The 110,723-nt window shown below is 66.7% G+C and carries 108 protein-coding genes and 1 tRNA gene (2 of these 109 cut by a window edge); 64 read left to right on the top strand and 45 right to left on the bottom strand.

What is annotated here, in order from left to right; translation table 11 throughout:
- From uvrB to iscX, 13 genes are all read left to right on the top strand, one after another.
- A protein-coding gene (uvrB, locus tag AC1EJR_RS08700; protein ID WP_092292563.1) for an excinuclease ABC subunit UvrB crosses the window boundary here: on the top strand, positions 1-1,956 show its 3' portion. 120 nt of this gene lie to the left of the window's left edge; 1,956 of the gene's 2,076 nt are visible here — the last part of the coding sequence; its start codon lies off the left edge, out of view; its stop codon occupies positions 1,954-1,956.
- 61 nt (positions 1,957-2,017) lie between these two features.
- Positions 2,018-2,239 carry a hypothetical protein gene (locus tag AC1EJR_RS08695; RefSeq protein ID WP_092292565.1) on the top strand — a complete coding sequence of 74 codons (222 nt, stop codon included), beginning with the start codon at positions 2,018-2,020 and terminating at the stop codon, positions 2,237-2,239.
- A 38-nt stretch (positions 2,240-2,277) separates the two neighbouring features.
- Positions 2,278-2,520: a hypothetical protein gene (locus AC1EJR_RS08690; RefSeq protein ID WP_092292567.1), complete on the top strand. Its 243-nt coding sequence runs from the start codon at positions 2,278-2,280 to the stop codon at positions 2,518-2,520.
- Positions 2,521-2,553: 33 nt separating this feature from the next.
- Entirely contained in the window at positions 2,554-3,042 is a 489-nt protein-coding gene (locus AC1EJR_RS08685; RefSeq protein ID WP_092293287.1) for a low molecular weight protein-tyrosine-phosphatase, read from the top strand.
- A 59-nt stretch (positions 3,043-3,101) separates the two neighbouring features.
- Complete coding sequence (locus AC1EJR_RS08680) at positions 3,102-5,198, top strand: site-specific recombinase (protein ID WP_477112979.1); 2,097 nt, start codon at positions 3,102-3,104, stop codon at positions 5,196-5,198.
- Positions 5,199-5,307: 109 nt separating this feature from the next.
- Complete coding sequence (gene iscR / locus AC1EJR_RS08675) at positions 5,308-5,859, top strand: Fe-S cluster assembly transcriptional regulator IscR (protein WP_144196102.1); 552 nt, start codon at positions 5,308-5,310, stop codon at positions 5,857-5,859.
- Between the two features lie 69 nt (positions 5,860-5,928).
- Complete coding sequence (locus AC1EJR_RS08670; RefSeq protein ID WP_304441456.1) at positions 5,929-7,152, top strand: IscS subfamily cysteine desulfurase; 1,224 nt, start codon at positions 5,929-5,931, stop codon at positions 7,150-7,152.
- Positions 7,153-7,206: 54 nt separating this feature from the next.
- Positions 7,207-7,611, top strand: coding sequence for a Fe-S cluster assembly scaffold IscU (iscU, locus tag AC1EJR_RS08665; RefSeq protein WP_092292573.1), 405 nt, complete (start codon positions 7,207-7,209; stop codon positions 7,609-7,611).
- Positions 7,612-7,689: 78 nt separating this feature from the next.
- The gene (gene iscA / locus AC1EJR_RS08660; RefSeq protein ID WP_092292575.1) at positions 7,690-8,010 is read left to right on the top strand and encodes an iron-sulfur cluster assembly protein IscA; all 321 of its coding nucleotides are present in this window, start codon (positions 7,690-7,692) and stop codon (positions 8,008-8,010) included.
- Between the two features lie 86 nt (positions 8,011-8,096).
- On the top strand, positions 8,097-8,615 hold the full coding sequence (gene hscB / locus AC1EJR_RS08655; protein WP_092292577.1) for a Fe-S protein assembly co-chaperone HscB: 519 nt from the start codon (positions 8,097-8,099) through the stop codon (positions 8,613-8,615).
- 78 nt (positions 8,616-8,693) lie between these two features.
- A complete protein-coding gene (gene hscA / locus AC1EJR_RS08650) occupies positions 8,694-10,559 on the top strand; it encodes a Fe-S protein assembly chaperone HscA (protein WP_454756925.1) in 1,866 nt (621 codons plus the stop codon).
- A gap of 37 nt (positions 10,560-10,596) precedes the next feature.
- Positions 10,597-10,935, top strand: coding sequence for an ISC system 2Fe-2S type ferredoxin (fdx, locus tag AC1EJR_RS08645; RefSeq protein ID WP_092292581.1), 339 nt, complete (start codon positions 10,597-10,599; stop codon positions 10,933-10,935).
- 1 nt (position 10,936) lies between these two features.
- Positions 10,937-11,131 (top strand): Fe-S cluster assembly protein IscX, encoded by a 195-nt coding sequence (gene iscX / locus AC1EJR_RS08640; protein ID WP_092292583.1) that lies wholly within the window; start codon positions 10,937-10,939, stop codon positions 11,129-11,131.
- Between the two features lie 92 nt (positions 11,132-11,223).
- On the opposite strand, the gene AC1EJR_RS08635 is transcribed toward iscX, so the two are convergent.
- From AC1EJR_RS08635 to prfB, 5 genes are all read right to left on the bottom strand, one after another.
- Positions 11,224-11,919: a glycine zipper 2TM domain-containing protein gene (locus AC1EJR_RS08635; RefSeq protein WP_441592046.1), complete on the bottom strand. Its 696-nt coding sequence runs from the start codon at positions 11,917-11,919 to the stop codon at positions 11,224-11,226.
- Between the two features lie 626 nt (positions 11,920-12,545).
- A complete protein-coding gene (locus AC1EJR_RS08630) occupies positions 12,546-13,136 on the bottom strand; it encodes a peptidoglycan recognition protein family protein (protein WP_441592048.1) in 591 nt (196 codons plus the stop codon).
- A 221-nt stretch (positions 13,137-13,357) separates the two neighbouring features.
- Positions 13,358-14,890, bottom strand: coding sequence for a lysine--tRNA ligase (gene lysS, locus AC1EJR_RS08625; protein ID WP_092292589.1), 1,533 nt, complete (start codon positions 14,888-14,890; stop codon positions 13,358-13,360).
- Between the two features lie 55 nt (positions 14,891-14,945).
- Positions 14,946-15,704, bottom strand: coding sequence for an SDR family oxidoreductase (locus AC1EJR_RS08620; protein ID WP_477112978.1), 759 nt, complete (start codon positions 15,702-15,704; stop codon positions 14,946-14,948).
- Between the two features lie 109 nt (positions 15,705-15,813).
- A protein-coding gene (prfB, locus tag AC1EJR_RS08615; RefSeq protein ID WP_143093866.1) for a peptide chain release factor 2 occupies positions 15,814-16,918 on the bottom strand; the annotation gives its coding sequence in 2 pieces (ribosomal slippage) (positions 15,814-16,836 and positions 16,838-16,918; 1,104 coding nt in all).
- 176 nt (positions 16,919-17,094) lie between these two features.
- Between prfB and AC1EJR_RS08610 the strand changes: the two genes are divergently transcribed.
- Positions 17,095-17,841: a M23 family metallopeptidase gene (locus AC1EJR_RS08610; RefSeq protein ID WP_092292596.1), complete on the top strand. Its 747-nt coding sequence runs from the start codon at positions 17,095-17,097 to the stop codon at positions 17,839-17,841.
- Positions 17,842-17,860: 19 nt separating this feature from the next.
- Here the strand turns inward: AC1EJR_RS08610 and AC1EJR_RS08605 are convergent, their stop codons facing one another.
- From AC1EJR_RS08605 to AC1EJR_RS08590, 4 genes are all read right to left on the bottom strand, one after another.
- Positions 17,861-18,370 (bottom strand): hypothetical protein, encoded by a 510-nt coding sequence (locus AC1EJR_RS08605; RefSeq protein WP_255370742.1) that lies wholly within the window; start codon positions 18,368-18,370, stop codon positions 17,861-17,863.
- Positions 18,367-19,245, bottom strand: a complete 879-nt coding sequence (locus AC1EJR_RS08600; RefSeq protein ID WP_477112977.1) for a hypothetical protein — start codon at positions 19,243-19,245, stop codon at positions 18,367-18,369. The genes AC1EJR_RS08605 and AC1EJR_RS08600 overlap by 4 nt, the downstream gene beginning before the upstream one ends.
- A 116-nt stretch (positions 19,246-19,361) precedes the next feature.
- The gene (gene recJ, locus AC1EJR_RS08595) at positions 19,362-21,062 is read right to left on the bottom strand and encodes a single-stranded-DNA-specific exonuclease RecJ (protein ID WP_092292600.1); all 1,701 of its coding nucleotides are present in this window, start codon (positions 21,060-21,062) and stop codon (positions 19,362-19,364) included.
- Positions 21,063-21,108: 46 nt separating this feature from the next.
- Positions 21,109-22,269: a hypothetical protein gene (locus AC1EJR_RS08590; protein WP_092292602.1), complete on the bottom strand. Its 1,161-nt coding sequence runs from the start codon at positions 22,267-22,269 to the stop codon at positions 21,109-21,111.
- 102 nt (positions 22,270-22,371) lie between these two features.
- Here AC1EJR_RS08590 and AC1EJR_RS08585 point away from each other — a divergent pair, with 102 nt between their 5' ends.
- The 4 genes from AC1EJR_RS08585 (at position 22,372) to AC1EJR_RS08570 (ending at position 27,936) form a co-directional block, all read left to right on the top strand.
- On the top strand, positions 22,372-23,622 hold the full coding sequence (locus AC1EJR_RS08585) for a lipoprotein-releasing ABC transporter permease subunit (protein ID WP_092292604.1): 1,251 nt from the start codon (positions 22,372-22,374) through the stop codon (positions 23,620-23,622).
- Positions 23,615-24,364 carry a lipoprotein-releasing ABC transporter ATP-binding protein LolD gene (gene lolD / locus AC1EJR_RS08580; RefSeq protein WP_441592056.1) on the top strand — a complete coding sequence of 250 codons (750 nt, stop codon included), beginning with the start codon at positions 23,615-23,617 and terminating at the stop codon, positions 24,362-24,364. The genes AC1EJR_RS08585 and lolD overlap by 8 nt, the downstream gene beginning before the upstream one ends.
- Positions 24,365-24,413: 49 nt before the next feature.
- Positions 24,414-25,256 carry a TatD family hydrolase gene (locus tag AC1EJR_RS08575; RefSeq protein ID WP_477112976.1) on the top strand — a complete coding sequence of 281 codons (843 nt, stop codon included), beginning with the start codon at positions 24,414-24,416 and terminating at the stop codon, positions 25,254-25,256.
- A gap of 124 nt (positions 25,257-25,380) precedes the next feature.
- Positions 25,381-27,936: a DNA internalization-related competence protein ComEC/Rec2 gene (locus AC1EJR_RS08570; protein WP_477112975.1), complete on the top strand. Its 2,556-nt coding sequence runs from the start codon at positions 25,381-25,383 to the stop codon at positions 27,934-27,936.
- A 42-nt stretch (positions 27,937-27,978) separates the two neighbouring features.
- Here AC1EJR_RS08570 and AC1EJR_RS08565 read toward each other — a convergent pair whose 3' ends face one another.
- Positions 27,979-28,935 (bottom strand): MurR/RpiR family transcriptional regulator, encoded by a 957-nt coding sequence (locus tag AC1EJR_RS08565; RefSeq protein WP_441643826.1) that lies wholly within the window; start codon positions 28,933-28,935, stop codon positions 27,979-27,981.
- Positions 28,936-29,195: 260 nt separating this feature from the next.
- On the opposite strand from AC1EJR_RS08565, the gene edd reads away from it, so the two are divergent.
- The 12 genes from edd (at position 29,196) to ftsB (ending at position 42,395) form a co-directional block, all read left to right on the top strand.
- Positions 29,196-31,082, top strand: coding sequence for a phosphogluconate dehydratase (gene edd, locus AC1EJR_RS08560; RefSeq protein WP_092292612.1), 1,887 nt, complete (start codon positions 29,196-29,198; stop codon positions 31,080-31,082).
- 188 nt (positions 31,083-31,270) lie between these two features.
- Complete coding sequence (locus AC1EJR_RS08555) at positions 31,271-31,789, top strand: gluconokinase (RefSeq protein ID WP_092292614.1); 519 nt, start codon at positions 31,271-31,273, stop codon at positions 31,787-31,789.
- A 243-nt stretch (positions 31,790-32,032) separates the two neighbouring features.
- Entirely contained in the window at positions 32,033-33,508 is a 1,476-nt protein-coding gene (locus AC1EJR_RS08550; protein ID WP_441643825.1) for a circularly permuted type 2 ATP-grasp protein, read from the top strand.
- Positions 33,509-33,543: 35 nt separating this feature from the next.
- The gene (locus AC1EJR_RS08545; RefSeq protein WP_092292619.1) at positions 33,544-34,617 is read left to right on the top strand and encodes an alpha-E domain-containing protein; all 1,074 of its coding nucleotides are present in this window, start codon (positions 33,544-33,546) and stop codon (positions 34,615-34,617) included.
- Between the two features lie 81 nt (positions 34,618-34,698).
- Positions 34,699-35,565: a transglutaminase family protein gene (locus tag AC1EJR_RS08540; RefSeq protein ID WP_477105039.1), complete on the top strand. Its 867-nt coding sequence runs from the start codon at positions 34,699-34,701 to the stop codon at positions 35,563-35,565.
- A 152-nt stretch (positions 35,566-35,717) separates the two neighbouring features.
- Positions 35,718-36,521, top strand: a complete 804-nt coding sequence (locus tag AC1EJR_RS08535; RefSeq protein ID WP_177219875.1) for a proteasome-type protease — start codon at positions 35,718-35,720, stop codon at positions 36,519-36,521.
- A gap of 39 nt (positions 36,522-36,560) precedes the next feature.
- Positions 36,561-37,379, top strand: coding sequence for an alpha/beta fold hydrolase (locus AC1EJR_RS08530; protein ID WP_477112974.1), 819 nt, complete (start codon positions 36,561-36,563; stop codon positions 37,377-37,379).
- Between the two features lie 175 nt (positions 37,380-37,554).
- Positions 37,555-39,213: a CTP synthase gene (locus AC1EJR_RS08525; protein WP_092292627.1), complete on the top strand. Its 1,659-nt coding sequence runs from the start codon at positions 37,555-37,557 to the stop codon at positions 39,211-39,213.
- A gap of 23 nt (positions 39,214-39,236) precedes the next feature.
- The gene (gene kdsA, locus AC1EJR_RS08520) at positions 39,237-40,106 is read left to right on the top strand and encodes a 3-deoxy-8-phosphooctulonate synthase (RefSeq protein WP_092292629.1); all 870 of its coding nucleotides are present in this window, start codon (positions 39,237-39,239) and stop codon (positions 40,104-40,106) included.
- 125 nt (positions 40,107-40,231) lie between these two features.
- A complete protein-coding gene (locus AC1EJR_RS08515) occupies positions 40,232-40,522 on the top strand; it encodes a DUF1330 domain-containing protein (RefSeq protein ID WP_092292631.1) in 291 nt (96 codons plus the stop codon).
- A gap of 76 nt (positions 40,523-40,598) precedes the next feature.
- Positions 40,599-41,888 (top strand): phosphopyruvate hydratase, encoded by a 1,290-nt coding sequence (gene eno / locus AC1EJR_RS08510; RefSeq protein ID WP_092292633.1) that lies wholly within the window; start codon positions 40,599-40,601, stop codon positions 41,886-41,888.
- Between the two features lie 165 nt (positions 41,889-42,053).
- The gene (gene ftsB, locus AC1EJR_RS08505) at positions 42,054-42,395 is read left to right on the top strand and encodes a cell division protein FtsB (protein WP_092292635.1); all 342 of its coding nucleotides are present in this window, start codon (positions 42,054-42,056) and stop codon (positions 42,393-42,395) included.
- A gap of 24 nt (positions 42,396-42,419) precedes the next feature.
- On the opposite strand, the gene AC1EJR_RS08500 is transcribed toward ftsB, so the two are convergent.
- The 3 genes from AC1EJR_RS08500 to AC1EJR_RS08490 form a co-directional block, all read right to left on the bottom strand.
- On the bottom strand, positions 42,420-42,761 hold the full coding sequence (locus AC1EJR_RS08500) for a hypothetical protein (RefSeq protein WP_477113010.1): 342 nt from the start codon (positions 42,759-42,761) through the stop codon (positions 42,420-42,422).
- Positions 42,762-42,864: 103 nt separating this feature from the next.
- The gene (gene hslO, locus AC1EJR_RS08495; RefSeq protein WP_177219876.1) at positions 42,865-43,872 is read right to left on the bottom strand and encodes an Hsp33 family molecular chaperone HslO; all 1,008 of its coding nucleotides are present in this window, start codon (positions 43,870-43,872) and stop codon (positions 42,865-42,867) included.
- Positions 43,873-43,932: 60 nt separating this feature from the next.
- On the bottom strand, positions 43,933-44,457 hold the full coding sequence (locus AC1EJR_RS08490) for a gamma carbonic anhydrase family protein (RefSeq protein WP_477112972.1): 525 nt from the start codon (positions 44,455-44,457) through the stop codon (positions 43,933-43,935).
- Positions 44,458-44,626: 169 nt separating this feature from the next.
- Here AC1EJR_RS08490 and AC1EJR_RS08485 point away from each other — a divergent pair, with 169 nt between their 5' ends.
- Positions 44,627-45,493 carry a ferritin-like domain-containing protein gene (locus tag AC1EJR_RS08485; RefSeq protein WP_441643824.1) on the top strand — a complete coding sequence of 289 codons (867 nt, stop codon included), beginning with the start codon at positions 44,627-44,629 and terminating at the stop codon, positions 45,491-45,493.
- Here the strand turns inward: AC1EJR_RS08485 and AC1EJR_RS08480 are convergent.
- Entirely contained in the window at positions 45,482-47,233 is a 1,752-nt protein-coding gene (locus AC1EJR_RS08480) for an acetate--CoA ligase (protein WP_441592077.1), read from the bottom strand. The two genes, AC1EJR_RS08485 and AC1EJR_RS08480, sit on opposite strands and share 12 nt — an antisense overlap.
- A 159-nt stretch (positions 47,234-47,392) precedes the next feature.
- Here AC1EJR_RS08480 and AC1EJR_RS08475 point away from each other — a divergent pair, with 159 nt between their 5' ends.
- On the top strand, positions 47,393-48,286 hold the full coding sequence (locus AC1EJR_RS08475; protein ID WP_441592079.1) for an alpha/beta fold hydrolase: 894 nt from the start codon (positions 47,393-47,395) through the stop codon (positions 48,284-48,286).
- A gap of 20 nt (positions 48,287-48,306) precedes the next feature.
- Here the strand turns inward: AC1EJR_RS08475 and AC1EJR_RS08470 are convergent, their stop codons facing one another.
- Positions 48,307-49,374 carry an NAD(P)/FAD-dependent oxidoreductase gene (locus AC1EJR_RS08470; RefSeq protein WP_441643823.1) on the bottom strand — a complete coding sequence of 356 codons (1,068 nt, stop codon included), beginning with the start codon at positions 49,372-49,374 and terminating at the stop codon, positions 48,307-48,309.
- Positions 49,375-49,525: 151 nt separating this feature from the next.
- Between AC1EJR_RS08470 and AC1EJR_RS08465 the strand changes: the two genes are divergently transcribed.
- The 7 genes from AC1EJR_RS08465 to AC1EJR_RS08435 all read left to right on the top strand — a co-directional run bounded on the left by AC1EJR_RS08465 (position 49,526) and on the right by AC1EJR_RS08435 (position 55,619).
- Positions 49,526-50,371: a 3',5'-nucleoside bisphosphate phosphatase gene (locus tag AC1EJR_RS08465; protein WP_441592177.1), complete on the top strand. Its 846-nt coding sequence runs from the start codon at positions 49,526-49,528 to the stop codon at positions 50,369-50,371.
- Positions 50,372-50,411: 40 nt separating this feature from the next.
- Complete coding sequence (locus tag AC1EJR_RS08460) at positions 50,412-51,047, top strand: L-threonylcarbamoyladenylate synthase (RefSeq protein WP_441592081.1); 636 nt, start codon at positions 50,412-50,414, stop codon at positions 51,045-51,047.
- 67 nt (positions 51,048-51,114) lie between these two features.
- Positions 51,115-51,780 carry a site-2 protease family protein gene (locus tag AC1EJR_RS08455; protein WP_092292651.1) on the top strand — a complete coding sequence of 222 codons (666 nt, stop codon included), beginning with the start codon at positions 51,115-51,117 and terminating at the stop codon, positions 51,778-51,780.
- Between the two features lie 5 nt (positions 51,781-51,785).
- On the top strand, positions 51,786-52,385 hold the full coding sequence (locus tag AC1EJR_RS08450; protein ID WP_454756932.1) for a class I SAM-dependent methyltransferase: 600 nt from the start codon (positions 51,786-51,788) through the stop codon (positions 52,383-52,385).
- Positions 52,386-52,540: 155 nt separating this feature from the next.
- Complete coding sequence (gene dapA / locus AC1EJR_RS08445; RefSeq protein ID WP_092292655.1) at positions 52,541-53,425, top strand: 4-hydroxy-tetrahydrodipicolinate synthase; 885 nt, start codon at positions 52,541-52,543, stop codon at positions 53,423-53,425.
- Between the two features lie 63 nt (positions 53,426-53,488).
- Positions 53,489-54,757, top strand: coding sequence for an outer membrane protein assembly factor BamC (bamC, locus tag AC1EJR_RS08440; RefSeq protein WP_092292657.1), 1,269 nt, complete (start codon positions 53,489-53,491; stop codon positions 54,755-54,757).
- 70 nt (positions 54,758-54,827) lie between these two features.
- Positions 54,828-55,619 carry an MBL fold metallo-hydrolase gene (locus AC1EJR_RS08435; RefSeq protein ID WP_092292659.1) on the top strand — a complete coding sequence of 264 codons (792 nt, stop codon included), beginning with the start codon at positions 54,828-54,830 and terminating at the stop codon, positions 55,617-55,619.
- Between the two features lie 131 nt (positions 55,620-55,750).
- Here AC1EJR_RS08435 and AC1EJR_RS08430 read toward each other — a convergent pair whose 3' ends face one another.
- Complete coding sequence (locus AC1EJR_RS08430; RefSeq protein ID WP_092292661.1) at positions 55,751-55,993, bottom strand: hypothetical protein; 243 nt, start codon at positions 55,991-55,993, stop codon at positions 55,751-55,753.
- Between the two features lie 198 nt (positions 55,994-56,191).
- Positions 56,192-57,400 (bottom strand): ribosomal protein uL16 3-hydroxylase, encoded by a 1,209-nt coding sequence (locus tag AC1EJR_RS08425; protein ID WP_177219877.1) that lies wholly within the window; start codon positions 57,398-57,400, stop codon positions 56,192-56,194.
- Between the two features lie 11 nt (positions 57,401-57,411).
- Between AC1EJR_RS08425 and AC1EJR_RS08420 the strand changes: the two genes are divergently transcribed.
- The gene (locus AC1EJR_RS08420) at positions 57,412-57,942 is read left to right on the top strand and encodes an FKBP-type peptidyl-prolyl cis-trans isomerase (protein ID WP_092292663.1); all 531 of its coding nucleotides are present in this window, start codon (positions 57,412-57,414) and stop codon (positions 57,940-57,942) included.
- Between the two features lie 155 nt (positions 57,943-58,097).
- Here AC1EJR_RS08420 and AC1EJR_RS08415 read toward each other — a convergent pair whose 3' ends face one another.
- From AC1EJR_RS08415 to AC1EJR_RS08400, 4 genes are all read right to left on the bottom strand, one after another.
- Positions 58,098-59,144 (bottom strand): hypothetical protein, encoded by a 1,047-nt coding sequence (locus AC1EJR_RS08415; protein WP_369823388.1) that lies wholly within the window; start codon positions 59,142-59,144, stop codon positions 58,098-58,100.
- On the bottom strand, positions 59,141-61,756 hold the full coding sequence (mutS, locus tag AC1EJR_RS08410) for a DNA mismatch repair protein MutS (RefSeq protein ID WP_092293299.1): 2,616 nt from the start codon (positions 61,754-61,756) through the stop codon (positions 59,141-59,143). The genes AC1EJR_RS08415 and mutS overlap by 4 nt, the downstream gene beginning before the upstream one ends.
- 352 nt (positions 61,757-62,108) lie before the next feature.
- On the bottom strand, positions 62,109-62,405 hold the full coding sequence (locus AC1EJR_RS08405; protein ID WP_092292667.1) for a BrnA antitoxin family protein: 297 nt from the start codon (positions 62,403-62,405) through the stop codon (positions 62,109-62,111).
- A complete protein-coding gene (locus AC1EJR_RS08400; RefSeq protein WP_441643821.1) occupies positions 62,374-62,709 on the bottom strand; it encodes a BrnT family toxin in 336 nt (111 codons plus the stop codon). The genes AC1EJR_RS08405 and AC1EJR_RS08400 overlap by 32 nt, the downstream gene beginning before the upstream one ends.
- Before the next feature lie 247 nt (positions 62,710-62,956).
- Here AC1EJR_RS08400 and AC1EJR_RS08395 point away from each other — a divergent pair, with 247 nt between their 5' ends.
- A complete protein-coding gene (locus tag AC1EJR_RS08395) occupies positions 62,957-63,427 on the top strand; it encodes a pilin (RefSeq protein ID WP_441592092.1) in 471 nt (156 codons plus the stop codon).
- Positions 63,428-63,484: 57 nt separating this feature from the next.
- Here the strand turns inward: AC1EJR_RS08395 and AC1EJR_RS08390 are convergent, their stop codons facing one another.
- Positions 63,485-64,309 (bottom strand): inositol monophosphatase family protein, encoded by an 825-nt coding sequence (locus tag AC1EJR_RS08390; protein WP_441592093.1) that lies wholly within the window; start codon positions 64,307-64,309, stop codon positions 63,485-63,487.
- Between the two features lie 215 nt (positions 64,310-64,524).
- Between AC1EJR_RS08390 and AC1EJR_RS08385 the strand changes: the two genes are divergently transcribed.
- Positions 64,525-65,448, top strand: coding sequence for an RNA methyltransferase (locus AC1EJR_RS08385; protein ID WP_477112970.1), 924 nt, complete (start codon positions 64,525-64,527; stop codon positions 65,446-65,448).
- Between the two features lie 250 nt (positions 65,449-65,698).
- Positions 65,699-66,442, top strand: coding sequence for a serine O-acetyltransferase (gene cysE / locus AC1EJR_RS08380; RefSeq protein ID WP_092292677.1), 744 nt, complete (start codon positions 65,699-65,701; stop codon positions 66,440-66,442).
- Positions 66,443-66,476: 34 nt separating this feature from the next.
- On the opposite strand, the gene AC1EJR_RS08375 is transcribed toward cysE, so the two are convergent.
- The 4 genes from AC1EJR_RS08375 to AC1EJR_RS08360 all read right to left on the bottom strand — a co-directional run bounded on the left by AC1EJR_RS08375 (position 66,477) and on the right by AC1EJR_RS08360 (position 69,252).
- A complete protein-coding gene (locus AC1EJR_RS08375) occupies positions 66,477-67,280 on the bottom strand; it encodes a UDP-2,3-diacylglucosamine diphosphatase (RefSeq protein WP_092292679.1) in 804 nt (267 codons plus the stop codon).
- A gap of 70 nt (positions 67,281-67,350) precedes the next feature.
- Positions 67,351-67,851 (bottom strand): peptidylprolyl isomerase, encoded by a 501-nt coding sequence (locus AC1EJR_RS08370; protein ID WP_092292681.1) that lies wholly within the window; start codon positions 67,849-67,851, stop codon positions 67,351-67,353.
- 39 nt (positions 67,852-67,890) lie between these two features.
- Entirely contained in the window at positions 67,891-68,493 is a 603-nt protein-coding gene (locus tag AC1EJR_RS08365) for a peptidylprolyl isomerase (protein WP_477112969.1), read from the bottom strand.
- Positions 68,494-68,589: 96 nt separating this feature from the next.
- Positions 68,590-69,252, bottom strand: coding sequence for a tetratricopeptide repeat protein (locus tag AC1EJR_RS08360; protein ID WP_441592099.1), 663 nt, complete (start codon positions 69,250-69,252; stop codon positions 68,590-68,592).
- Positions 69,253-69,430: 178 nt separating this feature from the next.
- Between AC1EJR_RS08360 and cysS the strand changes: the two genes are divergently transcribed.
- The 7 genes from cysS to AC1EJR_RS08325 all read left to right on the top strand — a co-directional run bounded on the left by cysS (position 69,431) and on the right by AC1EJR_RS08325 (position 76,501).
- Positions 69,431-70,819, top strand: coding sequence for a cysteine--tRNA ligase (gene cysS / locus AC1EJR_RS08355; protein ID WP_092292686.1), 1,389 nt, complete (start codon positions 69,431-69,433; stop codon positions 70,817-70,819).
- Positions 70,816-71,595, top strand: a complete 780-nt coding sequence (locus AC1EJR_RS08350; RefSeq protein WP_092292688.1) for a DNA-3-methyladenine glycosylase family protein — start codon at positions 70,816-70,818, stop codon at positions 71,593-71,595. The genes cysS and AC1EJR_RS08350 overlap by 4 nt, the downstream gene beginning before the upstream one ends.
- A 135-nt stretch (positions 71,596-71,730) precedes the next feature.
- Complete coding sequence (locus AC1EJR_RS08345; RefSeq protein ID WP_441592101.1) at positions 71,731-72,702, top strand: acetyl-CoA carboxylase carboxyltransferase subunit alpha; 972 nt, start codon at positions 71,731-71,733, stop codon at positions 72,700-72,702.
- Positions 72,668-74,125, top strand: coding sequence for a tRNA lysidine(34) synthetase TilS (gene tilS / locus AC1EJR_RS08340; RefSeq protein WP_441592103.1), 1,458 nt, complete (start codon positions 72,668-72,670; stop codon positions 74,123-74,125). The genes AC1EJR_RS08345 and tilS overlap by 35 nt, the downstream gene beginning before the upstream one ends.
- A 104-nt stretch (positions 74,126-74,229) precedes the next feature.
- Positions 74,230-75,480, top strand: a complete 1,251-nt coding sequence (locus AC1EJR_RS08335) for an aspartate kinase (RefSeq protein WP_092292692.1) — start codon at positions 74,230-74,232, stop codon at positions 75,478-75,480.
- Between the two features lie 138 nt (positions 75,481-75,618).
- Positions 75,619-75,712: transfer RNA gene (locus AC1EJR_RS08330), tRNA-Ser, on the top strand.
- A 231-nt stretch (positions 75,713-75,943) separates the two neighbouring features.
- Entirely contained in the window at positions 75,944-76,501 is a 558-nt protein-coding gene (locus AC1EJR_RS08325) for a J domain-containing protein (RefSeq protein ID WP_477105002.1), read from the top strand.
- Between the two features lie 12 nt (positions 76,502-76,513).
- Here AC1EJR_RS08325 and AC1EJR_RS08320 read toward each other — a convergent pair whose 3' ends face one another.
- The 5 genes from AC1EJR_RS08320 to AC1EJR_RS08300 form a co-directional block, all read right to left on the bottom strand.
- A complete protein-coding gene (locus tag AC1EJR_RS08320) occupies positions 76,514-77,497 on the bottom strand; it encodes a Bug family tripartite tricarboxylate transporter substrate binding protein (RefSeq protein ID WP_092292696.1) in 984 nt (327 codons plus the stop codon).
- 93 nt (positions 77,498-77,590) lie between these two features.
- Positions 77,591-78,385, bottom strand: a complete 795-nt coding sequence (locus tag AC1EJR_RS08315) for an SDR family oxidoreductase (RefSeq protein ID WP_441592107.1) — start codon at positions 78,383-78,385, stop codon at positions 77,591-77,593.
- Between the two features lie 9 nt (positions 78,386-78,394).
- A complete protein-coding gene (locus AC1EJR_RS08310) occupies positions 78,395-79,360 on the bottom strand; it encodes a Bug family tripartite tricarboxylate transporter substrate binding protein (RefSeq protein ID WP_092292700.1) in 966 nt (321 codons plus the stop codon).
- 62 nt (positions 79,361-79,422) lie between these two features.
- Positions 79,423-80,367 carry a hydroxymethylglutaryl-CoA lyase gene (locus AC1EJR_RS08305; protein WP_092292702.1) on the bottom strand — a complete coding sequence of 315 codons (945 nt, stop codon included), beginning with the start codon at positions 80,365-80,367 and terminating at the stop codon, positions 79,423-79,425.
- A complete protein-coding gene (locus AC1EJR_RS08300) occupies positions 80,364-81,563 on the bottom strand; it encodes a CaiB/BaiF CoA transferase family protein (protein WP_441592110.1) in 1,200 nt (399 codons plus the stop codon). Before AC1EJR_RS08300 ends, AC1EJR_RS08305 begins: the two co-directional genes overlap by 4 nt.
- Before the next feature lie 219 nt (positions 81,564-81,782).
- On the opposite strand from AC1EJR_RS08300, the gene prpR reads away from it, so the two are divergent.
- Together prpR and AC1EJR_RS08290 are read left to right on the top strand one after the other, a co-directional pair.
- Positions 81,783-83,729 carry a propionate catabolism operon regulatory protein PrpR gene (gene prpR, locus AC1EJR_RS08295; protein ID WP_092292706.1) on the top strand — a complete coding sequence of 649 codons (1,947 nt, stop codon included), beginning with the start codon at positions 81,783-81,785 and terminating at the stop codon, positions 83,727-83,729.
- A 101-nt stretch (positions 83,730-83,830) separates the two neighbouring features.
- Positions 83,831-84,346, top strand: a complete 516-nt coding sequence (locus tag AC1EJR_RS08290) for a metal-dependent hydrolase (RefSeq protein WP_092292708.1) — start codon at positions 83,831-83,833, stop codon at positions 84,344-84,346.
- 54 nt (positions 84,347-84,400) lie between these two features.
- Here the strand turns inward: AC1EJR_RS08290 and tolA are convergent, their stop codons facing one another.
- Entirely contained in the window at positions 84,401-85,165 is a 765-nt protein-coding gene (gene tolA, locus AC1EJR_RS08285) for a cell envelope integrity protein TolA (protein ID WP_477112968.1), read from the bottom strand.
- A gap of 55 nt (positions 85,166-85,220) precedes the next feature.
- Positions 85,221-85,406 carry a hypothetical protein gene (locus tag AC1EJR_RS08280; protein ID WP_092292712.1) on the bottom strand — a complete coding sequence of 62 codons (186 nt, stop codon included), beginning with the start codon at positions 85,404-85,406 and terminating at the stop codon, positions 85,221-85,223.
- Positions 85,407-85,484: 78 nt separating this feature from the next.
- Between AC1EJR_RS08280 and AC1EJR_RS08275 the strand changes: the two genes are divergently transcribed.
- Complete coding sequence (locus tag AC1EJR_RS08275) at positions 85,485-86,084, top strand: helix-turn-helix transcriptional regulator (protein WP_092292714.1); 600 nt, start codon at positions 85,485-85,487, stop codon at positions 86,082-86,084.
- Between the two features lie 64 nt (positions 86,085-86,148).
- On the opposite strand, the gene AC1EJR_RS08270 is transcribed toward AC1EJR_RS08275, so the two are convergent.
- The 5 genes from AC1EJR_RS08270 to AC1EJR_RS08250 form a co-directional block, all read right to left on the bottom strand.
- The gene (locus AC1EJR_RS08270) at positions 86,149-87,363 is read right to left on the bottom strand and encodes a hypothetical protein (protein WP_441592116.1); all 1,215 of its coding nucleotides are present in this window, start codon (positions 87,361-87,363) and stop codon (positions 86,149-86,151) included.
- 144 nt (positions 87,364-87,507) lie between these two features.
- The gene (locus AC1EJR_RS08265) at positions 87,508-88,497 is read right to left on the bottom strand and encodes a Bug family tripartite tricarboxylate transporter substrate binding protein (RefSeq protein ID WP_092292718.1); all 990 of its coding nucleotides are present in this window, start codon (positions 88,495-88,497) and stop codon (positions 87,508-87,510) included.
- 47 nt (positions 88,498-88,544) lie between these two features.
- Positions 88,545-89,303, bottom strand: a complete 759-nt coding sequence (locus AC1EJR_RS08260) for an SDR family oxidoreductase (RefSeq protein WP_092292720.1) — start codon at positions 89,301-89,303, stop codon at positions 88,545-88,547.
- 36 nt (positions 89,304-89,339) lie between these two features.
- Entirely contained in the window at positions 89,340-90,023 is a 684-nt protein-coding gene (locus tag AC1EJR_RS08255) for a fumarylacetoacetate hydrolase family protein (RefSeq protein WP_441592119.1), read from the bottom strand.
- Between the two features lie 9 nt (positions 90,024-90,032).
- Positions 90,033-90,986, bottom strand: coding sequence for a 2-hydroxyacid dehydrogenase (locus tag AC1EJR_RS08250; protein ID WP_092292724.1), 954 nt, complete (start codon positions 90,984-90,986; stop codon positions 90,033-90,035).
- A gap of 108 nt (positions 90,987-91,094) precedes the next feature.
- Here AC1EJR_RS08250 and AC1EJR_RS08245 point away from each other — a divergent pair, with 108 nt between their 5' ends.
- Positions 91,095-92,228, top strand: a complete 1,134-nt coding sequence (locus tag AC1EJR_RS08245) for a citrate/2-methylcitrate synthase (protein WP_092292726.1) — start codon at positions 91,095-91,097, stop codon at positions 92,226-92,228.
- 12 nt (positions 92,229-92,240) lie between these two features.
- On the opposite strand, the gene AC1EJR_RS08240 is transcribed toward AC1EJR_RS08245, so the two are convergent.
- Positions 92,241-93,314, bottom strand: coding sequence for an HAD family hydrolase (locus tag AC1EJR_RS08240; RefSeq protein WP_369823385.1), 1,074 nt, complete (start codon positions 93,312-93,314; stop codon positions 92,241-92,243).
- A gap of 177 nt (positions 93,315-93,491) precedes the next feature.
- On the opposite strand from AC1EJR_RS08240, the gene AC1EJR_RS08235 reads away from it, so the two are divergent.
- The 9 genes from AC1EJR_RS08235 to AC1EJR_RS08195 all read left to right on the top strand — a co-directional run bounded on the left by AC1EJR_RS08235 (position 93,492) and on the right by AC1EJR_RS08195 (position 104,288).
- On the top strand, positions 93,492-93,755 hold the full coding sequence (locus AC1EJR_RS08235; RefSeq protein WP_092292728.1) for a hypothetical protein: 264 nt from the start codon (positions 93,492-93,494) through the stop codon (positions 93,753-93,755).
- Positions 93,756-93,776: 21 nt separating this feature from the next.
- Complete coding sequence (locus AC1EJR_RS08230; protein ID WP_441643812.1) at positions 93,777-94,691, top strand: YihY/virulence factor BrkB family protein; 915 nt, start codon at positions 93,777-93,779, stop codon at positions 94,689-94,691.
- Positions 94,692-94,811: 120 nt separating this feature from the next.
- Entirely contained in the window at positions 94,812-96,551 is a 1,740-nt protein-coding gene (locus tag AC1EJR_RS08225) for an AMP-binding protein (protein WP_477112967.1), read from the top strand.
- A gap of 128 nt (positions 96,552-96,679) precedes the next feature.
- Complete coding sequence (locus AC1EJR_RS08220) at positions 96,680-98,005, top strand: dicarboxylate/amino acid:cation symporter (protein WP_092292734.1); 1,326 nt, start codon at positions 96,680-96,682, stop codon at positions 98,003-98,005.
- Between the two features lie 4 nt (positions 98,006-98,009).
- Positions 98,010-98,948: an amino acid ABC transporter substrate-binding protein gene (locus AC1EJR_RS08215; RefSeq protein ID WP_477104998.1), complete on the top strand. Its 939-nt coding sequence runs from the start codon at positions 98,010-98,012 to the stop codon at positions 98,946-98,948.
- Between the two features lie 226 nt (positions 98,949-99,174).
- Positions 99,175-101,511, top strand: coding sequence for an FdhF/YdeP family oxidoreductase (locus AC1EJR_RS08210; protein WP_441592127.1), 2,337 nt, complete (start codon positions 99,175-99,177; stop codon positions 101,509-101,511).
- Complete coding sequence (fdhD, locus tag AC1EJR_RS08205) at positions 101,508-102,395, top strand: formate dehydrogenase accessory sulfurtransferase FdhD (RefSeq protein WP_092292740.1); 888 nt, start codon at positions 101,508-101,510, stop codon at positions 102,393-102,395. Before AC1EJR_RS08210 ends, fdhD begins: the two co-directional genes overlap by 4 nt.
- A gap of 58 nt (positions 102,396-102,453) precedes the next feature.
- Positions 102,454-103,896: an aminotransferase-like domain-containing protein gene (locus tag AC1EJR_RS08200; RefSeq protein ID WP_092292742.1), complete on the top strand. Its 1,443-nt coding sequence runs from the start codon at positions 102,454-102,456 to the stop codon at positions 103,894-103,896.
- Entirely contained in the window at positions 103,893-104,288 is a 396-nt protein-coding gene (locus tag AC1EJR_RS08195) for a helix-turn-helix domain-containing protein (protein WP_092292744.1), read from the top strand. The genes AC1EJR_RS08200 and AC1EJR_RS08195 overlap by 4 nt, the downstream gene beginning before the upstream one ends.
- Here the strand turns inward: AC1EJR_RS08195 and AC1EJR_RS08190 are convergent.
- Genes AC1EJR_RS08190 through wrbA form a run of 3 tightly spaced genes read right to left on the bottom strand, consistent with a single transcriptional unit; the run spans position 104,262 to position 106,734 of the window.
- The gene (locus AC1EJR_RS08190; RefSeq protein ID WP_477104997.1) at positions 104,262-105,695 is read right to left on the bottom strand and encodes an FAD-binding oxidoreductase; all 1,434 of its coding nucleotides are present in this window, start codon (positions 105,693-105,695) and stop codon (positions 104,262-104,264) included. The genes AC1EJR_RS08195 and AC1EJR_RS08190 overlap by 27 nt on opposite strands.
- Entirely contained in the window at positions 105,692-106,129 is a 438-nt protein-coding gene (locus AC1EJR_RS08185; protein ID WP_441592133.1) for a DUF2069 domain-containing protein, read from the bottom strand. Before AC1EJR_RS08185 ends, AC1EJR_RS08190 begins: the two co-directional genes overlap by 4 nt.
- On the bottom strand, positions 106,126-106,734 hold the full coding sequence (gene wrbA, locus AC1EJR_RS08180; RefSeq protein WP_255370744.1) for an NAD(P)H:quinone oxidoreductase: 609 nt from the start codon (positions 106,732-106,734) through the stop codon (positions 106,126-106,128). The genes AC1EJR_RS08185 and wrbA overlap by 4 nt, the downstream gene beginning before the upstream one ends.
- Positions 106,735-106,852: 118 nt before the next feature.
- Between wrbA and AC1EJR_RS08175 the strand changes: the two genes are divergently transcribed.
- Complete coding sequence (locus tag AC1EJR_RS08175) at positions 106,853-108,235, top strand: YihY family inner membrane protein (RefSeq protein WP_092292750.1); 1,383 nt, start codon at positions 106,853-106,855, stop codon at positions 108,233-108,235.
- A 24-nt stretch (positions 108,236-108,259) separates the two neighbouring features.
- Here the strand turns inward: AC1EJR_RS08175 and AC1EJR_RS08170 are convergent, their stop codons facing one another.
- The 3 genes in view from AC1EJR_RS08170 to AC1EJR_RS08160 are tightly spaced (at most 36 nt apart) and all read right to left on the bottom strand, a layout consistent with a single transcriptional unit that may run on beyond the window.
- Complete coding sequence (locus tag AC1EJR_RS08170; protein ID WP_092292752.1) at positions 108,260-108,577, bottom strand: Mpo1-like protein; 318 nt, start codon at positions 108,575-108,577, stop codon at positions 108,260-108,262.
- Between the two features lie 36 nt (positions 108,578-108,613).
- On the bottom strand, positions 108,614-109,438 hold the full coding sequence (locus tag AC1EJR_RS08165; protein ID WP_441592136.1) for an alpha/beta fold hydrolase: 825 nt from the start codon (positions 109,436-109,438) through the stop codon (positions 108,614-108,616).
- Positions 109,438-110,723: the 3' portion of an O-acetylhomoserine aminocarboxypropyltransferase gene (locus AC1EJR_RS08160; RefSeq protein WP_477112964.1), read on the bottom strand. Its footprint extends 16 nt past the window's final position; 1,286 of the gene's 1,302 nt are visible here — the last part of the coding sequence; its start codon lies beyond the right edge, outside the window — the gene reads right to left on this strand; it ends in the stop codon at positions 109,438-109,440. The genes AC1EJR_RS08165 and AC1EJR_RS08160 overlap by 1 nt, the downstream gene beginning before the upstream one ends.

Raw genomic sequence — 110,723 nt, 5'->3', positions numbered from 1 at the left:
CGCCAGCTTGTGGAGGGCGTCGAGGATGGCCTGTCGTTCCAGACGCTGCTGGGCGTGACCGGGTCCGGCAAGACCTTCACCATGGCCAACGTCATCGCGCGCATGGGGCGGCCGGCCATCGTCTTTGCGCCGAACAAGACACTTGCGGCCCAGTTGTACTCGGAATTCCGCGAGTTTTTCCCGCGCAACGCGGTCGAGTACTTCGTCAGCTACTACGACTACTACCAGCCTGAGGCCTATGTGCCGCAGCGCGACCTGTTCATCGAGAAGGACTCGTCGATCAACGAGCATATCGAGCAGATGCGGCTGTCGGCCACCAAGAGCCTGCTCGAGCGGCGCGACACGATTATCGTGGCGACCGTGTCCGCGATCTACGGGATCGGCAATCCGAGCGAATACCATAAGATGATTCTGACGTTGCGCACCGGCGACAAGCTGAGCCAGCGCGACATCATCGCGCGGCTGATCGCCATGCAGTACACGCGCAACGAGACCGATTTCCAGCGCGGCACGTTCCGCGTGCGCGGCGACACGCTCGACATCTTCCCGGCCGAGCACGCCGAGATGGCCGTGCGCGTGGAGCTGTTCGACGATGAGGTCGACTCGCTCCAGTACTTCGACCCCCTGACCGGGCGCGTGCGTCAGAAGATTCCGCGTTTCACGGTCTACCCGTCGAGCCACTACGTCACGCCGCGCGATACCGTGCTGCGGGCGATCGAGGACATCAAGGTGGAACTGCGCGAGCGGCTCGATTTCTTCTACAAGGAGAATCGTCTCGTGGAGGCGCAACGGCTGGAGCAGCGCACGCGCTTCGACCTGGAAATGCTCTCGGAACTGGGCTTCTGCAAGGGCATCGAGAACTATTCCCGGCACCTTTCCGGCGCCAAGCCGGGCGAGCCGCCGCCGACGCTGGTCGATTACCTGCCGCCGGACGCGCTGATGTTCCTCGACGAGTCTCACGTGCTGATCGGCCAGCTCAACGGCATGTACAACGGCGACCGCGCGCGCAAGACCACGCTGGTCGAGTACGGCTTCCGCATGCCGTCCGCGCTGGACAACCGGCCGCTGAAATTCGACGAATTCGAACGCAAGATGCGCCAGGTGATGTTCGTCTCGGCCACGCCGGCGCAGTTCGAGAAGGACCATGCGGGGCAGGTGGTGGAGCAGGTGGTGCGGCCGACCGGCCTGGTCGACCCGATCATCATGGTGCGCCCGGCCACGACCCAGGTGGACGACCTGCTATCCGAGATCAACATCCGCGTGCAGGCCGGCGATCGCGTGCTGGTGACCACGCTGACCAAGCGGATGGCCGAGCAGCTGACCGAATTCCTGTCCGAGAACGGCGTCAAGGTACGTTATCTGCACTCGGACATCGATACCGTGGAACGCGTGGAGATCATCCGCGACCTGCGTCTTGGCACGTTTGACGTGCTGGTGGGGATCAACCTGCTGCGCGAGGGCCTCGATATTCCCGAGGTGTCGCTGGTGGCCATCCTCGATGCGGACAAGGAGGGCTTCCTGCGCGCCGAGCGCTCGCTGATCCAGACCATCGGCCGCGCCGCCCGGAACGTCAACGGCACCGCCATCCTCTATGCCGACCGCATGACGGATTCGATGAAGCGGGCGATCGACGAGACCGAGCGGCGCCGCATCAAGCAGATCGCGCATAACGAGGCCCATGGCATCACGCCGCGCGGCGTGGTCAAGCGGATCAAGGACATTATCGACGGGGTCTATGACCCGAACGAGGTCCGGGCGGAACTGAGCGCAGCCGCCGAGCGCGCGAAATACGAGGACATGAGCGAGAAGCAGGTCGCGAAGGAGATCAAGCGGCTGGAGAAGCAGATGCTCGACCATGCCAAGAATCTCGAGTTCGAAAAGGCGGCCCAGGTTCGCGACCAACTGGCCAAGCTGCGCGCCCAGGTGTTCGGGGCGAGCGGCGATCACATCCTATAGTGTCTAGGGTGTCCGGGGGCATCCACGCCGGACGGAGCCGGTCAACAACGAGGAGCGCGCCATGGTGACACAGTTCGAATACGGTGGTTACGCGGTGGTGGCGCGGGCAATTCCGCATGCCGGAGGCGGGTTTTCGGGCGTTGTGACGATCGCCGACGCGTTCGGCGAGGTCAGCGGTCCGACATTCGAATCGGAGACCGGCGCGGCGGCCACCCCGGAGGCGGCCCTGGCATTGGCCGAAGCTGCCGCCATGCGCACAATCGATGCCGGCGAGGTGAACTGACCCGGGCCAAGGGTCGCCGGCAGCACAGGAGACAAGACATGGCCTATAGCAGTGAATGGAAAAAGAGGGTTTTCGAGACGCACGAGATCCAGGTGCAGGTGAAACCCCGTTCGTCGATCGAGTGGGAATACACGGTGCGCGTCTGCCGCCCCGGCACCAATATCCGCGCGGCCGGCACGCTGGTGGAAACCGCGCCACCGACGGACCACTTCAAGACACCGGAAGAGGCGGAAGCGGCCGGCTGGGAGAGAGGGCGGGAGCTGGCGGTGCAGTTGGCATAGTGCCGACATCATCGGCAAAGTAAAATCATGCCGATGAAAAAATTCGCCATCCTGATGTGCTGCATGGGCAATATCTGCCGTTCGCCGACGGCGGAAGGCGTGCTGCGCGCCAAGTTGATCGCCGCGGGTCTTGCGGAGCAGGTCGAACTGGATTCCGCCGGTACCCACGACTATCACCTCGGGCGCCCGCCCGATGCCCGCAGCCAGCGCTACGCGCTGCAGCGCGGGTATGACCTGTCCGCGCTGCGGGCGCGCAAGGTGGGGGTGGCGGACTTCCAGCGCTTTGACCTTGTGCTGGCGATGGACCACGCCAATATGTCCACGCTACGCACACTGCATCCCGAAGTCAGCCCGGACAAGCTCCGGCTGCTGATGAGCTTTGCCACCCGGCACCCTGCCGAGGAAGTGCCCGATCCCTATTACGGCGAGGGCGATGGCTTCGAAACCGTGCTCGACTACGTCGAAGACGCCTGCGACGGTGTGGTAGCCATGCTGCGCGAACGGTTGGCGCCCACCCGCTGAGGTCCCCGCCAAGCCCCGCAGCCCCAGGCCGGCACGTTGCCGGCCCTCCAGAGATATCCATGGTTTTTTCCCTGTTCCGCAAATGGCGCAAGTGGCGCGAGTCACGCAATGCGAGCTTGCAGCTCGACGCCATCCTGGCCTCGGCCAATCCCGACGCCTTGCTCGCGGACCGCAACGCCTGGCTCGTCGAGCTGGGCTACTGGCTCCGGCGCGACGGCAGCCTGGCCGTCGATCCCGATCCGGATACCCACCCCGATCAGGCCAACGCCCCGGCGCGCAGCTATCCCGCCCACGTGCGGCTGCGTTACCTGCTCCAGGTGCTGGCGCGGCACCCCGATTGGGCGGATCGCTTCGCGCGCACCATCCGCTCGATCGTCCGTGACAACGATCCCACCTCGCTGTTCTGCGATACCGGCGTGGCCTCCCACCCCGGTTTCTGGGGCGAGATGGTCGATCGGCTCCAGGCGCGCTTCCTGCCGCCGCCGCCCAACCGCAACGACATGGCCGGCCTGTTCGCGCTGGTCTTTGCCGATGAGGCTGATGCGGATTGGGTCGATGGACTCGATGCCGACCTGATCGAGCGCATCGCGTCAGCGCTGCAATCGGGCGCCGGGGGCGATCGCATCCAGCTCGAGGACACGCTGGCCGCAAGCATCCAGGTGCTCGCCAGTCAGGTGCGCGCCACCGGCCTGAGCCAGTCAATTCGTTCGCGTCTGCCCGGCCGCGTGCAGGACACGCCATTTTTCCGGCTCGACATGGCCATCGCGGCGTTGTGCGAAGAGGGGCTGGCCCATGACAACGAGGTCTTCGGCCATCGGCTCAACTATTTCCGCGCGCTGCTCGATGGCTGTCTGGCCGCCGCGCAGCATGTCTATGCCGATCTCGAGGAGAACGGCGTCTCCGTCGAGGTGGTGTTCCAGATCGAGCGCATGAAGGTCCGCCTGGCGCGGATCGACCTGCTGCTCAACGCCTGGGTGGACCCAGGCCGCCACAGCCGCCACGCGCACCTGATGGCCGAGCTGATCCGCTCCACGCAGGCCCGGCGCAGCATCGCGCATCTGGCCGGCTCATCGTTCGCGCAACTGGCGCGCAAGGTGGTGGAGCGGTCCGCCGAGACCGGCGAGCACTACATCACGCGGGACCGTAAGGAGTACGGCGAGCTGCTGCGCGCGGCGGCCGGCGGCGGGCTGGTCACGGTGGTCACGGTCTATCTGAAATTTCTGATCTACGGCCTGCATCTGGACAAGTTCCTGGAGGGCCTGCTGGCCTCGCTGAACTATGCCGGCAGCTTCCTGGCGATCCATTTCGCGCATTTCACGCTGGCCACCAAGCAGCCGGCGATGACCGGCCCGGCGCTGGCGCACCGGCTCGATGGCGTAGGGCGGCCAGAGGGGCGCGAGGCCTTCGTCGACGACACCATCGCGATGATCCGCTCGAACGCGGCGGCGATTTTCGGCAACCTGGCCGTGGTGTTCCCGGTGGCACTGCTGGTGCAGTGGCTGGCCGGAAGGCTGCTCGGCGCCAACCTGATCACGCCGGCCAAGGCCATTGCCACGATCGAATCGTTCTCGATTCTCGGCCCCACGCCGCTCTACGCCGCGTTCACCGGCGTGCTGCTGTGGCTGTCGAGCCTGATCGCCGGCTGGGCGGACAACTGGTTCGCGCTGCACCGCGTGCACGACGTGATGGCCTACCACCGCCGGCTGCGCTACGTGCTGGGGCAGGGCGGGGCGATGAAGCTGGCGGATTTCTGGAAGCGCAATCTGTCGGGCATCGCGGGCAATGTGTCGCTGGGCTTCCTGCTTGGGCTCGGGCCGGAGATCCTGAGCTTCTTTGGACCGCATATGGAAGTGCGCCATGTGACGCTTTCCACCGGTTCCGTGGGCACGGCCATCGGCGTGCTCGGCATGGATGCACTGCGCATGCCGTCGCTCTGGCTGGCCGTGGCCGGTATCGCGCTGATGGGGGTGTTGAACGTGGCAGTCAGCTTTGCGCTGGCATTCTATATGGCGATGCGGTCGCGCAACCTGCCTCGCGTGGATCGGCGCGAACTCAGTGCGGCGGTGCGCAGGCGCATTGTGCGGCACCCGATGTCGCTGCTGATTCCGCCGCGCGCGGTGCCCGTGGCGGCGCCTGCGCCGGGCGATGTGGCCTGAAAAGCGTCGTGCCGGATACCGTGCACTGCAGCAGGGGTACTTGACTGATTTGGTCGGATAAATTTATACTTGAGCGAAACGATCAAGTATTTCCTTCTCCCCGAGCATCATGAGACTGACCACCAAAGGCCGTTTTGCGGTAACCGCCATGATCGACTTGGCCATGCGCCAGGATCAGGGGCCCGTCACGCTCGCTGGCATCAGCCAGCGCCAGAAAATCTCTCTGTCCTACCTGGAGCAGCTGTTTGGCAAGCTGCGCCGGCACGAGATCGTGGAAAGCGTGCGCGGTCCGGGGGGTGGCTACAGCCTCGCCCGCAAGGCCGAGGACGTCACCGTGGCGGACATCATCATCGCCGTGGACGAGCCACTGGACGCCACGCAGTGCGGCGGGAAGGGCAATTGTAACGGAGATGACGGATCCGGGCGATGCATGACCCACGAGCTGTGGGCCACGCTGAACCAGAAGATGGTCGAGTACCTCGACTCCGTCTCCCTGAAGAACCTCGTTGACCAGCAGCGCGCCCGCCAGCCGGCGGTGCTGCACGACATGCGCGAAGACGCCGCGCAGCCCGTGCCGGTGACGCGCAGCAAGGCCGAGAAGCAGGAAAAGCCGGCGCGCCCCCGCGTGGTGAACTCGGTGTTCAGCCTCGCGCAGTCCTGAGCAGATTTCAGATAGTTGGTTTAAACTATCGGTAGACAGTAAGCGATTAGCGGTCCCTATAAGGCAGTCATAACGATGAGCACCCCACATTTCCCCATCTACATGGATTATTCGGCCACGACGCCGGTGGACCCGCGCGTAGCCGACAAGATGATTCCGTACCTGCGCGAGCAGTTCGGCAATCCGGCCTCGCGTAGCCACGCCTATGGCTGGGAAGCCGAGCGCGCGGTCGAAGAAGCGCGTGAGCAGGTGGCCGCGCTGGTGGGCGCCGATCCGCGCGAGATCGTGTGGACGTCGGGCGCAACCGAGTCGAACAACCTGGCCATCAAGGGTGCCGCGAACTTCTACTCGGGCAAGGGCAAGCATCTGATTACGGTGAAGACCGAGCACAAGGCGGTACTGGACACCACCCGCGAGCTCGAACGCCAGGGCTTCGAGGTGACCTACCTCGACGTCAAGGACGACGGCCTGATCGACATGGACGTGTTCCAGCAGGCGATTCGCCCGGATACGATCCTGGTGTCGGTGATGCTGGTGAACAACGAGATCGGCGTGATCCAGGACGTGGCGCAGATCGGCGAAATTTGCCGCGCCAAGGGCATCATCTTCCATTGCGATGCGGCCCAGGCCACCGGCAAGGTCACCATCGACCTGAACACGCTGAAGTGCGACCTGATGTCGTTCTCGGCCCACAAGACCTACGGCCCGAAGGGCGTGGGCGCGCTGTATGTACGTCGCAAGCCGCGTGTGCGGATTGAGGCGCAAATGCACGGCGGTGGTCACGAGCGCGGCATGCGTTCGGGCACGCTGGCCACGCACCAGATCGTCGGCATGGGCGAAGCGTTCCGCCTGGCCCGCGAGGAAATGGCCACCGAGAACGAACGGATCCGCATGCTGCGTGACCGCCTGTGGCGCGGCCTGTCGGGCATGGAAGAGGTGTACCTGAACGGCTCGCTGGAACACCGCGTGCCGCACAACCTGAACGTGAGCTTCAACTTCGTGGAAGGCGAGTCCCTGATCATGGCGATCAAGGACGTGGCCGTGTCGTCGGGCTCGGCCTGCACGTCGGCCTCGCTGGAGCCGTCGTACGTACTGCGCGCCCTGGGCCGCAACGACGAACTGGCGCACAGCTCCATCCGTTTCACGGTGGGCCGCTTCACCACCGAGCAGGAGATCGACTACACGATCGAACTGCTGAAGAACAAGATCGGCAAGCTGCGCGACCTGTCGCCGCTGTGGGAAATGTTCAAGGACGGTGTCGACCTGAACTCGATCCAGTGGGCCGCCCACTGAGCAGCGCCCAAAACAATAACGACCCCCATTCAAGATTCGTCAGAGGTAGCCAAAATGTCTTACAGCAACAAGGTTCTCGACCACTATGAAAATCCGCGCAACGTCGGTTCGTTCGACAAGAACGACGACGCGGTGGGCACCGGCATGGTCGGCGCTCCGGCCTGCGGCGACGTGATGAAGTTGCAGATCAAGGTGAATGAGGCGGGCGTGATCGAAGACGCCAAGTTCAAGACCTACGGTTGCGGCTCGGCCATCGCGTCGTCGTCGCTGGTGACCGAATGGGTCAAGGGCAAGACCGTCGACCAGGCCCTTGAGATCAAGAACACGCACATCGCCGAGGAACTGGCGCTGCCGCCGGTGAAGATCCACTGCTCGATCCTGGCCGAGGACGCCATCAAGGCGGCGGTCGACGACTACAAGAAGAAGCACGGCGTTCCCGCCGCGCAGCAGGCTGCCTGATCGGCGGACTGGCTTTTTCGTTGGAAACTGCCGCGCCCGGCGCATTGGCCGGACGCGGTGTCTGACAGCAAGGCAACGATGATCACAATGACCGAAAAGGCGGCGAAGCACGTCGCCCGCTACCTGGAACGCCGCGGCAAGGGCGTGGGCCTGCGCGTGGGTGTGAAGACCACCGGCTGCTCCGGCCTGGCTTACAAGCTTGAATACGTGGACGAAGTGCTACCCGAGGACCAGGTCTTCGAGACGCGGGGCCTCAAGGTGATCGTCGACCCGAAAAGTCTGCCGTACATCGACGGCACTGAACTGGACTTCGCACGCGAAGGGTTGAACGAGGGTTTCCGCTTCAACAACCCGAACGTCAAGGACGAGTGCGGCTGCGGCGAGTCGTTCCGGGTCTGATATCCGGCGACGTGCTGAAGTGCGCTGAAGTGCAATGAAGTGCGAAAGGGGGGCGGCGTGGCCGCTCCTTTTTGTTGGGGAAGGTTTTGAAAGACGATTTTTTCTCGCTGTTCGGCTTGCCGGTGCGCTTCGATGTGGATCAGGCATCACTCGATGAAGCCTACCGCACCGTGCAGTCTCAGGCCCATCCGGACCGCTTTGCCAACGCCGGCGACGCCGAGCGGCGCGTGGCGATGCAATGGGCCGCGCACGCCAACGAAGCCTATCGCACGCTGCGCCAGCCGCTGAAACGCGCCATCTACCTGCTCACGCTGCGCGGCGTGGACATCCAGGCGGAGAACAATACCGCCATGGCCCCGGCCTTCCTGATGCAGCAGATGGAATGGCGCGAGGCGCTGCAGGAAGCGGTGGAAGACCGCGCAACGGACCGGCTCGACGGCCTGCTGCGCGACCTGCGCCAGGAACGGCGCGAGCGCCTGGAGGCGCTCGGCGCGCTGCTCGATGCCGGGAGCAATGAGGCAGCCGGCGCTGCGGCGCGGCAATTGATGTTTATCGAGAAGATCGAACACGACGCCAGCGAGGCGATCGACCGGCTGGAAAACTAGGCGAATCGCCAGTCTCCCGGCACGGTCCTCCCCGGCGAAGTCCGGACATCGCCCCACAAGAACACGCGAAGAATCATCATGGCACTGCTCCAGATTTCCGAACCCGGCATGTCGCCGGCCCCCCACCAGCGGCGCCTGGCAGTCGGTATCGACCTTGGCACCACCAACTCGCTGGTGGCTGCTGTGCGCAACAGCATTCCCGAAGTGTTGTCCGACGAGCGCGGCCGTCCGCTGCTGCCCTCGGTCGTGCGCTACCTGCCGGACCGTACGGCCCACATCGGCTATCGCGCGCAGGACGAAGCCGTGCGCGACCCCAAGAACACCATCGTCTCCGTCAAGCGTTTCATGGGCCGTGGCCTGCGCGACGTGGCCAATATCGAGCACAGCCCGTACGACTTCGTCGATGCGCCGGGCATGGTGCAGATCAAGACTGCCGCCGGGGTGAAGAGCCCGGTGGAGGTGTCGGCCGAGATCCTGGCGACGCTGCGTCAGCGCGCCGAGGATTCGCTTGGCGACGATCTCGTCGGCGCCGTGATCACGGTGCCGGCCTATTTCGATGACGCCCAGCGCCAGGCCACCAAGGACGCGGCCCAACTGGCCGGCCTGGAGGTGCTGCGCCTGCTCAACGAGCCGACCGCGGCGGCCATTGCCTACGGCCTCGACAACGCGGCCGAAGGGATTTACGCGGTTTACGATCTCGGCGGCGGCACCTTCGACATCTCCGTGCTCAAGCTGACCAAGGGCGTGTTCGAAGTGATGTCCACCGGCGGTGACTCCGCGCTTGGTGGTGACGATTTCGATCAGCGCCTGCTGTGCTGGATCGTGGAACAGGCCGGCCTGCAGCCGCTGTCCGCCGAAGACACCCGGCTGCTGATGGTGCGCGCCCGTGCCGCCAAGGAAGCCTTGTCCGAGAGCGACAGCACGGTGATCGACGCGGTGCTGGCCAGTGGCGAGATCGTTCACCTGCCGCTGTCCGCCTCGGTTTTCAACGATATTACGAAGCATCTGGTGCAGAAAACGCTGGCGCCGGCGCGCAAGGCGCTGCGCGATGCCGGCGTCGAGACGCAGGACGTGAAGGGCGTCGTGCTGGTGGGCGGTGCCACGCGCATGCCGTCGATCCGCAAGGCTGTGGGCGACTACTTCGGCCAGACGCCGCTGACCAACCTCGATCCGGACAAGGTCGTGGCCCTCGGCGCCGCCATGCAGGCCAACCTGCTGGCCGGCAACCACGCGCCCGGCGAGGACTGGCTGCTGCTCGACGTGATTCCGCTCTCGCTGGGCGTGGAAACGATGGGCGGACTGGTCGAGAAGATCATCCCGCGCAACAGCACGATTCCCGTGGCACGCGCCCAGGAATTCACGACGTTCAAGGACGGCCAGACCGCGATCGCGATCCACGTGCTTCAGGGCGAGCGCGAATTGGCGAGCGATTGCCGCTCGCTGGCGCGCTTCGAGCTGCGCGGCATTCCGCCGATGGTGGCCGGTGCCGCGCGGATCCGCGTGACCTATCAGGTGGATGCCGACGGCCTGCTGTCGGTGGCCGCGCGCGAGATGCACTCGGGCGTGGAGGCGTCAGTCTCGGTCAAGCCGTCCTACGGCCTGGCTGACGACGACATCGCGCGCATGCTGCAGGACAGCTTCCGCGAGGCCGAGCACGACATGAAGACCCGCGCGCTGGCCGAGGAACGCGTGGAAGCCGAACGGCTGGTGGAAGCCACCACGCGCGCGCTCGAGGTGGACGGCGACCTGCTGACCGCCGAGGAGCGCGCGAGCGTGGAAGTGCTGATGGCCAATGTGCGACAGATTGCAACAGGCGACGACCACCACGCGATCAAGACCGCCGTGGAGCAGTTGTCGCATGGCACGGACGAATTTGCCGCACGCCGCATGGACCGCTCGATCAAAAGCGCGCTGGCGGGGCGCAAGGTGCAGGAGCTCGGCTGAGCCGCACCGAATTGAGAATAGTCATACCAGGACAGACATGGCACAAATCATCGTATTGCCTCACGTGGAACTGTGCCCCGAGGGGGCCGTGTTCGAGGCACCCCAGGGCACCAGCATTTGCGACGCGCTGCTGAGCCAGGGCATCAACATCGAGCACGCCTGCGAGAAGTCTTGCGCCTGCACCACGTGCCACGTGGTAGTGCGCGAAGGCTTCAATTCGCTGGAAGACGCCGAGGAAAAGGAAGAAGACCTGCTCGACAAGGCCTGGGGCCTGGAGCCGAACTCGCGCCTGTCTTGCCAGGCGCTGGTGGCGGACGCGGATCTGACCGTAGAAATTCCAAAATACACGATCAACCACGCCAAGGAAGGCCACTGAGATGAAATGGACTGACACCTTCGACATCGCCGCGGCGCTCTACGACAAGTACCCCGAGGTGGACCCAGTGACGGTCCGCTTCACGCAACTGCGCCAGTGGGTCCTTGAACTGGACGGCTTCGACGACCTGCCCGAGCGCTCGGGTGAGAAGATTCTCGAGGCGATCCAGGCTGCGTGGATCGAGGAAGCGGCGTAAAGCTGCACCTATCGTAGATCGATGAAAAACGGCCGCGCTGGCATCCACCAGCGCGGCCGTTTCGCTTTCCCAGGGGAAGCGCTTACCCCCGCTTACCCCGTTACCAGCACGCCACGTTCCATGTGGACACGCTGGCCCACATCTACCCCCGGCGGGTTCTTGTAGGTGAAGGTGCGGCGCGTGCCATCGTCCATCTGCACGCTGACGCGGTAGGCCTTGTCCTTGTTCACGTGCTTCTCGACCACGTTGCCGGCGTAACCGCCCGCCGCCGCACCGGCTACGGTGCCGAGAATCCGGCCGTTGCCGCTGCCGATCTGGTTGCCGAGCAGGCCGCCCACCACGGCGCCGCCGACCGCGCCCACGCCGCTGGTGGGCTTCTCCGATTCCACGACGCTCACGGCCGTGACGCGGCCAGCCGTATGGCTGGGCCGGGTGGCGGGACGCTCCTCGGCCTGAGCCTGCTGCGGGGGCGGCTCGTTACGCGCCTGCTGGGATTGTTGGGATTGCTGGGCCTGTTGAGCCTGTTGGGCGTCATAAGCCGGCGGGCGGGTGGTCGAACCCGGCGGGGGGGTAATGGACTGGGTGGCGACCGGGGCCGGGTAGTCGGCTGGCCCCTGGTTCGCCTTCGTGAGCGGCAACACGCCGGTCACGGCCGCCACCGCGGTCAGGCTGGCCACCACTACGGCGACTGCCGCGGCGCCGACCAGCGGGTGCAGGCGGCGCTGGGGCGGCAGCGGCGGGGTGGGCGAATTCGACGGATGGGCGGTAGCGGGAGTGGGGTGCTGCATTTGTTGTTCTCCGGGTGACCGGACTTGCCGGTCGATACCCCAAGTGTGGCCGAATCGCGCCCCGATTGCCGTTCGATTTTGTAAGCATTCGTAGCGCGGAAAACCCTTGTCAATCATGGGTTTGTCGCGCTATCGGAGTGCGTCCTACAGGCGCTCCAGTAACAAATTGGCTCATGGAAGCGGGCGCTCCCTCTAACATTTTCCCTCATCCTCAAGCCCGTAAGTACATGCGAAGGGGTCGTACCATTTGTTCTTTCCATAGTAGACGTAGACCTTATCGCCTCCGTGCGTCCATACCAGTGTTGCCGTCCCGCCGGAATATAGGCTCCACGCCCCGGTACTGCTGTCCCCGAACACGACGGTGCCCGTGGCATAACATGGGGAGTAGTAGTCGTGGAGCACCATGCGCGCCTGGACAGGGTATATCTTGGAAAAGAAGTTCTTTACCTGCGTCACCGTTGGCCGGAATCTCTTGCATAGCTCGGCTGTCCGCGGATCTCCATCTGGTAGCGATTGGCCGACTTCTTCAATCACCACTTTTCTGACATCTCTGGCTGAGCAAAGCGCGGCCGTCATGCACAGCAAAACAAAGGCAGCGGATCTCAAGAGGGGAAGAGTTCTTGATCTCACCATTTTGCGGTCCTCGCTTCGGTCAGGTTCTTGTAGGAAATATCGGGGTGCCGATAGACTTCCCGCGCCGCCACCGCAAAGGTGTCCATGAGCTCTGAGATCAGCCAGTCCAATGAAGAGTTTTGAGCGGCAGTTACATCCTCGTAAACTTCCTTGTTCTTGGGTCCGATGGCCATGCCTACCAGCTCTATGCCTATCGAGTCATGATTGGATGGAAATCGGTTGGGCCATTTTTTCTTTACTTCGTGTCGATGTAGCGCACCAGTTCCGAGCTTGGATATCTTGTCTAGCTCGATGGGAGAGCACTGTTTGGTCAAAATGCAGCGCGACCGGAGTCGTCCGACGTGATTCGTCACTCTCCGCAAGGATGCGGTTTGATAGATGATGCCGTCCTTGTCTATCAAGAAGTGAGCGCCATTGGCCGCAACATCGCCATAGCTGTTAAATGTATGGGACGACTCCGGGGCGCTTGTCTGGTGTACAACGATCCCATTTACGGTATCCATCGGTCCGCGCTCGATCTTCGGGAAAATCTTCACCCTCACTCGCTCCGCGTCGACATGCCCTTGCTTCGTAATAAATAGCATCCTCGCTCCTGGTTAGGTCGCCCTTATCAACTGGGGGCGGCCATCAACCTAGCAGGAGCGAACACAGGGAAACAATCGCTGATTCCTTAGACCGCGGGTACAGAGACGTTCGCATTTCGGTCGCCACAAAGAAAAACCCCACACTCGAAAAAGTGTGGGGTTTGTCAGTGCTCTGCCACCTGCCACGCATGCGGTGGGTTGTCTGGGTGCGTACCTGCGGTTCAGTCCTCGCGGCGCAGGTGCGGGAACAGGATGACGTCGCGGATGTTCGGGCTGTCGGTCAGCAGCATCACCAGACGGTCGATGCCGATGCCGCAGCCACCCGTCGGAGGCATGCCGTACTCGAGCGCGCGGATGTAGTCGGCGTCGAAGTACATCGCTTCCTCGTCGCCGGCGTCCTTCTGCTCCACCTGCTTGCGGAAGCGGTCAGCCTGATCCTCGGCATCGTTCAATTCCGAGAAGCCGTTAGCGATCTCGCGGCCCGTGATGAACAGCTCGAAACGCTCGGTGATGCCCGGCAACGTGTCCGAGGCGCGCGCCAGCGGTGACACTTCGACGGGGTAATCGACGATAAAGGTCGGCTCCCACAGTTGGCTCTCGGCCGTTTCCTCAAACAGCACCAGCTGCAGCGTGCCGAGGCCGGCGTTCAGGAACTGCGGCGCGCTCGTATTCACGCCAAATTTCTTCAGTTCGGTGCGCAGGAAATCGGCATCGGTCAGTTGCGCGTCGGTGTACTCGGGCGCGAACTTCTGGATCGCCTGGCAGATCGTCAGGCGATGGAACGGCTTGGCGAGATCCAACTCGCGGCCCTGGTAGGTCACCGTGGCGCTGCCGCGCGCATCGATGGCCGCCTGGCGGATCAGGTTCTCGGTGAAGTCCATCAGCCAGCGGTAGTCCGTGTAGGCCGCGTAGAACTCCATCATCGTGAACTCGGGGTTGTGGCGCGGGCTCACCCCTTCGTTACGGAAATTACGATTGATCTCGAACACGCGCTCGAAGCCGCCGACGACCAGGCGCTTCAGATACAGCTCGGGCGCGATGCGCAGGAACATCTGCATGTCCAGCGCGTTGTGGTGCGTAATGAAAGGCTTGGCCGCCGCACCGCCCGGAATCGGGTGCAGCATCGGCGTTTCCACTTCCATGAAGCCGGCGTCGGCCATATGGCGGCGCAGCGACGAAATGGCGTTTGTACGAGCCCGGAACGTGGCGCGTGTCTCGGGCGAGACGATCAGGTCCACATAGCGCTGGCGGTACTTGGTCTCCTGGTCGGCCAGGCCGTGGAACTTGTCCGGCAGCGGGCGCAGCGACTTCGACAGCAGGCGTAGTTCGCGCACCTGCACCGACAGCTCACCCTTGTTGGTGCGGAACAGCTCGCCGCGCGCGCTGATGATGTCGCCCAGGTCCCAGTGCTTGAACGCGGCGTAGACGTCTTCGCCCACCTTGTCACGCGTGACGTAGAACTGGATCTGGCCGCTGCCGTCCTGCACGGTCGCAAAGCTGGCCTTGCCCATCACGCGCTTGAGCATCATCCGGCCGGCGATGGCCACTTCCACGGGCTGCGCTTCCAGCGTGGCCTGGTCGGTCTCGCCGTGCTCGGCGTGGAGCGCGGCGGCCTGATGCGTCGGGCGGAAGTCGTTGGGGAAGGCCACGCCTTGCTGGCGCAGGGCCTGCAGTTTCTCGCGCCGCTCCGCGATGATCTTGTTCTCGTCGGCGGCAGGCGTATCGGCGGCTGGGGCGCGGGTCGGTTCGGTCATGATGTGTCGGTGGATCGCTCCGGCTTGGCGCCGGCGCGGTTCGGTTCAGTTCGGTTCAGTAATTGCGGATGTCGTCGAGTTCGGTCTTGCCGAAGTCGGGACGCTCCAGGTAAGCCACGATGCGCCGCGCCGTGTCTTCGGGCGAGGCGAGCTGGTCGTTGGCCTTGAGATCGCGGAAGCGCTGCACGGCCGCGAAGTCCGCACCGCGGATGGTTTCCTGCATGTCGGTATCGACCACGCCCGGCGCCAGCGCCACGGCGCGCACCGCGCGCGGCTCCGGCACGCTCGCGTACTCGGCGTTAACCGAGCGGATGAATATGTCGAGCGCGGCCTTGCCGGCGCAATAGGCGCTCCAGCCCGGCACCGGGTTGCGCGCGGCGCCCGACGAGATCGCCAGCACCTTGCGCGCGCAGTCAAAGCGGGCAGTGTGCTCGATGAACGCGCCTGTCATGGTCATCGGCGTGGCCAGGTTGGTCAGCAGATGGGGGATGAGCGTGGTCTCGTGCAGCGCCGTGATCGGGCCAATCGGCTCTACCACGCCGGCATTGAGGATCAGCGTCACGCTGGCCGGGGCATCGTCCACGGCATCAAGCACGCTGCCCAGCCAGCCGGCGGCCGCGCTGGGCTGGGACAGGTCCTGCAGGTGCCAGGCCACCGGCACGCCGCTGGCGGCGATATCCGCCTCCAGTTCGGGGCTGCGGCTGCGCGCCACGCAGATCACCCGGTTGCCCGGTTTCAGCAACGCGCGGGTCAGTGCCGCGCCCAGGCCGCGCGATGCGCCCGTGACGATATAGAGATGGATACCTGCGCTCATGGTGCCCCGGATGTCCTGGTGGTCTTGGTGGTTCGAAGTTGAAGCGGAATGCGTCGAAGTTGGCCGGCGGAAACCGGCGCGCCACCCCGGGGGCGGCGCGCTGGTCTGCTTACAGGCCCTGTTTCAGGCTGGCCTCGATGAACGGATCGAGGTCGCCGTCCAGCACCTTCTGGGTGTTGGACATTTCCACATTGGTGCGCAGGTCCTTGATCCGGCTCTGGTCCAGCACATACGAGCGGATCTGGTGGCCCCAGCCCACATCGGTCTTGCCGGCTTCGAGCTTGTCGGCCTCGGCCTGACGCTTGCGCATCTCATGCTCGTACAGGCGCGACTTCAGCATCGACATGGCCTCGGCACGGTTACGGTGCTGCGAACGGTCGTTCTGGCACTGCACGACGATGCCGGTGGGGATGTGGGTAATCCGCACCGCCGAATCGGTCTTGTTGATGTGCTGCCCGCCCGCGCCCGATGCGCGGTAGGTATCCACGCGCAGGTCGGCCGGATTGACTTCCACCTCGAACGAATCGTCCACCTCGGGGTAAACGAACACCGACGAGAACGACGTATGGCGGCCGCCCGACGAATCGAACGGCGACTTGCGCACCAGGCGGTGCACGCCGGTCTCGGTACGCAGGTAGCCGAACGCGTAGTCGCCCTCGATCTTGATGGTGGCGCTCTTGATGCCGGCCACGTCGCCCTCGGACTCTTCGAGCACCTCGGCCTTGAAGCCCTTGCGCTCGCAGTACTTCAGGTACTGGCGCAGCAGCATCGACGCCCAGTCGCACGCTTCCGTGCCGCCGGCGCCGGCCTGGATGTCGATGAAGGCGTTGGCCTGGTCCATCTCGCCCGAGAACATGCGGCGGAATTCCATGCCGGCCACGATCTCCTCGAAGCCCTTGACGTCGGTTTCGATGGATTCGAGCGTTTCATCGTCGCCTTCCTCGCGCGCGAGCTCGAACAGCTCGTCGGCGCCAGTCAGGTCGTCCGTCAGCTTGCCGAGGACCTGTACCACGGCCTCGAGCGCTTTCTTTTCCTTACCCAGGTCCTGGGCCCGCTTGGGGTTGTTCCAGACCTCGGGGTCTTCCAGCTCGCCGTTGACTTCGTCCAGGCGTCCTACTTTGACATCGTAGTCAAAGATACCCCCGTAGATCTTCCGTCCGGGAACGGAGATCGGAGATGGCACCGGAGATGGCGTTGAGGCGTTCTGCTTCCATGATGTTCCTGCGCTTCCAAAACCTTGAATTATAGCGGATTGGCGCCGTAAATCCCGGGAGGGATCGTCGCGTGTGGCGAACCGTTCGCGATGCGAACGGTCTACCAGGGGATCGCGGCGCCACTTGGCAACACTTCGGCGACAATATCGGTGAGTAACAGGAGTGAATTCGGACGCATGACAGCAAGCAACTTCGCCAGACCAGACGTGTCTGCGGCCCGCCGCCGCGCGCTGGGCCGCCTTGGCGCGGCAACGATGGCCACGCTCACGGCCACGCTGCTCGCCGCCTGTGGCACGACCCCGACAGAACCGGCGCCGGACGGCTTCTACCGCGTGGAACGCGGCGACACCATGTACTCGATCGCCCGGCGCAACCGGCGCTCCGTGGCCGAACTGGCCCGCTGGAACGACCTGACGGACACCAACCAGATCGAGGTCGGGCAACTGATCCGGGTGCGGCCGCCAGCCGCGGCGGCGGCAGCGTCGGCATCGGCACCGTCCAAATCATCGGAAAAATCTGAAAATTCGGCCAAACAGGCCGATACCGCGCCATCGCGCCCGCCGGCCAACGCCATCAAGCTGCAATGGCCGGCCGACGGCCGCGTGACGGGCCGCTTCGCCCTGCCGGCCGAGAAGGGCCTGCGGATCGAGGTGCCGGCCAACGGCAAGGTCCGCGCTGCCGCCAGCGGCTGGGCCATCCACGTCGGCACCCTGCGCGGCTACGGCATGCTGGTGATCGTGAAGCACAGCGACGACTGGCTGACCGTGTACGGCAACCTCGACAAACCGCTGGTCAAGGAAGGCGCCCGCATCACCACGGGGCAGGAAATCGGCAGCATGGCCGGCGCGGCCGAGCTGCACTTCGAGGTGCGCGGCAACGGCAAGCCGGTGAATCCAGCCACCTACCTGCCGGCGCGCGGGTAGGGAGATTGCCTGCGGCAGGCTATTGGGCGCCTGGATCTTTCGGTTTGGGCGCCTTGAATGGCTTGATCACGTATTTCTCGCCATGCTTGCGGCAGTCATTGGCGACGGCGCGCCACCAGGCTTCGGTGACGAGGTAGGTGCTGCCGTTGATGTCGTCGGGGGTAGGGACGGTGTCCCGGCCCAATTTCAAGGTGCGATTCGCAGCCGTCAACCCGATGTCACGCATATCCCGATACAGATTTCCCCGCCATAGCATGAGGGTTTGCTCCTCGTCCCATAGCACCCAAGCCTGGGACGTGCCGTCTGGCCATTTGTAGCCAACGGCGCAGAAGCGATTGGTTCGACCATTCTTTCCGGAGCTCAATAGAACATGCTTCATGGCGTGGAGTGGCTGTCGATAATAGGGATTCGTTGATACCTTAATTCGGCTGCTCGCCACTTCGGCAATGCCAGGCGGCAGCGGGCCTGCTGCCTGGGTGCTGAGGCAGGCGAAGGCCAGTATCACGGGCAAGATGAATCGTTGCTTCATCGCCTTGCCTCCAGTGCTCCGCTGGTGTTCGGCGTCAATTGAGCCAGGAATGCGTCGGTCAGGGTATAGAAGTCCTGGCCGCCCTTGGCGCGAAACTTGACGAAGTTGTGCCCTGGGCTATCCGAGCCTTCAGTTTTCCATGCGTATAGCTTCTTGGGGCAAGGGTCGGCGCCGGCCTTCGTGCCCTTGGAGACGGCGATAGCATGTTCCACAAAGATCTGATGAGATCTGTAACGATTGTCTGCACCATCGTGCGCCAGATTGAGTATGGCGTTCAGTGTGACGTTCTGCGCTGGAGCCAGTTGTGGAAATTGCTCAAAGCCTTCGACCTGTCGTTGAGCCTTGATCAGCGTGGTCAAAGTGGAGGCGCCCCGAGCGGAGAAGTGTTGCGGCCCCAACTTCAGACGGTTCCGAAGTACGTGCACCATCCACTGCATGCTCTCCAGCGACTCATCCAGGCTCACAAACTTGGGATGGCTCGGGGCGGCGTTCTCGACAATCAACATCCGCGCGAGAATCCCTGCCTCGGTATCCGCTTCCGGGAGCTTGAGTCGCGGCTCAAGCTCCACGGTCAGCCGTGCCGTATTGCTGTCCTTATGTTGCAGTCGCCCCTGTGCGTCTGTTACGTAAGCGTCCAGATGGACGACGCGTCGGCTGACGATGCTGTGATCCTGCACTTCCAGTCGGAGCACCTGCTCGGCTCTTCTGTCATCGACCCTTAGCGGCACGACGCTTAGGACGCTGTCAGTACTCCGGAGAACGAGGTGTTTCCTATGTGGACCGAGTCCGGAAACCTTGAACTGGAGTCGATTCCTCGGAAAGAGGGTGATTTGCGCGCCGAGTGGCGCGCCGTTGCTGCGCAGGAGTTTGGCCATATTGCTTCAACCATGAGGAGGAAGCGGCCATTGTTCAGGCCCGCGACTGCGCGCGTAAATCGTAGAACAGCGGAAATGTGTACCAGTTTTCCGCAGTCCCGCCAGCGTCTGCCGATTTACTGCGCGTGTTCGATCACCAGTTGCACGCGCGTGACCCCGTTGAAGGTGTTGTTGTCCAGCCGGTAGGCCACCGTCGCGCTGGCGCCGTCGAGGGCGTCGGCGTGGTTGAACCAGATCGCGTCGAAGCGCTGGCTGCCGCGCCCCAGTTGCAGCTTCAGATGCTTGCCCTTGAGCACGGTCTGGCGCAGGACATCGAATTCCCCGCAGAACGTGGGGGGCGGGAAGCCCTGGCCCCAGACCTGACCTTCTAGCAATGCGACGAATTCCGGGCTGAAGCACGATTCCTCGATGTCGCCATCGGTCTCGATCACGCGCGCCAGCTGGTCGTCCGTCAGCCATTCGCGGCCAACGGCTTCGAACGCCGACATGAAGGTGTCGAAGTCGGCCGAGCGTACGGTCAGGCCAGCCGCCATCGCATGTCCGCCAAATTTCACGAGCAGGCCGGGGTGCCGCTTCGACACCAGATCGAGCGCATCGCGCAGGTGGAACCCCGGGATCGAGCGGCCCGAGCCCTTGATGTGTTCCTCGTCGCCCGGTGCGAAAGTGATGGTCGGGCGGTGGAATTTCTCCTTGAGCCGCGACGCCACGATGCCGATGACCCCCTGGTGCCAGGTGTCGTTGAACACGCTGAGCGTGTAGCGCGATGCCGGATCCAGTCCCGCCAGCGGCTGTTCCAGGATCTGCAGGGCCTCCTGCTGCATGCCGGCCTCGATATCGCGCCGCTCGCGGTTCATGCCGTCCAGTTCCTGGGCGATTTCCCACGCGCGGTTCGGGTCGTCGGTCAGCAGGCATTCGATGCCGAGCGACATGTCGGCGAGCCGTCCTGCCGCATTGAGCCGGGGACCCAGGCCGAAACCAAGGTCGAACGTATTCGCCCGCGTGGCCTCACGCCCTGCCGCGCGGAACAGCGCCGCCACGCCCGGATGCATGCGCCCGGCGCGCATCCGGCGCAGCCCCTGGGCCACGAGGATGCGGTTGTTGGTGTCCAGCTTCACAACGTCCGCGACGGTACCGAGCGCGACGAGGTCAAGCAGGGTTTGCAGCGGCGGCTGGGTCGCCTGGGTGAACGCGCCGCGCCGGCGCAGCTCCGCACGCAGGGCCAGCAGCACGTAGAACATCACGCCCACGCCCGCCAGGTTCTTGCTCGGGAACTCGCAGCCGGGCTGGTTTGGGTTGACGATGACCGCCGCCTCCGGCAGCTCCGCGCCGGGGAGGTGGTGGTCGGTCACCACCACGTCGATGCCGAGCGCATTGGCCGCCGCCACGCCGTCGACCGATGCAATGCCGTTGTCGACGGTGACGATGACGTCCGGCTGCTGCTGGGCGGCCAGCGCCACGATCTCGGGCGTCAGCCCGTAGCCGTACTCGAAGCGGTTTGGTACGATGAAATCCACGCGCGCGCCGAGCATCCGCAGCCCGCGCACGCCCACGGCGCAGGCCGTGGCGCCGTCGCAGTCGTAGTCGGCCACGATCAGCAGCTTGCGGTTGGCGGCGATGGCATCGGCCAGATACTCGGCCGCGTGGCCGATGCCCTTCATCGTCGTGGGCGGTGTCAGTTCCGGCAGTTCGGTGGCCAGGTCGGACGGATGCAGCACGCCGCGCGCCGACAGGATGCGGGCCAGCGTGGGGTGCAGGCCCGACTTGGCCAGCACATCGGCGTGGGGTTCGGAATAAGAGCGGATGGCGATCCGGGTCATGGTCGTTTGTCCAGAAAAGCGGGCGCGAAAGCGGAAAACGCGCGGATCAGGCCACCATGGCCAGGTCGGAAAGCAGGGCGCGCCAGTCGCCGCGCGCGCCCATGCCACGCCAGAACTTGCGCAGGTCGGCACGCCGCACGGTGAACTCGGCGTAGTGGTTGTCGCCGCCCAGCACGAGGGTGACGCCCATGATGCGGCCATCGGCCAAGGCCGCCAGTACCGGGGTGAACCACTCGGCGTCGAGTGCGTGCATGCGCTCAAGCCAGAGGCCCCAGTCCTGGGCGATATGGGCCTCGGTGGCGGTGTCGAGCATCGCCATGACATGGCCGTCGGCCTTCGCAATTTCCTCGAATTTGGCTGGCTGCGGGTCAAGCAGGCTATCGCTGGCGAGGGCCAGGCCAGCCAGGAAGGGGTCGTCCGTCAGCACGGCGTCGGCCAGCCGGTTGACGAGGCTCAGCTTGCCCCCGCCGTGGAGCCACACTGAATTAATGGTCAGGCGGCCCTCGGCCTCGCGCGCCTGGTTGACCGGATGGTCGTGCCAGGTCATCTGGATCTCGTTCTGGAGGCGTCGCCAGTCGCGCGCCCGCGCGCCGGCTTGCAGCCAGATGTCGATATTGCGGCCCGTGGCGCGCACCGGCGTGGTGGCTTCCAGCTCGCCGAATACATCGTCGGCCACATACCAGCGGGCGGGGTGGGGCGCGTCCAGCGCAATGCCGGACTCACGGAGCAGGTCGTCGATGGCGGCGCGCAGCGCAGCGGCCTCGTCGGGGCGGATCTCAAGCTGGTCCGGATGCATCAACACAAGGTGATCCCGCGCCGCGTGGATATGAACCGGCTGGAGGCAGGCCCAGCCCTGATCGCCGTTTTCTTCCCGGATCAGGGAGGCGGCAGGCGGCGCCTGGGCGGGGTCCGGCAGGCGGTCCGCGGCACGTTGCCGCAGGTCGGCCAGGCGCATAAAAGGCGCAGTCGGCACCTGCCGGGTGTCCAGGCCGGCCCGGCCGGCCAGCCAGCGCTCCTGCGGCAGGGTGCGCAGGAACGGATCGTCGTGGGTCTCGCGCGGGCCCGGGGCGGCGCGGGTGAGCAACTTTCCGAGCGCCGGCAACTCCAACTGCCGCAGCAGCGCGCTGGAGACGACGTCGTCCGCGGCGTCGTTGCCGGCGCCAGGCGGGACGGAAAAGGGCACAATCAGGGTCAGGTGCGTCATCATGGTTGCCGAGATTGTAAACTTCCGGCTGGCCGGCGCCAGTTTTCCGTCACCCAAGGGGGGCGGATGGCCCGCCGGCGCGACTTCCGAACAACAGGATTCCTCTTGAACTTTCCCTACGAGTGGCAGATCGGCTGGCGATACACCCGCGCAAGCAAGCGCGCCAGCCGCAATACGTTCATTTCGTTCATTTCCATGATCTCGATGTTTGGCATCGCCCTCGGTGTGGCGGCGCTGATTGTCGTGCTGTCGGTCATGAACGGCTTCCAGAAGGAAGTGCGGGACCGCATGCTGTCGGTCCTCGCCCATATCGAGGTCATCGCCCCAGGACCGTTGCCCGACTGGCACAAGACCGCCGCCGAGGCCATGCGGAACAAGGAAGTGGTGGGGGCGGCGCCCTACGTGGCCGCCCAGGCCATGCTCACCCGCGAAGACGCGGTGCGCGGCGTGCTGCTGCGTGGTGTGGATCCTGCCGAGGAGCCGAAGGTCTCCGACGTGGGCAACCAGTTCCGCGCCGGCAGCATGAACGCGCTGGTGCCGGGCGGCTTTGGCATCGCGCTCGGCAATGAACTGGCCAACGCCATGGGCGTGCGCGTCGGCGACAAGGTGACGCTGGTGGCGCCGCAGGGCACCATCACGCCGGCCGGCGTACTGCCGCGGCTCAAGCAGTTCACCGTAGTTGGCGTGTTTTCGTCCGGCCACTACGAGTTCGACAGCGCCCTGGCCCTGATCGACATCGAGGACGCCGAAACACTGTTCCGCCAGTCCGGCCCCACCGGTGTGCGGCTCAAGCTGTCCGACATGCAGCGGGCCCCCCAGGTGGCCCAGGAGCTGGCCGGCACGATGAGCGGCGAGCTGTACCTGCGCGACTGGTCCAAGCAGAACCGCAACTGGTTCGCCGCCGTTCAGACCGAGAAGCGCATGATGTTCATCATCCTGACGCTGATCATCGCCGTGGCGGCGTTCAACCTCGTCTCCACGCTGGTCATGACCGTGACCGACAAGCAGGCCGACATCGCCATCCTGCGCACAATGGGCGCCCAGCCGCGCTCGATCATGAAGATTTTCATCGTCCAGGGCGTGGCGATCGGCTTCATCGGCACCGTCCTCGGCGTGCTCGGCGGCACGCTGATCGCGACCAATATCGACGTAATCGTGCCCTTTATCGAGCGGGTGCTGCATGTGCAGTTCCTGCCACGTGACATCTATTTCATCAGCGAACTGCCTTCGGACCCTCGCGTGAACGACATCGCCACCATCGGCATCATCTCCTTCGTGCTGGCCACCCTGGCCACGATCTACCCCAGCTGGCGCGCCGCGCGCGTGAACCCGGCGGAGGCGCTGCGCTATGAGTGACACCTCCCTGCTCCAGGAAGCCGCCGCTCTCCCGGCAGTGCCCGGCCTCGTCGTGCAGGCCGGCACGCCGGTGCTTGTGGCCGAGGGCCTGTCCAAGCGTTTCCGCCAGGGCGGCCTCGACGTGGACGTCCTGCGCGGCGTAGACGTGCGCGTTGACGCTGGCGAGAAGGTTGCCATCGTCGGCGCGTCCGGCTCCGGCAAGTCCACGCTGCTGCACGTGCTGGGAGGGCTGGACAACCCCGACGCCGGCCGCGTTGCACTGCTCGGCAAGCCGTTCACCTCGCTGCGCGAGAGCGAGCGGAATACCGTTCGCAACCGCGCGCTCGGCTTCGTCTACCAATTCCACCACCTGCTGCCCGAATTCACCGCGCTGGACAACGTCGCCATGCCGATGCGCATCCGTGGCCTCAAGGAACGCGAGGCGCGCGCCGCCGCGCAAGCCATGCTCGAGCGCGTGGGCCTGGGCGGGCGGGCAAAGCACCGTCCCGGCGAGCTGTCCGGCGGCGAGCGCCAGCGCGTGGCCGTCGCCCGCGCGCTGGTCGGCCAGCCGGCCTGCGTGCTGGCCGACGAGCCCACCGGCAACCTCGACGACCACACGGCCGGCGGCGTGTACGACCTGATGCTCGAACTGTCGCGTACGCTCGGCACGAGCTTCGTCATCGTCACCCACGACACGGACCTCGCTGGCCGCTGCGACCGCGTGTTGCGCCTGCGCGACGGGCACCTGCACCGCGAACGCTGACCGGACATCGGTCCTCACCCCAACCGACCCACCGCCCCGCGCCCCCACCATGTGGATCGATACCCACTGCCACCTCGACGCCAGCGAGTTCGATAGCGACCGCGCGGGCGTCACGCGCGCGGCGGCCGAGGCTGGCGTCTCGGGCATTGTGCTGCCTGCCGTGGCGGTGTCCAACTTCGATGCCGTGCGCGCGCTGGCCCATGCCTGCACCGAGGCGGACGGCGCCCCCTGTGTCTACGCGCTCGGCATCCATCCCCTCTGCACACCTGGCGCCGGGCAGCAGGATCTGGACGAATTGCGACGCCAGGTAGCCGCGTCGATGGACGATCCGCGCTTCGTCGCCATCGGCGAAATCGGCCTCGACTTCTTCGTCCCGGGTCTGGACGTCGCCCATCAGACGTGGCTCTACACCGAGCAGGTGAAGATCGCGCGCGACTTCGATCTTCCCGTGCTGCTGCACGTGCGCAAGTCGCAGGACCAAGTCTATGCGCAACTGCGCCGCGTGGGCGTGCGGCAGGGCATTGCACACGCCTTCAACGGCAGCCACGAACAGGCGCGCCGCTATGTCGAGCACGGCATGAAGCTCGGCTTCGGCGGCAACCTGACCTTCTCTCGCGCCAAACAGATCCGCCGGCTTGCGGCGGAATTACCGCTCGAGGCCATCGTGCTCGAGACCGACGCGCCCGACATCGCGCCGGCCTGGCTCTCCGACGACCAGTTCGGCGAGCAGCACAAAGCGCGCAACACACCGGGCGAGGTGGTGGGCGTGGCGCGAGTACTCGGCGAACTGCGTGGCGTGCCGGAAGCTGAGCTGGCGCAGGCCATGTGGCGCAACTCGGTGGCGGCGCTGCCGCGTCTGGCGGCGTTTGCAGACATCATGGCGCCGCGCTGAACGCGTGGCAAGACGCCGGCCGCCGTTTTAACAAACTTCCACAAAAACACATCATTCGTTAACGTTTTGGCGCCATCGCGCACAGTACAAATACGCCATCGGAAAGCGTTGTCCTGGAGGTGTGATGCGAGCTGTGCTGATGGCGTTCGTCGCTGGTTGCTGGTGGCTCCAGGAGCAGGCCGTATTGCCGTCGGCGTGGCGGTGGTGGTGGCAGGCGCTGACGGGGGCCATCGGCGTGGCGGCGCTGACGTACGTCGTGCGTTGTCGTCATGGGGATACGCCTGTTGTCAGGCGGTGGATGTGGCGCGCGGCGGTGGTGGCGCTCGCGTGCGCGGCGGGGTTCGGGTGGGCGGCATGGCGCGCCGACAGCAGGATGGCGGATTGGCTGGACCCCGCGCTGGCGGGGCGTGACATCGCGCTGCAGGGCATGGTTGCCGGGCTGCCCGATGCGGCAAGCCAGGGCACGCGCTTCCTGTTCGCGGTAAGCGGGTCGCATGAGGCGCGCCTGCCGCCACGGGTTTTGCTCACCTGGCGCGATCCGCCGGAGGCGTTGCAGCCGGGGCAGCGCTATCGGCTGACGGTCAGGCTGCGGCGGCCACGCGGGCTGGCCAATCCATATGGCTTCGACTACGCGTACTGGCTGTTGGGCGAGGGCATCGGTGCGACGGGCTATGTGCGGGACGGCGAGCGGCAGGCGGAGGCGGGGCCGTTGCCATGGGCGATTCACGTGCAGGCGTGGCGGGCGGGCTTGCGGGACCGGCTTCGTGCGGCGCTGCCGCCGGATGCGCGCTTCGGGGCCGTGCTCGTGGCGCTGGTGATCGGCGACCAGCGCGGTATCGCCACCGAGGACTGGGAGGTGTTTCGACGGACCGGCATCTCCCATCTGGTCAGCATTTCCGGTTTGCACATCACGATGATCTCGGGCGCAGCTGGCGCTTTGGCCCTGGGGTTGTGGCGGAGGTCGTTCGGGCTGGGGCGGCGGCTGCGCCGGCCCTTGCCGCTGATCTGGCCGGCGCAGCAGGCGGCGCTCGTGGTGGCGATACTGACCGCCTTGGGTTATGGACTGATCGCCGGGATGCAGGTGCCGGCGATGCGAACCGTGTGCATGCTCGCCGTGGCGGCGCTGGCATTGTGGAGTGGCCGGGCGCCGCCGGCATCGGTCGTGCTCGCGTGGGCGGCGGGCGTGGCGGTGGCGATTGACCCATGGGCCGTGATGTCGCCCGGTTTCTGGCTGTCATTCGGCGCCGTCGCGGCCATCTTCCTTGCCGCGCGGGAACCGCCGCAGCGGGCAAGGGCGGAGGGGCGGTGGCACAGGGCGAGGGCGGCTGTGGGGGCAACGCTGACGGGCGCCGCACGCACGCAGTGGGCGGTGACAGTCGGGCTCGTGCCGCTCACGCTGCTGCTGTTCGGGCAGGTGTCGGTGGTGTCCTGTCTTGCCAATGCTGTCGCCATTCCGGTGGTGAGCTTGCTCGTCACGCCGTTGGCGCTGGCCGGTGCTGTGCTGCCGGTGATTGTGGCCAGGCCGCTGCTGGCGGTCGCGCATACGACGATGACGTGGTTGTCCGATGCGCTCGCCTGGCTTGCGGCGCCAGCGTGGGCCGTTTGGGAAGCGGCGCAGGCGGGACCCGTCTGGATGGCGTTGGCGTCTGCCGGGGTGGTGTTCGTGTTGATGCCTCGCGAGCGGGCGCCGGATGTTGGGGCGGCAACGCCTTTGCGCGGCGCGCGGCCTGCTCGGCCCGCACGGCGTACGTGTCCGGCGGTGCGCGCACCGCCACGCTGGTGTGGGGCGTTGCTGATGATGCCGATGCTACTGGCGGGCCGGACGCCCGTACCGGAAGGGGAGGTCCGTGTCACGGCGCTCGATGTCGGGCAGGGCACGGCGGTGCTGGTCGAAACCAAGGCGCATGCGCTGCTCTATGACACGGGGCCGGGATACCCGTCAGGGGCCAGTGCCGGCGGGCAAGTTATCGTGCCGTGGCTGCGGGCGATGGGCGTGCGGCGGCTCGATGCGCTGATGGTCAGTCACGAAGATGCGGACCATGCCGGCGGCGTGCGCGAGGTGCTGGCCGCGGTGCCGGTGGGGCGGCGGCTGACGGGGGCGCCGCTCGATCACGGGCTCCTGATCGGATCGGCGCCGACAAAAGGCGGCGTGGCGAGCAATGCTGCGCCATGGCAGCCATGCGAGGCTGGCGCGGCATGGACGTGGAATGGCGTGCGCTTCGTCATCCTGCATCCGTCAGTGTCGGACCTCGGCAGCGCGCGGCTGGCGAGCAATGCACGCAGTTGCGTGTTGCGCGTGGCCACGGCGCACCGCAGCTTGCTGCTGACTGGCGACATTGGCGTGCGCGAGGAACAGGGGTTGATTGCCGCGGTGCCGCCGGAGGATCTGCGTGCCGATGTCCTGCTGGTGCCGCACCATGGCAGCGGCACGTCGTCGGGCGCGGCGTTCCTGCGTGCGGTGCAGCCAGAGGCGGCGGTGTTTCAGCTCGGATATGGCAACCGCTACCGGCATCCGCGCGACGATGTCTGGCGGCGGTATGGGCGCCAAGGCATCGCGCGGTATCGGACGGATGAAACGGGCGCGGTGTCGATCGTCACGGCGGGGCCGCGACTGGCGATTTCGTCATTCCGGCAGCGGGAGCGGCGGTACTGGCGCGATGCACCGGCGGCGCCGCGTTAGGCGTCGGCGCCAGCCCGGGTTGTCTCGGGAGGGCGGGAGGCGTCAGCTGCGCGAACCAGCGCGCGCGGTCTTCGGCGTCTTGGTCGCCGGGGTTTTGGCCGTGCCGCCGGTGCCGCCGGTGGCAGCCGCCACCGCTTCGCGGGACGCCGGCGCCTCAGGCGCGGCGCCGCCGATGCGGCGCTCGCGCAGGTGCGCCTTGGCACGTTGCAGGCCGGCCGCGACGGTGTCAGCGCGCTCCAGCGCCACGCCGGCAGCGAGCACGTCGCCGAGTACGAGGTGGCTGATGCGGGAGGTCATTGGCGTGTAGACCTCGCTGTCTTCCTCGACGTCGGAGAACACGCAGACGTCGGCCAGCCGGGCCAGCGGCGAGCCGCTGTGGGTCAGCGCCAGCACGCTTGCGCCGCTGGCGCGGGCGAGCGTGGCGGCGGTCAGCATGTCCCAGGTGCGGCCGCTGTTGGAGACCAGCACCGCCACGTCGCCAGGGCGCAGCAACGCGGCGGACATGCTGAAGACATGCGGGTCCGAGTAGGCCGTGGTGGGAATGCCTAGGCGGAAGAATTTGTGCTGGATATCGAGCGCGACGATGCCGGAGTTGCCGCAGCCATAAAACTCGATGCGGCGCGCGCTGGCCAGCAGGCGGATGCCGTGCTCGATCTGGTCGGCCGACAGCGCGTTGCGGACCGCCATCAGTGTGGCGATGGTGCGGTCGAAGACCTTGCCGGCGATGTCGGCCGGGCGGTCGTCGGCCTCCACGTCCTGGTGGACGAACGGCGTGCCGCCGCCCAGGTTCTGGGCGAACTGGAGTTTGAACTCCTTGAAGCCGTCGTAGCCCAGCGCGGCGCAGAAGCGGGCGATGGTCGGCTGCGAGACGCCGGCGCGTTCGGCCAGTTCGGGCATCGACAGGCGAATCACGCTGGCGCCGTGGCGGGTGACGTAGTCAGCCAGACGGCGTTCGGACGGACGGAGCGTGTCGTAGACGGCAAGGATTCGGTCGCGCATGGTGGTGCGGGTCTCGGTTGGCCATCGGCGTGGCCATTCTGGGGGATTGAAGATGTAGAGATTCTACACAGAATGACATGGGGATCGATCGGGAATCGTGGGCCTGCCCCCTTAGGGCTTTCCCGTATTTGCGTCGACAGCATCATATTTTCGCGAGAAAGCGGCTTCCGGCAGGCGGGAGGCCAAGGCTATAATGTAGAAAATCTACATATCGACGGGCGGTTCTTTGCCCGGCGCTCCCCACGAGGAACATTGTCGCCATGACCCAATCCGTTCACGCCGAGGTGTCGGCCGTTACGCAACGCGTTGTCGAGCGCAGCCGCGCGAGCCGCGCCGCCTATCTGGCGCGCTGCGAGCGGGCACAGCGGGAACTCGGCCCGCTGCGCGGCATGTCGTGCGCGAATCTGGCGCACGGTTACGCCGCGCTGCCGGCCGACGACAAGCTCAAGCTTCGCGTCGAGCACGCCCCGAACCTCGGCATCGTGACCGCGTACAACGACATGCTGTCGGCCCACCAGCCGTACGAGCGGTATCCGAACGTGATTCGCGAGGCGGCGCGAGCGGTGGGTGGCGTGGCCCAGGTGGCGGGCGGCGTGCCGGCGATGTGCGATGGCATCACGCAAGGCAACGCTGGCATGGAGCTGTCGCTGTTCTCGCGCGACGCCATTGCCATGGGTACGGCGGTCGCGCTCTCGCACAACACCTTCGATGCCGCGCTGATGCTCGGCGTGTGCGACAAGATCGTGCCGGGCCTGCTGATGGGGGCGCTCCAGTTTGGCCACCTGCCCATCGTCTTCGTGCCCGCTGGGCCGATGGCGACCGGTCTCTCGAACAAGGAAAAGGCGCGCGTGCGCCAGCTCTACGCCACGGGTCAGGTTGGTCGCGATGTCTTGCTGGAGGCCGAATGCGCCGCCTACCACGGCGCCGGCACCTGCACCTTCTACGGCACGGCCAACAGCAACCAGTTCCTGATGGAAATCATGGGCTTGCACATGCCGGGCTCGGCCTTCGTGCACCCGGACAGCGGACTGCGCGATGCGCTGACGGCGGCCGCGGCACAGCGCGCGCTGGCGCTGATCGCGCGCGGCAACGCGTACACGCCGCTCGCCCAGATCGTGGACGAGCGGGCCATCGTCAACGCCATGGTCGGCCTGCTGGCCACGGGCGGTTCCACGAACCATACCATCCACCTTGTCGCCATGGCGCGTGCCGCCGGCATCGTCATCGACTGGAATGACTTCGACCGCCTGTCGGCGGTCACGCCGCTGCTGGCGCGCGTCTATCCGAACGGCTCGGCCGATGTGAACCACTTCCACGCCGCCGGCGGCGTGGCCTATGTGATTGGCCAACTGCTCGAAGCCGGGTTGCTGCACGAGGACGTCCAGACCGTGATGGGGCAAGGGCTGGCGCGCTACACCGAGGAGCCGGTGATGACCGACGGCGCGCTGCGCTGGCGCGACGGTCCGACCACGAGTGGCGATGCCGCCGTGCTGGCACCGGCGTCGGCGCCGTTCTCGAAGGAGGGCGGGCTGCGCCTGATGGCCGGCAACCTCGGCCGGGGCGTGATCAAGGTGTCGGCCGTGGCCGACGAGCACCGTATCGTGGAGGCCCCGGCCCGCGTGTTCGACTCCCAGGAGGCGCTGCAAGCCGCCTTCGAGGCCGACGAACTGAATCGCGACGTGGTGGCGGTGGTCCGCTTCCAGGGGCCGAACGCCAACGGCATGCCCGAGTTGCACCGCCTCACGCCGGCACTCGGCGCACTGCAGGATGCTGGCCACAAGGTGGCGCTGGTGACCGATGGCCGCATGTCGGGCGCGTCCGGCAAGGTACCGGCGGTGATTCATGTGGGTCCGGAGGCGCTTGTAGGCGGCCCGTTGGCGCGGGTGCGCGATGGCGACTGGATTCGTGTGGATGCCGTAGCCGGCACATTGACCCTGGTCGGCGATGCCGCCGCGCACGCCGAATTCGCCGCGCGCATCCCGGCGACCGCGCCGGACGACGATTTTGCGCGCTTCAGCATGGGGCGCGGCCTGTTCGGACTGTTCCGGCGCCATGCCCGGATCGCCGAAGAAGGCGGCAGCGCCCTGGACTTGTCCGAGGCCGACGCCGCGCCCGCTGTCCAAACGGCCGGCGTGGTCGCACAATAGGCGGGCGCCCAACTTGCCCTGCACGCACTTAGTCGTCGTTTAGTCATCGTTTAGTCGTTTTACGATTTTCAGCAATCGCCGCGGCCAGGTATCTCCATGCCGCGGTGCACCTTCGCGCCACGTCTTTCGCGCCCGAAGGCTACCGACAAGGATGGCCCGACCATCCGACCATGATCGACGGAGCAGACATGATCTATATCCTGATGGGCGTTTCCGGCAGCGGGAAAACCACGGTCGGCCAGTTGCTGGCCAGCCAGCTGCATTGCGGCTTCCACGATGCCGACGCCTTCCACAGCGAGGCCAACAAGGCCAAGATGCACAACGGCATTCCGCTGACCGATGAGGACCGCTGGCCCTGGCTGGCCGCGATGCGCGCCGCCATCGACACCGCCCGGGCCGAGGGCCGCACCCACGTTTTCACCTGCTCGGCGCTGCGCCAGACCTACCGCGACCGCCTGACCCCGCCCGACGGCGGTGTGACCTTCGTCTTCATGAAGGGCGACGCCGGCACCATCGGCAGCCGGCTGTCGGCGCGCACGGACCATTTCTTCAACCCGGCGCTGCTGCAAAGCCAGTTCGACACCCTCGAGGAGCCACGCGACGCGCTGGTGCTGGACATCCGCCGCACGCCCGAGGCGCTGGTCCAGGACATCCTGGACAAGTGCCCGCCCGAGTCGGCCGCCTGCTCCGGCAAGCCCGCCGCCTGATCTGAACTGACCTGAAGCCGCCAGCCAGCCCTTGGCGCCGTGCCTTCGGCGGCGCCTGGCTGGCAAGCATCTTGCTAAACCGATTCGCGTGCCGGCGCGCGTGACCCTTGCGGGTTTTGCCGGTGCGGATATGCTGAAAGAGCCAACTCGACAAGGCATCGACAAACGGGCGACCGGGGAGACGGCACGGCACGGTCAGTACGAGGCCGGCGCGGGCGCCCATTTCACGAAGGAGCGGCCATCATGGCGGCGCGGTTTTTCGACGAGATGCTGGAAGGGCGGGAGGACGGAGCAGTGGCGGCCATCGAGGCCGGACAGACGCTGCCGTCAGGGGCGGTCAGGGCCCACTACCGCAATTTTGCGGACTGGATCGGGCGGCAGTCCGGTTCGACGATGGACAACAAACGCGCCGAGGCGGACCTTATCTTCCGGCGCGTGGGCATTACCTTTGCCGTCTACGGCGACAAGGACGAGTCGAACAGCGGCACCGAGCGCACGATTCCGTTCGATGTGATTCCGCGCATCTTCCCGGCCAGCGAGTGGGCCACGCTCGAGCGCGGCCTGCGGCAGCGCGTGGCGGCGCTGAACCGGTTCATCCACGATATCTACCACGGCCAGGACATCATCCGCGCCGGCGTGATTCCGCCCGACCAGATCTACAACAACGCCCAATACCGGCCGGAGATGCTCGGCGTGGATGTGCCGCGCGACATTTATGCCCATGTGGCCGGCATCGACGTGGTGCGGGCCGGCGAGGGCGAGTTCTACGTGCTCGAGGACAACCTCCGGGTGCCGTCCGGCGTTTCGTACATGCTGGAAAACCGCAAGATGATGATGCGGTTGTTCCCGGAGCTGTTCGCGCGCAACCGGGTGGCGCCGGTGGCGCACTATCCCGACCTGCTGCTGGACATGCTGCGCAGTGTCTCGCCCCAGAACATCGCCGATCCCACCGTGGTCGTGCTCACGCCGGGCATGTACAACTCGGCGTACTTCGAGCATGCATTCCTGGCTCAACAGATGGGCGTGGAACTGGTGGAGGGCAGCGACCTGTTCGTCGAGGACGAGCACCTCTATATGCGGACCACGCAGGGGCCGCAGCGCATTGACGTGATCTACCGGCGCGTGGATGACGACTTCCTTGATCCCCTCGCATTTCGTCCAGATTCGGCGCTCGGTGCGGCCGGGCTGCTGTCGGTCTACCGGGCCGGCAATGTGACGATCAGCAACGCCATCGGCACGGGCGTGGCCGACGACAAGTCGATTTACCCCTACGTGCCGGACATGATCCGCTTCTATCTGGGCGAGGAGGCCATCCTCAACAACGTGCCGACCTATATGTGCCGGCGCCCGGACGATCTCCAGTTCGTGCTCGACCATATGGCCGACCTCGTGGTCAAGGAAACCCACGGCGCGGGCGGCTACGGCATGCTGGTCGGACCGGCGGCCACGCGCGCCGAGATCGACCAGTTCCGCGAGGTGGTGAAATCGCGCCCCGAGCAGTACATCGCCCAGCCGACGCTGGCGCTGTCCACCTGCCCGACCTATGTGGAGTCGGGCATCGCGCCGCGCCATATCGACCTGCGGCCGTTCGTGCTGTCGGGCAAGGAGGTGCGCATGGTGCCGGGCGGGCTGACCCGCGTGGCGCTGCGCGAAGGGTCATTGGTGGTCAACTCCTCTCAGGGGGGCGGCACCAAGGACACCTGGGTGCTGGAGCGCTGAGCCATGGAACACGCCGATCGCCGGGAGAACCCATCATGTTGAGCCGCACCGCCGACCATCTGTTCTGGATGTCCCGCTATACCGAGCGCGCCGAGAACACCGCGCGCATGCTCGATGTCAATTACCAGACCTCGCTGCTGCCGCAGTCCGCCGAAGTGGCCGAGCAGGGCTGGTGGGCGATGCTCGATATTTCCGAGCTGACCCACGCCTTCGACCACAAGTACGGGCTGCTGCACCGCGACGACGTGATCGACTTCATGGTCCGCGACATGACCAATCCGTCGTCGATCATGAGCTGCCTGCGCGCGGCGCGCGAGAACGCCCGCGCGGTGCGCGGCTCGCTGACCACCGAGGTCTGGGAGACGCTGAACACCACCTGGCTGGATGTGCAGCGCATCATTGCCGAGGGTGAGCTGCGCGACGACCCGTCCCGCTTCTTCGAATGGGTCAAGTTCCGCTCGCATCTGGCGCGTGGCGTGCAGTTCGGCACCATGCTCAAGGACGACGCCTTCCACTTCATGCGGCTCGGCACCTTCCTGGAGCGGGCGGACAACACCGCGCGGATCCTCGATGTCAAGTTCCAGGCCTCCGGCCGGCGCGACGAGGACGATCTCGCTTTCCAGGGCGGCCAATCGCAGAGCCAGAGCCAGGGCGGGGGATTCCGGAGTCAGTCCCAATCCCAGTCCCAGGACGGTAGCGGGCAGTCCCAGAGCCAGTTGCAGAACGATGACCTGAACCGCGAGCAGAACGACTTCTATCACTGGGCAGCCGTGCTGCGCTCGGTGTCCGGCTTCGAGGTGTATCGCAAGATCTATCGCGCCGTGATCACGCCGCAACGCGTGGCGGAGCTGTTGATCCTGCGGCCGGACATGCCGCGCTCGCTGGTGTCGAGCATGGACGAGGTGGTCGCCATTCTCGCGCTGGTGGCCAACCAGCAGTCGTCGGAGACGGAGCGCCAGGCTGGTAAACTCCACGCCGACCTGAAATACGCGCGCATCGACGACATCTTCGCCGTTGGCCTGCACGCCTACCTGACCAGCTTCCTGGAGCGCATTGGCGATCTCGGCAACGGCATCAGCCGGGACTTCCTCGTCCCGCTGGCTGCCTGACGAGGTGCCGGGAACGCCACACCGTTGCCGGATCGGGCGGGTGGCGGGCCGGGCACCGGTCGCCGCGGCGCGTGCCTTATCGTGAAATACAAGATCCACCACAAGACGGTCTACCGTTACACCGAGCCAGTGCGCCGCAGCGTGCACGAACTGCGGCTCGCGCCGCGTTCGGGGCCGCTTCAGTCCGTGCAGGGCTGGACGCTGTCCGCCCCGGGCAACCTGTCCGAGGCCCGCGACGGCTTTGGCAACATCGTCCATAACTTCACGCTGTCCGGCCCCGCCCAGACGATTTCGATCACGGCGACTGGCGAAGTAGAAGTGATGATTTCGCCTCTCGATGAGGTGGAGTCGCCCGGCCACCATGGCTTCCACGACCAGCCGGACGCCGGCGAGTCGCGCGTGTCGCCCCTGTACTTTGCCGCCGCCACGCCGCTCACGCAGGCCCCGGCCGCGCTGCGCGCGTTCGCCGCGCCGTTCCTGGCCGCCGGCCACGACGTGCCGGCGTTGCTGGCGCTGGCCGATGGCATCGCGGACCGCGTGCGCTACAGCGCCAACACCACCCACGTCGGTACCAGCGCCGCCGATGCCTTCGCGCTCGGCAGCGGCGTCTGCCAGGACCAGGCGCAGGTGATGGTGGCCGCGTGCCGCGCCTTCGGCATTCCGGCGCGCTATGTCAGTGGTTACTTCTATGACCCGGCCGCCACGTCGATGGCCAGCCACGCCTGGGCCGATGTCTGCCTGGACGCCGCCAGCGCGCTCTGGTGCAGCATCGACGTGACGCACCGTTGCCTGACCGATGGCCGTCACGTACGCCTTGCCGTGGGGCGTGACTACGCCTCGGCCGCACCAATTCGGGGCATTCTGGAGGGCGGGACGGGCGAGACGATGGAAGTCGAGATCGCCATCACCCCGATTCCGCCGATGCCAGCGGTACCGGTCGCTGACTGACCCCACCCCGGGCAGCAATCCTTTCCATCAGACGGCCGTTCGAAGCGACCGATGCCGCCGAGGCGGCTCGCGCCGCGCTAGGGCGCTAGAATGCAAGCTTGCCCCTGAGCGCGCCGCCGAGCCGGCGCGCGGCCAAAACCAACAAGATTCCCATGACGTACTGTGTAGCCATGCGGCTGGATGCCGGCCTGGTATTCCTGTCAGATTCCCGCACCAACGCCGGCGTGGACGCCATTTCCACGGCCCGCAAGATGACCGTGTTCGAAGAGCCGGGCGACCGCGTGATGGTGATGATGACCGCCGGCAACCTCGCGATCAGTCAGTCGGTGCGCCAATGCCTGGCAGAGGGCCGCGACGAGAAGCGCTCGCTGTGGACCGCGCGGGACATGTTCGAGGCCGCTACCATCGTCGGCGACGCCGTGCGCGCCGTGCACAAGCGCGATGCCCATGCGCTGCGCGATGCCGGCATCGAATTCAACGTGAGTCTGGTCTTCGGCGGTCAGATTCGCGGCGAGCGGCCGCGCCTGTTCAATATCTATGCCGCCGGCAACTTCGTCGAATCGACACCGGAAAATTGCTATTTCCAGATTGGCGAGGCCAAGTACGGCAAGCCGATCATCGACCGCGTGGTGTCGCCGTCGCTGCCGCTGGGCGAGGCCGCCAAGTGCGCGCTGATCTCGATGGACTCGACGCTGAAATCGAATATCTCCGTGGGCCTGCCGCTGGACCTGCTGGTCTATGAGGCCGACGCGCTGCGCGTGACTCGCTTCGTCAGTATCGACGAACGCAACGCCTACTTCCGCATGATTCGCGACACGTGGGGCCACCGCCTGCGCCAGGTGTTCGGCGAGATCTGCAACCCCGAGTGGGATGCGGCGGAGCCGGCGGAATTCCCGCTCGCGCGCGATGACGCCGACCGCTGGGGCCAGCCTGTCCGGGCCCGCCGCGAACACTGATCGCCGCTTCCCCGGCATTCCACCCTCCCAAGACGCCGCATGCGCGACATCCTGCTGTTTTCGCACGCCAACGGCTTCCCGGTGCGCACGTATCGGAAGCTGTTCGGTGCACTGGAAGACGATTTCGATATCCGCGCCGTGGAGCGCTACGGCCATGACCCGAAGTACCCGGTCACGCGCGAGTGGCCGCATCTCGTGGAGGAATTGCTAGACGAGCTGGACCGCGCCACGCGTGATGGCACCGAGCGCCCGGTGTGGCTGGTCGGCCATTCGCTGGGCGGCTTCTTGTCCCTGATGGCCGCGCTGCGCCGGCCCGCGCGGGTGCGCGGGGTGGTCATGCTCGACTCGCCGGTGATTGCCGGCTGGCGCGCCGGGTTGCTGCGTTTCTCGCAGATATTCGGCCTCGACGAAAAGCCTGGTCCGGCGGCCGTGACGAAGAACCGCCGCACCCATTGGCCAGACGCCGAGGCAGTGCGTCATCACTTCCTCTCCAAGAAGAATTTCGCGATATGGGATCCGGAGGTCCTGAGCGACTACGCCGAGCATGGCACCGAGCCGACCGGCCACGCTGGCGAGCGGCGGCTGCGCTTCGACCGCGAGGTGGAATACACGATCTACCGGACCCTGCCGACCAGCCTGGGGCGCAAGGTGTCGCAGGGCGCGCCGGTGCCGGTGGGCTTCGTCGCCGGCACGCGCTCGCGCGAGGTGCGTCAGTGCGGCCTGGGCGCCACGCGCCGGCTGGTGGGCGAGCACCTGCGGTTCATCGAGGGCGGCCATCTTTATCCGATGGAAAAGCCGCTCGAAACCGCCGCGCTGGTGCGTGACCTGATCGGCAAGATCCGGCAGGAATCGCGGTAGACGCCGGTTAGCAGGCGGGCAGGGCGGCGCCCGTGCGGCGCATTGGGCGCAAGGAGGTGCAATGCGGCGCAACCGGGTAGCACCCCGCGCGGTTTCACCCCGGCTGTCACAATTTCCGGGGCCGCGCGGGACGGCCGCTCATGTATAATCCCGATTTCCCCGGCAAGCTCGGTTTATGACCAAATTCGTCTTCGTCACCGGTGGCGTCGTCTCTTCTCTCGGCAAGGGCATCGCTGCTGCTTCGCTCGCGGCCATTCTCGAGTCGCGCGGCCTCAAAGTCACCCTCCTCAAGCTCGATCCCTACATCAATGTCGATCCCGGCACGATGAGCCCCTTCCAGCACGGCGAGGTGTTCGTGACCGAAGATGGCGCGGAAACCGACCTCGACCTGGGCCACTATGAGCGCTTCGTTTCCGCCAAGATGCGGAAATCGAACAACTTCACGACTGGTCAGATCTACGAATCGGTGATCCGCAAGGAACGCCGGGGCGAGTATCTGGGCAAGACCGTGCAGGTCATCCCCCATATCACCAACGAGATCCAGGCATTCGTGGAGCGCGGCGCGGCTGCCTCGCACGAGGGCAAGGCTGACGTGGCGCTGGTGGAAATCGGCGGCACGGTGGGAGATATCGAATCCCTGCCGTTCCTCGAGGCCGCACGCCAGATGAGCCTGCGCATGGGCCGCAACCACTGCGCCTTCGTGCACCTGACGCTGGTGCCGTTCATCGCCAGCGCCGGCGAGCTGAAGACCAAGCCGACCCAGCACTCGGTGCAAAAGCTGCGCGAAATCGGCATTTCGCCGACGGCGCTGCTGTGCCGCGCCGACCGCCCGATTCCGGACGACGAGCGCGCCAAGATCTCGCTGTTCGCCAACATTCCGCAGGAAGCCGTGATCTCGGTCTGGGATGCCGACAGCATCTACAAGATCCCGCAGATGCTCAACGAGCAGGGCCTGGACCGCCTGATCTGCGAGGAACTGCGCCTGGATCCGAAGCCGGCCGACCTGTCGATGTGGCAGAAGCTGGTCAACGCGCAAGAAAACCCCGAGCACGAAATCACGATCGGCATGGTCGGCAAGTACGTCGACCTGACCGAGTCGTACAAGTCGCTGATCGAGGCACTGCGCCACGCCGGCATGCATACCGCCACGCGTGTGAACATCGAGTACATCGATTCCGAGGAACTGGAATCCGGCCATCTGGAAGTGCTCCAGCCGCTGGACGCCATCCTGGTGCCGGGCGGCTTCGGCAAGCGCGGCACGGAAGGCAAGATCCGCGCGATCCAGTACGCCCGCGAGAACAAGGTGCCGTACCTGGGCATCTGCCTGGGCATGCAGCTGGCCGTGATCGAGTTTGCCCGCCACGTGGCGAACATGCCCGATGCCAACTCGACCGAGTTCAACCTCGAGACCGAGCATCCGGTGGTCGCGCTGATCACCGAATGGCTGGACCGCGAAGGCAAGGTCGAGCAGCGCTCGGCCGATTCCGACCTCGGCGGCACGATGCGCCTGGGCGCCCAGCGCGTACCGGTGAAGCCCGGCACCAAAGCCGCCCAGATCTATGGCGAAGAAGTGAACGAGCGCCATCGCCATCGTTACGAAGTCAACAATCACTACGTGCCGCAGCTTGAGGGCGCGGGCATGGTCATTTCGGCCCGTACCCCGACGGAAAACCTGCCGGAGATGATGGAGCTGCCCGAGAGCCTCCACCCGTGGTTCGTCGGCGTGCAGTTCCACCCGGAATTCACGTCCACGCCGCGTGACGGCCATCCGCTGTTCAAGGCCTACGTGGAAGGCGCGCTGGCCAGCCAGCAGCGCAAGGGCAAGTCCGCCTGAGCGCGCCTAGAGAAGGAGCAGCCATGAAACTGTGTGGATTCGATGTCGGCCTCGACCAGCCGTTCTTCCTGATTTCCGGGCCGTGCGTGATCGAGTCCGAGCAGATGGCGCTGGACACGGCCGGCCAGCTCAAGGAAATCACGTCGGCGCTGGGCATTCCGTTCATCTACAAGTCGTCGTTCGACAAGGCCAACCGGTCGTCGGGCAAGTCGTTCCGCGGTCTCGGCATGGAAAAGGGTCTGGAGATCCTGGCCACCGTGAAGCGCGAGATCGGCGTGCCGGTGCTCACGGACATCCACGAGATCGACGAGATCAAGCCCGTCGCTGCCGTGGTGGACGTGCTCCAGACGCCGGCCTTCCTGTGCCGCCAGACTGATTTCATCCGTGCCTGCGCGCAGAGCGGCAAGCCGGTGAACATCAAGAAGGGCCAGTTCCTGGCGCCGCACGACATGAAAAATGTGATCGATAAGGCGCGTGAAGCGGCTCGCGAGGCCGGTCTGCCCGACGACGTGTTCATGGCCTGCGAGCGTGGTGTCTCCTTCGGCTACAACAATCTGGTCTCGGACATGCGCTCGCTGGCGATCATGCGCGAGACCGCCGCCCCGGTGGTGTTCGACGCCACGCACTCGGTGCAGTTGCCGGGCGGGCAGGGCACGAGTTCGGGCGGCCAGCGCGAGTTCGTGCCGGTGCTGTCGCGTGCCGCCGTGGCGACCGGCGTGGCCGGCCTGTTCATGGAAACGCACCCGGACCCGAGCAAGGCGATGTCGGACGGCCCTAACGCCGTGCCGCTGTCGCGGATGAAGGAATTGCTGTCGGTCCTCAAGGATCTCGATGCGCTGACCAAGCGCGCCGGCTTCCTCGAAGACAACTTCAGCTGGCCGGCCTGCGCCTGAGCCAGTGTTGGCAATGACCGCCCGCGCCTGTCGCGGGCGGAATCGTTTCCGGCCCGCATGGTCCATCCTGCACCGACCGTGACGCGCCGTATCGAAAGACAATACAAAAGATTCGGAGATCGCCCATGGCCGCCGGCTTTATCATCGCGTACGTCGACGTGACAGACCCCCAGCAATACGAGCAGTACAAGGTGCTTTCCACGCGCGCCATGCAGGCGCACGGCGCCGAGGTGCTCGTGCGCGGCGGCAAGACCGAGCCGCTCGAGGGGGAATGGGCGCCCACGCGCGTCGTGCTGCTGAAATTCCCGAGCTATGAGGCCGCCAAGACCTTCTACGCGAGCGAGGAGTACCTGGCCGCGCGGGAGTCGCGCGCGCACGCGGCGAAGATGAACATGATCGTTGTCGAGGGCGCCTGACCATCGTCGGCATGATTTGTCACGGTTGGCGGGCATTCTTGCGCAGTCACCAGATTCAACAGTCCAGAGAGGAAATATGAGTGCAATCGTAGATATCATCGGTCGCGAAGTTCTCGACTCGCGTGGCAACCCCACGGTCGAGTGCGACGTGCTGCTGGAATCCGGCGTGATGGGCCGTGCGGCCGTGCCGTCGGGCGCGTCCACGGGTTCGCGGGAGGCCATCGAGCTGCGTGACGGCGACAAGTCGCGCTACCTGGGCAAGGGCGTGCTGAAGGCCGTCGAGCACATCAACACCGAGATCTCCGAAGCCATCATGGGCCTGGACGCCTCCGAGCAGGCGTTCCTGGACCGCACGCTGATCGAGCTGGACGGCACCGAGAACAAGGGCCGCCTGGGCGCCAACGCCATGCTGGCCGTGTCGATGGCCGTGGCCAAGGCCGCTGCCGAGGAAGCCGGCCTGCCGCTGTACCGCTACTTCGGCGGTTCGGGCGCGATGCAGATGCCGGTGCCGATGATGAACATCGTCAACGGTGGCGCGCACGCCAACAACAGCCTGGATATCCAGGAATTCATGATCATGCCGGTCTCGCAGACCAGCTTCCGTGAAGCCCTGCGCTGCGGCGCCGAAGTCTTCCACGCGCTCAAGAAGATCCTGGCCGACAAGGGCATGTCCACGGCCGTGGGCGACGAAGGCGGCTTCGCGCCGAATTTCTCGTCGAACGAGGAATGCCTGAACACGGTGGTGCAGGCCATCGAGAAGGCTGGCTACAAGGCCGGCGAAGACGTGCTGCTGGCGCTGGACTGCGCCGCCACCGAGTTCTACCACGAGGCCGAGGACGTCTACCAGCTGGAAGGCGAAGGCCTGAAGCTGTCGTCGACGCAATTCGCCGACTACCTGGCCAACCTGTGCGACAAGTTCCCGATCGTCTCGATCGAGGACGGCATGGCCGAGGGCGACTGGGAAGGCTGGAAGACGCTGACCGAGAAGCTGGGCGAGCGCATCCAGCTGGTGGGTGACGACCTGTTCGTGACCAACACGAAGATCCTGAAGGAAGGCATCGACAAGGGCATCGGCAACTCGATCCTGATCAAGATCAACCAGATCGGCACGCTGACCGAGACCTTCGCCGCCATCGAGATGGCGAAGCGCGCCGGTTACACGGCCGTGATCTCGCACCGCTCGGGCGAGACCGAGGACAGCACGATTGCCGACATCGCCGTGGGCACCAACGCTGGCCAGATCAAGACCGGCTCGCTGTCGCGTTCGGACCGTATCTCGAAGTACAACCAACTGCTGCGCATCGAGGAAGACCTCGGTGACATCGCTACGTACCCGGGCAAGAGCGCGTTCTACAACCTGCGCTAAGTCCCGAATCTCCCCCTCCCGCCCCGGGAGCGGGGAGATCTCCCCCGCCGCGACACGTTCGTGTTGCAGAGTGTTGCGTTTTTTCAGGCCGATAATTTTGCATTCTTCGGCCGCATAAGGGATCATTGTGGCGGTCGTCAATCTGACGATATCCAATTTGCCCCAATGCGTCTGATTTCCCTGCTGCTGTTCGTGCTGCTGCTCGCCATCCAGTATCCGCTCTGGCTGGGGAAGGGCGGCTGGCTGCGCGTATGGGACCTGAACCGCCAGGTGCAGGAACAGACCACCCACAATCAGGCGCTCAAGCTTCGCAATGCCAAGCTGGAAGGGGAAGTCAGCGACCTCCAGGACGGCACCGGTGCGATCGAGGAACGTGCCCGCTACGAGCTGGGCATGGTGAAGGAGAGCGAGGTGTTCGTGCAGTTCGTGGCCCCGGCCCCGAAGGTCAGCGCCACGCCGCCGCTACCGCCGCCGCCGAATTCCGTTGCCGGCAAGGGCGGTCACTGAGTCGGCTTCGACGCGTTTATCGGCCTACCACCCATACGGGTAGCCACCCCAGCCGCCACCCCAGTATCCCGGGCTGCTCACGCCCACGCCGCCGCCCCAGCGGCCGCCACCCCACCCACCGTAGTACAGACTCCAGTTCGTGTTCGGATAGGCGTACGCCCATGCCTCGGCCTGCTGCTGCCGGGCGATGGCCGCTTCCTGGCCGCGCAGGATCTGCTGGTTCAGTTGCGTCAGCGACTGGCTTTCCTCGGGCGTGATCGGTGCTGGCGGCACGCCGTTGGGCATCAGCCGGGCCGTGGCCGGCGAGCCGTTGATATCGCGCGGCACGGGAGACGCGCAGCCTGCCAGCAGCGCCATGGCCAGCATCGCCACAGCGCCCGCCGGCCCGAGGCGGGAACAGGAGGAGCGGGGGCGATGGTCGGCTTGCATGGCGGTTGTCCTCAAATCATGGATTCCGGGCGGGGGCGGCTCAGTGTTGCTGGTGCGCGCCGTCGCCGGCACCGGTGGCCACGGGCGCGGTGAACAGTTGGGCGCTGTCCACGGGGTCGAACTCATAGCGCTGGCCGCAGAAGTCGCAGTGGATCTCCACGTGGCCGCGCTCGGCGATGATGCTCTCCACCTCGGCCTGGCCCAGCGACTGGAGCATGCCCGCCACCTTGGCGCGCGAGCACGAGCACTGAAAATGCGGCGTCATCGGCTCGAAGACGCGCAGCCCGGTGGCCTGCAGGTCTTCCCAGAACAGGCGGCGCAGCAGCGTGTCCGGCGACTCCACCAGCAACTCCTCCTCCTTGAGCGTGGCGCCGAGCTGGCAGGCGCGGTCCCAGGTGTCGAGGTCCTGCGCGCGGCCAGCCTCGTCAAGTGCCGCGCCGGTCTCGCCCACTTCCATCGTGCCGCCGTACGACGGCAACTTCTGCAGTAGCATGCCGGCCGCCACCTGGTCGTTCGAGGCGAGCCACAGGCGCGTGTCGAGCTGCTCGGACGCCTGCATGTAATGCTCCAGCACCGCGCCGATCGACGACAGCGGGCCGTGCTCGTCCGACAGCGGGACGATGCCCTGATAGGCCTGCTGGCCCGGCAGCTTGTCCTGCGGGTCGAGCGTGATCGCAAAGCGGCCCTGGCCGTGCACGTTCACCATCTGCCTGAGCGTGGCGTCGTCGGCGATCTCGACGTCTTCGGCGATCTTGGCCGTGGCGCGCATCGAGAGGTCCGACAGGCATTCCACCACCAGCATCCGCACCGGGCCGTCGCCATGCAGCTGCATGACGAGTGCCCCGTTGAACTTGAGATTGGCTGACAGCAGCGCCGCCGCCGCCATCATCTCGCCCAGCAGGCGCCGCACCGGCGCCGGATAGGCATGGCGGTTGAGCACCTCTTGCCAGGTGGCCTCCATGCGGACCAGTTCGCCGCGCACCGGGGCGGCGTCGAACAGGAATTTCTGAAGGGTGTCGGGATTCGAGGTTGCGGTCACGTTCGTCATCTATCTAGCGGTAAGGCGCGGGTTGCGGGCGCGCGGGCGGGGCCGCGCGCTGGTATGTCATCAGTCGATGCGCTTCAGGTCGGTCTTGTACATCGCCTGGCGCTTCGCGTAGGTCTCGGCGTTGCGGTAGAGGTTGGCCACGTCGGCATCGGTCAGCTCGCGCACGACCTTGGCCGGCGCGCCCAGGATCAGCGAGCGGTCCGGGAACACCTTGCCCTCGGTCACCACGGCGCCGGCGCCAACCAGGCATTCCTTGCCGATCACGGCGCGGTTCAGTACCACGGCCTGGATGCCGATCAGCGACCCTTCGCCCACGGTGCAGCCGTGCAGCATGGCCTGATGGCCGACGGACACCTTGTCGCCCAGCGTCAGCGGCGCGCCCGGATCGGTATGGAGCACGGAGCCTTCCTGGATGTTGGTGTCTTCGCCCACCATGATCGGTTCGTTGTCGCCACGGATCACCACGCCGGGCCAGGCGCTTGCGCGCGCCTTGAGCGTCACGTTGCCGATGATGGTGGCTTCGACGGCCACGTAGGCATCGCTGTGGATGGTCGGGGCGAGGTCGCCGATCTGGTAAAGCGCCATGGGGTCTCCTGGGTCCTGCCTGAGGCAGTGGGGCTGATGATGCGATCTGAGGTAATTGGGGATGGCCGCCGCGATTAAAAGAGCACTGAAGGGCGCGCGCACCCCGGCGAACCGGCGTGGTGACACGCTGCGACGCTCTACAATGGCGACTCCCCGGAATTTTACGCCTATGCCAGTCACCGCACCCGCCGCCGGCCTCGATTTGCCGCATGCCCGCCTGCTACGCCACCGCGCGCTGGAAGTGCTATGCATGACCGATGCCAGGGCGAAGGCCGATGCGGCGCGGGCGCTGTTCGAGGCCGTGGTGGCCGCAGAAACGGCCGGGCAGGCCATCGGCGATACGGATACGGCACTCGCTCCCGCTGCCGGCCTGGCCTTGCCGGGCCGGCCCGCGCGCCCGGAACTGGTGCCGCCCCAGAAGGTGGAGCGCCGCCGCTCCCTGCGCACCCCGGCGGGGCGGGCGGCGATGATTCATGCCCTGTGCCATATCGAATTCAACGCGATCAACCTCGCGCTGGATGCCGCGTGGCGTTTTGCCGGCATGCCGCCGCGTTTCTATCGCGACTGGCTCCAGGTGGCGAGCGAGGAGGCCCTGCATTTCACGCTGCTGGCCGACCATCTGAGCACGCTGGGCGCCGAATATGGCGACTTCCCGGCGCATAACAGCTTGTGGGAGATGTGCGACAAGACCGCCGACGACGTGCTGGCGCGCATGGCGCTGGTGCCGCGCACGCTCGAGGCACGCGGGCTGGACGCCTCGCCGCCGGTGCGGGCGAAGCTGGCCGAGGCCGGCGACGAGGCCGCCGCCGCCATCATCGACATCATTCTGCGCGATGAAGTGGGGCACGTGGCCATCGGCAACCACTGGTATCGGTGGCTGTGCGCGCAGCGCGGGCTGGACCCCGTGCCGACCTACGCGGTGCTGTCCGAGCAGTACCGCGCGCCCCGGCTGCGCGGCCCGTTCAACCTCGAAGCCCGCCGCGCGGCGGGCTTCGACGAGGACGAACTGGCCTGGCTGGAAGCCTCAGCCGGCTGAGGTGGGCGCCGGCGCCCCCCCGGCTGCTTTCGCTTTCTCCTGCTCCTGCAGTCGCAACACCCGCCGCTGGATCTTGCCGGTGGTCGTCATCGGCAGTTGATCGATGAATTCAATCGCCTTGGGATACTCATAGGGGGCTAGCTGTCCCCGAACATGCTGCTGCAATTCGGCGATCAGCGCGGCGTCGTTGTCGAACGAGCGCGCCACGGCCGGGGTCAGTACGATGAACGCCTTGACGATGGCCCCGCGCTCGGGGTCCGGCGACGGCACCACCGCACAGTTCGACACCGCCGGGTGCTTGAGCAGGCAGTTTTCGATCTCGCTCGGCCCGATCCGATAGCCCGACGACTTGAACACGTCGTCCGCCCGGCCCTGATACCAGAGATAACCGTCCGCATCCATGCGGGCAAGGTCGCCTGTGCGGCACCAGCGCAGGCCGTCCAGCTCGGTGTACTTGCCCGCCGTGGCGGCCTCGTTCTTCCAGTAACCGAGGAAGAAGACCGGGTCCGGATGCCCGTGGATGTCGGTAGCGCAGACCGCCACCTCGCCGTCCTCGTCCGGCGCGCAGGGGCGGCCCTCGTCGTCGATCACGGCCACGCGGTGGCCCGGGTAGGGGCGGCCCATCGAGCCCGGCCGCGCCGGCCAGCCGAGGCGGTCGTCGTCGTACTGCGCGGTGCAGTTGCCGACGATGTAGTTGATCTCGGTCTGGCCGAACATCTCGTTGACGATGACCCCGAGGGCGTCGCGGCACCACGAGAACACGGTCTCGCCCACGGCCTCGCCGGCACTCATGACCGCGCGCAGCTTCAGCCGGTAGCGCGTGGACGGGTCCGGGCACGCCTTCATCATCTGCTTGAGCGCAGTGGGGAACAGGAAGGTGTTGGTCACGCCATAGCGTTCGAGCAATTCGAAGGCACGTTCGGCGGAGAACCGGCCCTGATAGCCGACGATGGGCTTGCCGAAGTACAGCGCCGGCATCAGCGCATCCCACAGGCCGCCGGTCCAGGCCCAGTCGGCCGGGCTCCAGAACACGTCGTCGTCCTGCGGATACCAGTTCTGCGAGCAGACGAAGCCGGTTAGGTTGCCGATCAGCGCCCGGTGTGGCAGCAGCGCGCCTTTGGGCGGCCCGGTGGTGCCGCTGGTGTAGATCAGCACGGCGGCTTCGTCGGCCTTGGTCTGCTCGGCCGTGAAGGTAGGCAGTTGGGCGGCCAGCAGGGCGTCCCAGTCCAGGTCGCCCCGGCCCGTGGCGGCGCCGGCGCCAATCACGGTGCGCAGGGTGGGGCAGTCCGGGCGGGCGGCGAGCAGGTTGTCGATGGCGGTCTCGTCGGCAATCGCCACGCGGGTTTCGCTGTGGTCGATGCGGTACGAGAGGGCCTCCGGGCCGAACAGCATCGACAGCGGCATGGCCACGGCACCCAGCTGGTAGACCGCCATGCCGGCGATCACGGTCTCGATGCGCTGGGGCATGACGATGGCCACGCGGTCGCCCCGGCCCACGCCCAGCGCGCGCAGCGCGCGGGAGAGCCGGTTGGCCTCGGCCTGGATATGGGCGTAGGTGTAGGCGTCGCGTCGCCCATCCTCGTGCTCGGTGTAGACCGCCACGCGGTCCATGGTGGCCGGGTCTCGGGCCCAGCGGCCGCAGCAGACATCGGCCAGGTTGAAGTGCTCGGGCACGTTCCAGCGGAACGCGTCATGAAGCGCGCGATAGTCATCGCGGCGCGTAGCCGGCAAGGCGGTCATCCGGTTGTCTCCGATGTTTTTGCGGCGTCAGGCCGGGCGGATCGCTATAATCGGCCAGGCGAACGATCGTTCTATTTTTATCCAGGCTGCCGCGCGGCCCCCCATCCGCCGCGCGCCCGAGAAGACCTGGCAATACAGAGACAGAAGGGTAGAGACACCATGACCATCACGGAAACCTCGCGTTCCGAATTTATCACGCTGCGCGGCCTGCGCACGCACGTTCGCCACTGGGGCACGCCCGGCGCGCCCAAGCTGTTCATGCTGCACGGCTGGATGGATGTGGCCGCCTCGTTCCAGTTCCTCGTCGATGCGCTGGAGCGCGACTGGCACGTGATCGCCATGGACTGGCGCGGCTTCGGCGAGACCGACCTGCCGACGCGCTACCCGGGCACCACGTCCTACTGGTTCCCGGACTACGTGGCCGACCTCGAGGCGCTGCTCGATCACTACCAGCCCGAAGGGCAGGTGGATCTGGTGGGCCACAGCATGGGCGCCAACGTGGTCTGTATCTATGCGGGAGTGCGTCCGCAGCGCGTGCGGCGCGTGGTGGATCTGGAGGGCTTCGGCCTGACCCGCACCCGACCGGACCAGGCGCCAGGCCGGCTGGTGCGCTGGCTGGACGAACTGCGCGCGCAGCCGGAGCTGCGCACCTACGAGAGCGAGGCCGCCGTGGCGGCGCGCCTGCAGAAGACCAATCCGCGCCTGCCCGACGATCGCGCCGCCTTCCTGGCCGCGCACTGGTCGCGCCGCAACGCCGAGGGCCGGTGGGAGATCCTGGGCGACGCGGCCCACAAGATGACCAATCCCATGCTGTATCGGATCGACGAAATCATGGCGATCTGGGCCAAGGTGGAAGCCCCGGTGCTACACGTGGAGGCGCGGGACTCCGCCACGCTCCAGCACATCGCCCACAAGCAGCCGCTGGACGAATTCCGAGAGCGCTTCCGCGCCTTCCCGGACTTCCGCGAAGTCACGGTGGATGACGCCGGGCACATGCTCCACCACGACCAGCCGCAGGTGGTGGCGCAGCTGATCGAGGAATTTCTCGCTTGATGACGAGTCGGGATGATGCCTCACGCGTGCTTGAGCTTCTCCTTGAGCGCGGCGTTGTTGCTGGTGTGCACGTGCACCAGCGACTTCTCCGGGAAGGCGTAGTGGTACGCCTTGCGCAGCGCGAGCGCGGCCTCATGGAAGCCGGAGAGGATCAGCTTTTGCTTGTTCGGATAGAAGCAGATGTCGCCGGCCGCGAAGATGCCGCGGCGCGAGCTTTCATAGGTGGTGGTGTCCACCATGATGCGGCCCGCGCGCATGTCCATGTCCCACTGGGCAATCGGCCCCGGCTCGGACACCAGTCCGTACAGCGCCACGAGTTCGTCGGCGGGCAGCGTCTGCTCGCCGTCGCGGGTCTTGATCGTCGCGGCGGTCAGCCGGTCGGCGTCATCGGTCTGCAGGCCGCCGAGCATACCGACGACGAAGTCCATCTCGCCGGCCGCCACTGCCGCGCGCATCGACGCCACGGTGTGGTCGGCGGCGCGGAAGCCCTCGCGCCGGTGCAGCAGCGTCACGCGCCCGGCCACCTTGCGCAGCGCGAGCGCCCAGTCGAGCGCCGAATCGCCGCCTCCGGCCACGATCACACGGCGGCCGGCAAAGCGCGAGGTGTCGCGCACGGCGTAGTGCAGGTGCCGGTCCTCGAGCGCGGCGGCCTCGGGCAGCGCCACGCGCTGCGGCGCGAAGGCCCCGGCGCCGGCGCAGACCAGCACTGCCGCCACGTCGAAACGCTTGCCGGCGTCGGTGGTCACCAGCAGGCGCGGATGGCCGTCGGCGCTGGCGTGCTCGCTGACGCTGTCGGCGCGCTGGCTGAAGTGCATCGGGAACGCGAACGGCGCGCATTGCTCCATCAGCCGGTCCACGAGGTCCTGCGCCAGGCAGCCCGGCACGGCCGGAATGTCGTAGATCGGCTTCTCGGGGTAGAGCTCGGTGCACTGGCCGCCGGCCCGGTCGAGCACGTCGATCAGCTCGCATTTGAGCCCCAGCACGCCCGCCTGGAACGCGGCGAACAGGCCGACCGGCCCGGCGCCGACGATCAGCACATCGGTCTGCGTGGTTTCTTGGGGAGCGAGCGGGGAGGGCGTGGAAGACATGATCGAGGCAGGTGCGCGGCGGGCGCCAGGTGGCGCGCGGCGCATGGGGGAGCGGAACAAGGCCCCATCATACCTTGCGTGCCTTGGGAATCCGGGCACGCCACCGTTGGCGGCAGGGCTAAAAGACCCTGCCAGGAGTAGAATGAAGACCATGCAAAACCCGCACGCCATCAACGCCGATCTGCACTGCCACTCCACCGTGTCCGACGGGATGCTCGCGCCACGTGACGTGGCCGCGCGCGCCCATGCCGGTGGCGTGGCTTTCTGGGCGTTGACGGACCACGACGAGGTGGGCGGCCAGCGCGAGGCGCGCGACGCCGCCGAGGCACTCGGCATGCGCTATGTGCCTGGCGTGGAGATTTCGGTCACCTGGGCCGGCCAGACCGTGCACATCGTGGGCCTGCAGATCGATCCCTTCCATCCGGGCCTGATCGACGGCCTGGCCCGAACCCGCGACGGCCGCGCCCGGCGCGCCCAGGATATCGGCGAAGCGCTGGCCAAGGTCGGCATCCACGATGCCTACGCCGGCGCGCTGCGCCATGTCGGCAATCCTGACCTGATCTCGCGCACCCATTTCGCGCGTTGGCTGGTGGATGAAGGCTATTGCGCGACCATCAGCGACGTATTTAGCGAATATCTGTCCGATGGCCGCCCCGGCTTCGTGCCGCACCGCTGGTCGAAGCTGTCCGAGGCGATCGGCTGGATCCGTGACGCCGGCGGCGTCGCTGTGATGGCCCACCCGGGCCGCTACAACTACACGGCCACCCAGCACGACGCGCTGTTCGACGAATTCACCCAACTGGGGGGCCGCGCCGTGGAGGTCGTGACCGGCAGCCACACGCCCGACCAGTTCCGCCGCTATGCCGATGTGGCGCGCCACTACGGCCTGTTGGCCTCGCGCGGGTCGGATTTCCATGGTCCCGGCGAGGGCCGGGTCGATATCGGCACGCTGCCGCCGCTGCCATCGGACGTTACCCCGGTCTGGCACGACTGGTAGCCGTCCGCCCGCCCCGCCTTCCGCCCCCGACGATCCCTGAATGTCCCAGTACTTCGAGATTCACCCGGTCAACCCGCAGCTGCGCCTGATCAAGCAAGCCGCGCAGATCCTGCGCCAGGGCGGGCTGATTGCGCTGCCGACGGACTCCAGCTACGCGCTGGCCTGCCCGCTCGACGACAAGACGGCCGTGGAGCGCCTGCGCCGGCTGCGCGGCATCGACGACAAGCACCATCTGACCCTGATGTGCAGCGACCTGTCCGAGTTGGGCAACTTCGCGCGCGTGGATAACCGCCAGTACCGCTGGATCAAGGGCGCCACGCCGGGGCCGTACGTGTTCATCCTCGAGGCGACCAAGGAAGTGCCGCGCCGGCTGTCGCACCCGGCCCGCAAGACCATCGGCGTGCGCGTGCCCGACCATGCTGTGCCGCTGGCGCTGCTGGCCGAACTGGGCCAGCCGATGATCTCGGCCACGCTCCAGATGCCCGGCGATGACGAACCCATGAACGATCCGGCCGAAATCCGCGCCCGGCTGGAGAAACAGCTCGACCTGGTGGTGGACGGCGGCCCGGCGCCGGCGCAGCCGACCACCGTGATCGACCTGAGCGGCGGCGAGCCGGAACTGGTGCGGCTGGGCCGGGGCGATGTGGAACGCTTCGGGCTGTCCGCCACGCTTTGAAAATCGGCCACGCTTTGACACAAACCGGACAGCCTGCGGGCGCCATTGCACGGATAGAATAGGGCACATGGATTCCTCGCTCATCCAGACCGTTGCGGTCTACGCCCTGCCAGTCTTGTTCGCCATCACGCTGCATGAGGCCGCCCACGGCTATGTGGCGCGCTTTTTCGGCGACGACACGGCCTACCGGCTCGGCCGCGTCAGCCTGAACCCGATCCGGCATATCGACCCGATCGGCACGGTGGCGGTGCCGCTGCTGCTGTATTTCCTGACCGCCGGGCAGTTCGTGTTCGGCTTCGCCAAGCCGGTTCCGGTAGTGTTCGGCCACCTGCGCAACCCGCGCTGGCATGGCATGTGGGTGGCCCTGGCCGGCCCGGCCAGCAATCTCGTGCAGGCGTTCATCTGGGCGCTGGTGGTGATCGGGCTGGCCTGGGCGCAGGTCCAGGAGCCGTTCTGGGGCCAGATGGCGCGCGCCGGGGTAATCGTCAACGTGGTCGTGGCCGCCTTCAACCTGTTTCCGATCCCGCCGCTGGACGGGGGACGCGTGCTGACCGCCTTCCTGCCGCAGCGCGTGGCGGCGGCCGTCAGCCGCATCGAGCCGTATGGCATCTTCGTGGTGCTGGCGCTGGTGGCGGCGGGCGTGATCACGCGGGTCTGGATGCAGCCGGTGATGAGTCTGCTGCTGTCGGTGGTCGAGCTGATGCTCCGGCCGATCATCCTCCTGCTGCAATAAGCGCCATGACGCTCGCGCACGTGCCACTGGGCGCGCCTTCGTCGTGGGTGACCCGCTGGGCCCACCTGATCCGGCCGGGCGGCCGCGTGCTCGATCTCGCCTGTGGCAGCGGGCGCCACGCGGCCTGGCTGGCGGGGCAGGGGTTTGACGTGCTGGCCGTGGATCGCGACGCCGAGGCCGTGGCGGGGCTGCCCGCCGGCGTGGTGGGCCGGGTGGCCGATCTCGAGCAGGACGGCTGGCCGCTGGGGGACGTGACTGACGGGGCGGACGGGGCGCCGCTGGACGCCATCGTGGTCACCAACTACCTGCACCGCCCCCTCTGGCCGCACCTGCTGGCGGCGCTGGCGCCTGCCGGGGTGCTGATCTATGAAACATTTGCAATTGGTAACGAAACCGTCGGCAAGCCGTCCCGGCCCGACTTCCTGCTGAAATCGGGCGAATTGCTCGACATGGCGCGCGGAACCCTCCGCGTGGTTGGGTACGAGGACGGGGTGGTAGAAGTGCCGAAAACGGCGTTCGTCCAGCGGATTTGTGCCGTGCGCGAGTCCACGGGCGGCGCGCCGGGCACCGCGCCACCGCGCTACAGGCTGCCGGCGCGGCCCTAGGCTGGCCGGTCGGGCGGTGCGCCCGGCCCGTGTCAGCGCGCAGGGCGCTTCACACGTTGAAAATCCTGATGTTTCCCCTCACCCCGGGGGAGTCCGGAGCGGCTGACGGTTCCGGTACAATCCCGGATATTCGATTTCCCGAGTTTCCTTAAGCTATGACACAGATTACCGGCAGCATCGTGGCCATCGTCACCCCGATGCATGAGGATGGCAGCCTGGATTACCCCGCGCTGCGCACCCTCATCGACTGGCATGCGGCAGAAGGCACCGATGGCATCGTGATTGTGGGCACCACGGGCGAGTCTCCGACCGTCAACGTGGAAGAGCATTGCGAACTGATCCGCGTGGCCGTGGAGCAGTCCAACAAGCGCGTCCCGATCATCGCCGGTACGGGCGGCAATTCCACCAAGGAAGCCATCGAGCTGACCGCCTTCGCCAAGAAGGTCGGCGCCGATGCGTCGCTCCAGGTGGTGCCGTACTACAACAAGCCGACGCAGGAAGGCATCTACCGCCATTTCCGCACGATCGCGGAAGCGGTGGAGCTGCCGGTGCTGCTGTATAACGTGCCGGGCCGTACCGTGGCCGATATGACCAACGACACCATCCTGCGCTTGGCGCAGGTGCCGGGCATCGTCGGCGTGAAGGAGGCCACGGGCAACATCGACCGGGCCGCGCAGCTGATCAAGGATGCGCCGGAACACTTCGCGATCTACAGCGGCGACGACCCCACCGCGGTGGCGCTGATCCTGCTGGGCGGCCACGGCAATATCTCCGTGACGGCCAACGTGGCGCCGCGCAAGATGCACGAGATGTGCGTGGCGGCGCGTAACGGCGATGTGGTGACCGCACGCCGGCTGCATATGGAAATGATCGAGCTGAACCGCGCGATGTTCGTCGAGGCCAACCCGATTCCCGTCAAGTGGGCGCTGCAACAGATGGGCAAGATGGCCGGCGGCATCCGCCTGCCGCTGACCCCGCTGGCCGAAGCGCAGCACGAGACCGTGCGCCGCGCGCTGGCCAACGCCGGCCTGCTCGCCTGACCTTAACCTTACCGGCTGAACCTTGGCGTATCGCCGCCTTCTTGAAACCAGGATTACGTGTCAATGAAACAGAAGCTTAACCGTCGCGGCGCGACGCAAGTCCGCCGTGCCGCCATGGTCGCGCCCGTGCTGGCCCTGACCCTGATCGCCGGCTGCAGCAGCATCAATGAGGCCATGCAGCCGGACAAGATCGACTACAAGTCCCAGGGCAAGAAGACGGCATCGCTGGACATTCCGCCGGACCTGACCAAGCTCGACGGCGAGCGCCGCTACACGGTGCCCGATGCCTCCGGCACGTCCACGCTCTCGAACTACACCCAGGCCAACGCCGGGCGTGCCCGCGAGGCCAGCCCGACCGACAACGTGCTGCCGGGCGCCCAGGGCGTGCGCATGGAACGCGACGGCAACCAGCGCTGGCTCGTGATCAGCAACGGCATGCGTGCCGACCAGCTCTGGCAGACCCTGCGCGGCTTCTGGCAGGAGAGCGGCTTCCTGCTGGTGCAGGACTCGCCCGAGACCGGCATCATGGAAACGGACTGGGCTGAGAACCGCGCCAAGATCCCGCAGGACATCATCCGCAACACCATTGGCAAGGTGTTCGACGGCCTGTACTCGACGTCCGAGCGCGACAAGTTCCGCACGCGCGTGGAGCGGTCGCAGAACGGCCAGCTCGAGGTGTTCATCAGCCATCGCGGTGCGCAGGAACAGCTGACCGGTGTGGACAAGACCAGCACGGTCTGGACGCCGCGCCCGGCCGATCCTGAGCTGGAAGCCGAATTCCTGTCCCGCCTGGCCCAGCGCCTGGGCGTGCAGAAGGAGCAGGCCGACCGCATGGCCAAGAACCCGACGCCGGCCGGCATCGGCACGAATGACGCTGCCGCCAATGCCGCCACGCCTGCGGTGGGCACCGCCGCCGCCACTGGCATCGGCGCCGCTGCAGCCACCGGCGCACCGTCGGCCGACGGCAGCAAGTCGTTTATGTCGCAAGTCAATGGCACGCCGGCGCTGCAATTGCCGGAGCCGTTCGATCGCGCCTGGCGCTCGGTCGGCCTGTCGCTAGATCGCGTGAACTTCACGGTGGAAGATCGTGACCGCGCCCAGGGCCTGTACTACGTGCGCTATGTGGATCCGCGTACCAGCGTGGACGATCGCGGCTTCTTCTCGAAGCTGTTCACGAAGGCGAACGACGGCAAGACGGCCAAGAAGTACCGCGTGGCGCTAAAGGGCAACGGCACGGGCACCACGGTCACCGTGCTGAACGAGGCCGGGCAGCCGGAGAACACCGAAATCGGCAAGAAGATCCTGTCGCTGCTGGACGAGCAACTGCACTGATGGGTCTTTGTCGCAGTCAGACGGTCCCGACGGCTCCTGCCGTCGGGAACCATCCCGAGCGAGCGCATCGATGATGCGCTTTGCTTTTTTGGGCAGTGGCAGCGAAGGCAACTCGCTGCTGATCGAGGCCGTCGATGGCACCACGGTGACCCGTGTGCTGCTCGACTGCGGGTTCGGCATCCGTGAGACCGCGCGCCGGCTCGAGCGGCTCGGCGTCACGCCGGGCCAGCTCGACGCGGTACTGGTCACGCATGAGCATGGCGACCACGTGGGTTCGGCCTACGCGTTCGCCGCGCGCCACAAGCTTCCGGTTCATACCAGTCACGGCACCTGGCTCGCCACCGCGCACATGCGCGGCGCCGATGTGGCCGATGTGCGCGTGTGCTGCGCCGACCACGCGTTCTCGGTGGGCGGCTTGCAGATTCTGCCGTACACGGTTCCGCACGATGCCCGCGAGCCGCTTCAGTTCGTGCTGACCGATGGCAACGCGCGGCTTGGCGTGCTAACCGATGCCGGCATGGAGACCCCCTACGTCACAGCGCGGCTCGCTGGCGTGGATGCGCTGGTTCTGGAGTGCAACCATGACCGCGAGATGCTGCGGAATTCGGCTTATCCGTATTCGTTGAAACGGCGTATCGGCGGGGATTTCGGGCACCTGGCCAATGAAGTGGCGGCGGCGATCCTGTCGCGGGTGGCGCATGGCGGGCTGTCACGCGTGGTGGCCGCTCATTTGAGTCAACAGAACAACACGCGCGCGCTGGCCTCGGGGGCACTTGCGGCCGTGCTTGGGGTGGCGCCGGAGGAGATCCTGATTGCAGATCAGGAGGAGGGGCTGGGATGGCAACCGGTCCGCGGCATGTGATTCAAGATTATCTGAGGCCGGAACGGTGCTGAAGCCGAGATGATGCGCCGGACTACCGGGCGCGCCGCGAGTAAATCGCGGGCAATAAAAAAGCCGACCCGAAGGTCGGCTTTTTTATCGGAGTAATCCGATTACTGCTTGGCAGCCGGGGCCGAAGCGTCAGCGGCCGGAGCCGATGCGTCAGCAGCCGGGGCAGCGGCCGGAGCCGATGCGTCAGCAGCCGGAGCAGCGGCCGGAGCCGATGCGTCAGCGGCGGGAGCCGTGGCAGCCGGAGCAGCCGTGTCAGCGGCCGGAGCGGCAGCTTCTTCCTTCTTGCCGCAAGCGGCCAGGGCAACAGCTGCCAGCAGGGATGCGATCAGGAGAGACTTCTTCATTTTTCGTCCTTTAACTTTTAATTACTGAAAACAGGCGATGAATAATTACCGGTAATTATCGCTCTTGAACTGCAAATTTGAGGCTCTCCCGGGTGCCGACAATGCAGTGGTACACAGTACTAGCCAGCGGGCGATTATATCCGCGTTTCCCCTGCTTGTGTACAGTCGAAATTTGCTGGTTCTCTTTGTTACGCATTATTACACGCGTACAGGCGCAATCTGCAACCAGCCTTCCAGCGTCCAGTCGTGGAAGGTATCCATCAAGTCGGGCAGCGCGGCGCACGCAGTGACCTCCGCAGCGGTCAGATGACGGTGGTCCGCCAGCCGACGCAGCCATTTCGCCAGCGATGCCGGCGGTTCGTAGGCCTCGCCGTTGAGGAAGAAATGCGTACGGTCATAGAGCGCAATGGAACCCGGAGCAAGGACTACGCCATGCGCCTGGGCCAGCTTCGTGTACTTGCGCAGCGGAATCTCCTCGACCTCGGCGAACATCACCGATTGCTTCGGTTCGGAGAGGTGCGAGCCGAGGAATTCGGACACCATCGCGCCGTTCCATTTCATCGCCTGGAGCCGCTCGGCCACTGCGCGGCCCAGCCCGGCCGGCATCTGCGCGGGATGCGCCGTCGCGGTCTCGTCGGCGTCGGCGTAGCGGCCGTCGAGGCCCTCGTTGCCTTCCACCGTTTCCGATAGCCACGCGAGGAAATGGCCGGCCAGCTCCCGGTAGGCAGGGGCGCGGAAGCCGATAGAAGCGGTCATGCACTCGCCCTCGGCCACCCCGTCGTGCGCGTACTGCGGCGGCAGGTACAGCATGTCGCCGGGTTCCAGCACCCACTCCTCCTCGGCCGTGAAGTCCGACAGGATCTTCAGCGGCATGTCGGGAATCAGGTCGAGCTTGGTTTGTGACGAAATGCGCCAGCGGCGTCGGCCCGATACTTGCAACAGGAAGACATCATAGGAATCGAAGTGCGGACCCACGCCGCCGCCATCCGTGGCGTAGCTGATCATCACATCGTCGAGCCGCGCGTCGGGCACGAAGCGGAACTGGCTCATCAGGTCGGCCGCGGCCTGGTCGTGCAGGTTGACGCCCTGCACCAGCAGCGTCCACTTGGTGGCCTTGCGCGAAGGGAGGTTGTCCTCGGCAAACGGGCCGTGCTCGAGCTTCCAACGGTTGCGAAAGTACGACACCAGGCGCGACTCCACGTCCTCGCGGTCGGCCAGGTCAAAAAGCGCTTCACGCGACACAGGCGGCACGATTCCGGGCACTGCCTGTCGAATCAGCAAAGGTTTGCGGTGCCAGATCTCGCGCATGAACACGGCGGGTGTCATGCCCCCAAGCAGCGTGAGCGGCGCGTCGGGATCGATGGGGCCCGCAGGCAAGGCCTGCGCGTATAATGCGGAATCGCTCATGGAGTCAAGAATTGAAAATCGCTAAGAACACGGTGGTGTCCGTGGTGTACAAGCTGTCGGACACGCAGGGCAATCTGATCGAAGAGTCGGATGAGCCCATGGTCTATTTGCACGGCGGGTATGATGGCACGTTCCCGAAGATCGAGGAAGCGCTGGACGGCCACGACGCCGGCTTTGAGACCCAGCTGCAGCTGGAACCCGATGAGGCCTTCGGCGACTACGATGCCGACCTCGTGAAGGTGGAGCCGCGCAATCGCTTTCCGGAGCCGCTGGAAGTCGGCATGCAGTTCGAGGGCGTGCCCGAGGACGGCGACGACGAAGACTCCATCATCTACACGATCACTGACGTGGCCGAAGACAAGGTGGTGCTGGACGGCAACCATCCGCTCGCCGGCATGGCGCTGCGTTTCTGGCTGAAAGTGTCGGAAGTGCGCGAGGCGACCAGCGATGAAGTCGAGCACGGCCACGCCCACGGTGCCTCGGGCATCGAAGTGGTGGATGAGGACGAGGACGGCGACGACAGCCCTCGCACGCTCCACTGATCTTCCCAAACAATTGAGCGATACGTGAGCCCGTCCGCAAGGCGGGCCGCAGTGCTGCGATGGGGTCGTCGCAGGACAACGAAGAAGCCGGCAATTGCCGGCTTTTTCTTTGGGTTTTCGGGCTCGCAGTTCCTTTAATTCCCCGCCGTTTCCGGCTAGTTGCCCTTCACCCCGTCGCGCAGCTTCACCTGGAACACCGCCCGCGAGCCCGGCGACACCGTCAACTCGGTCCAGCGGGAGGGCGATCCCACCGGCAGGGCCACGCGCGTGACATTGGCTATGGACTTGCCCGCCGCGTCCCGCAGCGGCTTGTCCACGCTGAAACCGCTGTCGCTCGCATGGACGAGTAGGACCTGGCCCTTGTACTTGCCGGCCAGTTCGCGCAACTGGCGCTTGAACTCCAGATAGCCATCACGCGCGCCGCGTCGCAGGAAGCCATCGAACAGGGTCGGCTTGCCACGCTTCTCCCAGCCATTGCCGAACATTGGATCGGCATGGCCGACCACCACCACGCCGTCGAGGTCACGCTGCTCGGCCACCGAGAACGCGCGGGAGAGCCACTGCCGATTGGCCTCGCGCCGGTCCTCGAACTCGCCGTTGCGGCCGCCCTCGGTACGATAGTGGTTGTTGTCGCCCGGCAGGTTCATGCCGACGATCAGCACGTTGCCCAGTACCATGCGGGCGTTTTCCCGGTAGCTGCGGAACGTGGCCTGGTCCGACTGGCGCGTAACCGGCAGCGTACGGCGCCCCAGCGTGGCGTCCACCGGGAAGTACAGTTCGCGCAGCCGGTTCAACCGTTCCACCGCGTCGAACTCGCCGTTCACCGGCTTCTGGCATTCGGCCCAGTCGTTCTCGCCCGGCACATAGAGCAGCGGTAGTGGCGCGTCGTCGAGCACGCGCTGGCGCACGTTCAGCACGGCATCGCCACACGACTCGGTATCGCCCTTGATGCCGCCGGCATGGACGATCAGCGCCACCTGCTGGGTCGACATCAGATCGAATAGTGCGGCCGTGTCGGCCTCGGCCGCCGGCCATTGCGGCACATCGGCGATCAGCGCAATGCGCACGGGCTGCACCGCTGCCGGCGGGGGTGGCGCGACGCGCCCGGTCCGGGCCGCGTGGGCGAGCCCGGGCCCGGCACATGCCGTCCAGCAAACCGCGGCCACCGCCATGTGCCGCCAGACCCGCCGATGTGCCGTCATACGGAGGGCTTGCTCTCCGCCAGCGCCTTGAGCCGGTACAGCGCATCGAGCGCGTCGCGCGGCGTCAGGCTGTCGGGGTCGATGTCAGCCAGCGCGTCGAGCGCCTCCAGGGCGGCCGCATCGACCGGCAACGCTGCGGCCCCGCCTTCCCCGTCCGCCTCCTCATCTTCGTCCGGCGGCGCAGCGGGCGCGGCGAACAGGTCGAGTTGCGGCGTGGGGGTGGCATCGGCGGACTGCTGTTCCAGCCAGGCCAGATGCTTGCGCGCGGCGCGGATCACCGGCTGCGGCACGCCGGCCAGTTGGGCGACCTGCAGGCCATAGCTCTGGCTCGCCGGGCCGTCCTGCACGGCGTGCAGGAACACGATGCCGTCGCCATGTTCCACGGCGGACAGGTGCACGTTGGCCGCCTGCGCGAACTCCTGCGGCAGCTGCGTCAGCTCGAAATAGTGGGTGGCGAACAGCGTGTGGCTGCGGTTGTGCGAGAGCAGGTGGCGGGCGATGGCCCAGGCGAGCGCCAGCCCGTCGAACGTCGAGGTGCCCCGGCCGATCTCGTCCATCAGCACAAGGCTGGACGGCGTGGCGTGGTGCAGGATGCCCGCCGCCTCGGTCATTTCCACCATGAACGTGGAACGGCCGCCGGCAAGATCGTCTGCTGCGCCAATCCGCGTGAAGATGCGGTCGACCGGACCGATCACGGCGCGCCGCGCCGGTACCCAGGCGCCCACACATGCCAGCAGCACGATCAGCGCGGTCTGGCGCATGAACGTCGACTTACCGCCCATGTTCGGGCCGGTGATCAGCAGCAGCTTGCGCGCCTCGGTCAACTGGCAGTCGTTGGGGATGAACTCGGTCGAATCGGCGGCTAGCTGGCCCTCGACCACCGGGTGGCGGCCTTGCACGATGTCGATCACGTTCTCGCTCACGCGCTCGGGCTGGACCCAGTCGAGCGTGCGGGCCCGTTCGGCCAGTGCTGCCAGCACATCGAGCCGCCCCAGCCCGCCCGCCACGCGTTGCAGGGCGGAGATATGCGGCAGCAGGGCCTGGAGCAGCGCTTCGTAGAGAACCTTCTCACGCGCCAGCGCGCGGTCCTGTGCGGACAGCGCCTTGTCCTCGAAGGACTTCAGCTCTGGCGTGATGTAGCGCTCGGCGTTCTTGAGCGTCTGGCGCCGGCGGTAGTCGTCGGGCACCTTGTCCGCCTGGCCGTTCGTCACCTCTATATAGAAGCCATGCACGCGGTTGTACTCCACGCGCAGGTTGGCGATGCCCGTACGGGAGCGCTCGCGTGCCTCGAGGTCGATCAGGAACTGGCCGCAGTTCTCGGAAATGTCTCGTAGTTCGTCCAGATCGGCATCGTAGCCGCGCGCAATCACGCCGCCGTCGCGCAGCACCGTGGACGGTTCCTCGGCGACGGCTCGCACCAGCAGGCCGAGGCAGTCTTCCGGGATTTCGAGGTCGTCGAGGGTCTGCGCCAGCAGCGGGGCGTCGTCGGCCAGCGTCACGGTGGCGCGCACGTCGGGCAGCGCGCGCAGGGTGTCGCGCAGCGACGACAGGTCGCGGGGCCGCGCCGTCAGCAGGGCGAGCCGGGACGTGATGCGCTCGACGTCAGCCAGCCGGCGCAGGTTGGTGCGCAGGGCGTCCGGGTCCTGGGCGATCAGCGCGCCGATGGCCTGCTGGCGCGCACGCGGCAGCGCGGGGTCGCGCAGCGGGTGATGGAGCCAGTGGCGCAGCGCGCGGCTGCCCATCGCCGTGGCGCAGGTGTCGAGCAGCGAGAACAGCGTCGGCGATTCGCCGCCGCGCAGCGTTTCCGTCAGTTCCAGGTTGCGCCGCGTGGCCGAATCGAGGCCCACGAATTCCGATTCGCGTTCGACGGTCACGCCCTGTACATGCCGTAGCGACTGGCCCTGGGTGGCCGCCGCGTAATTCAGCAGCGCGCCGGCCGCGCCAAGCGCCGCGCCGAGGCCCGCGCAGCCGAACGGTTCCAGACTTGCCACGCCAATCTGCTCGCGCAGCCGGCGCGTGCCGGCATCCTGGTCGAAATGCCACTCCGGCAGCCGGGTACGCGCGCAGGTCAGCGCCGGCAGGTCGATGCCATCGGCAAACAGCAGTTCGGCGGGGCGGATCCGTTCGAGTTCGCGGCCCAGTTGTGCCGCCTCGCACTCCATCAGCCGCAGTTCGCCGCTGGCGAGGTTCAGCCAGGCGAGGCCGGTCTTGCTGATGCCGCGCCGCGTGGTCTGCTGGTGCACGGCCATCAGGAACGTGTCGACCTTGTCCGGCAGCAGCGCGGCGTCGGTCAGCGTGCCCGGCGTGACGATGCGGACCACCTTGCGCTCCACCGGGCCCTTGCTCGTGGCCGGATCGCCGATCTGCTCGCAGATCGCCACCGATTCGCCCAGCTTGACGAGCTTGATCAGGTACTGGTCGACCGAATGGAACGGGATACCGGCCATGCGGATGGGCACGCCGCCGGACTGTCCGCGCGACGTCAACGTGATGTCCAGCAACCGCGCGGCTTTCTCCGCGTCGTCATGGAACAGCTCGTAGAAGTCCCCCATCCGGTAGAACAGCAGCGTGTCCGGATGATCCGCCTTGATGCGGAGGTACTGGATCATCATCGGCGTGTGCTTCTCGGGCGCGCCGCGCTTCGCGGTGGACTTGGTGTCCGGCGCGGCGGTGGTGTCTCCAGGCGCCGCCTCGGCGGACGTGTCTGGCGTGGCAGGCACGTCAGGGGTGGGGCCGAGGGCGTCCCCGGCATCACGATCGGCGGAAAGGGCTTCTACGGACATGCATTCCTCTCGGGCGGCCACGGTGGGCCGCCGGTATATCGATTGCCGTCAGGCGGATTGCCTCCGCCACGGCACAAAGCGGCATTTTACTGCCTGCCCGTGCCCGCACCTTGAGGCAAATTCTGAAAATGCGTGAGAAATGTTCTCAGCGCTGGCCTTCTTGTCGGAAATCACGCCGCGCTCAGCGCGGCAGCATCCGGTGCGTGTGTGCATAGGCACGCAGGATCTCGTTGATGCGCGTCTGCCAGCCGTCGCCGGTGGCCTTGAACGCCTCCACCACGTCGCGGTCCGCGCGCATGTTCAGCGTGACCTTGCGGGCCTCCGGCGGCAGGGCGGGGCGCCCGCGGCGCGGGGCCGGGCGCATTTGCTCGAGCTGCGCGTCGGTCAGCGGCGGGTTGTCGGGGTCGCTGAGTGCGCCGCGCGTGATCGCGGCGTCCTCGGCATCGTCAGGAATGTGGATCGTTTGCTTTGTCGACATAGTTCAAGACCTCTCGGCGGTTTGCCTTGCGCAGGCTGATCACCCGCATCACATTGCCGCGCATCGTGTAGACCATCACGTAGATCCGTTGACCAATCGGACCCACCGCAATCGTGCGGGCCTCGTTGTAGTCGTAGGGGGTGTCGATGACGACCTGCGCGGCGTCCAGATCGAGCATGACTGCCACCTCCAGCGACACGCCATGCTTGAAGCGGTTGACGAGACTCTTGGCGGCATCGAACTCGATGAAGACGGAATTAGTGTATGGACAACAAAGAAGCGGGTCAAGATATTTTTTGCCCATGCATAAAATATGAGAGTTCTCTGGTGCAACCCATCGTAGGGGCCGGGCAGCCCAAGGTCTTTGGGAGGATTCTGAAAAAGTCGGCGCACCTGACGAGAATTGTCAGGCGGCGGATATGTCACGCGGCAAACTGTCACCCACGCCGGTTCGGCGGCGGAATTGCGCCAAATCCTGTCACTTTTGGGGGTTTTTGCGGCTGGCACGTAGTTTGGATAGGAGTAGGCGGTCAACCTGCCGGAATCGCCCGATGCCAAACATCCCAACAGACAACCCCCGACTGCCCCAGCGGCTGCGCCGGGGATTTACGCTGATCGAAATGATGATCGTCGTGGCCGTCATCGGCATCCTTGCCGCGCTGGCGATTCCGGCCTATCAGCAATACATCATCAAGACGCAGATCTCACGCGGGTTCTGGGAGGCCGCGAACTACAAGACGGCCGTGGAGGAGCGCATTCACAACGGCGTGTTCGCGTTCCCGGACCCGGTGGGCACGCTTGGCTACGTGCGCTCGACGCTGACGGCGACGGCCGATACCTTCGCGTTCAATGCCGATGGCTCGGGCGCGATCGTCGTGCTGCTCGATGGCGAGGTGCATCCCCTGGTGCGCGGTGCACGGATCACGGTTGGCAGGCTCACGAACGGTGGATGGACCTGTGCCGTGCGCGGCGATGGCCTCACGTCGATGGTGTTGCCGAGCGGTTGCACGCTCGAGAGTTAACGAAAAACAGGCGCCCGGAGGCGCCTGTTGTAGCGTGCAGCGAGCCGCGTGGGTCGCTTAGATCGCGGCGGACGGCTTGGCGTTGTCCAACGAGAAGGGCGACAGCAGACGCACCATCTGCGCGAACGCCTTCGGGTTGCCGGCCAGCACTTCGCCCTGTTCCATTTGGCGCGATTCGCCCGCGTAGTTGCCCACCAGGCCACCAGCCTCGGTGATCAGCAGCATGCCGGCGGCCATGTCCCACGGCTTCAGGCCGCGTTCGAAGAAGCCGTCCAGGCGGCCGCAGGCCACGTAGGCCAGGTCCAGCGCGGCGGCGCCCGGGCGACGCAGGCCGGCGCAGCTACGCGTCATCAGCGCGAACATTTCGAGGTATTCGTCCACGCCTTCCAGGTCGCGGAACGGGAAGCCGGTGCCGATCAGGCAGTCGGCCAGCTTGTCACGGCGGGTCACGCGGATGCGGCGGTTGTTCAGGAACGCGCCGGCGCCCTTGCTGGCGGTGAACAGTTCATCGCGCGTGGGGTCGTAGACCACGGCCTGCACGGGCACGCCCTTGTGCAACTGGCCGATGGAGACCGCGTACTGCGGAAAACCGTGGATGAAGTTGGTGGTGCCGTCCAGCGGGTCGATGACCCACGTGTATTCGGCTTCCGGATCGCCGTCGACCCAGGACTGGCCGGACTCTTCCGCTAGAATGGCGTGCTCGGGATAGGCGGTGCGGATAATCTCGATGATCGCGGCTTCGGCGCTGCGATCGACCTCGGTCACGAAATCGTTGTGTTGCTTGCGCGAAACGCGCACGAGATCGACGTCCATGGACGCGCGGTTGATGATGGAACCCGCCTTGCGGGCCGCCTTGACGGCGATATTGAGCATCGGATGCATGAATCTCTCCAGGCGGCGGGGCAGGGGCGCGCACCGGCACGCCAGGCCTCGCGGCGGCGCGTGCGGGGGGCCCAATAACCGGCCGAACAACACAACGAATTGTAGAAGAACGAGGCACGCCGCCCGGACAACCGGCGCCGCACCCACAAATTTGAAGGCTGCATTGTATAGGAAGCCGGCCCACCGCACGAGCCCGGCTACCTGAACTCCACTGAATGAACAAAGACTCCGCTTCGGAAACCCAAAAGACCCTGCCAGACGGATCGACGCCTGTAAGTGATGCGTTGTCCATTTTTCACCGTGTGCGCGTGGTGCTCATCGAAACCAGCCACCCCGGCAATGTCGGATCGGTCGCGCGGGCGATGAAGACCATGGGCTTTGGCGGGGGGGCCGGCAGCCTTGTGCTGGTGAACCCGCGCGAGCCGGACGTGCGCCATCACCCCGATGCCGTGGCGATGGCCAGCGGCGCTGGCGATGTGCTTGTTGATGCACAAATCGTCCCGGATATCGAATCCGCGTTGGCTGGCGCGGCCTATACCGTGGCGATGACCGCCCGCCAACGCGAGTTCGGCCCGCCGCGCCTGCTGCCGCGCGATGCCGCAGCGCGCGGGTATGAAGTGCTGGCAGCAGCACCCGATGCCGTGATCGCCTTCGTGTTCGGCAACGAGCGCTACGGCCTGCCCAACGACGCGGTGGAGCGCTGCGCCGCCGTGACCCACATTCCGGCGAATCCGGCGTATGCCTCGCTGAACCTCGCCCAGGCGGTGCAGTTGATCACCTATGAGATGCGTCTGGCGCTGTTGGCCGCGCCCGAGGCGCGCCGGGACGCCTCGCGTGATATCGGCTATGCTGGGGAGCCCGCCACGGCCGAGCAGATCGAATCGATGTTCGGTCACCTCCAGGCGGGCCTGGCGGCCATCGGCTTTCTCGATCCGACCAACCCGCGCAAGCTGATGTCGCGTCTGCGGCGCCTGTTCGCGCGGGCCGGGCTGGAGCGCGAGGAGGTCAATATCCTGCGCGGCATTGCCAAGCGGATGATGATCGCGGCGGGCGACCCATCGGACAAGATCGAAACCTCCAAAACGTCCCAACCGTCCAAGACGTCCGATAAGCCCGGCGAGACTGACAAGGAACCGTAAGACTGTGACGACTATCGCGGCAGTGTTGATCCCTGCATCTCTGGCACCCACGCCGGCACGATGTTGAACCCGGGCCCCGCGCAAAGTCCCTGACGACGTCGGGGGCGGCGCCCATGGCCGGGCGGCAGGCTCACAAATCTCTTACACTCCCTGCTCGCGCGCCTGGACGTCCCCCGAGTCCTGTCCCTTGATACTAAAAAAAGCGCTCCGGCCAAACACGGCGCCGGCGACCGCTCACGACACGATAAAGATGTTCACTCGCCTGAAGGAAGATATCGACACGATCATGCTGCGCGATCCCGCCGCGCGCAGCCGTCTGGAAGTGCTGACCTGCTATCCCGGGCTGCACGCCGTGATATTCCACCGCGTGGCCAACGTGTGCTGGCGCGGTGGCCTGCACTGGCTGGGCCGATGGATTTCGCACTGGTCGCGCTTTCTCACCGGCATCGAGATCCATCCGGCGGTCAAGCTGGGCCGGCGCGTGTTCATCGATCACGGCATGGGCGTGGTGATTGGCGAGACCGCCGAGATCGGCGACGACTGCACGATTTACCAGGGCGTGACGCTGGGCGGCACCTCGCTATACAAGGGCCAGAAGCGGCATCCGACGCTGGGCGCGGGCGTGGTGGTCAGCGCCGGGGCCAAGGTGCTGGGCGGCTTCGTTGTGGGTGATGGCGCCCGCGTGGGCTCGAACGCCGTGGTGCTGAAGCCGGTGCCGCCTGGCGCCACGGCCGTGGGCATTCCCGCGCGCATCATCATGCCTGACGCGCCAGCGGCGCAGCAGGGCGCCAAGCAGGAGTTCTCGGCCTACGGCATCACGCCGAACGCGGACGACCCGGTCTCGCTGGCGCTCAAAAGCCTGATCGACAACGCCGCCAAGCAGCATGATCGCATCGAGGCCGTGCTGGCCGCGCTCGACCGTCTTGGCGAGCATCTCGAAAACACACCGAACGACCGCTTCGACGCGAGCGAACTGCGCAAGATGATGAAGTAGGCAACGGATCGCTGCCTCGGTCGACCTAGTCGACCTAGTCGAGTTGGGGCAGCACCGTGAAGCCATCCGCGCCAAGCCGCAGCACGGCCGCGCGCGGATGGCGGCCATCGAGATCCCAGTCGGTCAGCACCCAGCGCACGGTCTCGCCGTGGGCATGGCGCGCGGGCCGGTGGGTATGGCCGTGGACGAGCGTGGCGGCGCCATGGACGTCCAGCAGCGCGGCGACGGCGGCGGGCGTGGCATCGCCGTAGGTGGGTGGGGTGGCGGCCGGATTGGCCAGTTGCCGCGCGCGGCCTGCCTCGCTGTCCGCGCGCAGCCGTTGCGCCACGGCCATGCGTGCCGAGAGCGGCAACGCCAGGAACAGCCGCTGCACCCAGCGCTTGCGCGTCCAGTGGCGGAAGCGCATGTAGCGGACGTCATCGGTACAGAGCATGTCGCCGTGACTCAGGACCACGCGCTGGCCGGCACACTCAATCAGCGTGGGATCGGGCAGCAGCGTGGCGCCGGCAGCCGCCGCGAAGTGCGCGCCGATCAGGAAATCGCGGTTGCCGTGCATCAGGTACACCGACACGCCGGCATCGGCCAGGCGCCGTAGCGACGCAGCCACATCGGCGGCGAACGGCGAGGCCGTTTCTTCGTCGCCGACCCAGAATTCAAAGAAATCGCCAAGGATAAACAGCGCGCGCGCGTCTTGCGCGGCGCGGTCCAGCACACGCCGGAACGCGGCCAGCGTGCGGGGCATGCCCGGCGTGAGATGGAGGTCGGAAATGAACCACGCCGGCGCCGGCACCTGCAAGGGCAGGGGCGCGGACGCCGGCGGGCGGGGCGTGGCGGTCATGCGCGTCGAGGGTTCGGGATCATGCCGCCAGCGGAGAGCATTAATTGCAACAGGATTGGTGCAAAGACACTTATTCGACCACAACGGCCTTTTCGATCACCACGTCATCCACCGGTACGTCCTGGTGGAAGCCCGAGCTGCCCGTGCGCACGGCCTTGATCTGGTCGACCACTTCGGTGCCTTCCACGATCTTGCCGAACACGGCGTAGCCGAAGCCTTGCGGCGTGGGCGAGCTGAAGTTCAGGAAGTCGTTGTCCACCACGTTGATGAAGAACTGGGCCGTGGCCGAATGCGGCGCGTTGGTGCGGGCCATCGCCACGGTGTACTTGTCGTTCTTCAGGCCGTTGCCGGCTTCGTTCTCGATCGCGGCGTCGGTGTCCTTCTGCTTCATGCCGGGTTCGAAACCGCCGCCCTGGATCATGAAGTTCTTGATCACGCGGTGGAAAACCGTGTTGTCGTAGTGGCCCTTGCGCACGTACGACAGGAAGTTTTCGACCGATTTCGGTGCCTTTTCGGCGTCGAGTTCGATGGTGATGACACCCTGGTTGGTGTGCAGTTGTACCTTGGACATGGCGTTACCTCTGTTCTATGGCGGTTGGTGTTCGGGGTGTTACTTGACGACAGTGGCCGATTCGATCACGACCGGCGCAGCCGGCACGTTGCGCATGGCGCCGTAGGCCGTGGTGGGCATCGACTTGATCTTGTCGATCGTGTCCATGCCTTCCACCACCTTGCCGAAGACGGCGTAGCCGTTGCCATCGGGCTGCGGGTAGTCGAGGTTCGGATTATCCACCACATTGACGAAGAACTGCGCGGTGGCCGAGTTCGGATTGGACGTGCGGGCCATGGCCACGGTGCCGGCCTTGTTCTTCAGGCCGTTCTGCGCTTCGAGCGGAATCGGCGCGCGCGTTGGCTTCTCCTTCATGTCGCGGTCGAAGCCGCCGCCCTGGACCATGAAGCCATTGATCACGCGGTGGAAGATCGTGCCGCCGTAGAAGCCGCTTTTCACGTACTCCATGAAATTGGAGGCGGTCTTGGGCGCGGCTTCCGGGTACACCTCGATGGTGAACTTGCCGGCGTTCGTGACGAACTGCACGCGCTCGGTCTTGGGCGCGGCGGCGGCCGGGCTGGCGCCCTGGGCCATCGCGGCCAGTGGAGACAGGGCGGCGGCGGCCATCAGGCCAGCCAGGACGATGCGGCGGGAAACGGTCATGTTCTGGACTCCGTGATGCGGGATTGGGGGCTGGCGGCGCCTGGCAAACGTTCGGAAACGATCGCCGGCGCCCGCAAGCCTGCTAGGGGTGGATGATCAGCGTGCCGCCGGGGCACTGGCCGGCGCAGGCGCTGCCGCAGCCGGGCGTACCTGCTGCAGTGCAGCGGCGGCGCGGGTGTCCTTCGGATTGCGCTTCACGGCCTGGGCGTAGGCCTGTTCGGCCAGGCGCCGGTACACATCGCCCAGATTGCTATAGGCGATGGCATAGTCGGGGCGCGAATCCAGCGCGGCGAGCAGTTCGGCTTCGGCACGCTTCAGGTCGCCGCGCTTGGCGTAGAGCAGGGCGAGGTTGTTGTGCGGCTCGGGCAGCTCGGGGAAGTCCTGGGCCATTTCCGAGAAGGCCTTGATGGCGTCGTCCTCGCGCCCGGCCTGGGCCAGCGACCAGGCACGCTGGAAGCGCGCCTGCGCGTTGCGCGGGTTGGCGGCCAGCACGCGGTCGAAGCCCTCTACGGCGTCGTCGTAGCGCTTGTCCTTCACGGCTTTTTCCGCCGGAACCATGCCGGGGTCCGCCGAGCGGGGGCCAGTACCGGGTGCCGGCGGCGCCTCCAGATACCGCGGGCCCTGCGCGAACGCCGGGGCGGCGAGCAGGGCGCCGGCCATGGCCAGTACGCCCGCCACGGCGCGGAAGGGGCTGGCACGGCGGCCGGCGGCAGGGGCGGGGCGGGAGGTCATGGTCGGGGTGGGCAGAAGCAGGCTCATGTAAGGGCGGTCCGTTATACTCCGCGGCATTCTAGCAAAGCGGCAGGACGTGCAGCACAGGCCGCAGGGCCTTCCGGTAAGATATGGGGCCCGCACGCCGTGGCCCGCATGCTTGTGCGCGTCCGCCGAACGGCGTCCCGCGGTGCCGGTGCGTCCTCCTTCACTCTTCGATCGCTTCATGCAGCAACTGAACATCTACAACACGCTCGCGCGTGAAAAGCAGCCTTTCGTGCCAATCGAACCGGGCAAGGTCCGCATGTATGTGTGCGGCATGACCGTGTACGACTATTGTCACGTCGGCCACGCGCGCGTGATGGTGGTGTTCGACATGGTGCACCGCTGGCTGCGCGCCGCCGGCTATGACGTGACGTACGTGCAGAACATCACGGACATCGACGACAAGATCATCCGCCGGGCGGCCGAGAATGGCGAGACAATTGGCCAGCTGACCACGCGCTTCATCCAGTACATGCACGAGGATGCCGCCGCGCTGGGCATCATCCGCCCCGATCACGAGCCCCGCGCCACCGACTTCGTGCCGCAGATGCTGAACCTGATCGAGAAGCTCGAGGCCAACGGCCTGGCCTACCAGGCGGCCGATGGCGATGTGAACTACTCGGTGCGCAAGTTCCAGGGCTACGGCAAGCTGTCCGGCAAGTCGCTGGAAGACCTGCGCGCCGGTGAGCGCGTGACCGCCAACGACGCCAAGCAGGACCCGCTCGACTTCGTGCTGTGGAAGTCCGCCAAGCCGACCGAGCCGCCCGAGACCAAATGGGACTCGAAGTGGGGCAGCGGCCGGCCGGGCTGGCATATCGAATGCTCGGCCATGAGCTGCACGCTGCTGGGCGAGCATTTCGACATCCACGGCGGCGGCGCCGACCTCCAGTTCCCGCACCACGAGAACGAAATCGCCCAGTCCGAGGGCGCGAGCGGCAAGCCGTTCGTCAATATGTGGATGCATAACGGCTTCGTGCGCGTGAACGACGAAAAGATGTCGAAGTCGCTCGGCAACTTCTTCACGATCCGCGAGGTGCTGAAGGCCTACGACCCGGAAGTCGTGCGCTTCTTCATCCTGCGCGCCCACTACCGCAGCCCGCTGAACTACAGCGACGCCCACCTGGACGACGCCCGCCACGCGCTGACGCGCCTGTACACGGCGCTCAAGGAAACGCAGCCCGGCGGCTGCGCGGTCGATTGGGAGGAGCCGCACGCCAAGCGCTTCGCCGAGGCGATGAACGACGACTTCAACACGCCGATCGCGATGGCGGTGCTGTTTGACCTCGCCAGCGAGGTCAATCGCTCCGGCTCGGCACAGATGGCGCGCCAGCTCAAGTCGCTGGCCGGCACGCTGGGCCTGCTCGAGCGCGATCCGCATACCTTCCTGCAGGGCGGCAAGGTGGCCGATGGCCCCACGGCCGAGCAGATCGAGGAGCGCATCGCTGCGCGCAAGGCCGCCAAGGCCGCGCGCAATTTCGCCGAGGCGGACGGCATTCGTGCCGAACTGCTCGCGGCCGGCGTGGTGCTCGAGGACAAGCCAGGCGGTGCCACCGAGTGGAGGCGTGCTTGAACGCTGCCGCGCGCAAGCCGAAGGTGGCCGGGAAGCCGGCTGCCAAGGTGCCCGGCAAGGTGGCGACCAAGTCGACCAAGGCGGCCGGCAAGGCCGCCAAGCCGGCATTGCCCGAAGCCAAGGCGGTGCCGCTGCCGGTGGAGACGGTCGTCGACGCAGTACGTCCCGCCTATTGGGACGAGGCCTGCGCCGACCTGATGAAGCGCGATCGCATCCTCAAGAAGATGATTCCGACGTATGGCCCCGCGCACCTGATCTCGCGCGGTGATCCATTCGTCACGTTGGCGCGCTCCGTCGTCGGCCAGCAGATCTCGGTGAAGGCCGCGCAGTCGGTCTGGGAGCGCCTGGTCACGATGTGTCCGAAGCTCACGCCGGCCCAGTTCCTGAAGTCCGGCGCCGAGCAGCTCGCTACCTGTGGCCTTTCTCGCCGCAAAGCCGAATACATCATCGATCTGGCTGAACATTTCAAGGCCGGGCGCGTCCATGTGAAAGAGTGGGCAGCGATGGACGACGAGGCGGTGATCGCCGAGTTGATCCAGATCCGCGGCATCGGCCGCTGGACGGCCGAGATGTTCCTGATGTTCAATCTGATGCGGCCGAACGTGCTGCCGCTCGATGATGTCGGATTGATCAACGCGATCTCCGCCAACTACTTTAGTGGCGAACCCGTCACCCGCAGCGAGGCGCGCGAGGTGGCGGCCAACTGGGAACCGTGGCGCACGGTGGCCACGTGGTACATGTGGCGCAGCCTCGACCCCCTACCGGTGACTTACTAGGAACCACGCAGTCCATCAACAGGCAGTGACGGCGTTGATTTTGCGCATAAGTGCTTGAAAATCAACATATCGGGCGGTCGAAACCGGTATTTTTTCCGGTAGAATGCGCCCCTTCACAGACAGGTCCGTGTTTCTATGAAAACCACCTTCCTGGATTTTGAACAGCCGATTGCCGAGCTCGAGGCAAAAATCGAAGAACTGCGCTTTGTGCAGGATGACTCGGCTGTAGATATTTCCGAAGAGATTTCGCGGCTGGCCGGCAAGAGCCAGCAGCTGACCAAAGACATTTACGCCAACCTGACCCCGTGGCAGGTTGCGCAGATCGCCCGCCATCCGCAGCGTCCGTACACGCTGGACTACGTGCGGGAGATCTTCACCGACTTCCATGAACTGCACGGCGACCGCGCTTTCGCGGACGACCTGTCCATCGTCGGCGGCCTGGCCCGCTTCAATGGCCAGGCGTGCATGGTGCTTGGCCACCAGAAGGGCCGTGACACGAAGGAGCGCGCGCTGCGCAACTTCGGCATGTCCAAGCCCGAGGGCTACCGCAAGGCCAAGCGCCTGATGGAGCTGGCGGACAAGTTCGGCCTGCCGATCTTCACCTTCGTCGATACGCCGGGCGCATTCCCGGGCATCGACGCCGAGGAGCGCGGCCAGTCGGAAGCCATCGGTCACAACCTGTTTGTGATGGCCGGCCTGAAGGTGCCCCTGATCGCCACGATCATCGGCGAAGGCGGCTCGGGCGGCGCGCTGGCGATTGCCGTGGGCGACGTGGTGCAGATGCTGCAATTCGCTACCTATGCGGTGATCTCGCCGGAAGGCTGCGCTTCCATCCTCTGGAAGACCGCCGAGAAGGCACCGGAAGCCGCCGAGGCACTGGGCCTGACCGCGCACCGCCTGAAGGCGCTGGGCCTGATCGACAAGATCGTGAGCGAGCCGCTGGGCGGCGCGCATCGCGATCCGAAGAACATGGCGACGATGCTCAAGCGCTCGCTGGCGGAATCGCTGCGCCAGTTCCAGGGCATGAGCGTCAAGGAACTGCAGACACGCCGGCACGAACGGCTGATGGCCTATGGCAAGTTCAAGGAAACCGGCGCCCAGGAATGACGGGCGCGCCGGTGTGGTGCCGTTGACCGCACCCCTGACCGACAAGGTCGCACGGGCTCTCCAGGCCGGTGCGGCCTTTGTTGTTTCTGGCGGCGCGGCGCCGGTCACGGTGGCCGTGGCGCTCTCGGGCGGGCGCGATTCGGTGGCCTTGCTCCATGCCACGCGCGCCGCGGTGGCCCAAGGCACGGCGCTGGCCTCGGCCGTGCGCGTGGTGGCGCTGCACGTCCATCACGGCCTGCAGGCGCCGGCCGACGACTGGGAGCACTTCTGCGCGACGCTGTGCCGCGAGGCGCAGGTGCCGCTGGTCACCGAGCGCGTGACCGTGCAGGCGCTGGCGGGCGAGGGCATCGAGGCCGCCGCGCGCCGGGCCCGGTATGCCGCGCTCGGGCGTATGTGCCGGGCGCACGGCGCCGCGCTGCTGCTGTTCGCCCATCATCGCGACGATCAGGTGGAAACGGTGCTGATGCGGCTGTTCCGCGGCGCTGGCGTGGCTGGTATGGCCGGCATGCCCGCGCGGCGGCCGCTGGACGCGCAGGGCGACGTGCAACTGCTACGGCCCTGGCTCGATGTCTCGCGTGACGAGATCGACGCCTATTGCGCCGCGCACGGGCTGTCGTGGATCGAAGATCCTTCAAATGCCGATACCCGCTTCGTCCGCAATGCCCTGCGCGCACAACTGCCGGCGCTGCGCGAGGCCTTCCCCGCGCTGGTCGAGAACGTGCTCCAGGCCGCCTCGCATTTCGGCCAGGCAGCGGCCATGCTCGACGGGCTCGCGGCCGGTGAGCTGGCCCGTCTCGTCTCGCCGGGGCGCGACGCGGACACCCTTGCTGAACTCGATCTGGCCGGCCTGCGTGCCTTGCCCTCCGGCCACGCCGACGCCGTGCTGCGCCACTGGCTGCGCGACCTCGGCGCGCAACCGCCTTCCACGGCGCGGTTGGCCGCGATGCGGGCACAACTGATCGAGCGTGACGGCGGCGAGCCCGCCATCGCGCATGACGGACTGGTGCTGCGGCGTTTCCGCGACAAGGCGCTGGCCTGCCGCGCGGTGCCGGACGCCGCGCCGGCAGCGTTCGAATTCCTCTGGCACGGCGAGGAACGCATCGTGGTGCCGGCATGGCGGGGTGCATTGCGATTCACGCGCGACGACACCTTCGGCGTGCCGGAAGCGGTGCTGCACGGCCCGCTGCGGCTGGCGGCCCGGCAGGGCGGTGAACGGATCGTGCTGCGGCCCGGCGGCCCGGCGCGCGCGCTCAAGCAGGCCTACCAGGAGGCCGCCGTGCCGGCGTGGCGGCGCGCCTGGCTGCCGCTGCTGTGGAGCGGCGCCCAAGTCGTGCTGGCAGCCGGGCTCGGCATGCATCGCCGCTGGCCGGCCGATGCGCCCCATGCGCCACGCTGGCGCGTGGAGTGGGTGGAACTCGACTAGGGCTCCCATCGGGAGCAGGGGCAGCGCCCCGCCACAGCCTTGCCTGACGGCCGGCGATCGTGTATTTTCAAGGGCTTTGCACAATCGCTGGCGTCGACAAGAAGATGGCTCTCATCGTTCACAAATACGGCGGCACTTCGATGGGTTCCACGGAACGCATCAAGAATGTCGCCAAGCGCGTGGCCAAGTGGCACCGCGCCGGTCACCGCGTTGTCGTGGTGCCTTCGGCCATGTCGGGTGAAACCAATCGCCTGCTGGGCCTTGCCAAGGAAATTTCCGCGCAGCCTGACCCGCGTGAACTGGACATGCTGGCCTCTACCGGCGAGCAGGCCAGTGTGGCCCTGCTGGCCATCGCGCTGCACGGCGAAGGCATCAACGCGGTCAGCTACACGGGCTGGCAGGTGCCGGTGAAGACCGATTCGGCCTACACCAAGGCGCGGATCGAGTCGATCGACGACGAGCGCATCCTGGGTGACCTGGACGCCGGCCGCGTGGTCGTGATCACGGGCTTCCAGGGCATCGACGACAGCGGCAACGTCACCACGCTGGGCCGTGGTGGCTCCGATACCTCGGCCGTGGCCATCGCCGCCGCCATCGAGGCTGACGAGTGCCTGATCTATACCGACGTGGACGGCGTGTACACGACCGATCCGCGTGTGGTCGAGGACGCCCGCCGCCTGGACCAGATCACCTTCGAGGAAATGCTGGAAATGGCCAGCCTGGGTTCGAAGGTGCTGCAGATCCGCTCGGTGGAGTTCGCCGGCAAGTACCGCGTGAAGACGCGCGTGCTCTCGTCGCTGACCGACCCCCTGATGCCGCTCGAGCAGGAAATGCACTCGGGCACGCTGATTACTTTTGAGGAAGAGTCTGACATGGAAGCAGCCGTCATCTCCGGCATCGCCTTTGCCCGTGACGAAGCCAAGATCACCGTCCTGGGCGTGCCGGACAAGCCGGGCATCGCCTACCAGATCCTGGGCCCGATCGCCGACGCCAATATCGACGTCGACATGATCATCCAGAACCAGTCCGTGGACGGCAAGACCGACTTCACGTTCACGGTGCCGCGCGGCGAGTACCAGCGCGCGCTGACCATCCTGACCGACAGCGTGAAGGGCCATATCGGCGCCGCCAGCGTGTCCGGCGACCCGAAGGTGTCGAAGGTGTCGGTAGTGGGCGTGGGCATGCGCTCGCACGTGGGCATCGCCAGCAAGATGTTCCGCACGCTGTCGGAAGAAGGCATCAACATCCAGATGATCTCCACCTCGGAAATCAAGATCTCGGTGCTGATCGACGAGAAGTACATGGAGCTGGCCGTGCGCGCGCTCCACAAGGTGTTCGAGCTGGATCAGGCGTGATCTGGTGAGTGTTGTGTCTGGCGGGGTAGGTGTCGCGTTTTTTGCGCGATTGGTCATGGAAATGTCATTGACCAGTTGAGACGACCCCGCTAGAATACGCGCTTCGTTGTGCGGCCTCCCTCGCACAACGCAAGTTTGGGAGACGTGGCCGAGAGGTCGAAGGCACTCCCCTGCTAAGGGAGCATCCGGGCCAAAACCTGGATCGAGGGTTCGAATCCCTCCGTCTCCGCCACTACATCGTAATGGCGGCGAACCCCGGAAGATCGCGGTCTTCCGGGGTTTTGTTTTTTCTGGCGCGGGTTTTTCGGACACGACACTGACGAGGCCGATTCCGCCCGACCCGCTCAAGCGAATCGGGGCGGCCATGCAGACGCGCATGAATCTGGCGGCGGCCTGCGGCGAGGTTTGATGCGGTGCGGCATGCTAGGATGGACGCCTCCGTTTTTCGCGCTGCCCCGCCCCCATGAATACGCTCTACGCGACGCTTGGCGTACCGTCCGATGCTACGCTCGACGAGATCAAGCTCGCCTATCGCCGCGCGGCGATGAAGTGGCATCCGGACCGCAACCCCGGTCGCGAAACCGAGGCGCATGCCGCCTTCCAGCAGATTCGCGATGCCTATTCGATCCTGTCCGATGCCGAGCAGCGACAGGTCTACGACGACGTCTTCGAACGCGAAACGCGCCGCTGGGAAGCCGAGCATGCGGCCGAGGAAGCCGAGGCGCGCGAGGTGCAGGAAGCGGCCAGGCGTGCGGCACAGGAGCACTACGAGAAGATGGTCGCCGTCGCCATGCGTTTTGCCGACGATGGGCACACCCGCGACGTTCTGTTCGGTGTGCTACTGGGCCGGGATTGCGAGGCGGACCTTGCCGGACGCATTGCCGACAGCGTCTGGGCGCTGCACGAGTCGCGCAAGGCCGCGGACGCAGCCGCCCCGTCACCCGAGGCCGCCCCTGCGGAAGCGGAAAAGCCCGTCAGTGCGTTCGAGACGTTCTGGCAGGGGATGTTCCGGTTCCGCTAGCCGCCCCGCGTCTCACTCGACCTTGATGTTGGCGGTCTTGACGACCTCGCCGTACTTCTTCAGGTCCGCCTGGATCTGCTTGCCAAACGCCTCCGATGAATTGCCGACCGGCACGATGCCCAGCGTGGCGAGCCGTTCGCGCGTCTCAGGCTGGTTGACCACGACGTTCAACTCCTTCGACAGTCGGTCGACGATCTCTTTTGGCGTCTTGGCGGGGGCCAGCAATCCCACCCACGAGTCGTTGACCAGGCCTGTGACGCCGGATTCCTCCAGCGTTGGCACATCCGGCAGCGTCGATACGCGGCTCGCGCCGGAGACTGCAATCGCGGTGGCCTTGCCGGTTTTCACGTATTGCTGCGCGCCGGCCACGGCCGTGTACAGCACCGGCAGCGTACCGCCCACCAGATCCCCCATCGCCTGGCCGCCGCCCTTGTAGGGGATGTGCGTCATCTTCAGGCCGGTGCGGGCCTTGAGCAGCTCGCCGGCCAGGTGCGGCGTGCTGCCGGTGCCGGCACTGCCATATGACAACCCTTCGGGTCGGGTCTGCGAATACGCGACGAGTTCCTTCAGGTTCTTTGCCGGTACGGACGGGTGGGTAATCAGGATCAGCGCCGCATCGCCAATCTTGCCGATGGGCACGAAGTCCTTGACCGGGTCGAACGGCACTTTCGGAAAGACATGCGGATTGATGACGATGGTGCCGTCGAAAGCGAGTAGCAGCGTGTAGCCATCTGGCGCCGACTGGGCCGCCATCGCGCTGCCGATATTTCCCGAGGCACCGGGCTTGTTGTCGACCACGATCTGCTGGCCAAGGCGCTGGCCCAGCCTGTCCGCAATGACGCGCGCGCTGGTATCCGACACGCCGCCCGGCGCGAACGGCACGATCAGCCGGATCGGGCGCGACGGGTACTCTTGCGCGAAGGCGCTGGTGCCAGATAGGGCAGGCGTGGCGACGGCAATGGCGCATAGCGCCTTGACGAGGGTACGGCGGTGCATAGGGTCTCCTCCTGATGCAACAGTGAGTTCGGCGGTATTCGCCTGTTATCTGCAATCTGGTGCTGCGGAACCACGGGTACGGCTTCTGTGCGATCAGACGACGATGGGCGTGGTGGCGCCATCGATCGACAGGATCGCCCCCGAGATGTAGGACGCGCGCGCCGACGCGAGAAACAGCACGGCATCGGCGATCTCTTCGGGCGCGGCAAGCCGCCCGAGCCCGGTGCGTTCGTTGGCCTTGCCGAGGGCCTCGTCGACGGTTGTGCCAGCCAGCTTCGCTTCGGCTTCCAGGCCCTGTTGAAGCCGCTCGGTGCGGGTGGCTGACGGGTTGAGGGCGTTCACCCGCACCCCGGACCGGCCATACGCGCTGGCCAGCCCTGCCGTGGCCAGCATCAGGGCGGCATTGGCGGCGCCGCCAGGCAAATGGGTCGGGCTCGCCACCTTGCCGCCCATGCCGACGACATTGACGATGGCGCCGTGGCCGGCCTGGGCCATCCGCTTGATGACCGGGTCGATGACGTGCATGTAGCTGAAGTACTTCGCGTCCATCGCATCGCGCCACGACTGGGGCGTCAGCTCCGCAGGCGGGGTGCGGCGCGCACCCCCGGCGGACGTGACCAGGATGTCGATCCCGCCCAGTGCGGCGGCTGCGGCGTCGACGGCGTGCGCGGCCTGCGCCGCGTCACTGAGGTCGGCCGCAACCGTGAAGGGATCGGCGCCCGGCGCATCGGCCACCAGTGCGGTCCGTGCGGCGGCGAGATTGGCCTCGCTGCGTCCGATGATCGCGACCTTGGCACCTTCACGCAGGAACGCTTGAGCGCAAGCGAGCCCAATGCCGCGGCTGCCGCCGGTGATCAGTACGCGCTTTTCGGTCAGTTCAAGATTCATGGGGTTTTCCTATTCGGGCTGGATGCCACCGCGTTTGGCCACGTCGGCCCATTTCCGCGTTTCCTTGTCGAGGAAGGCGCGAAACTCCGTCGGTGGGGTCAGGACGATGGTAGCCCCTTGGTCTTTCATCTGCTTGGCGAGTGCTGGGTCCTGCGTGACCTGCTGCAGGTCGTGATGGATCTGTTCCACGATGGCCGGAGACATGCCCGCCGGCCCGAACAGGCCATACCAGTTCAGCGATTCCACGCCATCGAGTCCGGCCTCCTTGAACGTCATCGCATCGGGGAAGAGGGACATGCGCTGATCCGCCGCCACGCCGATCACGCGCAGATTGCCGCTTTGCACGTGGGGCAATGCCGTCAGCACGCTGGTGAATCCGGCGCCGACATGGCCGCCGATGACATCGACCATGATCTGTGCGCCGCCCTTGTAGGACACCGGAATGGTCTTGAGATTGCCCGCCTGGCGCAGCAGCTCGCCGGTCAGTCGCGTCTGGCCTTCCGAATAACCGATGCCGAGCGGCTGGCTACGGGCGGCACTGACGAGGTCGGTCAGCGATTTCGCAGGGTTGGACTTCGATACCACCAGCACCATCGGCGAGATGGCGAGGCGTGTGATGGGGGAGAAGCCACGCACCGTGTCGTAGGGCAGGCTTTTCATCAGCACGGGATTGATCGCGTGCGAGCCCACCACCATCAGCAGCGTGTAGCCGTCCGGGGCGGACTTGTGAACGTGACTGGAGCCGATCACGCCGTTGGCGCCGGGCCGGTTGTCCACCACCACCGACTGCCCCCAACGCTCGGACAGCTTCTGCGCGACCAGGCGGCTGACGATATCGGTGCCGCCACCGGGCGCATAGGGCACGACCAGCGTGACGGTCTTTTCCGGCCACTTCGCGGCGGCGTGGCCAGAAGCCAGCGCGGCGGTACAGGCCATGGCGCCCAGCACGCCTCGAATCCAGCGAATGTTCTTCATCAGGTGTCTCCTTCCTATATGGGTCTTGTCTGACCGGATGCTCGGCGGCATCCGTGTCGGCCTTACGTGCCGCTTTTACCGCGTTGATTCTGCTGGCGCCGCAGCCATGCGATGGAGCGGCCGCCAAGGGGCCGATCCAGCAGCGATTCGGCGAATGTCACCGCATCGAGCAGTCCGTCGAGCGAAATCCCGGTACGCAGGCCGCACTGCTCGGCCATCAGCACCAGGTCTTCGGTGGCCAGGTTGCCTGCCGCGCCGGGGGCAAACGGACAGCCGCCGATGCCGCCCACGCTGGCGTCGAAGCGGCGCACGCCAGCCTCCAGCGCGGCCCATGCGTTGGCGACGCCCAGGCCGCGCGTGTCATGCAGATGCACGGCCAGCGTGCCGGGGTCGAGTGCTTGTGCCAACGTAGCCATGCGCGATTTGACGGCGGCGGGCGCTGCAGCGCCGATGGTGTCGGCGATGACGATCTCTTCCGCGCCGGCGTCCCGCATGCGGCAGGCCAGACGCAACACCGTATCGAGATCGACCGGGCCTTCGAACGGGCAGTCGAACGCGACCGCCACATAGGCACGCGTGCGCAGGCCGAGTTCGCGCGCCCGCACCAGTGTCTTTTCGCTGACATCGGTGGCCGCGTCCAGCCCCATATTGATGTTGCGCTGGTTCATCGTCTCGGTGGCGGAGAGCACCACCGCGATCTCGGTGGCGCCGGCGCCATGCGCGCGTTCCAGGCCCTTGAGATTCGGCACCAGCGTGGAGAGCCGCAGGTCTGGGCACTGCGCCGCAGCGCGCTGGACCACGTCCGCCGCGTCGGCCATCTGCGGCACGGCCTTCGGTGAGACGAAGCTGGTGGCTTCGACGCTCCGTACGCCGGCACGCGCCAGCAGGCGGATCAGTTCTACCTTGGCATCGGTGGAGATGGCGACGGCCTGGTTCTGCAGCCCGTCGCGCGGTGCGACGTCAGTGATGACGATGTCCGGCGTGGCGTGGCGCTGTGCGTCGCTCATGCCACGGCTCCGGCTTCGCGCAGCCGCGCAATCTGTGCGTCGTCATAGCCCAGCGTGTCGCGCAGCACCGTGGCCGTATGCTCGCCCAGCGCGGGCGGACAGGTATAGGCGGCCGTGGTCACCCCGGAAAGCTTCACCGGATTGCCGGGCATCCGCACGGTCTCGCCGGTCTTCAGGGGCACCTCGACAATCATGTCGCGCGCCTCCACCTGCGGCTCGCGCAACGCATGCGCGAAATCGTTGACGGGCCCACACGGAATGCGCGCCTGCCGCAAACGGGCCAGCCAGTAGGCCGACGACTCGGCGCGCAGTTCGTTGGCGATGATGGCGTCGATCCGCGCCTTGTCGGCATAGCGGCCCGGCTGCTTCAGGTACTCGGGCGCGCGCAGTTCGGGATGATCGATCACGCTCAGGAAGCGTTCGAAGAACGCGTCGCCGATGCAGGCAATGATGATGTGGCCGTCGCTGGTCGGATAGGTGTTGTACGGCACGTGCACGAAATGGCTGTTGCCGATACGTTCGGGCACCAGGCCGGACATCAGGTGCATCGTTGCCATGTAGTTCAGCAGCGAGATCTGGGCGTCCAGCATCGAGATGTCCACGTGCTGGCCCACCCCGGTCTGCTCGCGCGCCGCCAGCGCCGCCAGCACGCCGATGGCGCCGAATACCCCGCCGCCCAGATCCCCAACGGGGATGCCGCTGCGTACCGGCGGGCCATCCGACATGCCGGTGATGGACATGCCGCCACCCATGGCCTGCACCACCTGGTCGAACGCGGGCTGCTGCCGGTCCGGCCCGGTCTGGCCGAAGCCGGTGACGGAGCAGGTGATGATGCGCGGGTTGACCTTGGAGAGCGATGCGTAATCGATACCCAGCCGCTCCGTCACGCCAGCGCTGAAATTGTCGAAGACAACGTCGGCATTGCGCACGAGATCCAGAAACACCGCCCGGCCTGCCTCGGACTTCAGGTCCACGCACACGCTTTCCTTGTTGCGGTTCAGCGTGAGGAAGTACGCACCCATCCCGTCGCGGGCGTAGTCCTCGCTCTCCGCCAGCAATTTGCGCGTGCCCTCTCCGGTGCCGGGGGGCTCCACCTTGATCGTGCGGGCACCCAGGTCGGCCAGCAGCATGGTGCCGTACGGGCCCGAGAGCATATGGGTCAGGTCAAGTACGGTGATGTGTCCTAGCGCCTGCATGGCTTCCTCCGTGTTCGTATGGAGGGTTCAGTGCAATCGGTGTGCCAGTGCCTGAGGAGTTCGCTAAGTAACTGATTCATAACGGAATGGGAGAGGAAGGATGACGTTCCGCATGTTTCATGAAACACTGTTGAGACATTTCATGAAACGGCCGTGAAACGCTCGTGCGATGGTCACGAGAGGCGCCGCAGCGCCCGGAGGCGGCCGACGAGGAGACCCATGCGCAACACTTCCCCTGAGCGCGGCAGCCTGCCGCGGCTTTGTTTTATCAGTTACAAGCACCTCAGCCGCTTCGCCATGACGGTGCTGGACGAGTTCGCCGACCGCGCCACGATAGAGGTGGTCAATGGTTCGTTCGAGGCCGCACTGGACGCCGCGCACGAGCGCCTGCGCGAGGGGGCGGCTGACGTCTTCGTCAGCGCCGGGGCGAACGCCACGATCCTGCGCAACGCGCTCGATGCACCCGTCGCCACCATCAAGCTCAGTGGCTTCGACATTCTGGTGGCGCTCCTGCAGGCACGGCATATTTCGAACCGGGTAGGCGTGGTGATGTACGGCGAGTGCATTCCCGAACTGGATGCGGTCCGCGAGTTGCTCAATATCGAGGTGGCGCAGTACGCGTACCGCACCCCTGACGAGGCACGGCAGTGCTTCGAGCGGCTCGTGCGTGACGGCTATGAGGTGGTGGTGGGTTCCAGCATCGTCATGGAGCTGGCGGAGCAGTACGGCATCCAGGGGCGCCTGGCCTACTCGATCAATGCGGTGCGCCAGGGGATTGAGGACGCCATCGAACTGGCGCGCGTGGCCCGCCTGGAAGCGGGGCGCTATGACCAGCTCAACGGCGTGCTGCACAACCTGCAGGAGGCCGTGCTGGCCGTCGACCGCGACAATCGCGTGATTGCCGTCAACCCGCCGATGGAAATGCTGCTGGGCCGCGTCAAGGCGAGAATGATCGGCCAGCATCTGGAGGACATCGAGCCGGCGCTGTCGCTGCAATCCACGCTGGCCAGCGGCATGCAGGAGCGGGGCAGCGTGTTTCGCTTCGCGCAGCGCGACTGGATCGCCAATCGCACCCCGATCCGCGAGCATGGCGACACGGTGGGCGCGGCCATTACGCTCTATGACGCGCGCAATATCCAGGATGCGGATGCCAGCCTGCGCAGCCAGCAGCGCCGGCATCCGCGCAATGCGCGCAACCGCTTCGACAACCTGATCGGCGCCAGCCCGGCCTTCGAACGCGCCTGCGCGACGGCGCGGCGCTATGCCAGGACGGATCTCACGGTGCTGCTATCTGGCGAGAGCGGGGTGGGCAAGGAGCAGTTTGCGCAAGCGATTCATAACGAGAGCAAGCGCGCCGCCAAGCCGTTCGTCGCCATCAACTGCGCGGCCTTCCCGGAGGCGCTGCTGGAAAGCGAGCTGTTCGGCTACGACGAGGGCGCCTTCACCGGATCGCGCCGTGGGGGCAAGCGCGGGCTGTTCGAATCGGCCCATACTGGCACGCTGTTTCTCGACGAGATTGGCGATATGCCCGTCTCGCTGCAGACGCGGCTGCTGCGCGTGCTGCAGGAGCGCGAGATCCTGCGTCTGGGCGGTGCCATACCGATTCCGGTCGACGTGCGGATTATCGCGGCGACGCATCAGCCGCTGCCGCAGTTGATCGCCTCCAGGCAGTTCCGTCAGGATCTCTACTACCGTATCAATACGCTGCAACTGGCGTTGCCACCGCTGCGCGAGCGCCGCGAGGACATCGCCTTGCTCGCCACATTCCTGCTGCGGCGCTCGCTGGACCGGCTGGACTCGCGCCTCGACGCACCGGCCCTGGTCGCGCGCTTGCTGCCAAGGCTGCAGGCGCACGCCTGGCCGGGCAATATCCGTGAGCTGGAGAATATCTGCGAGCGGATGGCGGTGTTCTTCTCGCAATGGGAGGATCTGGAGCACATTGCGTTCGACGAACTGCATCACGATTGCCCGGAACTGTTCGGGGCGGTCAGCGTCATGGCGCCACCACCCGAGCTTGCGCCGTCATCATCGACCGCGCCCCGTGCACGCGTGCTGGAAGTGCTGGCCGAGTGTGGCGGCAATCGTCAGCAGGCGGCGCAACGGCTGGGCGTGAGCCGCGCGACGTTGTGGCGTTGGGAGAAGGCGGCCACGGCACAGGTTGGATAGGCTCGCTCCGCGCGACGCGATCGATCCAGTGCTGGAGTTTCTCGCGCACATCTGCCAAGATTGCGCCCCCTCTAAGATCACCGGCGAACTCGCGCAGTCTCATGGCCTCAAGCAAAGCTCACCACGCCACCGGATGGGCGGCGGCCGTCATCGCTGCAGTGGTCATCGCGAAGACCGGCAGCGAAGGGTGGGGCTGGGCCAGCATAGCGGGGTTTGTGGCGGCGATGCTGGGCAGCACCGCGCCAGACTGGATGGAAGTGGCATGGTGGTCGAGGTCGCGTCGCCTGTGGATTACCCATCGCACCTGGACGCATTGGGGCATCGCGTGGATTGGCCTCCTGCTATGGGCCTACCACGCGCTGGGCACCCATCCGCTGGCCGCACCCGCATTCGGCTTTGCCTGCGGGGGCGTCATGCACTTGCTGGCCGACTGGCCGAACCCGCTGGGCGTACCGTGGATCGCGGGGCGCCATTCGCTGAACTGGTGGAAGAGCGGGCGGTGCGACCTTCTCATCGTCGCGGCTTCATGGCTGATCGCCCTCGCGGTATCCCGCGAGTTCTGGCTGCATGGCGGCCATCCCCTCGCAATCGTCCGGCATCTGCGGACGCACTTCTGACACGCCGGGACGGTGATCCGGCGCCGCTAGCATCGCTGGAAGATCGCGGTCTTCCTATTCCCTCGGCTGGAAATAAAGATTGATGTGGGCGGGCGCCACGCCGTTGTCGTCGCGCGGCAGCGGGTTGGATCGTGCGACGGCGCGCAGCACGGCGTTGTCCCAGCCGGTGTGTCCGCTCGAGCGGGCCAGCCGGGCCTCCAGCACGGTGCCGTCCGGTGCCAGATGCACTGCGACCACGGCGGTGGGATTGTCGGGCAGGTCTCCATCGAAGAGGATGTTGGGCGTGACCCGGCGTCGCACCTTGTCCGCATAGCCCGGCGACGTGGTGCCGCCTGTGCCGGCACCGTCGCCGGGGCGGCTGCCTGCACCGCTTGCACTGGCTGTGGCGGCTGCGGTGGCCGCAGCGGCCTGACGCTCGGCGTCGCGGAGGTTTTGCTCACGCTGCTGCGCTTGCGCGGCGGCTTCGAAAGCCTTCGCGGCTTCGGCTGCCCTCGTGGCTTCAAGTGCCTTGGCGGCCTTGGCTGCCGCACGGCGTTTCTCGGCCTGCAAGGCAATGTCGGGCCTGTCTTCCGATTTCAGCTCGGGTTCCAGCTTCCGTTCTAGCTTCCGTTCCGGCTGCGGGACCACCGGCTTCGTCTCGACCACGGTCTGCGGCGGATTTTCGGGGATCGCGTCCCACAACTCGGCTTCCACGCCGACCGGGGTCCGGCTCTGCCAATGGACCGCGTAATAGAGCCACAAGCCCAGCAGCACGTGGATAAACAGGGCCAGCAGGAAACTCGGCAGGGTTCCCCGTTCCAGTGGCTTTCGACCTGACATGGCATCTCCGCGATTCATGCCCTTGATCTGACCATAGTCCCGCCGTCGGGCGATTTCAACCTGCCCCGGAGGCGCCTTTCCACTGGCGCTGGATGCGCGCGGCGTCGTCCGCGTCGGACGTGGCAACGTCCAGCCAGCCGGGAATGTGCCGGTCGGGGAGGCGCTTCGGTTCGGCCATGAGCAGATGAGCGATTTCGGATAGGATGCTGCGCGGCGCTGCGCTATTGTCGCGAGCGGCCATGTTGACCCCCGCACACTATTTGATTGATCGCCCCCGCGCACGGCAGTTGCGTCTCCGCAACGCCATCGCCCCCAACCGATGACGAAACTTCTCAAGGAGGACGGCGCGATTGCGCTGGCAGACAGCATCCCCGACGCTGTTTTCCTGGTCGACCAGACCGGGCAGATCCGCTACGCCAACACGGTGTGCGAGGAGATCCTCGGCTACCGGCAGTCCGATCTGGTCGGCCAGCTGGTGCTCGAACTGGTGGTGCCGGCGGACCGGGAGAAGACGCTGCGCGAGGCCGGCCGGGTCCTGGCTGGCAACAAGCGCGTGGGCTTCGAGAATCGCTACCGGCACCGAAACGGTGCGGACGTCCATCTGTCCTGGTCGGCCCAATGGCACGCGGCGCACGAGCTGCGCATCGGCGTGGCCCGGGACGTGACCGCGCAGCGGCAGACGCCGGCCATCCCTCCGCATCCCCCCGACCATGCCAGTCGGCTCGACGCGCTCGCCCCCCACGAACGCAGGGTGCTGAACCTGCTGCTGACCGAAGCCGGCGAGAAGCAGATCGCCGAACAGCTCGGGCTGGCGGTCTCCACCACGCACTCCTACATCACCGGCATCTATCGCAAATTCGGCGTGCGCGGCCGGGCGGGGCTGATGAGCCTGTGGCTGCGGCACCTGCTGCACGACTGACGCCCCGGCAAAAAAACGCCGGCCCGAAGGCCGGCGCAGAGTGATGCCCGGATGTTGCGCGATGTCAGGACGCGCGGCGGCACGTGCCCTGGAGGATGCTGCCGAGCGACAGGTTGAGCCACGCCAGCGAGTCGGTGCCCGTTTTCAGGAAGACATGGGCGAAGGTGGGCGGATCGGCGGCCGGGTCGCCCGGCTCGGCATCCAGGTCGCCATCGGCGGCGATTGCCACACCGTTCAGCGTGACGTCATCCTGGAACCTGTTCAGCATCAGCGGCAGCGTGAGCGCCCTGCTGGCGACGGTGAGCTTGCCACCGGCGACGGTCAGCGTCTCCCGCGCCATTGTGCCGTCAAGCACTGCCGTCGCGCCGTCCACAACGCGGTTGGCGTAAGAGCAGGCCCACGTGCCGTCAAGCTCCCCGGCCACCAGCGCGCGGGCGGGCTGGATGGTCCAGGTGCCGGTGGCGACCGCTCCCGCCTCGGCGTAGTTCATGTCAAAGCGCATGCCGCCGTTCGGGTTGACGAACAGCCGGCCACGGAAGTAGCCGCCGCCGTTCATCACCAGGTCGAATGCACCCGGAAAGCGCGTCTGGTCGGCCAGGGTCAGCTTGCCCAGTTGCGGGGTGGCGCAGGTGACGAGATCCGCGCTGTTGCAAAGCTGCACGTTGCCGTCGGTGTCGAAGCGCATGCCGGCCGGCGTGCTCGCGGGGCCCGCTAGCGGCTTGCCGGTGGCCTGGTCGTAGATGGCGAAGTTCATCAGCACGTTGTAGGTGCCGGCCAGGCTGCTCAGCGCCGGCGGGTCGATGGTGACCGCGCTCGCGGCGATATCGCCGGCCAGCAGGCCCGTGCTGGTGCCCAGCAGGTTCGGCAGGCCGGAGATCTCGCCAACCAGGCCGTCGGCCCCCTGGTGGAAGCTCAGGCCGATGCCCGCCAGCTTGGCGGTCAGGTTGGCCGGGGGCGGGTCCGCGCTATCGGCCACGAGGCCGCTCACGGTGAAATTGCCGTCCGTGTTCGTGTAGTTGCCGATGACCGTGCCGCGCAGGCCGAAGGCCGAATCGATAAAGCTGAGGGTGAGCTTGCCGCGCGACGGGGCGTCCACGGTGAGGGCGATGGTGTCGCCGAAGGACAGCGTGCCCGAGTACTTGACCGGTACTGGCGCCGGCGGCTCGGCGGGAGCCGCCGGCGTCTCTGTTTGCACGGGCGCCTGCCCGTCGCTGCCCCCGCAGCCGGCCAGGGCAGCCCCCACGACCAGCGCGCCCATCAGATATTTCCACTTCAGCATGACTAACCCCTTCTTCCCATTGTTCGTTTGTCTTGTCGACGCCAGACGTAGCTGGCGGCGGGAGCAAACGGTAACAAGGATCCGGGGCGCCTCACCATCCTGCTAATCAGAGGGGCGCTGGTCGAAGGTCGCTGGCTGGGCCGGTTATTCCGCCTCGATCCCGGCCTGCTTCACGACCTTGCCCCACTTCGTCAGGTCGGACTGGATCACCGCTGCGTAGGCCTGCGGCGTGCCGCCCTGCACCTCGATACCCGCCGCTTCCAGCTTGGCGCGCACCTCGGGCAGCTTCAGCGCCGCGTTGATCTCGGTGTTGAGCTTGGCGACGATCTCCTTCGGCGTGCCGGCCGGGGCCAGGAAGCCGCCGTTGGTGTTGGCGTCGTAGCCCTTGAGCCCCTGTTCCTCGGCCGTCGGCACATTGGGCAGGGTCTTGGAGCGATTCCGGGTGGAGACCGCCACGGCGCGCACGTTGCCCGCCTTCACCTGCTCCTGGATGGCGCTGATGGTGTCGATATAGAGCGCCGTGCGGCCGGCCACCAGATCGGGGTGGGCGGCGGACGAGCCCTTGTAGGGCACCAGCAGCACCGGCGCGCCGCTGACCATGCGGAACATCTCGGCGGCCATCTCCTGCGCGCTGCCACGGCCGGACGTGGCCACCTTGGCTTCGCCCGGGTTGGCCTTCATCCACGTCACCAGTTCAGGCATGGTCTTGACCGGCAGCTTCGGGTAGATCGCGAACACCAGCGGAATCTCGTGGGTGTAGACGATGGGCTCGAAGCTCTTCTGCGGGTCCCAGCCGAGGTTCTTGAACAGGAACTTGTTGATGTTGTGGCTGCCGCCCACGATGCCGATGGTGTAGCCGTCCGGCTTGGCGTTGGCCAGCACCGCCGTGCCGAGGTTGTTGGAGGCGCCCGGGCGGTTCTCGACGATGAACGGCTGGCCGAACTTGACCGAGAGCTTCTCGCCCACGACCCGCGCGATCAGGTCGATGCCGCCGCCGGCCGGGGCCGGGACGATGATGGTGACCGGGCGGCTCGGGTAGTTGGGCTGCGCCGAGGCCATCCCCGGCGCCACGATCAGCGTGGTGGACAGCGCAGCGGACAGGCCAAGGGTCTTGATGAAAGGGGTGAATTGCATCGTTGTCTCCGTTCGATTTCTGGTCAACTCTTGTTAACTCTGTGATGTCAGCCGCGCCCGACGAAGGGCATCGCGCTGGCCATGACGGTCATGGTCAGGACGTTGGCCTCAAGCGGCAGCGAGGCCATGTGGCGCACGGCATTGGCGACGTGGGTGGCATCCATCATCGGCTCCGGCGCGGTGGTGCCGTTGGCCTGCAGCACGCCGCGCGTCATGCGTTCGGACAGTTCGGTCAGGGCGTTGCCGATGTCGATCTGGCTGGCCACGATGTGGTAGGCGCGGCCGTCCAGCGCCAGCGCCTTTGTCAGCCCGGTGACGGCATGCTTGCTGGCCGTGTACGGCGCCGTGAACGGGCGCGGCGTGTGCGCGGAGATCGAGCCATTGTTGATGATGCGCCCGCCCTGCGGGGACTGCCGGCGCATCAGGCCGAAGGCGGCCCGCGCGCACAGGAAGACGCCCGTGACGTTGGTGTTGATCACGTTGAACCACTTGTCCAGCGGCAGCTCGTCCATCGGCACGGCCGGGGCGTTGACGCCGGCGTTGTTGAACAGCAGGTCCAGCCGGCCGAACTCGCGCTCGATGGTGTCGAACAGGGCCTGCACGCTGGCCGGGTCGGTCACATCGGTGGGCGCGGCCATGGCGGGCTGGCCGCGTTCGGCGGCCTCGGCGGCCAGCGCCTGCAGCGGCTCGGCACGCCGGCCGGCCAGCACGACGGTCCAGCCGTCATTGAGCAGGGCGATGGCCGTCAGGCGGCCTACGCCGCTGCCGGCGCCGGTGACGAGGGCGATCTTGCGGGGTGCGTTCAAGGGGGTCTCCTATATATATATGGTGGCGGATGGCCTTCAGCGGGCGACGGTCAGCGCTAGCTCGCCGATGCCTGCCGCGCTGGCCTGGATGACATCGCCGGGCTGCAAGGGCCCGACGCCGACCGGCGTACCGGTGAAGATCAGGTCGCCCGGCATCAGCGCCACGGATCGGGACAGCATCGCCACCAGTTCCGGCACCGACCAGAGCAGGCCGGAGAGGTCCGCGCGCTGCCGCTCGACACCGTTCACGGCGAGCTGGATCGTCCCTTCGCGCGGATGGCCGCAAGTCGCTGCGGGCACGAGGGCGCTGCACGGCGCCGAGTGGTCGAAGGCCTTGGCGGGCTCCCAGGGGCCGCCGACGCGCTTGGCTTGCTGCTGCAAGTCGCGCCGGGTCAGGTCGAGCCCGACGGCATAGCCCCAGATGTGCTGCGCCTCGGCCTGCGCCGGGTCGATGTCACGCCCGCCCCGGCCGATGGCCACGACCAGTTCCACCTCGTGGCAGAACTCGGTCGTCTCCGGCGGATAAGGCAGCTCGCCCCGGGCCGGCCCCACGGCGGTCGCCGGCTTCATGAACCAGGCGGGCATCTCGGTGGGCGCCGGCTCCGCCGGGTCCCATCGATAGTTGCGGCCGATGCAGAAGACCCGGGCGATGGGAAACCGCGCCGTGTCACCCGAGACAGGCAGCGAGACCGGCGGGGCAGGTGGGAAGACGAAATCCATCGTGATCGCTCAGGTGGTCAGGCTCATGGCGGGACGCTCGCCCGCCAGGCCTTGCGCCACGCTGTCCAGCACCATCTGCACCATGGCGCCGCGCGTCTCCCAGGTGGCGCTGGCGCGGTGGGCCTGCAGCGTGGTGCGGTCCGACTGGCGCAGCGCCAGCGGCACGCGCGGTTCGTCGACGAACACATCGAGGCCCGCGCCCGCGATACGCCCGGCGGCGATGGCATCGGCCAGATCCGTTTCATTGACCAGCCGGCCGCGCGCCACGTTGATGAGGTAGCCCTGCGGGCCGAGCGCTTCCAGCACGGCGGCATTGATGATGCCCTCGGCCTTGTCGGCGGCGGCGCACAGCACCAGCGCATCGCTCTCGCGGGCCAGATCCAGCAGGTCCGCCACGAAGGTGTGCGGCACGTCGTCCATCGCGCGCAGGTCGGTGTAGCGGATGGGGCAGCCGAAGGCCGCCGCCCGCGTAGCCACGGCGCGGCCGACGCGGCCCATGCCGACGATGCCCACGCGCATGCCGCTGAAGCGGCGCGCCAGCGGGATGGCGCTGGGCTGCGGATGCAGTTCCCACTGGCCGTCCCGCACGAAGCGGTCGCCCGCGCAGATATTGCGGCAGGCGGCAATCAGCAGGCCGATGGCCAGATCGGCCACGTCTTCGGTCAGCGCGCCCAGCGTGGCGGTCACCGCAAGACCGCGTTCGCGGCAGTAGGCCAGGTCCACCGCATCGGTGCCCACGCCATTGATGGCGACCACCTTCAGGGCCGGCAACTGCTCCAGCATCGCCCGCGAAATCCCGGTGTGCCCGCCGGTGATCACCGCCTGGATGGATGCGGCGTGCTCGCGCAGCCAGCCCGCCTGGTCGGCAATCTCGAAGTACTTGTGCACCACGTAGCGGCTGGCCAGTTCGTCATTGGCCGCCGGGATCAGGATCGGGTTCAGCTGGAGGATTTGCGGCTTCATGTGCGTGAGGCTTTGGGTGTTGATGATGGATGCATGGTATGTAATAGTTGATTCACGAGGCAAGATTGATATATAAAATCAATATAAATTCGCACGGGAAGCGTCAACATGGGAACCTGGATATCGATGGATGAGGCGTGCAGCCGACTTGGCGTGCGGCCGCAAACGCTCTATGCCTATGTCAGCCGGGGCAAGCTGGAGGTCATGTCCGATCCCGCCGACACACGGCGCAGCCTCTATCGGGCCGAGGATGTGGCCGGCCTCGCCAGGCGCAAGCAGGCCGGGCGCAAGCACGAGACGCTGGCCACCAACACGCTGTTCGGCGCGGAGCCGAGCATCCCCACCGCGCTCTCGACCTTCGTGCGCGAGCGGCTGTACTACCGGGGGCAGGACGCCGTGACGCTGGCCGGATCCGCCACGCTGGAAGAGGTGGCGCACCTGCTGTGGGACGCCGAGCAGGTCGTCGACTTCTCATCGATGGCCGGCGTCGCCGAGCCCGGGCGCGTGGCGGCCTTCCATACGCTGGCCACGCTGGCGGCCACGGGCCATTCCACACATGGGCGCATGACGCGGGTGTTGCATCTGGAAGCGCAGGAGTTGGTGGGCCAGCTGGCCAATGCCTTCGGCGCGCAGGCGGGGCAGCAGCCCTTGCACCTCCGCTTTGCGCAGGGGTGGCAGCAATCGCCGAAGGTGGCGGATCTGCTGCGGACCGCGATGGTGCTGCTGGTGGACCATGAGCTGACCAGCTCGGCCTTCGCCACGCGTATCGCGGCATCCACGGGCGCCTCGCTGCCGGCCTGCCTGCTGGCCGGGCTGACCACGCTGTCCGGGCCGTTGCACGGCGATGCGTCCGGCCGCGTCAAGGCGCTGTTCAATGAGGTGGAGCGGCTGGGCGAGGATCAGGTGATTGCCCACTACCTGTCCACCGGGTTGCCGCTGGCCGGGTTCGGCCATCATCTCTATCCCGATGGCGATCCGCGCGCGATGGCGCTGCTGGCCCTGTTCGATCCGCCCGACGTGATCACGCGCTTTATCGAGAAAGCCACCCGGCTGACCGGCCTGCAGCCCAATATCGACGTGGCGCTGGCGGCGCTGTCCATCCACTACCGCCTGCCGGACGACGCCGCGTTCGCCATGTTCGCCACGGCGCGCAGCATCGGCCTGCTGGCGCACAGTCTGGAGCAGCTGGGGGTGGGGCAGGTGATCCGCCCGCGCGGGCGCTACATCGGGATCATGCCGTAGCGGGCGGGAAGGTTATCGCTTCGGGTACACCACCTGCCAGTCTTGCTTCATGCTGATGACGGTCCAGTTGCGCGCCTGCGCGGCGTCCAGCGCCTTGTCCAGCTTGCCGATCTTTGACGCGCGGTCGTAGGCGAATTCCCGCTCGGCATCGTCGTGATGGACGAGCACGGCCAGGCGCGGGCCGTCGCCAGTGGTGGTGTATTCCAGCATGTGGAAGTCGCCATCCGAGTTGCCCACGGCCAGGATCGGCCGGCGGCCAATATGGCGATAGATGCCAACCGGCTTGCCCGGGCCATCGTTGATGAACTCGATCTTCGGGTCACGCACCAGCGCCGGCTTGCCGTTCAACGTGCCATAGTGCACCGCCTGCGATGAGCCCACCACCTGCTCGGGCGGAATCCCGTACGCCTGCTCCACCCACGGCCGCATGAACTCGATGGTCCCGCCGGACACGATATAGGTCTTGAACCCGTTCGCGCGCAGGTAGGACAGCAGTTCCAGCTGCGGCTGGTAGACCAGATCGGTGTAGGGCCGGTTGAACTTCGGATGGCGCGCGCTGGCGATCCACGCGCGGATGGTCTTGTCGTAGTCATCCACATTCATGCCGCTGTTGGCGACGGCAATCAACTGCAACAACTGCTTCTCGTTGGCGATCACCTTGGCCATGTCGTTGGCCATCAGGGCCTTGAAGGCGGGGTTGTTGCGCCATTCCGGATGCTGCGGCGCGGCGGCCTTGACCTGATCGAGCAGGAAGAAGAACTGGAAGTAGAGCGGCTGCTCGCTCCACAGCGTGCCGTCATTGTCGAAGGCCGCCACGCGCTGCTCGGTCGGCACGAAGTTAGGCGAGCCCTGGCGGGTCACGTCGGTGACGAATTTGACGATGGCTTGCTTCGCGGGGCCGTCGCGCCAGGAGGGCAGGGCGTCCGTCTGCTGGGCGGAGGGGGTCGCCGAGTTGGCGGCCGGGTCCGCGGGCGCGGTCGAGCATCCGCTCAGTCCCACTCCGGACGCCGCCAGCGCGAGCAGCATGGCGGCGGTGGCGGCGACACGTGGCAGATCGGCTTGGCACCAGCGCGAAGGGAAGCGCATCGAGGTCTCCTGTGATGGATTGGATACATCCCAATATAGGCGGCGCGCGGGCGGGTGTGTAGTTTTTGCCGGTTGGCGGGCGCCACCGGGCCCGTCCCGCCCGGCTGGGCCGTGCGCCGCCGCCGGGTATGAAATTCGCTTCTCTTGATTCCGCTATGTCATGACCGGAGACGCGAAATGACCAAACCAGAGGATGGAAAGCCCGCCGGCAAGCCCACTGAACACGGCGATGCGCACAGTGTCCACCGCCGCAGCGACGGCGGCGTCTGGCCCGATGGCACGCCGCGCGACCCGGCCTCGGGGCCGCCGCACTATGGCGAAGACAACCGCGACCTGAAAAAGCCGCGCGACCACGGCAGCGACTGGGCCACGTCCGACCTCGTGAAGAACGTGCCGGGCAAGGGGCCGGTGCCGGTGGGACACGACCAGCCGAAGAAGTAAATCGACAAACCTGGGGCAGCGATGCGCTGGAGACCTATCTCCCTCCATCAAGCCTACGGCCTGATGCGCGACAGCGTGACCGCGTGGATGGACGACTACGCGCCCAGCATGGGCGCCGCGCTGGCCTACTACACGGTGTTTTCGATCGCGCCGCTGCTGCTGATCGTGATCTCGGTGGCCGGCATGGTCTTCGGGGCCGAGGCGGCGCGCGGGGCGGTGATGAGCGAATTCTCCGGGCTGATCGGCGCGGAGGGCGCGGAAGCCATCGAGAACATGCTCCTCGCGCTGAGCGACCCCGGTCTCAGCACGCTGACCGCGCTGGTCGGCACGGTGACGCTGGCGATTGGCGCCACCACGGTGTTCGCCGAACTCCAGAGCGCGCTGGACCGCATCTGGCAGGTGCCGGAGCGGAGGAAGGCGTCCGGCATTCTCGAACTGCTGCGCTCGCGGCTGCTGTCATTCGGGATGGTGCTTGGCATTGGCTTCCTGCTGATCGTCTCGCTGCTGGCCAGCGCCGGGCTCGCCGCGCTCGGGCGGGTGTGGGGGCCGCTGTTCGAGGGCGAACTGCTCGGCCATGCGCTCGACTTGCTCGTCAGCGTGGTGCTGGTGACCGTCGTCTTCGCCATGATCTACAAGATCATGCCCCACGCCGCCGTGCGCTGGCCGGACGTCTGGCTCGGCGCCACCGTCACCGCCGTGCTGTTCAGCATCGGCAAGTTCCTGATCGGTCTCTACATCGGCAAGAGCGGCGTGGCGTCCGGCTATGGCGCGGCCGGCTCGCTCGTGGTGCTGCTGATGTGGGTCTACTACTCCGCGCAGATCTTCCTGCTGGGGGCGGAATTCACCTGGCTCTACGCCAACCGCTACGGCTCGCTCAAACAGGGCGCGCCGCGCGAGGCTCCGGCGCCATCCGCCACACCGACCCGGGTGCACTGATTCTTCTCCTTGTCAGCCGCTGCGCCGTGCATGACTGCGGCGTGACTGACACCGCAGAGGTCGCGATCATGCAGCCGAAGCGGATCTATACTCGCTGGCCTGAATTGCCAGGGGGCGAAGATGGATGCATCTGCCGAGGTAAGTGGCCTGGACGCATGGTTCCGCCGTCGGGTCAGGCAGCGGCCTGACGCCATCGCGCTGGTCTACGGCGGGCGGCACGTGTCCTATGCCGCGCTCGATGCCCGGGTCGACAGCGTTGCCCGTACGCTCGCCAGCCGGGGCGTGAGAGCGGAGACGCCGGTCGGCATCCTCCTGCCCGCCGGCATCGACCAGACCATCTGCCAGCTTGCCGTGATCCGCGCGGGCGGGAGTTGCCTGCCGCTGGATCCCGATGCGCCCGACGCACGGATTCGCCTGATGCTGGACGACCTCGACGTGCGGATCGCCGTGTCGACGGCCGGCGATCGCGCCCGCCTGGGCGCGGTGGCCGATTGCCTGACCGATTGCCTGGCCGATTGCCCGGCCGATTGCCCGGCCGATTACCCGGCCGATTGCCCGGCCGATTGCCCGGCCGATTACCTGACGCCGGGGGCCGAGGCCGCCGGCAGCATCGCCATGCCGGCAGCGGGTCTCGCGCATCGGACCCATGTCCTCTACACCTCGGGCACCACCGGCCAGCCGAAGGGCGTGGAGATCCTGGCGCGTGGCATTGTGCGGCTGGCCTGGCAACCGCGCTATGTATCGCTGAATGCCGACGACCGGATCGCGGCCATCGCGAATCCCACCTTCGACGCCGCCCTGTTCGAGACCTGGGGGGCGCTGCTGAACGGGGGCACCGTGGTGTTCCTGCCCCGGCAGACCTGTATCGACCCCGCCACTTTCCGGCATAGCCTGCGCGCGCAAGGCGTGACGACGATGTTCATCACCAGCGCGCTGTTCAACCATACCGTGCACGCGTGCCCCGATGCGTTCGCCACGCTGCGTACGCTGCTGGTCGGCGGCGAAGCGCTCAACGCCCAGGCCATTTGCAGCCTGCATCGCGCCGCCAACGTCGCGGGTACGTTGCACGTGCTGCGCTTCGTCGCCAGCGGGCGCGCCAAGGCGCTCCACTACGTGTCCAGCATCGCGGCGTTCGGCCCGGCCGGGCTACTGGCCCCCACCAAGACGCTGTACGAGGATGACGATCTCGCCCGACACCTGCCGGGGCTGATGTTCGACATGGGCTATGCCGCCAGCCAATGGGTGGCTGATCAGCTGGTCACCGCCGCGATCCGGCGGGGCGTGCCGGCGGCGGTGTATCGCCCCGGCTTCATTCTGGGCGACAGCGCCAGCGGGGCGGGCAATCGGAATGATTTCGTCGCGCGGCTGGTGCGGGGCTGCATCGCGATCGGGGCGTATCCGCACCTGCCGCACCAGCGCAAGGAAATCGTTCCGGTCGACTATGTCAGCGCCGCGCTGCTGCGTATCGCCGCCGACGGCAGCAACCTTGGCCGTGCCTACCATCTGGTGCCGCCGCGCGAGGCCGACCAGCCCGACCTGCTCGCGTTCTTCGGCATGCTGCGCGCCTGCGGCTATCCGCTGCAGTCACTGCCGTATGCCGACTGGCTGCAACGGCTGGCAGACTCGGCCGATCTGGCAGGCAATCCGCTGCGGCCGCTGCTGCCGCTGCTGACGGAACCGGTCTACGGCCGGCTCACCCGCTGGGAAGTCTACGAGGGCATGCCGCGCTACGACGCCACGCATACGGCTCGCGCCCTGGCGGTGGCCGGCGGGCTGGCCTTTCCCCGGCTCGATCGCGCGCTGATGGCGCGCTATCTCGACGTCTGGATGGGGCAGCGACCGGTTCCTGACACCCGGTAGCCGGGTGCTTTCCGGTCCACATGCACCATCCGCGTGACTTCGTATTTGGGCATTTCGCATCCGCGTCCTATCGTTAAGTGCCGGCCCCGGCGCAGGACCTGTTCGATGCGGCAGCCCAAGGAGTCGTCATGAGCAAGAAGTCCAGTATCACGACCTATATCGTCATTGCGATGATCCTGGGCGGCGTGGTCGGCTACGCGTGCCACACGGCCTTCCCCGACCCCAAGCTGGCCAAGGACGTGGCCGGCTACATCTCCGTCATCACCGATGTCTTCCTGCGGCTGATCAAGATGATCATCGCGCCGCTGGTCTTCTCCACGCTGGTCATGGGCATCGCCCATATGGGGGACGCCAGCACCGTGGGCCGGGTGGGCGTGAAGGCGCTGGCGTGGTTCATCACGGCCTCGCTGGTGTCGCTGACGCTGGGCCTGATCATGGCCACGGTGCTCCAGCCCGGCATCAACATCGGCCTGCCGCTGCCCGACGTGGGCGCCGCCACCAACCTCAAGACCAACGCCTTCACGCTCAAGGATTTCATCGCGCATCTGGTGCCGAAATCCGTCGCCGAGGCGATGGCCAACAACGAGATCCTGCAGATCGTGGTGTTCTCGATCTTCTTCGGCACGGCGCTGGCGGCACTGGGCGAGCGCGGCGCGCGCATGGCCGGGGTGATCGAAGACCTGGCCCAGGTGATGCTGAAGATCACCGGCGCCGTGATGTGGATGGCGCCGCTGGCCGTGTTCGCGGCGATTGCCTCGACGGTGACCACGCAGGGGCTGGGCATCCTGCTGACCTTCGCCAAGTTCATGGGCAGCTTCTACCTGTCGCTGTTCGTGCTGTGGGCGCTGCTGGCGCTGGCCGGCTGGGTGTTCCTGGGCAGGCGCATCGTCACCCTGATCCGGCTGATCCGGGAGCCGTTCCTGATTTCCTTCTCGACGGCGAGTTCGGAGGCGGCGTATCCGAAGATGCTCGACGCGCTGGACCGCTTCGGCGTCAATCGCAAGATTTCCAGCTTCGTGTTGCCGCTGGGGTACTCCTTCAACCTGGACGGGTCGATGATGTACTGCACGTTCGCCGTGCTGTTCATTGCCCAGGCGTACGACATCCACCTGCCGCTGGCCACCCAGATCACGATGCTGCTGTTGCTGATGCTGACCTCGAAGGGCATGGCGGGGGTGCCGCGTGCGTCACTCGTGGTGATTGCCGCCACGCTGAACCAGTTCAACATCCCCGAGGCGGGGTTGTTGCTGATCATGGGCGTGGACCAGTTCCTCGACATGGGCCGCTCGGCTACCAATGCCGTGGGCAACTCGATTGCCTCGGCCGTGGTGGCGAAGTGGGAAGGGCAGTTGTCGAGCGAATCCACGCTCGGGGATCGGGGCGAGGGCAGCGAGGGCGGCGTGGACCCAGGCGGCGGGCCGCCGCTGCACAAGCCGGGGACCGCACAGGCCTGATGCCATGTCCCTCCCCCGTCTTCATTTTCGATCCGGTGGTTCGCCCCGGTGGCTGGCCGGCGCGGCGGCGGCGGCCGTGTGCTGGCTCGCCTGTCTCGGCGCTGCCGTCGCGCAGGACACCGGCGAGCTGAGCGGCACGCTGCGCAAGGCCAAGGACACCGGCAGCCTGATCATCGGCTACCGGGAATCGTCGCTGCCGTTCTCCTACCTGAACCAGGCGCAGCGCCCGATCGGCTATTCCATCGATGTCTGCACGGCCATCGTCCAGACCGCGGCGGCAGAGGTGGGGCGCGACCTCGCCATCCAGTGGGTGCCGGTGACTTCGGAAAACCGCTTCGACGCGGTCACTTCGGGCAAGGTCGATCTCGAATGCGGCTCCACCACGCGCAACGCCGAGCGGCTGAAGATGGTGGCGTTCTCGCCGGTGATCTTTATCGCCGGGACCAAGCTGATGGTGCCGCGCGGCTCCCCGATCAAGACCTTCCGCGACCTCAAGGGCAAGACCGTGGTGGCCACGGCGGGCACGACCAATGCCGATGCGCTGGAGAAGCTTTCCACGCGCTTCGCGCTGAACCTCAAGGTGATCCGGGCGCGCGACCATGCCGATGCCTTCGAGGTACTGCGCCACGGCGGCGCCGATGCCTATGCCGGCGACGACGTACTGCTCTACGGCTTCCTGGCCAAGTCCGGCGCGGGCAAGCAGTTCGATGTGACGCGCGATTTCCTGTCCTACGACCCCTACGGGGTCATGCTGCGCAAGGGCGATCCGCAGTTCGCGGCCGTGGTGGACCGGGCCGTGCGCGACCTGATCACCACGGGCGAACTGGAGCGGCTCTACAAGCAGTGGTTCCTGAGCCGGCTGCCCACCGGGGAGCGGCTGAACATCCCGATGAGTGCACAATTGGAAGACATCATCAGCGCCACCCCACAACAGCCGGATTAGGGCGAGGCATGCCAGTCAACACATAGCGGGTTAGCGTCCGCTCACACCTAAGTACAGTTTTCGATTGTTGCACCGCGATGACGCAAACTGTACTCTTCCGCCCGCAGGTGTTCTGTACGTCCCTCCACTCATCAATCGCGCCTAGTCTGCATCAATCGCTGCGGATGCGCCGACATCACGGATAACCGGGCCGCGCTCCGAGCACTTGATTGCGAGTCGCCCCCCGATGAGTACCCCTACCCCAGAGAAGGGGCATGTTGCCCCCTACACGCACCCGGCCGCCGGCTGGGGCGCCCTGAAGCAAGTCGCAGTCAACCTGATCAAGGAGAAGGTTGGCGGCGGCAAGTACAAGACCCTGTTCAAGCAGAACCAGCCGGACGGCTTTGACTGTCCCGGCTGCGCCTGGCCTGACCGCCAGCATGCCTCGACCTTCGAATTCTGCGAAAACGGCGTCAAGGCCGTGGCCGCCGAGGCCACCAGCAAGCGCGTCACGCCCGAGTTCTTTGCCGATCACACCGTGACGGCGCTGATGGCCCAGTCCGACTTCGAACTCGAACAGCACGGCCGCCTGACCCACCCGATGGTCTACGACGCCGCCACCGACAAATACCAGCCGGTGGCCTGGCAGGACGCGTTCGCGCTGGTCGCCCAGCATCTGAACAGGCTGGACAACCCCGACGCCGCCACGTTCTACACCTCGGGCCGCGCCAGCAACGAGGCCGCGTTCCTGTTCCAGTTGTTCGTGCGGATGGTCGGCACCAACAACTTCCCCGATTGCTCGAACATGTGCCACGAGGCCACCAGCCGTGGCCTGCCGGTAACGGTGGGCGTGGGCAAGGCCACGGTGCTGCTCGACGACTTCCAGCTCACCGACGCCGTCCTCGTCTTTGGACAGAATCCGGCGACGAACCACCCGCGCATGCTGAACGAGCTGCGCGACTGCGCCAAGCGGGGCGCGGCCATCGTGTCGATCAACCCGCTCAAGGAGCGCGGACTTCAGCGTTTTACGAGCCCGCAGCACGTCTCCGAGATGGTGACGGGGCAGAGCACCAAGATTGCGTCGATGTTCGTCCGCCCCAAGCTGGCCGGCGACTTCGCGCTGATCAAGGGCCTCGGCAAGCGCGTGATCGAACTCGATGACGAAGCCATCGCCACGGGCAGCAAGCGCGTGGTGGACGTGGACTTCCTGGCCGAGCACACGGCCGGCTTCGAGGCCTTCGCGGCCGACCTGCGCGCCGAATCGTGGGCCGACATCGTGGCCGAATCGGGCGTCACGCGTGAGGACATCGACGCGCTGGCGGACGTCTACGTCAAGAGCGAGCGCACCATCGCTTGCTGGGGCATGGGCATTACGCAGCACAAGAATTCGGTCAGCACGATCCAGTTGCTGTCCAACGTGATGATGCTGCGCGGCAATATCGGCCGCCCCGGCGCCGGGCTGATGCCGGTGCGCGGGCATTCGAACGTGCAGGGCGACCGCACGATGGGTATCGAGGAACAGCCGGACGACGCCTTCCTGGATCGCCTGGGCGCCGCGTTCGACTTCGAGCCGCCGCGCGCGCACGGCCAGGACGTGGTGGCCGCCATCAACGCGATGCTGGCCGGCAAGGTCAAGGTGTTCATCGGCCTGGGCGGCAATTTCTCGATCGCCACGCCAGACACCCCGCGCACCTGGGAAGCGCTGCGCCAGTGCGACCTGACCGTGAACATCGCGACCAAGCTGAACCGCAGCCACCTCGTGATCGGCAAGGACGCGCTGCTGCTGCCGACCATCGGCCGCACCGAGATCGACCTCCAGAACGGCGTGGCGCAGGGCGTGACCGTCGAGGATTCGGTCTGCATGGTCCATATCTCCTACGGCATGAACAAGCCGGCCTCGCCGGAACTGCTGTCCGAGACTGCCATCGTGGCCGGCATGGCCGCCGCCACGCTGGGTTCGGAGAAGGTGGACTGGCACTGGTACGCGCAGGACTACGCGCGCATCCGCGATGCCATCGAAAAGGTCATCCCGGGCTTCGAGCGCTATAACGAACGCGTGGCGCAGCCGGGCGGCTTCCACCTGACGCCGGCCTCGCGCAACCGCGTGTGGCGCACCGCGTCCGGCAAGGCCCAGTTCCTGGTCCATGCGATCGACAAGGACACCCCGATCCAGCGCGCTCGCGCCCGCTACGGCGACGACCTGCTGGTGATGATGACCACCCGCTCGCACGACCAGTACAACACCACGATCTACGGGCTGGATGACCGCTATCGCGGCGTGTTCGGCCTGCGCCGGGTGGTGTTCATCAACGCGGCGGACCGCGCGCGGCTGGGGTTTGCCGAGGGCGAGCGCGTGGATATCACCAGTGTCTGGGAGGACGGCGTGACGCGTCATGCCAAGGACTTCCTGCTGGTGGACTACGACATCCCGACCGGCTGCCTGGGCGCTTACTACCCGGAAACCAATCCGCTGGTGCCGCTGGAAAGTATCGGCGACCGCTCGGGCACGCCGACGTCGAAGTCGATCCCGGTGCTGCTGGCCCGGGCCGCCTCGGTGCAAACGTCGGCGCAAGCGGCGGCATGAGCGAAGGGGAACTGGGCTACGCCCAGCGGCAGGTCGCCCGTCACAAGGGCGACGCCCGCACGGTCGACCTGGACTATGTGGCCGAGGAAGTGCCGGTGGCGCTGGTCTACAACGGCATCTCGCATGCCGTGATGATGGCCACGCCGCTGGACCTGGAAGTGTTCGCGGTCGGCTTCTCGCTGACCGAAGGCATCGTGGACAGCATCAAGGAGATCTACGATGTCGAGGTGCAGCCGGCTTGCGGGACCGATGACCTGGATGGCATAAGCGGCATCGAGGTCCGCATCGAAATCAGCCAGCGCGCGTTCATGGCGCTGAAGGACCGCCGCCGCTCGCTGGCCGGCCGCACTGGCTGTGGCGTGTGTGGCGTGGAAAGCCTGCAACTGCTTGACCTCCAGCCCGTGCCGATGCCGGTACCGCGCCACCGCATCGTGCCGTCGCGCGAGGTGATCCAGCGCGCCGCCGCCGGCCTGCCGGCCCACCAGATGCTGATGCGCACCACCGGCGGCGTGCATGCCGCCGCCTGGTGCGGGCCCGATGGCGAGGTGCTCCACGCCTTCGAGGATGTGGGGCGGCACAACGCCATGGACAAGCTGATCGGCCACCTGGCCCGGCGCCGCGTGGTGATGGACGAGGGCTTCGTGTTCCTGTCCAGCCGCGCCAGCTACGAGCTGGTGCGCAAGGCCGCGCGCATGCATATCCAGATGCTGGCGACGATCTCGGCGCCCACCTCGCTCGCCATCCGCATCGCCGAGCAGGCCGGGCTGCGGCTGCTGAGCTTTTGCCGGCAGGACGGCTTCGTCGAGTACACGTCGCCGCCCGGACAATCCCAATCCGTATTACGATCTGAGCCGCTGGCAGCGGCGGCCCAGGTGACCGAATAGGGCAGCCCCCACCCCGCCAGCGTTCCGATGAACCCTGACGTGGCGAAAGGTTGGCGGTGTGACCCTGTATGAAAAGCTCGCGGCCGAGATCGAGGCGCTGGTGCAGCAAGGCGTGCTGCTGCCCGGCGAGAAGATTCCGTCGGTCCGGCAGGCCGCCCAGCATCATCGCCTGAGCATTACCACGGTCATCCGGGCCTATCTGCTGCTGGAGTCGCGCGGCATGCTGGAGAGCCGGCCGCAGTCCGGCTACTTCGTGCGCGCCCGGCCCGGCGAGCCGGCCATCGACCTCCAGCCGACCCGCCCGGCGGCCCGCCCGTCGCCGGTGGACGTGAGCGCGCTGGTGCTGTCCACGCTGCGCTCGATCCGCGCCGATGACGCCATCCCGCTCGGCTCCCCCTATCCCGACGCCAAGCTGTTCCCGTGGCAGCGGATCATCCAGTACGCCAACGCCATCGGCAAGCGCTACGAGTCGTGGAGCCTGCTGGACGACCTGCCGCCCGGCTCGCCCCAGTTGATCCGCCAGATCACGCGGCGCTACCTGGAAAACGGCCAGGCGGTGGACCCGAACGAGGTGATCGTGACGATTGGCGCCACCGAGGCCATCAACCTGTGCCTGCAGGCGGTGGCCAAGCCGGGCGACACCATCGCCGTGGAATCGCCGACTTACTATGCGATGCTGCACGCCATCGAACGGCTGGGCATGCGCGCCGTGGAGGTCGCGACGGACCCCGTGGAAGGCATCGACGTGCAGGCGCTGGCCCGCCTGTTCGACGAGCGGCCCGTGGCTGCCTGCATGGTCATGCCGAATTTCCAGAATCCGCTCGGCTTCCAGATGTCGGACGAACGCAAGCAGGCACTCGTCAAATTGCTAACCGAGCGCGACATTCCGGTCATCGAGAACGATGTCTATGGCGAGCTGTATTACGGCGATGCGCATCCCACCTCGCTGAAGACCTACGACAAGGCCGGCATCGTGCTGCACTGCTCGTCGTTCTCCAAGACGCTGACCAACGCCTACCGCATCGGCTGGGCGCTGCCGGGGCGCTACCGGGATCAGGTGGAGCGGCTCAAGTTCCTGAACACGCTGACCACGCCGGCGATTCCCCAGCTAGCCATCGCCGAATTCCTGAAGAACGACGGCTACGACTACCACCTGCGGCGCGTGCGCAAGACCTATGCGCAGCAGGCCAATATCATGGCGGCGGCGGTGCGGCGCTTCTTCCCGGCCGGCACGCGGGTGTCGCGGCCGGCCGGCGGCTATGTGCTCTGGGTGGAGTTGCCCGAGGGCGTGGACGCCATGGCGCTGTACCACGCGGCACTGGAGCGGCGGATTACCGTGGCGCCGGGGCACATCTTCTCGCCCGTGCCCACGTACACGCATTACATCCGCCTAAACTACAGCAGCGCATGGTCGGCCGAGGTGGAAGCGGCCGTGGTGACGCTGGGCAAACTGGTGACGTCGCTCGCAGAAGCGGCGCCAGACAAGGAGACAAGCGCATGAACCAAGAAGAAGATACCGGGAACGACGGCGCCGATGCCGATGAGGACACGCTCGATCCGGTACTGGCCGGCATCCTGGCTGCCCTGTGGCAGGCGGCCCGGGAGCCCGGTGGCGGGCCGCTCTCGCTGGCCCGCCTCAGCAAGCGCGCATCAGTGCAGATGAGCGTGCTGCGGCGCGTGCTGACGCAACTGGCCGAGGCGGACCTGGCTGAAGCCGAGATCGACGAGTCAGGCCGGGGCACCGCCCAGCTGACCGCCGAGGGTCGCGCGCTGTGCGACGAGTTGTTCGAGACCCCCGGCGCGCTGCCCGATCTGGATTCGTTAGAGGATCCAGAGGATTCCGATGACGATGAAGACGCGGGCCGGTCAGAGCACCTTCCCCGGATTCATTAGCCCCTGCGGGTCCAGCGCCTGCTTGATGGCGCGCATCATCCCCAGTTCCACCTCGCTCTTGTAGCGCCGGTTCTCCTCGCGCTTGAGCTGGCCCAGGCCATGCTCGGCCGAGATCGACCCATTGTGCGACTGCACGCTGTTGTGGACGATCAGGTTGATGGCGTCCTGATGGATCAGGAACTGCTCGTGATCCACCCCCACCGGCGGCGACACGTTGTAGTGCAGGTTGCCGTCGCCCAGATGCCCGAAGGTGACCATGCGGGCGCCCGGGAAGGCGTCCTGCACCAGCGCGTCCGTGGTCTCGATGAAGTCCGCCACGCGCGAGACCGGCACGGCAATGTCGTGCTTGATGTTCTTGCCTTCCTCGACCTGCGCCATCGGGATGTGCTCGCGCAGGTTCCAGAAATCGCGCGACTGCTGCACGGACTCGGCCACCACGGCGTCCGTGACCACGCCGGCCTCGAAGGCCGCTTCCATCATCGTCTCGAAGATCGCCCGGGCGTGTTCCTCGCCCTCGCTGTCGGACAGCTCCAGCAGCACCAGTTGCGGATGGGCCTCTGTGAAGGGGTAGCGCAGTTGCGGGTAGTGCTTGCGCACGAGGTCCATGCACATCGCGGACATCAGCTCGAAGCCGGTGAGCATGGCGCTGGCGTGGGACTGGGCGATGGCCAGCAGCGCCAGCGCGGCGCGCGGGCTCTGCACAGCCGCCAGCGCCGTCACGCGCGCGCGGGGCAGCGGGTACAGCTTCATGACCGCCGCCGTGATGATGCCGAGCGTGCCTTCAGCGCCGATAAACAGGTCGCGCAGGTCGTAGCCGGTGTTGTCCTTGCGCAGGCCGCGCAGGCCCTCCCAGACTTCGCCCTTGGCCGTTACCACCTCCAGCCCCAGGCACAGTTCGCGCGTGTTGCCGTAGCGCAGCACCGCCGTGCCGCCCGCGTTGGTAGACAGGTTGCCCCCAATCGTGCAGCTGCCCTCGGCCGCCAGGCTCAGCGGGAACAGGCGGCCATGCTCGCGCGCCACGTCCTGCAACTGCTGGAGGATCACGCCGGCTTCGACGGTAATCGTGTTGTTGAGCGGGTCCACATGGCGCACCCGGTTCATCCGTTGCAGCGACAGCACCACCACGCCAGCGGCTGCCGCCGGGCCAGCCTCGGGCGTGGCGCCGCCGCACAGGCCGGTGTTGCCGCCCTGCGGCACCACGGCCAGCTTGTGGGCGTGGCAGGCGTGGACCAGCGCGGCCACTTCCTCGGTGCTGCCGGGGCGCAGCACGGCCACGGCGTCGCCGGTGTAGCGCTGGCGCCAGTCGGTCAGATAAGGGGCCTTGTCGGCGGCCTCGGTCAGCACGTGTTGCGGGCCGACTGCGGCGCGGCAGAGGTCGAGGAACGAATCCAGGTGCGGAGCGGTCATGGTCGGGTGTCGGGGGAGGGGGAGGGGGGCTGGATGGCTTGCTGCCGTGCCCGCGCGCGACGCTTGTACGGGCGCAGATAGAGGATGGTGCTGAAGAAGAACACCAGCGTCAGGGCGACTTCGGCCCAGGCCAGCAGCGACGACGGCGCGCGGTCGCTGGTGGCGCGCACGATGCCTTCGGTGAAATAGAGCAGGATCAGCATCGACGACCACTGCATCGTGTACCGGTTGCGCGCCAGCACGCCGCGCAGCACCGGGAGCAGGAAGACGAACTTGAGGATCAGCCACGAGCCGCCGGGCCGCAGCGGGGCGAGGAACCACTCCCAGGCGATGCACAGCGCCACCAGCGCCAGCAGGCTGGCTACGCTCACGCGCCAGAGCGCCGGGCTGTGGAGGTCGCCGTCACCCTGGCTGCCGTTGCGCGGCGCGGTCATCGTGACCCTCCGGCCAGCTTCAGCGCCGTCTCGGCCAGCCGCCGGCCCATGGCCGTGGCCAGCGCGGCTTCCTGGTCGGTGACCGGGCCGTGGTTGTCCACAAAAGCATGGTGGCTCGGGCCGTAGGGGGTGCCGCCGGCCGTGGTGGTCATCAGGCCGGGCTCCGAATAGGGCAGGCCCATGACCAGCATGCCATGGTGGAACAGCGGCAGCATCATCGACAACAACGTGGTTTCCTGGCCGCCGTGCAGGCTGCCGGTGGCGGTGAATACACAGGCGGGCTTGCCGGACAGTGCGCCGGACAGCCACTGGGCCACGGTGCCATCGAGGAAATATTTCATCGGCGCGGCCATATTGCCGAACCGCGTGGGGCTGCCCAGTGCCAGCCCGGCGCATTCCTCGAGGTCGCGCAGCTCGGCGTACGGGGCGCCTTCGGGCGGGATGTCGGGCGCGGTGGCCTCGCAGACGGTGGACACCGGCGGCACGGTGCGCAGCCGGGCATGAGCGCCGGGCACGCTGTCGATGCCGGTGGCGATCAGGTCGGCGAGTTTGCGGGTGCTGCCGTGACGGCTGTAGTACAGGACCAGGATGGGGAGGGCGGCCAAGGTATCGCGGAGTCGGTGCTCAGTCGTGGATCGGGAGGGGGCGGCCCGGACCGGCACCGCGAAACAATGCGCGTATTATAGTTGTGCCCCGCTATAAGACTCAGGAGCTAGCCCCCGCATGACCGCCGCACGTATCGCCCGCCTGCGCAGGGAGTGGAATTTGCAGAAGGTGCGCGCGCTCGCGCGCTACGCCTTGCGCCGCGCCGGCGAGGACCGCCTGCCCCAGGTGTCCGCCAGCCTGACCTTCACCACCGTGCTGGCCGTGGTGCCGGTGCTGACCGTGGCGTTCGCGCTGCTGGCCGCGTTTCCGGTGTTCCGGGACTTCCGGGGCCAGATCGAGACCTTCCTGTTCCAGAACCTGATTCCGGGCGGCAATGTCAGCGATTCGGTCTCGCGCTACCTCGGCCAGTTCTCCAAGAGCGCGCGCGGGCTGACCGCGCTGGGCCTGGCTGGCCTGATGGTGACGTCGGTGCTGACGATGCTGACCGTGGAGGATGCGCTGAACGCCATCTGGCGCGTCAAGCGGCGCCGGCCGCTGGCGCAACGGGTGCTGGTGTTCTGGGCCGTGCTGACGCTGGGCCCGGTGCTGATCGGCGCCAGCCTCTCGGTCAGTTCCTACCTGATTTCGGTGTCGATGGGCTACGTCGGCTCCATGCCGATGGGCATGGGGCTGATGGTCAGCACCGTGCCGGTGATGCTCTCGGCGCTGGCCTTCGCCTTCCTCTATATGGCCGTGCCGTACGCCTATGTGGACTGGCGCGATGCCATCGTGGCCGGTGTGGTGGCCGCCGTGGCCTTCGAGGTGGCCAAGCGCGTGTTCGGCTACTTCATCACCCATATTCCGACCTACACGGCGGTCTACGGCACCTTCGCGGTCCTGCCGCTGTTCCTGCTGTGGATGTACGTGAGCTGGCTGGTCACGCTGCTCGGGGCGACCATCGCCGCCAACCTGCCCGTGATCCGGGAAGGCCACTGGCGCCGCCGCACCTTCGCCGGCAGCGAGTTCTTCGACGCGCTGGGCATCCTGCTGCTGCTCTACCGCGCCCGCGACGAAGTGCCGCGCAGCGTGGGCGAACTCGACATGGGGCGCAAGCTGCGGATGGAGGCCGACTACCTGGCCAGCCTGCTCGGCAAGCTCAAGACCCTGCACCTCGTGGGCAAGCTCCAGCAAGACCGCGGGCAGGCGCACTGGGCGATGCTTTGCGACCCATCCCAGGTGACGCTGCGCACGCTGTACGACCGCCTTGTGCTGAACCTCGCGCGCCTGCCGCGCACGGCGCTGGCGCACCAGTTGCAAGGCGTGGACCTGCTCCGTTCGATGCTCGACAACCCCCAACTGGACCAACCGCTCGAAGCCGTGTTCCGCCAGCAGTTGCTGACGCCAGCCGCCAACGAGGCGGCGGAGGCCAGTGGCGGCACTGGCGATACCGGAGAGGAGGGGGGCGGCCCGCAGCGCCGCACGCTCGAGGTGGTGCCGCCCGGCTGGCACGGGCAGGTCTGAGCCAGCTGCTAGGTCGGATTCCAGCTAGAACGGAATCCGACCGCGCAGGATGTCCGCGTACATGACCCAGTCGCCCATCAGGCTGTAGAACGGGTGCCGGAACGTGGCGGGCCGGTTCTTCTCGAACCCGAAGTGGCCCACCCAGGCAAACGCATAGCCGGACACCACGGCACCCAGCAGCCACCACGCGTTGCCGGTGACCACCAGCGCCACCAGACAGGCCAGCGCCACCGTCGACCCCACGAAATGGAGGCGGCGGCAGGTACGGTCCCGGTGCTCGTTCAGGTAATACGGATAGAACGCGGCAAAGCTCTCGAATTCGCGGCTGTGGGTTTGCGCCATGGTCGTCTCCGGCATCGGTGTTGTTATGGTTCCAGTCTAGGTGCTCGCCACAACCTTGCGCGCGAAGGCGGCCAGCGTATCGAGCACCTCGTCCGGCTTCTCGCCCATCATCGCGTGGCCGCTTGGCACCGTGACCACAGTGGCGCTGGGCATCCGGCCGGCCAGCGCCTGGGCAGCCTTCGGCGACGTCATCATGTCCTTCGACCCCATCACGAATACCGCCGGGCAGGTCACGGCGGCAGCCGCTTCCTCGCCATGCGCGTAGCCGTTGCAGGCCGAAAAATCGGTGTGGAACACGTGCGCGCCCGGGTTGCGCGCCGCCACGCGCTCCATCAGCCGCTGGCTGCCGCCATGCATCCAGGCGCCGGGCCCGGGCGACGACGGCTTGCTGGCGAGGCTCGAGATCGACCACTGGTTGACCATGGCGATGGCCTCGTCCTCGCGGTGGAGCGCGGCGTCGAGCAGGGCATCGGACACCTTCATCGGATAGGCCGTGGCCAGCAGCCCGATGGCGCGGACGGCTTCCGGGTGACGTGCGGCGCACTCCAGGGCGATCAGTGATCCCATGCTGTGGCCGAAGACCAGGGCCGGCGCCTTGACGCCGGCTGCCGCCACCAGCGCCATGACCCAGTCGGCCATGTCTTCCACGCGGGTCAGCGGGGCGCCCTGACTGCGGTTGTGGCCGGGCAGGTCTACCGCCAGCACGCCAAAGCCATGGCTGGCGAACCAGCGCGTCTGGAGCCCCCAGACGCTGTGGTCGTTCTGCGCGCCGTGCACGAACACGGCGCAGGGCAGGGCGGGATCGAACGGCTTGCCGCCGGTGTAGGCATAGGCCGGATGGCCCGAGACGGTCAGTTCCATCAGGCTTTTCCTCCCATGGCTTTCTCGGCGGCCTTCAGGCCGCGCTTCAGGTCGTCGATCAGGTCATCCGGGTCCTCGAGTCCGATCGACAGCCGGATCGTGCCCTCGCCGATGCCGGCCGCGCGCAGGGCGTCGGCATCCATGCGGAAGTGGGTCGTGGAGGCGGGATGGATTACCAGCGAGCGCGCATCCCCGACGTTGGCAAGGTGCGAGAACAGCGAGAGGCTCTCGATAAAGCGCTGCCCGGCCGCGCGGTTCGCCTTGAGGTTGAAGCTGAACACTGCCCCGCAGCCGCGCGGCAGCAGCCGCTTGGCCAGTGCGTGGTCGGGGTGGGATTCCAGTTCCGGGTAGGCCACCGACTCGACCATCGCGTGCCCGGCCAGGAACTGCACCACGCGGCGGGTGTTGTCCACGTGCCGGCTCATGCGCAGCGGCAGCGTCTCGATGCCCTGGAGCAGCTGCCACGCCGCCATCGGGTTCATGCAGGCACCGAAGTCGCGCAGGCCCTCGCGCCGGGCGCGCAGCAGGAACGGCGCCACGGTGCTTTCCTCGGTAAACACCATGTTGTGGAAGCCCGGATAGGGCTCCGACAGCTCGGGAAAACGCCCCGAAGCCTCGAAATCGAACGTGCCGCCCTCGGACAGCACGCCGCCGATCGTCGTGCCATGCCCGCCCAGGAACTTGGTGGCCGAGTGGTACAGCAAGCCGGCGCCATGGTCGAACGGGCGCAGCAGGTAGGGCGTGGTGAACGTGGAGTCGACCAGCAGCGGGATCTTGTGGTCCTGGCCGATCTGCGCCACGGTTTCGATGTCGAGCACGTCGAGGCCCGGATTGCCCAGCGTCTCGCCGAACAGCAGCCGCGTCTCGGGGCGGATGGCGGCGCGCCAGGCGTCCATGTCGCGCGGATTGACGAAGGTGGTCTCGATGCCGAAGCGGCGCAGCGTGTAGTGCAACAGATTGTGCGAGCCGCCATAGAGCGCCGTGGATGCCACGATATGGGAGCCGGCCCCCATCAGCGTGGCCACGGCCAGGTGCAGCGCGGCCTGGCCGGATGCCGTGGCGATGGCCCCGGCGCCGTTCTCCAGGGCCGCCACGCGCTCCTCGAACACCGCCACCGTGGGGTTGCTGATGCGGGAATACACGTGCCCGGCGCGTTCCATATTGAATAGCGAGGCGGCGTGCTCGCTGTCCCGGAACACGAAGGAGGTGGTCAGGTGGATCGGTGTGGCGCGGGCCCCGGTGGCGGGGTCCGGGGCGGCGCCGGCGTGCAGGGCCAGCGTGTCGA

This window comes from Cupriavidus sp. 05T42 (assembly GCF_056396345.1).
Note: the sequence above shows the minus strand (reverse complement) of the source record. Positions and strands in the feature narration are given on the sequence as shown.

What these genes read in the sequence shown, in the direction of transcription:
- AC1EJR_RS08695 (WP_092292565.1), top strand. Translation starts at nt 2,018, where the DNA reads ATGGTGACACAGTTCGAATACGGTGGTTACGCGGTGGTGGCGCGGGCA.
- AC1EJR_RS08690 (WP_092292567.1), top strand. Translation starts at nt 2,278, where the DNA reads ATGGCCTATAGCAGTGAATGGAAAAAGAGGGTTTTCGAGACGCACGAG.
- AC1EJR_RS08685 (WP_092293287.1), top strand. Translation starts at nt 2,554, where the DNA reads ATGAAAAAATTCGCCATCCTGATGTGCTGCATGGGCAATATCTGCCGT.
- AC1EJR_RS08680 (WP_477112979.1), top strand. Translation starts at nt 3,102, where the DNA reads ATGGTTTTTTCCCTGTTCCGCAAATGGCGCAAGTGGCGCGAGTCACGC.
- iscR (WP_144196102.1), top strand. Translation starts at nt 5,308, where the DNA reads ATGAGACTGACCACCAAAGGCCGTTTTGCGGTAACCGCCATGATCGAC.
- iscU (WP_092292573.1), top strand. Translation starts at nt 7,207, where the DNA reads ATGTCTTACAGCAACAAGGTTCTCGACCACTATGAAAATCCGCGCAAC.
- iscA (WP_092292575.1), top strand. Translation starts at nt 7,690, where the DNA reads ATGATCACAATGACCGAAAAGGCGGCGAAGCACGTCGCCCGCTACCTG.
- hscA (WP_454756925.1), top strand. Translation starts at nt 8,694, where the DNA reads ATGGCACTGCTCCAGATTTCCGAACCCGGCATGTCGCCGGCCCCCCAC.
- fdx (WP_092292581.1), top strand. Translation starts at nt 10,597, where the DNA reads ATGGCACAAATCATCGTATTGCCTCACGTGGAACTGTGCCCCGAGGGG.
- iscX (WP_092292583.1), top strand. Translation starts at nt 10,937, where the DNA reads ATGAAATGGACTGACACCTTCGACATCGCCGCGGCGCTCTACGACAAG.
- AC1EJR_RS08635 (WP_441592046.1), bottom strand. Translation starts at nt 11,919, where the DNA reads ATGCAGCACCCCACTCCCGCTACCGCCCATCCGTCGAATTCGCCCACC.
- AC1EJR_RS08630 (WP_441592048.1), bottom strand. Translation starts at nt 13,136, where the DNA reads ATGCTATTTATTACGAAGCAAGGGCATGTCGACGCGGAGCGAGTGAGG.
- lysS (WP_092292589.1), bottom strand. Translation starts at nt 14,890, where the DNA reads ATGACCGAACCGACCCGCGCCCCAGCCGCCGATACGCCTGCCGCCGAC.
- AC1EJR_RS08620 (WP_477112978.1), bottom strand. Translation starts at nt 15,704, where the DNA reads ATGAGCGCAGGTATCCATCTCTATATCGTCACGGGCGCATCGCGCGGC.
- AC1EJR_RS08610 (WP_092292596.1), top strand. Translation starts at nt 17,095, where the DNA reads ATGACAGCAAGCAACTTCGCCAGACCAGACGTGTCTGCGGCCCGCCGC.
- AC1EJR_RS08605 (WP_255370742.1), bottom strand. Translation starts at nt 18,370, where the DNA reads ATGAAGCAACGATTCATCTTGCCCGTGATACTGGCCTTCGCCTGCCTC.
- AC1EJR_RS08600 (WP_477112977.1), bottom strand. Translation starts at nt 19,245, where the DNA reads ATGGCCAAACTCCTGCGCAGCAACGGCGCGCCACTCGGCGCGCAAATC.
- recJ (WP_092292600.1), bottom strand. Translation starts at nt 21,062, where the DNA reads ATGACCCGGATCGCCATCCGCTCTTATTCCGAACCCCACGCCGATGTG.
- AC1EJR_RS08590 (WP_092292602.1), bottom strand. Translation starts at nt 22,269, where the DNA reads ATGATGACGCACCTGACCCTGATTGTGCCCTTTTCCGTCCCGCCTGGC.
- lolD (WP_441592056.1), top strand. Translation starts at nt 23,615, where the DNA reads ATGAGTGACACCTCCCTGCTCCAGGAAGCCGCCGCTCTCCCGGCAGTG.
- AC1EJR_RS08575 (WP_477112976.1), top strand. Translation starts at nt 24,414, where the DNA reads ATGTGGATCGATACCCACTGCCACCTCGACGCCAGCGAGTTCGATAGC.
- AC1EJR_RS08570 (WP_477112975.1), top strand. Translation starts at nt 25,381, where the DNA reads ATGCGAGCTGTGCTGATGGCGTTCGTCGCTGGTTGCTGGTGGCTCCAG.
- AC1EJR_RS08565 (WP_441643826.1), bottom strand. Translation starts at nt 28,935, where the DNA reads ATGCGCGACCGAATCCTTGCCGTCTACGACACGCTCCGTCCGTCCGAA.
- edd (WP_092292612.1), top strand. Translation starts at nt 29,196, where the DNA reads ATGACCCAATCCGTTCACGCCGAGGTGTCGGCCGTTACGCAACGCGTT.
- AC1EJR_RS08555 (WP_092292614.1), top strand. Translation starts at nt 31,271, where the DNA reads ATGATCTATATCCTGATGGGCGTTTCCGGCAGCGGGAAAACCACGGTC.
- AC1EJR_RS08550 (WP_441643825.1), top strand. Translation starts at nt 32,033, where the DNA reads ATGGCGGCGCGGTTTTTCGACGAGATGCTGGAAGGGCGGGAGGACGGA.
- AC1EJR_RS08545 (WP_092292619.1), top strand. Translation starts at nt 33,544, where the DNA reads ATGTTGAGCCGCACCGCCGACCATCTGTTCTGGATGTCCCGCTATACC.
- AC1EJR_RS08535 (WP_177219875.1), top strand. Translation starts at nt 35,718, where the DNA reads ATGACGTACTGTGTAGCCATGCGGCTGGATGCCGGCCTGGTATTCCTG.
- AC1EJR_RS08530 (WP_477112974.1), top strand. Translation starts at nt 36,561, where the DNA reads ATGCGCGACATCCTGCTGTTTTCGCACGCCAACGGCTTCCCGGTGCGC.
- AC1EJR_RS08525 (WP_092292627.1), top strand. Translation starts at nt 37,555, where the DNA reads ATGACCAAATTCGTCTTCGTCACCGGTGGCGTCGTCTCTTCTCTCGGC.
- kdsA (WP_092292629.1), top strand. Translation starts at nt 39,237, where the DNA reads ATGAAACTGTGTGGATTCGATGTCGGCCTCGACCAGCCGTTCTTCCTG.
- AC1EJR_RS08515 (WP_092292631.1), top strand. Translation starts at nt 40,232, where the DNA reads ATGGCCGCCGGCTTTATCATCGCGTACGTCGACGTGACAGACCCCCAG.
- eno (WP_092292633.1), top strand. Translation starts at nt 40,599, where the DNA reads ATGAGTGCAATCGTAGATATCATCGGTCGCGAAGTTCTCGACTCGCGT.
- ftsB (WP_092292635.1), top strand. Translation starts at nt 42,054, where the DNA reads ATGCGTCTGATTTCCCTGCTGCTGTTCGTGCTGCTGCTCGCCATCCAG.
- AC1EJR_RS08500 (WP_477113010.1), bottom strand. Translation starts at nt 42,761, where the DNA reads ATGCTGGCCATGGCGCTGCTGGCAGGCTGCGCGTCTCCCGTGCCGCGC.
- hslO (WP_177219876.1), bottom strand. Translation starts at nt 43,872, where the DNA reads ATGACGAACGTGACCGCAACCTCGAATCCCGACACCCTTCAGAAATTC.
- AC1EJR_RS08490 (WP_477112972.1), bottom strand. Translation starts at nt 44,457, where the DNA reads ATGGCGCTTTACCAGATCGGCGACCTCGCCCCGACCATCCACAGCGAT.
- AC1EJR_RS08485 (WP_441643824.1), top strand. Translation starts at nt 44,627, where the DNA reads ATGCCAGTCACCGCACCCGCCGCCGGCCTCGATTTGCCGCATGCCCGC.
- AC1EJR_RS08480 (WP_441592077.1), bottom strand. Translation starts at nt 47,233, where the DNA reads ATGACCGCCTTGCCGGCTACGCGCCGCGATGACTATCGCGCGCTTCAT.
- AC1EJR_RS08475 (WP_441592079.1), top strand. Translation starts at nt 47,393, where the DNA reads ATGACCATCACGGAAACCTCGCGTTCCGAATTTATCACGCTGCGCGGC.
- AC1EJR_RS08470 (WP_441643823.1), bottom strand. Translation starts at nt 49,374, where the DNA reads ATGTCTTCCACGCCCTCCCCGCTCGCTCCCCAAGAAACCACGCAGACC.
- AC1EJR_RS08465 (WP_441592177.1), top strand. Translation starts at nt 49,526, where the DNA reads ATGCAAAACCCGCACGCCATCAACGCCGATCTGCACTGCCACTCCACC.
- AC1EJR_RS08460 (WP_441592081.1), top strand. Translation starts at nt 50,412, where the DNA reads ATGTCCCAGTACTTCGAGATTCACCCGGTCAACCCGCAGCTGCGCCTG.
- AC1EJR_RS08455 (WP_092292651.1), top strand. Translation starts at nt 51,115, where the DNA reads ATGGATTCCTCGCTCATCCAGACCGTTGCGGTCTACGCCCTGCCAGTC.
- AC1EJR_RS08450 (WP_454756932.1), top strand. Translation starts at nt 51,786, where the DNA reads ATGACGCTCGCGCACGTGCCACTGGGCGCGCCTTCGTCGTGGGTGACC.
- dapA (WP_092292655.1), top strand. Translation starts at nt 52,541, where the DNA reads ATGACACAGATTACCGGCAGCATCGTGGCCATCGTCACCCCGATGCAT.
- bamC (WP_092292657.1), top strand. Translation starts at nt 53,489, where the DNA reads ATGAAACAGAAGCTTAACCGTCGCGGCGCGACGCAAGTCCGCCGTGCC.
- AC1EJR_RS08435 (WP_092292659.1), top strand. Translation starts at nt 54,828, where the DNA reads ATGATGCGCTTTGCTTTTTTGGGCAGTGGCAGCGAAGGCAACTCGCTG.
- AC1EJR_RS08430 (WP_092292661.1), bottom strand. Translation starts at nt 55,993, where the DNA reads ATGAAGAAGTCTCTCCTGATCGCATCCCTGCTGGCAGCTGTTGCCCTG.
- AC1EJR_RS08425 (WP_177219877.1), bottom strand. Translation starts at nt 57,400, where the DNA reads ATGAGCGATTCCGCATTATACGCGCAGGCCTTGCCTGCGGGCCCCATC.
- AC1EJR_RS08415 (WP_369823388.1), bottom strand. Translation starts at nt 59,144, where the DNA reads ATGACGGCACATCGGCGGGTCTGGCGGCACATGGCGGTGGCCGCGGTT.
- mutS (WP_092293299.1), bottom strand. Translation starts at nt 61,756, where the DNA reads ATGATGATCCAGTACCTCCGCATCAAGGCGGATCATCCGGACACGCTG.
- AC1EJR_RS08405 (WP_092292667.1), bottom strand. Translation starts at nt 62,405, where the DNA reads ATGTCGACAAAGCAAACGATCCACATTCCTGACGATGCCGAGGACGCC.
- AC1EJR_RS08400 (WP_441643821.1), bottom strand. Translation starts at nt 62,709, where the DNA reads ATGGGCAAAAAATATCTTGACCCGCTTCTTTGTTGTCCATACACTAAT.
- AC1EJR_RS08395 (WP_441592092.1), top strand. Translation starts at nt 62,957, where the DNA reads ATGCCAAACATCCCAACAGACAACCCCCGACTGCCCCAGCGGCTGCGC.
- AC1EJR_RS08390 (WP_441592093.1), bottom strand. Translation starts at nt 64,309, where the DNA reads ATGCATCCGATGCTCAATATCGCCGTCAAGGCGGCCCGCAAGGCGGGT.
- AC1EJR_RS08385 (WP_477112970.1), top strand. Translation starts at nt 64,525, where the DNA reads ATGAACAAAGACTCCGCTTCGGAAACCCAAAAGACCCTGCCAGACGGA.
- cysE (WP_092292677.1), top strand. Translation starts at nt 65,699, where the DNA reads ATGTTCACTCGCCTGAAGGAAGATATCGACACGATCATGCTGCGCGAT.
- AC1EJR_RS08375 (WP_092292679.1), bottom strand. Translation starts at nt 67,280, where the DNA reads ATGACCGCCACGCCCCGCCCGCCGGCGTCCGCGCCCCTGCCCTTGCAG.
- AC1EJR_RS08370 (WP_092292681.1), bottom strand. Translation starts at nt 67,851, where the DNA reads ATGTCCAAGGTACAACTGCACACCAACCAGGGTGTCATCACCATCGAA.
- AC1EJR_RS08365 (WP_477112969.1), bottom strand. Translation starts at nt 68,493, where the DNA reads ATGACCGTTTCCCGCCGCATCGTCCTGGCTGGCCTGATGGCCGCCGCC.
- AC1EJR_RS08360 (WP_441592099.1), bottom strand. Translation starts at nt 69,252, where the DNA reads ATGAGCCTGCTTCTGCCCACCCCGACCATGACCTCCCGCCCCGCCCCT.
- cysS (WP_092292686.1), top strand. Translation starts at nt 69,431, where the DNA reads ATGCAGCAACTGAACATCTACAACACGCTCGCGCGTGAAAAGCAGCCT.
- AC1EJR_RS08345 (WP_441592101.1), top strand. Translation starts at nt 71,731, where the DNA reads ATGAAAACCACCTTCCTGGATTTTGAACAGCCGATTGCCGAGCTCGAG.
- tilS (WP_441592103.1), top strand. Translation starts at nt 72,668, where the DNA reads ATGGCAAGTTCAAGGAAACCGGCGCCCAGGAATGACGGGCGCGCCGGT.
- AC1EJR_RS08335 (WP_092292692.1), top strand. Translation starts at nt 74,230, where the DNA reads ATGGCTCTCATCGTTCACAAATACGGCGGCACTTCGATGGGTTCCACG.
- AC1EJR_RS08325 (WP_477105002.1), top strand. Translation starts at nt 75,944, where the DNA reads ATGAATACGCTCTACGCGACGCTTGGCGTACCGTCCGATGCTACGCTC.
- AC1EJR_RS08320 (WP_092292696.1), bottom strand. Translation starts at nt 77,497, where the DNA reads ATGCACCGCCGTACCCTCGTCAAGGCGCTATGCGCCATTGCCGTCGCC.
- AC1EJR_RS08315 (WP_441592107.1), bottom strand. Translation starts at nt 78,385, where the DNA reads ATGAATCTTGAACTGACCGAAAAGCGCGTACTGATCACCGGCGGCAGC.
- AC1EJR_RS08310 (WP_092292700.1), bottom strand. Translation starts at nt 79,360, where the DNA reads ATGAAGAACATTCGCTGGATTCGAGGCGTGCTGGGCGCCATGGCCTGT.
- AC1EJR_RS08305 (WP_092292702.1), bottom strand. Translation starts at nt 80,367, where the DNA reads ATGAGCGACGCACAGCGCCACGCCACGCCGGACATCGTCATCACTGAC.
- AC1EJR_RS08300 (WP_441592110.1), bottom strand. Translation starts at nt 81,563, where the DNA reads ATGCAGGCGCTAGGACACATCACCGTACTTGACCTGACCCATATGCTC.
- prpR (WP_092292706.1), top strand. Translation starts at nt 81,783, where the DNA reads ATGCGCAACACTTCCCCTGAGCGCGGCAGCCTGCCGCGGCTTTGTTTT.
- AC1EJR_RS08290 (WP_092292708.1), top strand. Translation starts at nt 83,831, where the DNA reads ATGGCCTCAAGCAAAGCTCACCACGCCACCGGATGGGCGGCGGCCGTC.
- tolA (WP_477112968.1), bottom strand. Translation starts at nt 85,165, where the DNA reads ATGTCAGGTCGAAAGCCACTGGAACGGGGAACCCTGCCGAGTTTCCTG.
- AC1EJR_RS08280 (WP_092292712.1), bottom strand. Translation starts at nt 85,406, where the DNA reads ATGGCCGCTCGCGACAATAGCGCAGCGCCGCGCAGCATCCTATCCGAA.
- AC1EJR_RS08275 (WP_092292714.1), top strand. Translation starts at nt 85,485, where the DNA reads ATGACGAAACTTCTCAAGGAGGACGGCGCGATTGCGCTGGCAGACAGC.
- AC1EJR_RS08270 (WP_441592116.1), bottom strand. Translation starts at nt 87,363, where the DNA reads ATGCTGAAGTGGAAATATCTGATGGGCGCGCTGGTCGTGGGGGCTGCC.
- AC1EJR_RS08265 (WP_092292718.1), bottom strand. Translation starts at nt 88,497, where the DNA reads ATGCAATTCACCCCTTTCATCAAGACCCTTGGCCTGTCCGCTGCGCTG.
- AC1EJR_RS08255 (WP_441592119.1), bottom strand. Translation starts at nt 90,023, where the DNA reads ATGGATTTCGTCTTCCCACCTGCCCCGCCGGTCTCGCTGCCTGTCTCG.
- AC1EJR_RS08250 (WP_092292724.1), bottom strand. Translation starts at nt 90,986, where the DNA reads ATGAAGCCGCAAATCCTCCAGCTGAACCCGATCCTGATCCCGGCGGCC.
- AC1EJR_RS08245 (WP_092292726.1), top strand. Translation starts at nt 91,095, where the DNA reads ATGGGAACCTGGATATCGATGGATGAGGCGTGCAGCCGACTTGGCGTG.
- AC1EJR_RS08240 (WP_369823385.1), bottom strand. Translation starts at nt 93,314, where the DNA reads ATGCGCTTCCCTTCGCGCTGGTGCCAAGCCGATCTGCCACGTGTCGCC.
- AC1EJR_RS08235 (WP_092292728.1), top strand. Translation starts at nt 93,492, where the DNA reads ATGACCAAACCAGAGGATGGAAAGCCCGCCGGCAAGCCCACTGAACAC.
- AC1EJR_RS08230 (WP_441643812.1), top strand. Translation starts at nt 93,777, where the DNA reads ATGCGCTGGAGACCTATCTCCCTCCATCAAGCCTACGGCCTGATGCGC.
- AC1EJR_RS08225 (WP_477112967.1), top strand. Translation starts at nt 94,812, where the DNA reads ATGGATGCATCTGCCGAGGTAAGTGGCCTGGACGCATGGTTCCGCCGT.
- AC1EJR_RS08220 (WP_092292734.1), top strand. Translation starts at nt 96,680, where the DNA reads ATGAGCAAGAAGTCCAGTATCACGACCTATATCGTCATTGCGATGATC.
- AC1EJR_RS08215 (WP_477104998.1), top strand. Translation starts at nt 98,010, where the DNA reads ATGTCCCTCCCCCGTCTTCATTTTCGATCCGGTGGTTCGCCCCGGTGG.
- AC1EJR_RS08210 (WP_441592127.1), top strand. Translation starts at nt 99,175, where the DNA reads ATGAGTACCCCTACCCCAGAGAAGGGGCATGTTGCCCCCTACACGCAC.
- fdhD (WP_092292740.1), top strand. Translation starts at nt 101,508, where the DNA reads ATGAGCGAAGGGGAACTGGGCTACGCCCAGCGGCAGGTCGCCCGTCAC.
- AC1EJR_RS08195 (WP_092292744.1), top strand. Translation starts at nt 103,893, where the DNA reads ATGAACCAAGAAGAAGATACCGGGAACGACGGCGCCGATGCCGATGAG.
- AC1EJR_RS08190 (WP_477104997.1), bottom strand. Translation starts at nt 105,695, where the DNA reads ATGACCGCTCCGCACCTGGATTCGTTCCTCGACCTCTGCCGCGCCGCA.
- AC1EJR_RS08185 (WP_441592133.1), bottom strand. Translation starts at nt 106,129, where the DNA reads ATGACCGCGCCGCGCAACGGCAGCCAGGGTGACGGCGACCTCCACAGC.
- AC1EJR_RS08175 (WP_092292750.1), top strand. Translation starts at nt 106,853, where the DNA reads ATGACCGCCGCACGTATCGCCCGCCTGCGCAGGGAGTGGAATTTGCAG.
- AC1EJR_RS08170 (WP_092292752.1), bottom strand. Translation starts at nt 108,577, where the DNA reads ATGGCGCAAACCCACAGCCGCGAATTCGAGAGCTTTGCCGCGTTCTAT.
- AC1EJR_RS08165 (WP_441592136.1), bottom strand. Translation starts at nt 109,438, where the DNA reads ATGGAACTGACCGTCTCGGGCCATCCGGCCTATGCCTACACCGGCGGC.